Source organism: Pedobacter sp. (assembly GCF_040513095.1).
Taxonomy (GTDB): Bacteria; Bacteroidota; Bacteroidia; order Sphingobacteriales; family Sphingobacteriaceae; genus Pedobacter.
The window spans coordinates 1-91,989 of sequence record NZ_JBEVDX010000101.1 but is presented as its reverse complement, the minus strand read 5'-3'; the positions used below and the strand labels follow the sequence as shown (position 1 = coordinate 91,989).

81 protein-coding genes are annotated in these 91,989 nt (G+C 44.2%); 36 read left to right on the top strand and 45 right to left on the bottom strand.

All coding sequences use genetic code 11. The annotated features are described in order from the left end of the window. The 8 genes from ABWY16_RS12345 to ABWY16_RS12310 all read right to left on the bottom strand — a co-directional run. The coding region (locus tag ABWY16_RS12345) for a TonB-dependent receptor (protein ID WP_353904949.1) at nt 1–1,150 on the bottom strand (1,150 nt) is incomplete at its 3' end. Nucleotides 1,151–1,281: 131 nt separating this feature from the next. Continuing rightward, nucleotides 1,282–2,088 (bottom strand): FHA domain-containing protein, encoded by an 807-nt coding sequence (locus ABWY16_RS12340; RefSeq protein ID WP_353904948.1) that lies wholly within the window; start codon nt 2,086–2,088, stop codon nt 1,282–1,284. 6 nt (nt 2,089–2,094) lie between these two features. Then, nucleotides 2,095–6,048 (bottom strand): FtsW/RodA/SpoVE family cell cycle protein, encoded by a 3,954-nt coding sequence (locus ABWY16_RS12335; protein ID WP_353904947.1) that lies wholly within the window; start codon nt 6,046–6,048, stop codon nt 2,095–2,097. Continuing rightward, complete coding sequence (locus ABWY16_RS12330; protein WP_353904946.1) at nt 6,048–7,565, bottom strand: PP2C family protein-serine/threonine phosphatase; 1,518 nt, start codon at nt 7,563–7,565, stop codon at nt 6,048–6,050. Before ABWY16_RS12330 ends, ABWY16_RS12335 begins: the two co-directional genes overlap by 1 nt. Before the next feature lie 3 nt (nt 7,566–7,568). Continuing rightward, on the bottom strand, nt 7,569–8,549 hold the full coding sequence (locus tag ABWY16_RS12325) for an FHA domain-containing protein (protein ID WP_353904945.1): 981 nt from the start codon (nt 8,547–8,549) through the stop codon (nt 7,569–7,571). Nucleotides 8,550–8,566: 17 nt separating this feature from the next. Continuing rightward, complete coding sequence (locus ABWY16_RS12320; protein WP_353904944.1) at nt 8,567–9,952, bottom strand: serine/threonine-protein kinase; 1,386 nt, start codon at nt 9,950–9,952, stop codon at nt 8,567–8,569. A 128-nt stretch (nt 9,953–10,080) separates the two neighbouring features. Next, nucleotides 10,081–12,693 (bottom strand): TonB-dependent receptor, encoded by a 2,613-nt coding sequence (locus tag ABWY16_RS12315; RefSeq protein WP_353904943.1) that lies wholly within the window; start codon nt 12,691–12,693, stop codon nt 10,081–10,083. 47 nt (nt 12,694–12,740) lie between these two features. Then, the gene (locus tag ABWY16_RS12310) at nt 12,741–13,106 is read right to left on the bottom strand and encodes a winged helix-turn-helix domain-containing protein (RefSeq protein WP_353904942.1); all 366 of its coding nucleotides are present in this window, start codon (nt 13,104–13,106) and stop codon (nt 12,741–12,743) included. 269 nt (nt 13,107–13,375) lie between these two features. On the opposite strand from ABWY16_RS12310, the gene efp reads away from it, so the two are divergent. Further along, complete coding sequence (gene efp, locus ABWY16_RS12305) at nt 13,376–13,936, top strand: elongation factor P (RefSeq protein WP_353904941.1); 561 nt, start codon at nt 13,376–13,378, stop codon at nt 13,934–13,936. 74 nt (nt 13,937–14,010) lie between these two features. Here the strand turns inward: efp and ABWY16_RS12300 are convergent, their stop codons facing one another. The 4 genes from ABWY16_RS12300 to ABWY16_RS12285 are packed head-to-tail and all read right to left on the bottom strand — an operon-like array spanning nt 14,011 to nt 17,363. Further along, a complete protein-coding gene (locus ABWY16_RS12300; RefSeq protein ID WP_353904940.1) occupies nt 14,011–14,517 on the bottom strand; it encodes a peptide-methionine (S)-S-oxide reductase in 507 nt (168 codons plus the stop codon). A gap of 10 nt (nt 14,518–14,527) precedes the next feature. After that, entirely contained in the window at nt 14,528–14,920 is a 393-nt protein-coding gene (locus ABWY16_RS12295) for an acyl-CoA thioesterase (RefSeq protein WP_353904939.1), read from the bottom strand. Nucleotides 14,921–14,952: 32 nt separating this feature from the next. Beyond that, complete coding sequence (locus tag ABWY16_RS12290; protein ID WP_353904938.1) at nt 14,953–16,128, bottom strand: hypothetical protein; 1,176 nt, start codon at nt 16,126–16,128, stop codon at nt 14,953–14,955. 56 nt (nt 16,129–16,184) lie between these two features. Continuing rightward, nucleotides 16,185–17,363: a multidrug effflux MFS transporter gene (locus ABWY16_RS12285; RefSeq protein ID WP_353904937.1), complete on the bottom strand. Its 1,179-nt coding sequence runs from the start codon at nt 17,361–17,363 to the stop codon at nt 16,185–16,187. A 593-nt stretch (nt 17,364–17,956) separates the two neighbouring features. On the opposite strand from ABWY16_RS12285, the gene ABWY16_RS12280 reads away from it, so the two are divergent. From ABWY16_RS12280 to ABWY16_RS12260, 5 genes are all read left to right on the top strand, one after another. Next, nucleotides 17,957–18,601 carry a DUF6266 family protein gene (locus tag ABWY16_RS12280; RefSeq protein ID WP_353904936.1) on the top strand — a complete coding sequence of 215 codons (645 nt, stop codon included), beginning with the start codon at nt 17,957–17,959 and terminating at the stop codon, nt 18,599–18,601. A gap of 5 nt (nt 18,602–18,606) precedes the next feature. After that, complete coding sequence (locus tag ABWY16_RS12275; protein ID WP_353904935.1) at nt 18,607–19,266, top strand: DUF6266 family protein; 660 nt, start codon at nt 18,607–18,609, stop codon at nt 19,264–19,266. A 172-nt stretch (nt 19,267–19,438) separates the two neighbouring features. Further along, a complete protein-coding gene (locus ABWY16_RS12270) occupies nt 19,439–19,693 on the top strand; it encodes a hypothetical protein (protein ID WP_353904934.1) in 255 nt (84 codons plus the stop codon). Between the two features lie 139 nt (nt 19,694–19,832). Further along, nucleotides 19,833–20,399: a Crp/Fnr family transcriptional regulator gene (locus ABWY16_RS12265; RefSeq protein WP_353904933.1), complete on the top strand. Its 567-nt coding sequence runs from the start codon at nt 19,833–19,835 to the stop codon at nt 20,397–20,399. Nucleotides 20,400–20,496: 97 nt separating this feature from the next. Beyond that, complete coding sequence (locus ABWY16_RS12260; protein ID WP_353904932.1) at nt 20,497–21,564, top strand: SDR family oxidoreductase; 1,068 nt, start codon at nt 20,497–20,499, stop codon at nt 21,562–21,564. A 44-nt stretch (nt 21,565–21,608) separates the two neighbouring features. Here ABWY16_RS12260 and ABWY16_RS12255 read toward each other — a convergent pair whose 3' ends face one another. Beyond that, on the bottom strand, nt 21,609–23,033 hold the full coding sequence (locus ABWY16_RS12255) for a TonB-dependent receptor (protein WP_353904931.1): 1,425 nt from the start codon (nt 23,031–23,033) through the stop codon (nt 21,609–21,611). Nucleotides 23,034–23,240: 207 nt separating this feature from the next. Here ABWY16_RS12255 and ABWY16_RS12250 point away from each other — a divergent pair, with 207 nt between their 5' ends. From ABWY16_RS12250 to ABWY16_RS12240, 3 genes are all read left to right on the top strand, one after another. Next, entirely contained in the window at nt 23,241–24,983 is a 1,743-nt protein-coding gene (locus tag ABWY16_RS12250) for an ABC transporter ATP-binding protein (RefSeq protein WP_353904930.1), read from the top strand. A 50-nt stretch (nt 24,984–25,033) separates the two neighbouring features. After that, a complete protein-coding gene (locus tag ABWY16_RS12245; protein WP_353904929.1) occupies nt 25,034–25,873 on the top strand; it encodes a helix-turn-helix domain-containing protein in 840 nt (279 codons plus the stop codon). 71 nt (nt 25,874–25,944) lie between these two features. Further along, nucleotides 25,945–27,741: an amidohydrolase gene (locus tag ABWY16_RS12240; RefSeq protein WP_353904928.1), complete on the top strand. Its 1,797-nt coding sequence runs from the start codon at nt 25,945–25,947 to the stop codon at nt 27,739–27,741. Nucleotides 27,742–27,867: 126 nt separating this feature from the next. Here the strand turns inward: ABWY16_RS12240 and ABWY16_RS12235 are convergent, their stop codons facing one another. Then, nucleotides 27,868–28,161, bottom strand: a complete 294-nt coding sequence (locus ABWY16_RS12235; protein ID WP_353904927.1) for a hypothetical protein — start codon at nt 28,159–28,161, stop codon at nt 27,868–27,870. A 198-nt stretch (nt 28,162–28,359) separates the two neighbouring features. On the opposite strand from ABWY16_RS12235, the gene ABWY16_RS12230 reads away from it, so the two are divergent. Continuing rightward, nucleotides 28,360–29,613 (top strand): alpha/beta hydrolase-fold protein, encoded by a 1,254-nt coding sequence (locus ABWY16_RS12230; protein WP_353904926.1) that lies wholly within the window; start codon nt 28,360–28,362, stop codon nt 29,611–29,613. A gap of 11 nt (nt 29,614–29,624) precedes the next feature. Here ABWY16_RS12230 and cobA read toward each other — a convergent pair whose 3' ends face one another. Then, nucleotides 29,625–30,389: a uroporphyrinogen-III C-methyltransferase gene (gene cobA / locus ABWY16_RS12225; protein ID WP_353904925.1), complete on the bottom strand. Its 765-nt coding sequence runs from the start codon at nt 30,387–30,389 to the stop codon at nt 29,625–29,627. Nucleotides 30,390–30,639: 250 nt separating this feature from the next. Here cobA and nirB point away from each other — a divergent pair, with 250 nt between their 5' ends. The 6 genes from nirB to ABWY16_RS12195 are packed head-to-tail and all read left to right on the top strand — an operon-like array spanning nt 30,640 to nt 40,905. Continuing rightward, nucleotides 30,640–33,165, top strand: a complete 2,526-nt coding sequence (gene nirB, locus ABWY16_RS12220) for a nitrite reductase large subunit NirB (protein WP_353904924.1) — start codon at nt 30,640–30,642, stop codon at nt 33,163–33,165. Between the two features lie 30 nt (nt 33,166–33,195). Continuing rightward, a complete protein-coding gene (nirD, locus tag ABWY16_RS12215) occupies nt 33,196–33,546 on the top strand; it encodes a nitrite reductase small subunit NirD (protein ID WP_353904923.1) in 351 nt (116 codons plus the stop codon). 27 nt (nt 33,547–33,573) lie between these two features. Next, nucleotides 33,574–33,969 carry a hypothetical protein gene (locus ABWY16_RS12210; protein ID WP_353904922.1) on the top strand — a complete coding sequence of 132 codons (396 nt, stop codon included), beginning with the start codon at nt 33,574–33,576 and terminating at the stop codon, nt 33,967–33,969. Between the two features lie 36 nt (nt 33,970–34,005). Then, entirely contained in the window at nt 34,006–35,367 is a 1,362-nt protein-coding gene (locus ABWY16_RS12205) for an MFS transporter (protein ID WP_353904921.1), read from the top strand. Between the two features lie 34 nt (nt 35,368–35,401). Next, a complete protein-coding gene (locus ABWY16_RS12200; RefSeq protein ID WP_353904920.1) occupies nt 35,402–39,412 on the top strand; it encodes a nitrate reductase associated protein in 4,011 nt (1,336 codons plus the stop codon). A gap of 11 nt (nt 39,413–39,423) precedes the next feature. Beyond that, nucleotides 39,424–40,905: a rubredoxin gene (locus ABWY16_RS12195; RefSeq protein ID WP_353904919.1), complete on the top strand. Its 1,482-nt coding sequence runs from the start codon at nt 39,424–39,426 to the stop codon at nt 40,903–40,905. Here ABWY16_RS12195 and mobA read toward each other — a convergent pair. From mobA to ABWY16_RS12175, 4 genes are all read right to left on the bottom strand, one after another. Then, nucleotides 40,900–41,484 (bottom strand): molybdenum cofactor guanylyltransferase, encoded by a 585-nt coding sequence (mobA, locus tag ABWY16_RS12190; protein ID WP_353904918.1) that lies wholly within the window; start codon nt 41,482–41,484, stop codon nt 40,900–40,902. The two genes, ABWY16_RS12195 and mobA, sit on opposite strands and share 6 nt — an antisense overlap. Before the next feature lie 11 nt (nt 41,485–41,495). After that, on the bottom strand, nt 41,496–42,134 hold the full coding sequence (locus ABWY16_RS12185) for a Crp/Fnr family transcriptional regulator (RefSeq protein ID WP_353904917.1): 639 nt from the start codon (nt 42,132–42,134) through the stop codon (nt 41,496–41,498). A gap of 108 nt (nt 42,135–42,242) precedes the next feature. Next, nucleotides 42,243–43,004 carry an alpha/beta fold hydrolase gene (locus tag ABWY16_RS12180; protein ID WP_353904916.1) on the bottom strand — a complete coding sequence of 254 codons (762 nt, stop codon included), beginning with the start codon at nt 43,002–43,004 and terminating at the stop codon, nt 42,243–42,245. A gap of 2 nt (nt 43,005–43,006) precedes the next feature. Then, entirely contained in the window at nt 43,007–43,816 is an 810-nt protein-coding gene (locus ABWY16_RS12175; protein ID WP_353904915.1) for an SDR family NAD(P)-dependent oxidoreductase, read from the bottom strand. A 99-nt stretch (nt 43,817–43,915) separates the two neighbouring features. Here ABWY16_RS12175 and ABWY16_RS12170 point away from each other — a divergent pair, with 99 nt between their 5' ends. Together ABWY16_RS12170 and ABWY16_RS12165 are read left to right on the top strand one after the other, a co-directional pair. Beyond that, entirely contained in the window at nt 43,916–44,818 is a 903-nt protein-coding gene (locus ABWY16_RS12170) for a helix-turn-helix domain-containing protein (RefSeq protein WP_353904914.1), read from the top strand. Nucleotides 44,819–44,957: 139 nt separating this feature from the next. Next, nucleotides 44,958–45,374, top strand: a complete 417-nt coding sequence (locus ABWY16_RS12165; protein WP_353904913.1) for a DoxX family protein — start codon at nt 44,958–44,960, stop codon at nt 45,372–45,374. Nucleotides 45,375–45,388: 14 nt separating this feature from the next. Here the strand turns inward: ABWY16_RS12165 and ABWY16_RS12160 are convergent, their stop codons facing one another. After that, nucleotides 45,389–46,549 carry a dipeptidase gene (locus tag ABWY16_RS12160; RefSeq protein WP_353904912.1) on the bottom strand — a complete coding sequence of 387 codons (1,161 nt, stop codon included), beginning with the start codon at nt 46,547–46,549 and terminating at the stop codon, nt 45,389–45,391. Nucleotides 46,550–46,667: 118 nt separating this feature from the next. Continuing rightward, nucleotides 46,668–47,831, bottom strand: coding sequence for an alpha-hydroxy acid oxidase (locus tag ABWY16_RS12155; RefSeq protein WP_353904911.1), 1,164 nt, complete (start codon nt 47,829–47,831; stop codon nt 46,668–46,670). Between the two features lie 113 nt (nt 47,832–47,944). On the opposite strand from ABWY16_RS12155, the gene ABWY16_RS12150 reads away from it, so the two are divergent. Then, nucleotides 47,945–48,856, top strand: coding sequence for an AraC family transcriptional regulator (locus ABWY16_RS12150; RefSeq protein ID WP_353904910.1), 912 nt, complete (start codon nt 47,945–47,947; stop codon nt 48,854–48,856). A gap of 53 nt (nt 48,857–48,909) precedes the next feature. Here the strand turns inward: ABWY16_RS12150 and ABWY16_RS12145 are convergent, their stop codons facing one another. Further along, nucleotides 48,910–49,635, bottom strand: a complete 726-nt coding sequence (locus ABWY16_RS12145; protein WP_353904909.1) for an alpha/beta fold hydrolase — start codon at nt 49,633–49,635, stop codon at nt 48,910–48,912. 5 nt (nt 49,636–49,640) lie between these two features. Continuing rightward, nucleotides 49,641–50,147, bottom strand: coding sequence for a MaoC family dehydratase (locus tag ABWY16_RS12140; protein ID WP_353904908.1), 507 nt, complete (start codon nt 50,145–50,147; stop codon nt 49,641–49,643). A 343-nt stretch (nt 50,148–50,490) separates the two neighbouring features. Here ABWY16_RS12140 and ABWY16_RS12135 point away from each other — a divergent pair, with 343 nt between their 5' ends. Continuing rightward, nucleotides 50,491–51,051, top strand: a complete 561-nt coding sequence (locus ABWY16_RS12135) for a peroxiredoxin family protein (protein ID WP_353904907.1) — start codon at nt 50,491–50,493, stop codon at nt 51,049–51,051. 65 nt (nt 51,052–51,116) lie between these two features. Here ABWY16_RS12135 and ABWY16_RS12130 read toward each other — a convergent pair whose 3' ends face one another. The 5 genes from ABWY16_RS12130 to ABWY16_RS12110 form a co-directional block, all read right to left on the bottom strand. Next, nucleotides 51,117–51,722: a TetR/AcrR family transcriptional regulator gene (locus ABWY16_RS12130; RefSeq protein ID WP_353904906.1), complete on the bottom strand. Its 606-nt coding sequence runs from the start codon at nt 51,720–51,722 to the stop codon at nt 51,117–51,119. An 84-nt stretch (nt 51,723–51,806) separates the two neighbouring features. After that, nucleotides 51,807–52,394, bottom strand: a complete 588-nt coding sequence (locus tag ABWY16_RS12125) for a YceI family protein (RefSeq protein ID WP_353904905.1) — start codon at nt 52,392–52,394, stop codon at nt 51,807–51,809. A 74-nt stretch (nt 52,395–52,468) separates the two neighbouring features. Beyond that, nucleotides 52,469–53,359 (bottom strand): SDR family oxidoreductase, encoded by an 891-nt coding sequence (locus ABWY16_RS12120; RefSeq protein ID WP_353904904.1) that lies wholly within the window; start codon nt 53,357–53,359, stop codon nt 52,469–52,471. Between the two features lie 107 nt (nt 53,360–53,466). Beyond that, nucleotides 53,467–54,660, bottom strand: a complete 1,194-nt coding sequence (locus ABWY16_RS12115; RefSeq protein WP_353904903.1) for a winged helix-turn-helix domain-containing protein — start codon at nt 54,658–54,660, stop codon at nt 53,467–53,469. A gap of 56 nt (nt 54,661–54,716) precedes the next feature. Further along, complete coding sequence (locus ABWY16_RS12110) at nt 54,717–55,580, bottom strand: SDR family oxidoreductase (protein ID WP_353904902.1); 864 nt, start codon at nt 55,578–55,580, stop codon at nt 54,717–54,719. Between the two features lie 120 nt (nt 55,581–55,700). Here ABWY16_RS12110 and ABWY16_RS12105 point away from each other — a divergent pair, with 120 nt between their 5' ends. The 5 genes from ABWY16_RS12105 to ABWY16_RS12085 all read left to right on the top strand — a co-directional run bounded on the left by ABWY16_RS12105 (nt 55,701) and on the right by ABWY16_RS12085 (nt 60,995). Next, nucleotides 55,701–56,036 carry a winged helix-turn-helix transcriptional regulator gene (locus tag ABWY16_RS12105; protein ID WP_353904901.1) on the top strand — a complete coding sequence of 112 codons (336 nt, stop codon included), beginning with the start codon at nt 55,701–55,703 and terminating at the stop codon, nt 56,034–56,036. A gap of 89 nt (nt 56,037–56,125) precedes the next feature. Then, nucleotides 56,126–57,028, top strand: coding sequence for an NAD-dependent epimerase/dehydratase family protein (locus tag ABWY16_RS12100; RefSeq protein WP_353904900.1), 903 nt, complete (start codon nt 56,126–56,128; stop codon nt 57,026–57,028). Next, nucleotides 57,018–57,992: an AraC family transcriptional regulator gene (locus ABWY16_RS12095; protein ID WP_353904899.1), complete on the top strand. Its 975-nt coding sequence runs from the start codon at nt 57,018–57,020 to the stop codon at nt 57,990–57,992. Before ABWY16_RS12100 ends, ABWY16_RS12095 begins: the two co-directional genes overlap by 11 nt. A 74-nt stretch (nt 57,993–58,066) precedes the next feature. After that, complete coding sequence (locus ABWY16_RS12090; RefSeq protein WP_353904898.1) at nt 58,067–59,569, top strand: DEAD/DEAH box helicase; 1,503 nt, start codon at nt 58,067–58,069, stop codon at nt 59,567–59,569. Between the two features lie 52 nt (nt 59,570–59,621). Next, nucleotides 59,622–60,995: a glycoside hydrolase family 28 protein gene (locus tag ABWY16_RS12085; RefSeq protein ID WP_353904897.1), complete on the top strand. Its 1,374-nt coding sequence runs from the start codon at nt 59,622–59,624 to the stop codon at nt 60,993–60,995. Nucleotides 60,996–61,042: 47 nt separating this feature from the next. Here the strand turns inward: ABWY16_RS12085 and ABWY16_RS12080 are convergent, their stop codons facing one another. Together ABWY16_RS12080 and ABWY16_RS12075 are read right to left on the bottom strand one after the other, a co-directional pair. Continuing rightward, nucleotides 61,043–61,939: a helix-turn-helix domain-containing protein gene (locus tag ABWY16_RS12080; RefSeq protein ID WP_353904896.1), complete on the bottom strand. Its 897-nt coding sequence runs from the start codon at nt 61,937–61,939 to the stop codon at nt 61,043–61,045. A 36-nt stretch (nt 61,940–61,975) separates the two neighbouring features. Further along, nucleotides 61,976–62,980: an aldo/keto reductase gene (locus ABWY16_RS12075; protein WP_353904895.1), complete on the bottom strand. Its 1,005-nt coding sequence runs from the start codon at nt 62,978–62,980 to the stop codon at nt 61,976–61,978. A 194-nt stretch (nt 62,981–63,174) separates the two neighbouring features. Here ABWY16_RS12075 and ABWY16_RS12070 point away from each other — a divergent pair, with 194 nt between their 5' ends. Then, on the top strand, nt 63,175–63,510 hold the full coding sequence (locus ABWY16_RS12070) for a nuclear transport factor 2 family protein (RefSeq protein ID WP_353904894.1): 336 nt from the start codon (nt 63,175–63,177) through the stop codon (nt 63,508–63,510). A 161-nt stretch (nt 63,511–63,671) separates the two neighbouring features. Then, nucleotides 63,672–65,282: a Na+/H+ antiporter gene (locus ABWY16_RS12065; protein ID WP_353904893.1), complete on the top strand. Its 1,611-nt coding sequence runs from the start codon at nt 63,672–63,674 to the stop codon at nt 65,280–65,282. 21 nt (nt 65,283–65,303) lie between these two features. On the opposite strand, the gene ABWY16_RS12060 is transcribed toward ABWY16_RS12065, so the two are convergent. Both ABWY16_RS12060 and ABWY16_RS12055 read right to left on the bottom strand, forming a co-directional pair. Continuing rightward, nucleotides 65,304–67,547 (bottom strand): tetratricopeptide repeat-containing sensor histidine kinase, encoded by a 2,244-nt coding sequence (locus ABWY16_RS12060; RefSeq protein ID WP_353904892.1) that lies wholly within the window; start codon nt 67,545–67,547, stop codon nt 65,304–65,306. Further along, complete coding sequence (locus ABWY16_RS12055; RefSeq protein ID WP_353904891.1) at nt 67,547–68,953, bottom strand: alpha-L-fucosidase; 1,407 nt, start codon at nt 68,951–68,953, stop codon at nt 67,547–67,549. Before ABWY16_RS12055 ends, ABWY16_RS12060 begins: the two co-directional genes overlap by 1 nt. A gap of 312 nt (nt 68,954–69,265) precedes the next feature. Between ABWY16_RS12055 and ABWY16_RS12050 the strand changes: the two genes are divergently transcribed. The 6 genes from ABWY16_RS12050 (at nt 69,266) to fumC (ending at nt 76,594) form a co-directional block, all read left to right on the top strand. Next, the gene (locus tag ABWY16_RS12050) at nt 69,266–70,594 is read left to right on the top strand and encodes a TolC family protein (protein ID WP_353904890.1); all 1,329 of its coding nucleotides are present in this window, start codon (nt 69,266–69,268) and stop codon (nt 70,592–70,594) included. A gap of 2 nt (nt 70,595–70,596) precedes the next feature. Next, nucleotides 70,597–71,655 (top strand): HlyD family secretion protein, encoded by a 1,059-nt coding sequence (locus ABWY16_RS12045; RefSeq protein ID WP_353904889.1) that lies wholly within the window; start codon nt 70,597–70,599, stop codon nt 71,653–71,655. Between the two features lie 69 nt (nt 71,656–71,724). Further along, nucleotides 71,725–73,236 (top strand): MFS transporter, encoded by a 1,512-nt coding sequence (locus tag ABWY16_RS12040; protein ID WP_353904888.1) that lies wholly within the window; start codon nt 71,725–71,727, stop codon nt 73,234–73,236. Nucleotides 73,237–73,288: 52 nt separating this feature from the next. After that, entirely contained in the window at nt 73,289–74,794 is a 1,506-nt protein-coding gene (gene mqo, locus ABWY16_RS12035; RefSeq protein ID WP_353904887.1) for a malate dehydrogenase (quinone), read from the top strand. Further along, entirely contained in the window at nt 74,791–75,153 is a 363-nt protein-coding gene (locus tag ABWY16_RS12030; protein WP_353904886.1) for a cupin domain-containing protein, read from the top strand. Before mqo ends, ABWY16_RS12030 begins: the two co-directional genes overlap by 4 nt. A 61-nt stretch (nt 75,154–75,214) precedes the next feature. Beyond that, nucleotides 75,215–76,594, top strand: a complete 1,380-nt coding sequence (fumC, locus tag ABWY16_RS12025; RefSeq protein WP_353904950.1) for a class II fumarate hydratase — start codon at nt 75,215–75,217, stop codon at nt 76,592–76,594. Nucleotides 76,595–76,648: 54 nt separating this feature from the next. On the opposite strand, the gene ABWY16_RS12020 is transcribed toward fumC, so the two are convergent. The 12 genes from ABWY16_RS12020 to ABWY16_RS11965 form a co-directional block, all read right to left on the bottom strand. Next, entirely contained in the window at nt 76,649–77,440 is a 792-nt protein-coding gene (locus ABWY16_RS12020; RefSeq protein WP_353904885.1) for an alpha/beta hydrolase, read from the bottom strand. A gap of 45 nt (nt 77,441–77,485) precedes the next feature. After that, entirely contained in the window at nt 77,486–78,244 is a 759-nt protein-coding gene (locus ABWY16_RS12015; RefSeq protein ID WP_353904884.1) for an alpha/beta hydrolase, read from the bottom strand. A gap of 170 nt (nt 78,245–78,414) precedes the next feature. Next, nucleotides 78,415–78,999: an acetate uptake transporter gene (locus ABWY16_RS12010; RefSeq protein WP_353904883.1), complete on the bottom strand. Its 585-nt coding sequence runs from the start codon at nt 78,997–78,999 to the stop codon at nt 78,415–78,417. Nucleotides 79,000–79,033: 34 nt separating this feature from the next. Then, a complete protein-coding gene (locus ABWY16_RS12005) occupies nt 79,034–80,074 on the bottom strand; it encodes an SLAC1 family transporter (protein WP_353904882.1) in 1,041 nt (346 codons plus the stop codon). Between the two features lie 12 nt (nt 80,075–80,086). After that, nucleotides 80,087–81,253: a putative porin gene (locus ABWY16_RS12000; protein WP_353904881.1), complete on the bottom strand. Its 1,167-nt coding sequence runs from the start codon at nt 81,251–81,253 to the stop codon at nt 80,087–80,089. A 62-nt stretch (nt 81,254–81,315) separates the two neighbouring features. Then, on the bottom strand, nt 81,316–81,942 hold the full coding sequence (locus ABWY16_RS11995; protein ID WP_353904880.1) for a malonate decarboxylase holo-ACP synthase: 627 nt from the start codon (nt 81,940–81,942) through the stop codon (nt 81,316–81,318). Then, nucleotides 81,933–83,585 carry a biotin-independent malonate decarboxylase subunit beta gene (locus ABWY16_RS11990; protein ID WP_353904879.1) on the bottom strand — a complete coding sequence of 551 codons (1,653 nt, stop codon included), beginning with the start codon at nt 83,583–83,585 and terminating at the stop codon, nt 81,933–81,935. Before ABWY16_RS11990 ends, ABWY16_RS11995 begins: the two co-directional genes overlap by 10 nt. Before the next feature lie 21 nt (nt 83,586–83,606). Beyond that, a complete protein-coding gene (locus tag ABWY16_RS11985; protein WP_353904878.1) occupies nt 83,607–83,903 on the bottom strand; it encodes a malonate decarboxylase subunit delta in 297 nt (98 codons plus the stop codon). Then, on the bottom strand, nt 83,903–84,772 hold the full coding sequence (locus tag ABWY16_RS11980; RefSeq protein ID WP_353904877.1) for a triphosphoribosyl-dephospho-CoA synthase: 870 nt from the start codon (nt 84,770–84,772) through the stop codon (nt 83,903–83,905). Before ABWY16_RS11980 ends, ABWY16_RS11985 begins: the two co-directional genes overlap by 1 nt. A gap of 22 nt (nt 84,773–84,794) precedes the next feature. Further along, nucleotides 84,795–86,432, bottom strand: coding sequence for a malonate decarboxylase subunit alpha (gene mdcA, locus ABWY16_RS11975; protein WP_353904876.1), 1,638 nt, complete (start codon nt 86,430–86,432; stop codon nt 84,795–84,797). A 33-nt stretch (nt 86,433–86,465) separates the two neighbouring features. Further along, nucleotides 86,466–87,404 carry an ACP S-malonyltransferase gene (locus ABWY16_RS11970; protein ID WP_353904875.1) on the bottom strand — a complete coding sequence of 313 codons (939 nt, stop codon included), beginning with the start codon at nt 87,402–87,404 and terminating at the stop codon, nt 86,466–86,468. Nucleotides 87,405–87,567: 163 nt separating this feature from the next. Beyond that, entirely contained in the window at nt 87,568–88,230 is a 663-nt protein-coding gene (locus ABWY16_RS11965; protein ID WP_353904874.1) for a FadR/GntR family transcriptional regulator, read from the bottom strand. 219 nt (nt 88,231–88,449) lie between these two features. On the opposite strand from ABWY16_RS11965, the gene ABWY16_RS11960 reads away from it, so the two are divergent. Beyond that, on the top strand, nt 88,450–89,568 hold the full coding sequence (locus ABWY16_RS11960; RefSeq protein ID WP_353904873.1) for an aldo/keto reductase: 1,119 nt from the start codon (nt 88,450–88,452) through the stop codon (nt 89,566–89,568). Between the two features lie 66 nt (nt 89,569–89,634). On the opposite strand, the gene ABWY16_RS11955 is transcribed toward ABWY16_RS11960, so the two are convergent. Then, nucleotides 89,635–90,075 (bottom strand): GNAT family N-acetyltransferase, encoded by a 441-nt coding sequence (locus tag ABWY16_RS11955; RefSeq protein WP_353904872.1) that lies wholly within the window; start codon nt 90,073–90,075, stop codon nt 89,635–89,637. A gap of 81 nt (nt 90,076–90,156) precedes the next feature. Here ABWY16_RS11955 and ABWY16_RS11950 point away from each other — a divergent pair, with 81 nt between their 5' ends. Beyond that, nucleotides 90,157–90,516 (top strand): VOC family protein, encoded by a 360-nt coding sequence (locus tag ABWY16_RS11950; protein ID WP_353904871.1) that lies wholly within the window; start codon nt 90,157–90,159, stop codon nt 90,514–90,516. A gap of 9 nt (nt 90,517–90,525) precedes the next feature. Continuing rightward, nucleotides 90,526–91,989 (top strand): glycosyl hydrolase 115 family protein (locus ABWY16_RS11945; RefSeq protein WP_353904870.1); only part of this gene is annotated, 1,464 nt, incomplete at its 3' end.

The following is a 91,989-nucleotide window of genomic DNA, read 5'->3' as shown; positions in this document are numbered from 1 at the left end:
CTTTGATCTGCGAACTGATATGTGCTTCAAAACTCCGGTTATTTTCCAGGTCGATATTGTATTGATAATCACTGTAGACGACCGAGGTGTTCGAGAAAAGCTTCGGGTTAAACTCATGGTTCCATCTGAGCGTTCCGGTTTTATTGCCCCAGTCTATTCCAAACAGTCCGCCGAGGCCCAGTTTATCCTGCCCGAGGTAGCCCGACAGGAATATTTTATCATGCGCTGTCAGCTGGTAACTGGCTTTAAGGTTAACATCGTAAAAGTACAACGTGCTCTTTTTAGCTACAGAGTCGCTGCTTAGTTTCAGAAAGAGATCTGCATAGGTGCGTCTGGCGCTAATCAGAAAGGAGCCTTTGTTTTTGACAATTGGCCCCTCCAGGGTAATCCGGGAGGCAATGATCCCCAGCCCTCCGTTTACGCTGACCCTCTGGTTGTTTCCATCATTCATTTTCACATCCATTACCGAGGATAAACGACCGCCATACTGTGCAGGTGTATTTCCTTTGTACAGGGTAACGTCCTTGATCGCGTCGGAATTGAATGTAGAGAAAAAACCCAGCAGGTGCGAAGGATTGTATACTACTGCTTCGTCCAGCAGCACCAGATTCTGATCTGCGGCACCGCCCCTCACGTAAAAACCGCTATTGCCTTCGCCTGCCGCCTTTACTCCTGGCAGCAGCTGGATAACTTTGATAAGATCACGTTCCCCGAAAATCACAGGGACCTTTTCGATCTCTTTCATGCTCAGCCGCTCCACACCCATTTTTGCGGATTTAAGCTGCTCGTCCCTCCCGGAGGAGGAAATAACAACTTCTGCCAGCGCATTGTCCTGTTTTGTGAGTGCAATACGGAGTTGAATATTTTTACTGAGCAGTACATTCCTCGAATCAGGCACGTACCCTACCGCTCCAATGAACAACCGGTAACTTCCATCTGGTGCTGTAAGGGAGAAAAACCCGTAATCATTGGAAACTGTACTGAGATGAATATCACCGGCATGCTCAACGCGGATTGTTGTTCCAATCAGTTGCTCCCCGGTTCCGGCATCTTTGATATAACCACTGATCGTATGTTTTGCCTGTGCGCTGATTTTGCAGATACTGAAATATAAAATTACCGGCAAAAGGTACAGTGTTTTTGTGATCATATTAGGAGAGCCATCACCGCGGATGCCTGACCTAAACTAATGAAAATTAGCACAATTTCACAAATACGAACAGCAGAAATGTATTTTATATATGACAGGTCTTCCGTTCTGCATAATAAAGCACTTGCCTGTCAGCTGATGGTAAACTCCAGAATAGCCGCATCACCCAAAATGACCTGATCGCGGTCTTTCAGAGGATAACCAACTACTGTGGAATTCAGTTTATTGACAGATTCATCCTGCGCATTTCTGATTTTCGTTTTATTTCCCGGAGGCACACCACCTTCATCAGCGTATAACTTAAATGATGCAGACGCCGCATCCCATTCAATATGGGCATGCTGCCTGCTGATATACTTATTACTTTCATAAGCCGGGTTTTCCGGAAAGGCGATATGGTTAATCCTCATAGATCCGTCGTTTGCCTGGATCTGCGCTTCGCGGCCAATATTCAAACGTTTTGTTTCTCCCGCTTTCAGTACGTATTCATCCTTTTCTGCTTTGCCCTTCAGTATTTTCAGCGTCGCATTGAAAGTTGCTGCAGCATAACCTGAACCGGCTGCTTCAGATCCGGATGCTGCCTGTGCTGCAGACATGATCAGTTTCAGCCCTGCCTTGATTTCATTTGTTCTGAGTATGCCTGCCGGCAGCTCATCTTCAAATTGCAGTTTCAGCTGCCAGTCGCCCGGCAGGTCCAGCGCAAAGTTATCTGCAATACGCTGAATATCTGAACGTAACCTGTCTGTATCGCCGTTGTATAACGCGGCTTCGTATAAAAATTTTTCCTCTTCTGCGGGTGACACAAAAAGTGAGATCGTCTGCAATGATGTTCCTTCGCCACCATCAAGCTGCTGCAATTCTTCTTTGATAAATTGCAGGACTGCGTCCCTGATCCCTTTGGCATCAAGCTTACTGTTCTTCTTAAAAAAATCAAACATATCTTATCAATTTATACTTTTCATATATCCCTTTTGTACCAGCAACGGGATGACCACATCTGCAGCCAGTTTTACCGCCTCCGAGGAACCTTTGGTAGCTTCAATACGGATGCAGGTTACGGTATATCCTCCGGAAGCGTTGGGAGCGAAAAACACGTACCATCCATCGTTTACCTTTTTACCCCTGACCATTCTTTCGGGGGTACCTGTTTTACCTGCTACCGACAAACCAAACAAGGCTGCTTTACCGGCGCTCTGTTCAATCATGTACTGCTTCAGCAAACCTGCATATGCAGGATCTTTAGCCAGGGTTATCCCCCCGCTGCTGTTTACAGTTGAATCATTGAGCTTAAGCACATACCTGTTAGGCACCAGCGCACCCTGGTTAGCAATTGCAGACGCGAGCCGCGCCACAGCCGCTGGGGTAGCGATAAGTTCTCCCTGTCCCCAGGCCATTCCGGAAACTCCGGTAGCCCTGTTTCTGTAGATATTCTGAGGGTTGTATGCACTTTTAAATTCAGTTCTGCGCCACAGGTCAAACCAGCGGTTTTCCTGATCAGCATCCGCCTGTTTCCTTCCGTAATAATACCCTCCGGCACCATGCAGAAACATCCCTGTTTTAAGGTACAGTTCGCCCATCGGCTCTGCAAGATGCTGTTCGTTTGCCAGTTTGATAAAGTACACATTATTAGACTTAACAATAGCCCTTTCCATATCGATATTACCGGTTTCATCCGGTTCCGGTCCTCCGCTTCTGATTCTTTCATTGGCTTTTACCAGATAAGTCTGCTGTGCTGCTTTCCCGCCTAATTTATTGAAGGCTGCCATCGCCGTTAACAACTTAGCTGTAGATCCCGGCTGGGTAGCGACTGTAAAACCCAGGTCCGCCGTTGTTGTCCAGCCTGCGAGTTTGTTCTGGTCAGTTCTGCTCATTGTCAGCTGTTCCCAGTTTTTTACCGGTGGCAGGGGATAAACCGCTGAAGCGAGTACATCTCCGGTATTGGACGTCATCACAACTACCGAAACCCTGTTCTGCTTTACAGCAGGATCTGCAGCCAGTGCCTGTTGCAGATGTGTTTGCAGATCAGCATCAACACTTAGTTTCACATCCCTGTTCCGTTTCTTAAACAGGGCAATCTCATTGGTATCGAGCCCGGAGATCAGTATCCGGCTCAGTGCCGAGAAATCTCTCCTGACCACCATCATTTCTTTCGGGCCTCTGGGCAAAAAGCGGTCCTCGCGATAACGTGAGGCAATTAAGTTATAACTTGACAAAGGCATTTTAAATCCCCTGAGTTCTGCGGCATGTTCATATTCTGCAAAGTAGCCGTTGATCCCTCCATTGAATACCCCGGTATTGGCATCACCTGTCCAGAAAAACAATTGTTCTTCAAAAGGATAATAGCGGGATACCCTTCTGTGCTGTGCAGAATCCAGGTCATAGGTTGCTACCCCGGCTTCACGCAGTTTCTGCTGCTGCTTTTTTACGAGTTTAGGATCACTTGTAGCCAGTAACAACCCAGCCCGGTCATAAATATTTCCTGCCTGCAGTTTTTTCATCAGTATCCCAATCCTGGGATTGTAACTGAACATCCGGCTACCTGCCTTGTCGGCCACCAGCGCAGGTTTGATCACCCAGGGCTGATTGTTAAAACTATATCGCGAGACATTCACCAGCAATAGAACAACACCAATACATGCCGCAAGTAAGGCCGGAACAAGGTTTTTATCCTGCTGCTGCGTAATGTATTTCATCTGTCCTTCGGTACCTTTAACTGATGAGGCAGAAAGCAAAAAGCCTGCTGCGACGAAATTAATCACCAGTGAGGAGCCGCCATAACTTTCAAAAGGAAGGGAAACCCCTGATAGAGGCAGTGCTCCTACTGAACCGCCTGCAATCAGCAGAAACTGTATAAATGTACAAATCCCTATTCCGGCACAACAGTAGAAAAGAAAGGGTGTGCCCGTCTGCCGTCCGATAATGATCGCCCGGTGCAGGTAAAGCAGGAACAGCCCGAAAACACAGGCCATACCCAGCCAGCCAAAATCTTCGCCTATGGCGGGCAGGATCATATCCGTATGCGCTTCGGGAATAGTTTTCGCAAAACCTTTGCCTGTACCCTGACCGCTGAAACCGCCGGTGGATATTGCCCAAAGCCCGTTTGCTACCTGATCGCCCCCATAAACTTCATTGTCCCAGGCATCCTGCCATATTGCTTTACGGTCGCTCAGCCTTTCTACCGGGCCGGGCACAATTTTACCGAGGTAAGGGATTTTATCTATTGTAAGGAATGCCGTGATAACCACTAAAGCCATGACAGCAGATTCGCTGATTGTCTTCTTTTTGAAGAGATGATAAAGTGCCAGGATAGCAAAAGTGATCAATGCATCGAGCCATACATTTTCTATGAACCAGGCCACCAGAATATATAAGATGACGAATGCCGCCATCTCCATAAAATCACCTCTTGAGAACGAAAACAGAATGATAAAGGTAAAACAGATCACGATAGCCGGACCGAGATCCCCCAGGAGCAAAAACAGCAGCAGTGTACATAAAATTGCGGCAAGTGCAAATGAAAAAAATGACCAGCGTTTTTTCCAGCTGGAATAGGCTGCGATAAACTGTTCGTTGAGCGCGAAAAATCCCGCCAGAAAAAGCACCACAATGTATTTTACCACTTCGCTGGGCTGTATACCCAACAAATTTACTTTTACACCGCTTCCTTCCGGCCCTGCCCCAAAAAGCAGGGTGACTGTCAGTAATCCAATCGCCATAGCGATCCAGGGCCATCCGTTGGCCGCATCACGCTGATTGGTAAAAACAAACAAGCGGTAAAGTTTGGAATCTGCCGTAAACCGCCGCAGGTTAAATGCAAGCAGTATACAAATTCCTGCTATCCCAAGATACAGGTAAAGTACAGAGTCTGCCACCAGGAAACGATCCCGTACAGGATCCTGTAAGCTTAGCAGTGTCAGAAAAGAAATTCCTGTCAGCAGCATCAGCAGGGGCAGAATCACCTGGTCTGCCCCGGAAAAACGGAGAGACAATAGTATGTGAATAAATAAAAAGCCCAGCAGCAGGGCTCCTGCAAAAGTCCAGTAATATAATTTGAAATCTTCAGGTGTACGCACAATCAGGGCACCTTCATTTTTTAGCGTGTTGAAATCCTTTGATGAAAGGAGCCTTATCCTGTGGATGGCTTCTGTAAAATTTAAAGTCTCATTACCGTTTAGTGTCTGCAGGCCTTTTACCTGTCCGAATTCTGCACCGGGTTTTAAGGGGATCACCTCATATGCTCTGTCTTCAGGCAATCCGGTAAATTCGTAATGTCCATCCTGATCAGTTCGCGCATAGGCGGTAAAAGACTTTGTATCAATGCTGTCAGCCGGTATTATCGTAGTTAATCTAACGAGTACTCCCTGCACTTTGCCCCCGTCGTTCTTTATTTCACCTCCAAGCTCCCCTTCTCCACTATGCATATCCTGAACGGAGGGCAGTGCCGGAGGAGAAACCAGCTCCTGTTCAAAACGTTTTTCATCTTCACCTGTAAAGCCCAGTAAGGCTCTTGAAACAGCCACCCGTTTTCTGAAGGAGAGCCCGCCGAACTGTGCAGCTTTATCCGCTGAAACATTGAATTTCCTTTTATTCAGGTCGCCAATATTACTGAAATTATCCTCCTGCTGTTTGGCTGCTATGACTGAACCGATCAGGTCAATGTCAGTGGGATCTTCAAAATAGTATCCCTTTGCCAGCATTGCTTTCAGGGCATTGGCCGGGTCGGGGGCATTCAGGTTCACAATTGTTCCTGCTGCCAGGCCCTTGTCCACATCTTTCATGCGCTCCTGCAGCACGGCAAAAAGCTTAAAAAATGCAAAAAGCAAAAGCATGCCGATCAGCAGGATGCTGATACGTTCTTTTAATCTCCCACCGGAGGTGCGCTGTTGTTTGTCCATCATTATTTCTTTGCCAGCGAATCTGCCTGGAAAGCACGTTTAGAAACCCTTCCGTTCACAAATGAGTGGTCCGGAAATTCAAATAATACCTGCAGCGGGTATTTACAATTGTTAAATTTTACGTTTTTAAGATCCAGTACGTTCCTGTAGGATACAATCCCGGTTTCAAAATTATCGAGCACCAGCTGGTCGATCACGATATATTTGCAGGCTGGCGATAAGATCAGCGCAGGACCTGTATAAGCAGAATCAGGCTGAAAAACCACGTCCCCTTTGGTTTGAATAATCAAGGTATCTCTATTGATGCTGAGCGCTCTGCTCAAATGCACCGGGCCTTTAAAAAGTTCAGCTGAAAGTATTAAAGTATCGCTTTTCAGATTTGCCAGTGTATCGCTGATCAGTTTTTCCTGCGGGTTTACAGCGATAGCGGGAATTGGGTTAAGGGTACCTGATGGTTTGAGTGCTACCGGCGGACTGCTGAAAAATAGCCAGGCTGTACTTGCGAGCAGCAAGAGACAGGCTATTGAAAGGATAATCACCAGGTTATTGGGCCCTGCCTTCTCTGCAACAAGCTGAGTTTTTGGCTGCAGAAATGGATTATTTTCCTGGTTCAGGGATTTGTCAGGTTCAACATGCGGCTGCGATGTTTCAATTTTCCCCAGCGGTTGCGCAGTGGCATCACTTTCTTTCGGAACTGGTTTTACCAAAGGCACATCATTGGCACCCTGCGAAAAGAGATCTGCCAGTGGCCGCGATACCGGATGTGAAACCTGTGGCTTATCATTCCTGGCCAGCACAACGGTAATGTTATCATTTCCTCCAGCTGCGTTTGCCTCAGCTATCAGCTTTTCAGCCCTTACCTGTAAAGAGCCGGGCGAAGCCAGTACCCTGGTAATGAGCTCGCGGTTGATCATATCTGTTAAACCATCACTGCAGAGCAGGATCAGGTCTCCGGGTAAAAACGGGGATGAACCGGTCTCAAAGTAACTTTCAGACATCTCTCCCTGACTTCCCAGTCCCAGTGCCTGATTGATGACATTTCTTTTCGGATGCTGCATTGCGGCTTCTTCGGTTATCCTTCCTGAGTCTTCCAGGAAACCTACGGGCGACTGATCATTTGATAGTTTAATCAGGGAATTATCCCTGAAAAGATATAGTCTGGTATCACCCACATGGATGTAATGCAGCAGGTTATTCAACCTGTCGATCACCGCTACAGTGGCCACACAGGCCATCGCAGCAAGTTGCTGATCTTCCAGTTTTCGGGCAAAAATTTCTTCATTTGCCAGGTTAAAGGCGATTTCCAGCTGGGTAAGCACATCAGATCCGATTGTAGTCATTTCAGATAATACTACTTCCTTCGTCAGCGCAGCGGCGACTTCCCCGCCCTCGTAACCACCTACCCCGTCTATCACCCCTGCGATCATGAATTGTCCGTTCATCACCTCCTCGGCAATGAAAACATCTTCATTATTATTCCTCACCTTACCGGTGTCTGTAATGCCAAACAAATAATTCATCGCTTAAGGTTTAAAAATGTTTATGCCAATAATGCCGTTGAGCAGGATTCTGGAGTTAAACGGAAGTTCTGTCCAGTCAGGTTGGTTGATACCGCTGCGGGGCACTTCTACTTCATTTACTATTGTCTTTTCACCAAAGGATGCCAGGTAAAACTTAGCATCCGAATGGTTGTAACGGATACTCAGGTGCGGCGTGTTTACCCAATCGGACGGAATGATAAAAACATCAGGTTCATTTCTGCTTTCGTCTTTGCCTGAAACAATAACTTCATCGTTCTTCATCAGGTACTCTACTTTCTTGCCTCTGAAATTCTGGTCAGGCATGATTGTTTCCAGTCTTGCGAAAGCTTTCTGTCCTGTATGGTTTGCAACTGTGGTACCGCCTGAATTACTATCGCTACCGCCCGTGGTCGCAATTGCATGAAGGTCGTAAGGCATTTCATAATATCCTTCACTGTAATACGTAAATCCGTTCAGTATCTCCTGGTTCACATCCAGTGTTTCTGCTACACCTGTCTGGCGCGGAATAAAGGTTACGCGCAGGTTTTCATTTTTCTGGCTGCTTCCCGGCAGCAATTTCCCAATAAATCCTTTGTCTCCCCTTTCGTAGTCCGGATGAGACACCAGCCGGAATACCCATTTGGAACTCGAAGGTTCAACGGTTTTCCCGGATTTGCGGTATTCTTCAAGCAGCCGATAAAAATGGTTTACCGATTCGTGTACGATAATTCCAAAAAGCCCCTGTTTGTGTGCCAGAAACTCTTTGTAATCTTCCTCATTGAAACAGATGATATATTCATGATAAAAGACAATGCGGTTTGCAAAAGAAAGCTCTGCAATTGAATCTTTAAATTTCTCAAGGATATACTTATATACTTCATCAGGAGTTAAAGCCTTAGCCACCTGTTTTTTTTGTGTTTTTTCTGAAGGAAGGAACAGGTCCTGCAGACCTGTTTTCTTCCAAAATGTCGGTTTTTCTGCCATCGAATTCAATTTGTAGCTTAAAAATTCACGGTTGTATCCAGGTCCATAACTGTTGTGTCAGGCGCTGGCTGCGGAACAGGTTTTAGCTGTGCCGGCCTTGATTCACCTTCATAATAACTTCTGTCTGTAGTATCAATTGCTGTTGTGTCTTTTTTCTTGTCCCAGGCATATCCCTTGCGTCCGGATCTTACTGTAGTGTCTGGACTTACCACCTGATCTGCATGAGATCTTCGCTCAGGCTGCTCAGTGGTTCTGAAAAGCAGAAAATAACTGAGAAAAGCGGCCATCAAAACCACACTCATCACCAGTACAAAAAATACCGGTTTTGAAATTACCACCACACTGTTATCAATTTCCCCGGGCTGTACTGCTTCTTCCTGATAATTGAGAAGCAGCGTTTGCAGCCTGTCGTTTTCCATCTGCAATAACGAAGTATCATTTGCTGTTCTGCTAACTGCATCCGGATTTTGCCTGCCGTAATTAAAACTACCAGCTTCAGAAATACTGCTTTTCACAATAGCTTCCTGTAGTTTTACGCCATCAGCATACCTGTTCTGAGGGAGTTTTTCCAGGCATCTGCTGATAATGTTCAGCAACCAGGATGGCACCTGCATCTCATGTTTCTGTTTGGCTTCCGACCAGCTTTGCGGCAGGTTTTTCATTCTCAGCTCCAGAATATCAGGTACTGCGAGTTCCAGATGTCCAACCAGCACATCGTTTCGTGATTTTTGTCCGTTGTCAGTTAATGGAAAAGGCACCTGTCCGGCCAGCAGTTCATAAAGAATCACCCCATAACTGTAAATGTCTGTCTCAAATAACATTTGTCCTTCGCTCTGCTCGGGTGCCATAAATTCAATTGCACCTGCATGTCTTATACTGGTTCTTCTCTGCTCATCAGACATCGCCGAAAGCCCAAAATCCAGCAACACATAGTTGCCGGTATGGATATTAAATTTTACGTTGTTACTTTTGATATCACCATGTTTTACGGTAACTTTATGGCAGTGTGCCAGGGCATTTGCCAGGTGATCGGCCACTTTAATGACCTCTTTAATAGTAAATATCCTTTCATGTGGTTCTCTGAGCAGGTCTTCCAGATCCGGTCCGTCAATGAATTCCATCTCAATAAAAGGAAAAGAACCGCTTTCGGTAATTCCTGAATTCAGGATCTTTACCACATTCGGGTTAGGCTCCTCATTTACTTTCTTTAGTTTTTCTACCTCGTTTTGAAAACTCCTGAAGTTCTTATCCTCAGTGTTTTCCATATGAACTGGTGTAGGCAGCAGTTTTACTGCGGTAATAATGGGCCCAAATCTTCTGCCCTTATATACTGAGCCCTGCCCGCCTGTGCGCAGGGCGCCCATGTTCTCCAGACCTTCAGTAATTGTAAATACTTTACTCATTTAGCTAATTCTACACTGTATGTGGGCAACAATACTACAATTATAGTTCCAAGGATCGGTAATTGAAGTTTCCCTCTAATTTATTAAAATAATAAATGGGTATAGCTAAGGTGTGTAAAAAGATCTGTCTACATGGTGTAAGTAAAAGTTGTGTAATAGAAACCGCCGATAGAAGGCCCGCCCAGGTAAGAATAATAATATTTATTAAACACATTGGAACCGCCAACCTTCACATTCAGCTTGCGCTTAAAAAAATCATAATTAACCTGCGCATCCGTATTGCCATAATGTTTAACCGTTCCGTTCACCAGGAAAGTCTGCGAATAATAGCTGCTCTGATATTTGTAAGACACATTGAAACCTAACCTGCCATAAATCCGCTCTCCGCCGAAAGAAAGGTTGTAAATCCATTCTGGTGTGTTAAACCCATCTTCCAGGCCGTCATTATTGGTTGTCCTGTCCAGCTTGGAATACGTAACATTTCCGCCAAGCGTATACTTCCTCATCACCCGGTACGAAAGCCCAAAGCTGCCGCCATAATTATACACCGTGCTCTGAGAATTTGTCCATACCCTGTACCTGCTTTGTTTCGCTTTATCATTCAGTGCATAAGGTATAGAATCAGCCACAGTCGTGTTGGGACGGCTCATCTCCACCTGTGCGATAAAATTCTCATACTTGTTGTAATAAAAATCTACATCCAGCTTCAGATTCCTGTTGAGGAATAAAGATTTATAGCCAAATTCAAAGGAATTAATGTGTTCAGGTTTGATATAATCATAGGTGTTCTTCACCAGCCGGCTTTTGTTTTTTTCTATAGCTGCATTGGTAGTCATGCCGGCATTGAAATCCCGGGTAACAGCTGCCTGAAAAGCATCAATTGAATTCTTCAGGTAACTGTTTTCCAGTACTCCGTTTGAAAGGATCTTTAAACCACCAATCCGTTTAACACCACCGCTGTTCACATTGGAAAACGCTTCGAAGATGCTCGGAAACCTGTATCCGCTCTGGAATGATACCCGGATGTTCTGCTCCTCAACAGGAGAGTATACAGCTGTAAAGCGTGGGTTAAATTTAGTGCTGAAGTAATCGTTACGATCAGCCCTGAGTGTAGCGGTAAGCCTTAATTTATTGTCCCAGAACTCTCTTCCCACCTGGATAAAGCCGCCGGTTTTACTGTAAGAGAAAGTCTGTCCAACTTTGGCAGGATCAGGGTTGACAAAGTAATTCCCGTCAGGCTCGATAAAATAACTGCGGTGATCAAAGCCTGCCTGCAGGTCAAGTCCCGTCTGTCGTTTAAAATCAGGGCCAATCAGTTTAGAAAGATCCGCCTGCCCTTCTACATGCAGCATCTGGTCTTTGACCCTCAAAGCAGATCCGATGTCCCAGTTATTCACACCAGAAAGTTCTGAAATTTTGTCCTGAAAAGCTCCGGTTCCCGGCTGCAACCTGCCCAGATCAGCGGCCTGTCTTGCAGCGGCCAATGCCTGGGGTACGGTATTACCAGATAACCTCGACTGATTAAAACCGCTTGTGAAATCTGTGTACCACTGGTTATCCGACTTAAAGGCTTTGTCCTGGTTCTCAGCTGCCGAACGTAAATTGTAAGATTTACCGGTATTCTCGGTAGTAACGTATGCGCTGGCCCGAAAGATATCATTTTTAAAAGTTAGCGCATGTTGCTGCAACAGGTAATCCTGCAATCTGAAACGGTTGGAGCGCTGATAAATATTGTCAAGATCAGCAAGGCGGTAAGTATAACTCAGTAAAGCTTTCGGGCTGAGCTTATAGGCAAGGGTAAAATCTGCCTTCACATTCTGCAGGTGATAATCAGCCACTTCTTTTTCGTAATAGCCTGTTCTGGCCACAACATATTGCCTGCCGTCAAGAGCAACTGTTCTGCGGTTTGATGATTCATTTCCGTAACCACTTACAGGATCGTAAGCCGGACTGGCTGGTCCGCCACTAATGCCTGCTGTTGCATTAGCAGAAGGATTCAGATCTGTTCTGTCATCAGCTATCCAGTCATATCCTTTTGTAAAAGTCCCGTTCACCTTAAAAGCGAGACGTTCATTGATCTTATGTGCAATCCTCAGGCTCGTTTCATTGAATAACTTAGCTGAACTCTCCTGATCGTTCACATGGTTAACTCCAATTTTTTGCTGAATACTGATGCCTTCACTGGTAAAAGGATCTTTCGTCATAAAATTGGCGAGCCCATTGATAGCATTCAGACCATACAAGGCAGATGCAGTTCCCGGGATGATCTCCACATGTTCAATATCCAGGTCGCTGGGCCCCATTGCATTACCAATCGGCGCACCAATATGGGGTGCCTGGTTATCAATTCCGTCTACCATTTGTGTGAAGCGTACATTTGTCGTATTTGCAAAACCCCTGGTATTGATGATCCTGAAGCCCATACTCGGTGTGATCATCTGCACACCCTTGACATTTTCCAGTGCATCAAAAAAAGAAGGTGATCCGGATAACCTGAAAGCGGAAGTATCTACCCGCTCGATACTAACCGGAGAACGCAAGATACTTTCTTCCGATCTGGAAGCACTGATCACAACCTCAGAAAGCCTGTGCAGGGTATCCATTGTTTTGACAGGCTTTACAGTTTTTTTAAGCGGTATCCGCAAAGTATCTGCCCTGCGGGTAGAATCAGTTGTCTGTGCCTGTAAATTAGAAGAGACAGTTGTTATTATAAAAATAAGGAAAAGTAGATGTTTTACCATAGCGTTCGTTATACATAGATATGAATAACGAAGGTCTGTAAATTGTTTTAATTTTTATCAGCATTTCCAGCTTTTAGTGTAATTGAAGGACTATTTTTGTTCAAAAACTGCTGAAACTTCCTGTAAAACAGTTTAAATTCTGAAATAACCAGGTCACCTTGTTCTGTAACCACGGCATTTCCCCCTCCCTTACCACCGCGCTGTGAGATTACCACTGGGGCACTCAGCCTTGTGTTCATATCTTCAATCATTTGCCAAGCCTGGCGATAAGACATGCTCATCTGCAGGGCAGCCTGACGAATAGAACCGCATTCCCGGATACGTTCCAGAAGCTCCACGCGGCCGGGACCGATCAGCTTTTTGCCATCTGTTTCGATCCAGAGTTTTCCGTTTAAATTCATCTCTTCAGTCATAAAAATTATTCTGTTTACCCGGGCCCAAGGTATTAAAAAGAAAGAGCTTTCTCCGCCGTCCTTTTTGAAATTGATTTCTTCCTGCTCTTCTTGTTTTTTCCCAGCTTAAGAATTGGTCCGGTGAGCGCTGAAGACAGATAAAAATCATTGCCACTTACTATGAATAATTCAGATGAAAATCTTGCAAAAAGAACAATATCTTTTCTGCGCCGGTTAATAATTGAAAAATCCCCCTATCTTTGGACTCAAAATTTTACAATTATATTTATATGGCAAAAACATCTGAAGCTAAAGTAGGAAACATATTACGTTACAACGGCGAACTGGTAACTGTTACAGAGCTGATACACCGTACACCAGGTAAAGGTGGAGCTTTCTACCTTGGTAAATTCCGCAATATCAAAACCGGAAAAATTGTGGAAGCCCGTTTAGGAACTGATGAGCAGATTGAAATTTGCCGTGTAGAGACAAATGACTACCAGTATCTGTATGAAGAAGGCGAATATTTTGTGGTCATGGACAATGTTACTTTTGACCAGTTCAATGTGCCTAAAGCATTATTCGGACCATCAGCAAAATTCCTGAAAGAAGGAATGGACGTGATCGTTTCTTTCGAAAGTGAAGAACCGATCGTGGCACAGGCCCCAAACTTTGTTGAACTTGAGATCACCTACGCTGAGCCCGCTGTTAAAGGAGATACTTCTTCCGGCGCTCAGAAAAATGTAACTACAGAAAATGGGGTAGAAATTAAAGTACCCTTATTTGTAAATCAGGGCGATAAAATAAAAGTGGATACACGCACTGGCGAATACGTTGAGCGTGTCAAATAAGTATACAGGATTTTCAAAAGCCCGGTTGTGAAAGCTTCCGGGCTTTATTATTTGTACCTGCCTCTCCTCTTTGTTCAGGACTCTAAATGCTTTAGCTTTTGCAAATCAACTTCCCCGGCAAACTGCGCCATCAGCGATTTTAGTTTAGGATTCACGATATTTTCACAAAAAGGTTTTTCCGGATTACTGTAATAGTAATTCAGAAAATCTTCGGTATTCAGTTTAAAATCTTTGCAGGGCAGCACCTGTGTGATTACCGGACTTGTAAATTCCTTTTGTAAAGAACCAATTGCATTCCCTGAAACCTCACTCTGTTCTTCGTTAAATGTATAAACGGCGGAGCGGTATTTGCTACGCATACTATGATTTGATGTACAGCTGTGCGTATACAAATGAATTGCGATCAGCGTATTTAATGCTATGATATCTGGATTATACGCAACAATAACCCCTTCAGAAAATGATGAAGCTTCGCCTTCAGAGGCGATCCATCCCTGCTGCACACCGCTCACTCCCTTTAATGATAAAAAGATTGCTTCTGTACACCAGTGGCAACTTCCGCCGAATCCAATTTTTTCCATCACTGTATTTTTAAGCCAGTAAAGTATCAAAGATCTCGCCCCTGCTAAGCTTATCGTTAATTTTCGAGACGGCCTCGACTCTGGCTTTCAGACAGAGCGCGTTATCAGATACCCGGTAAATATCCTGGAAGAATATCAACTTTACACCCTGTCTTTCAGTTCTCAGCTTTACTGCAAATATATCCCTGCTGGTGAGCGAGCGCTTAAAGTCCATTTCTATCCGCGATACCATTAACAGTATTCCCTGCCGGGTCAGTTCGGCGAAGGAAAAGCCTCTGGATATGAGATACTCGTGTCTGGCATGCTCAAGATAAGACTGATAGATTGCATTATTGACGACGCCCTGAATATCACATTCATAATCTCTTACCTTCAGTTCAATTTCAAATATATAATCGTTCATAGGCTGCAAAGATCATCATAGAATCTGATATTCTACTGGTCAGTTATGACATACCAGGGTATTTTTAACTTCCCTGTATAAACATATACATTCATAGCGTCTTCGATATCCAGCCTGTTATATACTTCCATGGATACCCTGATATGCTTTTCATCTACCTCCTCCCGCCACCGGGATAATTTAAAATGGTAAAGGGTTGTTTTTCCTCTGCTGATCCATTTGTCCAGCACCCGTGCCCTGTAATAACGACTATGAGAAGTATCATAAAGACAGTTTACGGTGACAACTGTACAATATCCATAAACAAGAGAACATATAGTGATCAGTACAATTCCCATGATGCGGGCTTTAGTAACTGAACTAAAATTCCTGTTTGCAACCATCAATACTGCAACCAAAAACATTCCAACCAGTAAAGCCGGCGGCCAGACGGCGCGGTAATCCAAAATGTTGTAGCGGGCACATTTAATGATCAGGCAGATTAGCAGCGCGCAAAGGCCGTAGGGTATTGCGGGATATGGACTATTCTTACTGTCAGCAATCCTGATAAGTCCATTATAACCTCTTATGATTATGATAAAAACTACAGGTGCCGCAATGGCAACAGCGACCATGTACTTTTCAATTTTAAATACAAAACTGAGCAACAAAATAATGACGCCAGTGGCATTCATGAGTTTTGAAGCACCGGTCGCATTCTCCAGTTTCTCCGTTCTTTCTTCGGTCGTCTTTCCATAACGGCTATCGTCCAGTAAATTTTTATACCCCTCTTGCCTTTCCAGTAAATCAAGGTCAGGGTACTTACTTTTCAGTAAGACAATCAGCTGATCTGTACCAGGCATGATAGTTTTAATGCTGATTCGTTTCCTGTCTTTTGATAGTGGTTCAATCAGTATCCATTTGTCCCTGATGCGGTAGCCTCTGATCTCGGCGAAACTGATCTCCCAACCTGATATTGCCCCTTTAAACCTGATACTGTCTTCCCCTATAATCAGCTTAGCAATAACCGGCTCGATCAGTGTATATACAATAAGCAGAAAAAGCAGGATAGAAAAGGGAATGCCAACCCAGATTTTTAATGCCCAGCCATGGTGGCTATGTCTGGATAAGCCTATGAAAACCACTATATAAAACAGCCACAGTAAAAACAGGCTGCATAATATAATCGAAATAACCTTCCATGTTTTCGAACTGGTATATTCCTGCATTTGGAGAACGATGTAATCTTAATGCAAAGTATTTAAATAATAGCAAAAAATAAAATTTAACCTGTTTTTCTGAAATGCAAACAGCAAAAGGCCAATACAGCACAGGAGAGCATCATCAAAAACATGGGGTATGCCGTATTGTTATGCAGCAGACTCAACAGGAACGTAATCAGAAATGCTGATAAATAACTCATCGAACCGATCAGTGCAGAGGCAGAACCGCTAAACGCTGGTAAGGCGCCGATGTACAATGCCGTTGAATTTGGCAGAATCAAACCCAGCATAAATAAAAATGCGAGCAGTAAGCCCAGTAGAGTCAACAGCGGTGCCTCAAAGTAAACCGCGAAGATGATCACTACTCCGGTAATGATCTGGCAACTGATCGCAAACTTAGTAATACTCCGGGGCTCAAAATGCCGGAGCAGCCTGGTGTTCAGTATTCCCGCAGAGATAAAACCTACTGCTGAACAGGAAAAAATATAACTGAACTGCTGTTTGCTCAAAGCGTAAAGATGCGTGAATACAAATGGAGAGGCGGTCACAAATGAAAATGCTGCGCTGTTGCTTACAGACCTGACTAATGCATAATTAATAAACGCCGGATGCTGAATACAATGCTTGTAGCCATCAAGTATAGCTGAAACATTCAGCCGCTTATCTTCCAGTGCCAGTTTACCTGCGGGCAATATCGTAAGGCATCCGGCCAGTCCGATTCCCGAGATAATGGCCATAATTAAAAACAAAAGCTTCCAGGTAGATTCGGCGGCCAGCATCCCCCCTGCCATCGGCGCCAGGATCGGGGAAACGCCCATGATAATCTGCAGAAGCGTAAATACATGAGCCGCATTTTTATCATGATAGATATCATTTACCAGGGCCCTGGAGATTACCTGGCAGGAACTTCCCGCCAGCCCCTGGATAAATCTCAGACAGAGGAATACAGTAAATGAGTGGGTAAGCATACAGCAAATACTGCACAGGATATAAATGACAAGGCCAATCCGTAATGGAGTTTTCCTGCCCCATACATCAGATAATGGCCCGATGAAAAGCTGACCGAATGACATCCCGAACAGGAATAAAGTAACTGTTGTCTCAATACGAACAATAGGAACTTTAAAATAACCGGCCATAACTTCAAATGCAGGCAGGTACATATCAATAGAGATAGAACCAATTGCTGTCAAAATGCCCAGGGTTAAGGTAATCAGCAGTACATATTGATTGTTTTTCATTTGGCTCTCGGCAGGGCTGGATTAAAGGCTGCAAACTAACGCTACATTGCCGCAATTCCAAGAACTAAATCTATTTAAACATTTGAACTACATCTGAACATGGTATAACTGATGCTGAACTTTACTTCTGTTCGCCGTTGACTCTGCTTTTGCTCTGCACTGCAGTACTCCTACAGTACCCCTGGCGTACCCCTACCGTACCCCTTGTTTACCCTATAGGTACAGTAAGGGTACGTTAGGGGTACGGTAGGGGTACTAAAGGGCAGAGATGAAGCAGACTACACCCGGAACCGGGTCAGGTTTATGGGCAGGCAGCATAGCTCTCAGGGATCATTTCTAATCTCTTTAAAATAGGGAAATAACATTATAATTAACGAACAATTTTACATATATATGTGTGAAGCTTCAGATTTCCCATGCATTTTGACTGAATATGTATTATCTTTATATTCAGGTGATTGAAGATCATATCGTGCCATAATCCGTTTAGAATGATGCCCAATCTTTTGGAGCTCCCGCCCCCTCAGGATAAAGGCCAGGCGATCTGAAATCATAATCGTTTATTTATTTATTTATTTTTAAAAATTAATTTTATGTCAATTGTAAAAAGCGGTCCTATGATGGGACATTCAGGAACAGTCGATGGTATCACCTATTGTGTGCAGCCTGACGGCACTACTACTGCAAAAAGGAAAAACAGTGCAAGTACCAAACCGAATACGAAAAGTCAGGACTCGGTCAACAGCGATTCAGGTATTTTCGCAAAATTCATGAAACCACTTAAAGGATTTGTGAATGTAAGCTACGCACTGGAGGCGAAACTGTTAAATCTCAGTCCATACAACACGATGGTGAAGTATGTGCGCAAAGCTGCGATACAGGGACAATATCCGAACCGGTACATTGATTTCTCAAAAGTGATGATGACTAAAGGGTCATTACCTTCATCCTCAGAAGCATCTGCTGAAATGACGAATTCGGGATTGGATTTTACCTGGAGTACTGAACTCCTGCCCAAAATGACTCACTACAGCGATCAGGTCATTATGCTTGCATATTTCCCCGACCTTGAGGAAGTGAGATATATGGCCGGTGCCGCATACCGGTCATCCGGAAAAGATCATCTCATGCTCCAAGGGGTCAAAAAAGGAAATACAGCACATGTATACATTTCCTTTATCACCGATGATCACAGCAGGATCGCGGACAGTACTTATCTTGGACAATTTAACTGGTAATCATTATGGGAAAAGTTATCAGCAGATCTGTACTCGGGGATTACTCGGGTACGGTAGGAACAGTTGTATTGAGTATGTACAGGGGAATACCAATAATGAAGGGAAGGCCCCGGCCAAGCAGGAAGGCTGCAAGCCCACAACAACTTGGGCAGAGGGAAATCTTTAAGATTGTAACCGCATTTTTCAGGCCAGAGAAATCAGTAATTAATATAGGATTTCAGCAGCCGGGAAGATCTAAGCATTCCCCAATGAATGCAGCTGTTTCCTATCACATGAAGAATGCCATCGGAGGTGCAGCAGGCAATCCATATCTGGAACTTTCAAAACTCAGGCTGACGCAACCTAGAAATAAAACACAGTCAGCATGGAATTCGAAACTTTCTGTGGCAGGCGGGTACACAATTAATGTTGACTGGGAGCTGAATCCTTTTCCACAGAAGTGTGCCCAAACTGATGACAAGGTGTTCATAGTAGTATATAATAATACTACTAACAGGTTTGATCCTTACAGAGAACATTTACGCAGAGCGGATCTCAGTTATTCGCATACTTATCCAAAACGTTATGAAGGGAATGAACTTCACTTCTATATGTTTCTCGTTTCGGAAGATGGAAAACTCGTATCAGAAACAGAATACCTGGGAATGGTAATTATGCAGGCTTAATTTTTTAAAAAAAAAGCAGCATAATACTTCGCTGTTGTCCAGCAAGATACAATCAAAGCGCTAAGGCTACCCCTTTATTGGGGTAGCCTTTTTCTTTATCTGATTAAACCTTTTACCAGGAATACCATCTATATGTACAAACACACAATAATTAAACTTAAAATTGCCGATCATGAAAAATTTAAAATTTGTATTAGTCCTGATAGTAGCAGTATTTACATTTGCAGCTGCAGATGCACAGTCCGTAGTTCTGAGAGTTGGCAATAATGACCAGCACCGTCCTCCCCGTGAGAGGGTTGTTCACCATGCCCCACCTGTCCGCCATGTAAGACCAGCGCCCCGCGGCAGATATGTTCATAACGGACGTCATTACGCACACCGCACAGTATATTATAAAAATAAACAAAGACACTATCGTTATAACTAGTTAACTGTTATTACCTGTTAAACGATGAAAGCCCCTCTGATGAGGGGCTTTTGCATTTACCCTCCTTCTCCGGCAAAATATATTCCCTGACAAGAAGAAACTTTATCCTAATTTAGCGTCGTATTTTGAAGAGCACGCTATGGAAGAAGTCTTAAGGGATCAGATTGAGAAAATTGTTAAGCTAACGGATGATGAGTTCAGCTTTGCCCTTTCACATTTCACCTTCAAAACCCTCAAAAAACATCAGTACCTTGTTCAGTCTGGTGAACCCGCGCCCAATGATCATTTCGTAGTCAAAGGATTGCTCAAATCTTTTTACATCGATGAACAGGGAAAAACACATATCATGCAGTTCGCCATGGAAGACTGGTGGATCTCTGATCCCCAGGCCTATTTCAATAAAACCAAGGCAATCCTCAATATTGATTGCCTGGAAGATACCCAGATCTATTATATATCAATAGATAACAGAGAGAAATTGTGTGCAGAGCTGCAAAAGATGGAATACTTTTTCATGAAAAAAGCAACCTCCGGATATATCGCCCTGCAGAGAAGAATTTTATCCCTGATGAGCCAGAAAGCAGAAGAGCGTTTCAGCCAGTTTGTTACGCTGTACCCAACTCTCCTGCAGCGTCTTCCCAAAGCTTTGATTGCTTCATATCTGGGAATCAGCAGAGAAACGTTAAGCCGCATGCCCATCAGTTAAGGCATGATGTGACCTACCGCACATGTATTTTGTGAGGTAGATCCTTTGCTCCCGGCCGCAGAATGCCGAACATTGTACTATCAATTTAAATCACATTATGAGTAATATAGCATTAGTAGTTGGGGCAAGCGGTATCACAGGTAGTAACCTGGCCGAAAAGCTGATCTCAAAAGGCTGGACAACATACGGTTTGGCAAGAAATCCTAAAAGCGAAATAGCAGACTTACAACCCATAGCTGCAGATCTGCTGGATCTGGAAAACCTGAAATCAGCATTGGCTGATATCGCTCCAACCCACGTATTTATTACCAGCTGGATGCGTAACGATACAGAAGCAGAAAATATCCGTGTAAACGGATTAATGGTCAGCAATATTCTTGAGGCATTATCGCCAAAAAAATCGGTAAAACATGTAGCCCTGGTCACAGGACTTAAACATTACCTCGGCCCATTTGAAGCTTATGCTTCGGAAGGATTTCTGCCGGAAACACCATTCCGTGAAGAACATCCAAGACTGGACATTGAGAACTTTTATTACGCTCAGGAAGATGAAGTTTATGCGGCTGCGGCGAGAGATCATTTCACATGGAGTATACACCGCCCGCATACAGTGATTGGAAAAGCCGTAGGTAACCTGATGAATATGGGTACAACACTTGCCGTATACGCGTCCATCTGTAAGGAAACCGGTCGCCCATTCCGCTGGCCAGGATCTGAAGCCCAATGGAACGGACTTTCTGATATGACTGACGCGAGGGTTTTGGCAGAGCAACTGATCTGGGCTTCGACTACAGAAGCTGCATATAATCAGGCTTTCAATATTGTTAATGGTGATGTATTTCGCTGGAGCTGGTTATGGAAACAACTGGCAGCATATTTTGGAATTGAAGCCATTGGCTATGAAGGATCAATTCAGCCTTTGCAAAAAGAAATGGAAAATGACGCTGAGGTTTGGAAGGGAATTGCTGAGAAGTATCAGTTAAAGGAAGCCGACTTGAGCAAACTGGCCTCAGCATGGCATACCGATCTTGATCTGGGCCGCCCGATTGAGGTAATGACTGACATGTCGAAAAGCCGTAAACTGGGCTTCACAGTTTTTCAGAAAACCAACGATGCGTTTTTTGATCTTTTTGAGCAGCTGCGTGCTGAACAATTAATTCCTTAATCAGGATTTTGAGGGCAGGTTACGCCAGGGCCTGCCCTTATTTTTTAAACGGGAAAACCAAAAAGCGATCTTTCCTTGATGATTGCGGCCACCTGTTCAGGAACATAATCTTCCCATCCCGGGGCGTTTTCCTTTACCAGCTCCAATACCCTGTCTGTCTGAACGTGCAGATTATTCACGTTGTAATCCAGGATATCCTCGATCTTATCGTTGGCGATCAGATATTCGAACAAATCTATCAAATGGGGAGGCGGAGAGAATCTCTTGGAGTTGTACACTATCCCATCACCAAGTGTCGGATAAATAAACAGTTTTACTTTTCTGCTGAACAAGGTTGCGAAGGCCTCTAAAATACCCCCCTGCAGGTATTGGTAATGTTTTTCATTAAAGATAAACTCAAGATTGGGATACCCGAGCACTACGCCCATTTTCAGTGTGGTAATCCTGGACAGATAGGCCACCAGTTTATAATATTCGTGGAAATTGGAGATCAAAACCGTCTGCCCTACTGAGCACAAAATATCTACACGGTCTAAAAAGTCTTTTTCATTGATTTCCGCACTGTCATCCGCACCACGTTCTTTTAACGATTGGAGCGTGAGCTCTGTTACTACAATAACGTTTGCAGCATCAACATCCGGCTCATCCCTGAAACGTTCAACACCAGTGTTGATCATATCCATATGCACATTAATCAGCGGGCGGAAACGTCCCCTGACAATCATGATATGTTTTTTGTATAAAACTTCTGAAGGTTGCAGGTTTTTACCGTCCGGTCCGAATACCGCAGCATCAGATAAGCCGTATTTCACCAGGTGCAGACTCATCAGCCTGTTGTCCACGTGTGTAAATCCAGGCCCTTCAAAACGGATCATATCGATCTGGATGCGGTCACGACTCAGGTCGTCCAGCAGAGAAAGCAAAAATACGGAAGGTGACTGCTGATAATTGAAACAGGCATAAACAAGGTTAACCCCTAAAATTCCTACTGCTGAATGCTGCAGGCCAAGATCGTTGTCCAGCAGTTTTACATGCAGTACTACATCATGAAATTCGCCGTTAGGTTCCATCTGAAAACGGATCCCCATCCAGCCATGCCCCTGGTTGGTCTTCTGGTAATTCAGTGCAGAAAACGTATCCGAAAATGCGAAGAAAGTGGAAGTATCCCCTCTTTTAGAGGCCAGACGCTCGATTACCAGGTCATATTCATGACCCAGCATCGCGATCAGACGCTGCTCGCTAACGTACCTTTTTACCTGCTGGGCACCATAAATTGCATCAGAAAAAGCCATATCATAGGCGGACATCGTTTTGGCTATTGTACCTGCGGCGGCACCTGCCTTAAAGAAATTCGCTGCTACATCCTGTCCTGCGCCGATTTCTGCAAATGAACCATAAATTTGGGGATCTAGATTGATAGCGAGCGCTTTTTGCTTTGTTCCGATATATTTATTGTGAATATTTTCCATGCGTATAAAAAAAGGTAACCGTGCTGTATGATGTGAATAAAGGTAAGAATCTTTGTCCGGATAAACTTCAGTTCTCTTATTAGAACGTTTTATGTACTTTTTTGTTGGGCAGAATTCAGATTTGATCGGCTAATTGATAAGCTGGTGAAACCTTTAGCCATAGCAGATGTTTTAACACCTAACTTGCCATCCCCTACTAAATCGCTAATGAAGATACTTTTTAAATACCTGCGGCCGCACCGTTTACTGATTATCCTTTCTTTACTTCTTGCCGCAGCAGCGCAGCTGCTGAGCTTACTGGATCCCGTGATTTTCGGTAGGATTATCGATGAATACTCTACAAACAAGCATAATCTGCCTGAACGGAAACTGATCACAGAAGTTTCCTACTGGCTGCTGATCGCACTGGCCATCGCTTTTACCTCAAAACTTTGCAAAGCCATACAGGAATATACTACGCGAAAGGCGGTTGCACGTTTTGGTATGGCAATTTTTAACGACGGGCTCAAACAGACACTGCGGCTATCCTTTCAGGAATTTGAAGAAAGCCGCAGCGGAACTACCCTTTCGGTACTTCAGAAAGTCAAAACAGATGCTGAAAGATTTATCAATGCTTTTATCAATATATTATTCTCTTCTACAGTAGGTATCGGGTTTCTGATATGGTACAGTATCAATAAAAACTGGCTTCTGGTACCGGTATTTTTTGTTGGTGTACTTTTGCTGGGATCGCTTACCGGACTGATCTCAAAAAGGGTAAAAGCCATTCAGCGGTCAATCAACAGGCAGGCGGATAGCCAGGCTGGGGTTATTACAGAAAGCCTGCGTAACATAGAACTGGTGAAAAGCCTGGGACTAACATTCTCTGAAATCAGGAGGCTGAACGCGCAAACCCTCAAGATTTTTAACCTTGAAATGCTGAAGGCAAAAAAAGTAAGCATCCTTTCCTTTTTTCAGGGAAACCTGCTGAACGTACTCAAGCAATCCGTGTTATTTATCCTGTTGTGGCTCATTTTCAGGAAAGTCCTTACTACAGGAGAACTGATAGCTATGCAGTTCATCTCTACCGCCATCTTTAACCCCCTGCAGGACCTGGGGAATATGATCATTTTATACCGCGAAGCGGATGCCTCACTGAATACTTTTGATGTCCTGATGGGTAAACCTGTAGAGACGAGGCCGGAAAACCCTATAGAATTTGGTACACTGGAAAACCTGGAATTTAAGAACGTTGTTTTCAGACATAAGACCGCGAACTACAATGCTATTGATGGGATTTCCTTTAGCATCACAAACGGACAGACTGCTGCTTTTGTAGGGCCATCCGGTTCGGGAAAATCCACACTTGTGAAATTGCTGGTCGGGCTTTACCTTCCCGTTGAAGGAGAAATTCTCTTTAACAATGCAAGTTCTAAAAAGATACGCTATAATCCGCTGCGCCGGCAGATCGGTTTCGTGACTCAGGATACGCAGCTTTACGCTGGTTCCATCAGAGAGAATATGCTGTTCGTCAATCCGGTGGCAACTGAAGCTGAAATTACAGAGGCGCTCAAAAAAGCTTCGGCCAGTAAACTTATTGAGAGGGCTTCACATGGGATACATACGGTGTTAGGTGAAAACGGAATGAAACTTTCCGGCGGGGAGAAGCAAAGATTGTCGATAGCGAGGGCTTTATTACGAAAACCGAGGCTCCTGATATTTGATGAAGCTACTTCCGCACTGGATTCATTAACGGAAGAAGAGATTTCACATACGATCCGGGAGATCTCCGACCGGAGAGAACAGATGACTATTCTCATTGCGCACAGATTATCCACCGTCATGCATGCCGATCAGATCTATGTGCTGGAAAAAGGTAAGATTTCTGAGGCGGGTTCACACCAGGAATTGCTGGACTCCAAAGGGCTGTACTATTCAATGTGGAGGCAGCAGATTGGTGAACGCAGGTAAAAATGGACTATAAATGGCTTATAATTAGTATATTGGGGTATTGAAAAATTATGATACTTATGGTATTCATGCCTCATATCCTTCCCATACCTGCCCTGCAGCCATATGTCAGGAATTATTTTCTTTTACATGTGGACATGAATTCTGTCCCGGCGGAACATCGTATAAAACCGATGCCCCCGGACGCCGATCAGTCACTGTTCTTTTATCCGCGCAGCCAGGTATATGCAATCAGTCATCATAACGGCGAAAAACGTGCCTCGGCACCGAGTATTTTTGTTGCGCAGCAAACTACCCGCATGAATATTCAGCTTTCCGGGGATCACCTGATTATCCAGGTCTGCTTCCGGCCGGGGTTTTTATATCAGTTTTTGGGGAAAATACCTGTAAGGGAATTCCATGGTAAAGAAATCGATGCAGAAGATCTTTCAGATCAGGGGATGAGCATCTTAAATGAGCAACTGCGGGAGACAGCCGATTATCAAATGATGATCGGACTCATTGAAAGTTTTCTTCTAAAGAGGCTAAATAGTATAAAGACAGAGCTACTACCTGTAGACCATGCTATTCTGTTGCTCAGGACTTCCAAAACGCCTTTGTCACTCTCCTGGCTGGCAGATCAGGCCTGCCTCAGTCATCGGCAGTTTGAGCGCAATTTCATGGACCGTATGGGCATGAGCCCGAAGTTCTATTCGCGCATCGCACGTTTTGACAGGGCATATAAACTGAAACTTCAGGCGCCTGAAAGAGATTGGCTGGAAATTGCCTACCAATGTGGTTACTACGATTTTTCTCACCTGATGCGCGATTTCAGGCAATTTGCAGAAGTTACGCCTTCGATGCTGATTGCCCAGGACACGATCCTTCCGGGCAGCAGGACATATATTTAAGTTGTCGTTTTTTTACATCTGAAGAAGCACACGGTCATGCTATTTTTGAGCATACGTTAACTCAAAATATTATGAAAGTATTAGTCGCACTTGTCTGCATGCCAATCCTTAATTTTCTGCAACTTTTTTCAAACTTCATTCTGTTGTTCTCAGTTTTTATGCTGCTGTTTTCCGTAGCTGCCGATGCGCAGCATCCTGATCTGATACTTGTAAATGGAAGGATATTTACTTCAGACACCTCGAAGTTATATGTTGAAGCCCTTGCGGTCAGGGAAGGCCGTATAATCGCTGCCGGTAGCAATTCAGAAATTGAAAAATTCAGGGCGGCCGGGACCCGAAGGATAGACCTTCAGGGTAAACTTGTTGTACCTGGCTTTAATGATGCACATAACCATTTACCCAATGCATTGAAGTCCACATTTATCGATCTGCCCGGCCTTAACCCTTCCTGGCAATCGCTGGTAGATTCTCTCAGGATTGCCGTCAGAAAAACGCCCAAGGGCCAGTTCATCCAGGCAACTATAGGTTTAGACATTATAAATACTCCTGATGCAAACCGCTTTGTACTGGATAAATTAGCACCTGATAACCCTATCTTACTACTTTCATGGTGGGGGCACGTGGGGATATTCAGCACCTCGGCTCTCAGCAAATTCGGCATCTCAGTCACACAGCCTGATCCTAAGGGCGGTTCATACGAGCGTATGCCTGATCATCAGACATTAACCGGCAAAGCATTCGAAAAAAATGCATATTGGCCGCATACGAGTTATCAAAAAATAATGGCTTTAGGTGATAATGAAATGCTGATCGGTAAGCTGAAAGGGCTGTCGCAGGCAATGCTTAAATCAGGTATCACCAGTTATCAGAATATGTGCACGGGTGCCAGGGCCGCAGATTATATAAATATATGGAAACGGGCCGGATTGCCTTTCCGTCTCCGGCTGATCCGCTGGGCAGATATGGATGCTGATGGTACGCTAAACATCCCCTCCAAAGAGTTGCCGCGAGCTATCCCAGGGATGCCTTTTATTACTGTAAGTGGTACAAAATGGCTTCTGGAGGGGACTCCCCTGGAGCAGGGAGCTGCTAACATCGATGCCTATCCGGGTAAGGGCGACTGGCATGGAAAAATGAATTACACGATCCCGGAAATAGAAAAGATGTGCCGCGAAGCCCTATCGAGAAAGGACCAGATCTGTTTTCATATAGGGGGGAGCAAGACCATAGGCGAAGTTTTAGACCTGATGACGGGCATGAATGTAAACTGGAAAGCCATTCGCCCGCGGTTTGAACATGGTGATGAGATTGACTACAGCCCGGGATATCTGGATAAGGCACGTAAGTTAGGGGTGATTATCGTTCAAAACCCGACGCATTTTGCTCCTGTGCCCGGCATGCAGCCATTTTCCCGCTCAACCAGTATTCCCTCCGATGCTCCGCTACCTGCGGAGAACAATAAACAGTCGGATTTACAAACAGGCAGCACTACTTCTGGAGCACCGCTGGCGACTCATGGTATGGCCTTGAAAACACTGCTCAACGCAGGCATACCTTTGGCAATAGGCTCAGATGGTCCGTTCAATCCGTTTCTAAATATTATGCTTGCAACTACTCATCCGATGCGGCCATCCGAAGCAATTACACGGGAGGAAGCAGTCATTGCCTATACACTGACTTCGGCCTATGCAGAATTTGAAGAGCAAAATAAGGGAACACTGACCGTAGGTAAATTCGCTGATCTGGCGGTATTATCTAATGACATTTTTACCGTGAGTATCCCAGAACTGATGGAAACGGAGAGTCTTTTAACGATCGTGAATGGAGATGTGGTCTATGATTCAGGAAAATTAAAACCAAAAGAGTAATTATACCTCCTAAAATCACGCCTATAAAAAAAGTGCTAAGCATTCAGTTTAGCACTTTTTCTGTGAGCATATTATCTGAATGATCAAACGGGATTTCCCTTGTTAATGATCATTTACAGTCAATCTTTATCCTGCTTTAACAGTCAGGAACGCGTTTAACTGCTCTTCAAGTAAGTCTGTATTGTAGTCGCCTTCGGTCTCGTTTTTTGAAACTTCGATACTATCATCAGAGATTGTCAAAGTAAAAACCGTGCCTTCGATCACCTCTGGAAAAGAGATGTTTACAATATCAGCAACATGCGCAAATTCTACACTCAGGTTTGAACCCAGTGCATTATTTACATATTCAGAGAATTCTACTTTTAAAAGATCAAATACTGCTTCAGGACTTAAGGGCTGGATGTTATTTATAGCTGTCATACTTAATTATGTCTAAAAATGGTGCCAAGAAGAGGTAATCAGTAAAATGAGCTTATATTCAGCTATTTTTAGATCGACGGAGCAATTTTCCTGCAAAGGCTTTATCTTTAAAATTTGGAATCTGGCAACGGAACAACAGCTTTTGGAGAATAATTAAATAAATTAGGCCTGGCTATTTGCTGATTATATTTTATCCCAATGAAAAAATTCCTTTTTTTTATACTCTTCCTGTCCCCACTCGTCACCGCAACTGCACAAACGGTAAAAAATGGCAGCCTGGTGATTGGCAAAGTGGATAGCATTCATTCCAAAATTTTAAACGAAAACAGAAAGGTATGGATTTACCTGCCCGCTTCTGCCAGCGATACAAAATATCAAAAGCAACATTATCCGATACTTTACTTACTGGATGCCGAAAGTCATTTCAGCTCAGTTACCGGCATGATCCAGCAACTCAGCGAGATCAATGGCAATTCTGTGTTGCCGGAGATGATCGTGGTGGGAATACCCAACAAGAACAGGACAAGAGACCTGACCCCTACAAACGCACTCACCGGACCTGAGGGGAAAAAATATCCAATGTTTGAAAAATCAGGGGGCGGTGAAAAATTTGCCGCATTCATTGAAAAAGAACTGATGCCCCATATAGATTCCCTTTATGCGCCTTCTCCACAGAGAGCTATTATCGGACACTCATTTGGCGGTCTTACAGTAATGAATATATTAGTTCATCATCCGGAATTATTCAATCAGTACATAGCTATTGATCCCAGCATGTGGTGGCATAGCCGTAAGTTATTAAATGAAACACCAGCAGCAATGGCGAATAAGAAATTTGAGCGTAAGTCATTGTTTGTAGGTATTGCCAATACAATGACCACAGGTATGGATACCACTAAAGTAATCAGCGATACCTCAGGTGACAGCGAACATATCAGAGCTATCCTTGCCCTGGACAAAGTTATTAAAAATCGCCCGGCTAATGGATTGCAGTATGCCTGCAAATATTATAATGATGACAATCACGGCTCTGTACCGCTCATTGCAGAATACGATGCCCTTCACACTCTTTACCAGGGTTTTGGGCTCAGCCAGGGTGAAATCAACGCGCTCTCCGATCCTAATTCCGGGATAAATATAGAACAGTTTATAGCTGAACATTATCAAAGGTTTTCAAATAAAGCTGGCGTTACCGTTCTGCCGCCGGAACCCTATATCAACAACACGGGAATATATTTACTGGCCGTCAACCAGCCGGAACGGGCTCATGCACTGTTCAGCTTAAACATTCGTAATTATCCAAAAAGCTTCAGTGCCTATAACAGCATGGGTAACTACTACGCCAGCATATCGGATCAAAAGAAAGCCATTGAATATTATTCAAAAGCCCTGGCCATCCAGGATAATCCGGAAACCCGGACGAAGTTGAAAAAACTCAGGGCAGGCAATTGAAATATTACGTATTATCCTACCAGCTTTGCCTGATTTCCCTGGTAAAATATTTCCCTGGCTTTTACAACATCACCGATCACTATGATGGCAGGATTGCTTAAACCTTCTTTTAGGGCCGCTTTTTGCAAATCCTGCACTTCACAGACCGCCTGTTTTTGATGGGGTAGTGACACATATTGAATAATTGCTGCCGGCACGGCACCCATTCCATTCTCAATATACAGTGAAGCTATTTCTGCAAGTTTAGTCATTCCCATATAGATAACTACTGTAGCAGAGCTGTTCATTGCACATTTCAGGTCTTTGGACAAATTCCCATCTTTTTTTGTTGCTGTTATGATCCACACACTTTCGCTGATACCGCGATGTGTGAGCGGGATGTCTGCAAAACCCGAGCCCTGCATGCTGCTGATACCAGGAATATATTTTGCTTTGATCCCCTGCGCCTCAGCGAACAGCAGTTCCTCGAAGCCTCTTCCAAAAATAAACGGATCGCCCCCCTTTAACCGTACTACCACTTTAAACGTACTCGCATAGCGTACTATCAGCTCATTAATTGTTTCCTGGGGAGTACAACTCCGGTAAGGCTGCTTGCCTACATAAATGGTTCTACAGCTTTGAGGAGCAATCTCCAATAAAGCTTTATTGCATAGGTTGTCATAAAGAATAACATCTGCCCGCTTTAAGACATTATAAGCCTTTAAAGTAATTAATTCCGGATCACCAGGCCCTGCTCCAACGATAAAAAGCCCATAATCACCAATATTGTGTTCCATAAATGCGAGGTTTTATATGATATGGTATAAAAGTCAACAATAATTATTGAAATTATGAATTATTTATGATAAATATCATGTAATGCTTTGAATTATTGAATATTTAACTACATTTGAATATCATAAATCATATTTTAACGGAACGAAATAAAGAAAAGCCTTAATTTTAAGATATATTCTACAATAGTCACCCATTCTCCCAGAAAAACTATAAAAAAACAAAAGACCACACCAACAAACGCCAAAGTTTATGAAACAGCCAAAAGTAATTGTTATAGGAAATGGAATGGTGGGATACAAATTCTGTGAAAAACTCAGAGCAAAGTCCCAGGCTTTCGAAATCATTGTCTTTGGAGAGGAACCACGCAGGGCATATGACCGTGTACACCTGAGTGAATACTTCAGCGGCAAAACTGCGGATGATCTTTCTCTTTCTACGGAAAGCTGGTACGAAGAGCAAAACATCACCTTGCTCCTGGGTAACCCTGTAACAAAAATAAGCCGGGAAATCAAGGTTGTTTATGCCGCAAACGGAACGGAATATTCCTATGATATATTGGTTTTTGCAACTGGCTCCGGCGCTTTTGTACCTTCTATCCCTGGCATTTATAAAGATGGAGTATTTGTTTACCGGACATTGGAAGACCTCGACCTCATTAGCGCGTATGCACAAAAAGCTGTCAAAGCCGCAGTCATAGGTGGTGGGTTACTTGGCCTGGAAGCTGCAAAGGCATTGATCGACCTTGGGCTTGAGGAAACAAGTATAGTGGAATTTGCCCCGCGACTGATGCCAAGGCAAATTGACAACGCCGGCAGCGATATGCTCAAATCAAAACTGGAAGATCTGGGATTAAAGATCCACCTGAACAAAAATACCACAGGCATTGAAGGTGAGGATAGTATAACGGCGCTTATGTTCAATGACGGTGAAACGCTGGAGGTGGATATGCTGGTGATCTCCGCAGGCATTAAACCAAGAGATGAACTGGCCGCGGCCTGCGGTATTGAACTGGGTTCCCGGGGTGGTATTATTGTTGACCAGAATATGCAGACCAGTGATCCCTCAATATTTGCTATTGGTGAATGTGCTTTATACGAGGGCATGATCTATGGCCTGATTGCTCCCGGATATGAGATGGCTGAAGTGCTGGCTTCAAACCTCTGCGCAATCAGCAAAACTTTCACAGGCTATGACATGAGCACCAAGCTGAAACTGATCGGCATAGACGTAGCGAGTTTCGGTGATAATTTCATTTCTGAGCCACACTGCCGTACCATTATTTTTGAGAACAAACATAAAGGTATTTACAAACGAATTAATATAAGCAACGACGGGCAGTACCTTCTCGGAGGTATACTCATTGGAGATGCTTCAGCATATAACCTGCTGTTGCAGACTTCTAACAACAGGATCGCACTATCAGAAAACCCTGAAGAACTCATCCTGGGTGGCCGCGCAGAGAGCGATGCTGGATCCACTGGAGCGGGAATAACCGCATTACCTGATGCTGCCCTGATCTGCAGTTGCGAAGGGATCAGCAAAGGTGATATCTGCCTGGCAGTAACGGAGGCAAATTGTGAAAATATTGATGATATAAAGAAATGTACAAAAGCAGGTACAGGATGTGGCGGCTGCGTGCCTATGATTAAAGATTTGGTTACTTACACTTTAAAATCACAGGGCAAATATATCAAAAACGTCATCTGTGAACACTTCAATTACAGCAGGCAGGAACTGTTTGATCTGATACATATCCATGAGCTGAAAAGCTATGATGAGGTTCTTGACGTGCTGGGTAAAAATGACGGTTGTGAAGTCTGCAAGCCTCTGGTATCCTCCCTGCTCGCCAGTCTCTGGAATGAGATGATCCTAAAAAAGGGAAATGATGTAGCCCAGGACAGCAATGACCGTTTCCTGGCCAACATCCAGAAGGGCGGTTCTTATTCCGTTGTACCAAGGATTCCGGGTGGCGAAATTACGCCGGACAAGCTGATTGTCATCGGCGAAGTAGCTAAAAAGTATAACCTCTATACCAAGATTACAGGCGGCCAGCGAATCGATATGTTTGGTGCACATGTCAATGACCTGCCTGTGATCTGGGAAGAGTTAATAGCGGCGGGTTTCGAAAGCGGACATGCTTACGGTAAGGGTCTCCGAACAGTAAAAAGCTGTGTAGGCAGTACTTGGTGCAGATTCGGACTGCATGACAGTGTAAGTTTTGCAATTCGTATTGAAGAGCGCTACAGGGGTATCCGTGCACCGCATAAATTTAAATCTGCAGTAAGCGGATGCATCAGGGAATGTGCAGAAGCACAAAGTAAAGACTTCGGAATCATAGCCACAGAAAAAGGCTGGAACCTTTATGTTTGCGGAAATGGAGGGAGCAAACCACAACATGCGCTGCTTTTTGCAACAGATCTGGACAGCGAAACATGTATCAGATATATCGACCGGTTCCTGATGTTCTACATCCGTACAGCTGATCCGCTTACCAGAACGGCTACCTGGCTAAACAAGATGGAAGGCGGCATCGATTACCTCCGCAACGTTATCATTAATGACAGCCTTGGGATGGCACAGCAATGGGAGTATGAGATAAGCAACCTGATCAGCTCCTACCAGTGCGAATGGAAAGAAGCCGTACAGAATCCGGCCATCAGAAAAAGGTTCTCACACTTTGTGAACGCACCGGAAGAAAAAGACCCCACTATAGAATTTGTAGAAATGCGCGGTCAGAAGAAGACCGCAGAATGGAATATAGCTAACCAAATATAACCAACCAATTACCAACCTAAAACTTATAAGATGACAGAAACATCCACTACATGGTTAGAAGCCTGCCGGGTCGGGGACGCGGTAGAAAATGGCGGCGTATGTGTGAAAAATGGTGATGACCAGATCGCCCTCTTCTATTTTACCAGGAGAAACGAATGGTTTGCCACACAGAATGAGTGCCCGCACCGAAAGCAGATGGCACTCAGCCGCGGAATGATTGGATCAGCTACAGACGAACCTAAAGTAGCATGTCCCTTTCACAAAAAAACGTTCTCCCTGATTACCGGAGAATGTTTGAGCGGTGATGAATGTGCGATTAAAACTTACCCCGTAAAGGTAGAAAACGGCAGCGTTTATATCTGTACCACACCAAACTTTTAAGCTAAAAAACCTCTCAGAAAACTCAGTATGAAGAAACGATTTAATGCAGCCTTATATGGCTGCCTGGCTATTACTATGTTATCATTTTCTGCCCGATCGCAAACCAAAGCGGTATTATTTGATGGCTATCTTGTAGCTGGATACGTTGATCACGGCGCATTTGTCAATTGTACCGGTCCAAGTATAAAATTCAGCAAAAAGCCATACGCCCTTTTATTGGGCCTACTTCCAAGCCTGAGGATAAAAGAGGATAAAGTTGCTCCGGGAGCCACAAAAAACAGTATGCTGACGCCGAACCTTGGCTTTGGCATCACAGCGGCCTTCAAACACCTTGCTTTACAATTACCTTTCTATTATAACGCAAAAACAGCAGTCAAAAATGGAAAATGGAACCCCGGACTTGGCTTAGGCTATAAATTTTAAGAACCACAAATTTTATTTCACGCTTAACCGATTACTATGAACTCTTACGCTGCTCCACTTGATAAGCTGAATATTTTCTCATTGAAGGGTGTTCAGATGAAAACATTTCACATAACCTGGCTCACCTTTTTCTTTTGTTTCTTTGCCTGGTTTGGTATGGCACCCCTGATGAAAATTGCCAGGGAGCAACTCCAGCTGACCAAAGATCAGGTTGGCAATATTCAGATCGCCTCTGTATCTGCAACGATTATCGCCCGGCTGCTTATTGGAAGACTGGTAGACAAGTTTGGCCCCAAAATAGTTTACACCTGGCTATTGATCCTTACTGCCATCCCGGTACTGCTTATCGGCACAAGCCAATCCTATACTTCTTTTTTATTATTCAGGCTGGCCATAGGTGTAATTGGCGCCTCTTTTGTAATCACCCAATTTCATACCTCAATTATGTTCGCCCCCGTTATCAAGGGCACAGCCAACGCAACAGCGGGAGGATTCGGCAATGCCGGAGGAGGAGCCGCAAACCTGTTTATGCCGGTGATAGCTTCCGGATTTACCGCGCTGGGCTTATGCAGTGCAGCCGATAGCTGGCGCTTTGCTATGATAGTACCGGGGGTAATGCTTCTGCTTTGTGCCTTTTTATACCACCGGTATACACTTGACAGTCCAATGGGAGATTTTAAAAACCTCAGGGACGACGCAGTAAAAAGCAAAGAAAACACGTTCCTGATCGCTGCGGGAGATTACCGCACCTGGATTTTAACCATAGCGTATGCAGCCTGTTTCGGCGTGGAAATTACCGTGGATAATTTCGCTCCTATCTTTTTTACCGACTCATTCGGCGTAACGATAGCTGTAGCAGGAATGGTTGCCGGCATCTTCGGCTGGATCAATGTATTCGCGAGGCCACTCGGGGGAATTGTTGCCGATCAGATTGGCAAAAACTATGGCTTTAACGGTAAAACAATGTTACTCGCAGTTCTGCTGCTAATTGAAGGCGCAGGCATTATCTGGTTTGCAAAGTCTGGCAGCATCGGCATGTGCATCTTTATGATGTTCGTGTTTGGACTGAGTCTCAAAATGGCCAACGGCGCTACATACAGCCTTGTCCCTTTCATCAACCCGCTTGCCGTGGGAAGTGTAGCCGGCATTGTTGGTGCCGGAGGCAATATCGGGGCCATGCTGATCGCTTTTATGTTTAAGGCCAGAGCAGTCCATGCGTCCAAAGCAGTAACTGAAAAGGGACTGACAGTGCAGAAAGACCTGATCGATTATACCAGTGCCTTCTCCCTGCTCGGTTTTATAATACTGGGAATCGGTGTAGCTGTATTAATATTCAGAACGGTAATGGCGCATAAAAGAGCCGGTATTGAAGAGCTGGTACTGAGCACAGGCAAATAATAGTCAAATTTTTGGGCATATCTAATATTCAGCTTTGGAAGAGGATAAAAACATACCGGTAAACCACACAACTACCTGCTGTTATTGCGGCGTAGGCTGTGGCATTGTGGTCAGTAAGGATACCCACGACAGGATTACTGTGGAAGGTGACCAGAGCCATCCCGTAAATAAAGGCATGTTGTGCAGCAAAGGTATGAACCTTCATCATACCGCAAATGACAAAAGTGACAGGCTCCTTTACCCGGAAATGCGGTACAACAAAAATATGCCACTGCAAAGAGTCAGCTGGGATACGGCGCTCACAAGAACTGCTGCAGTTTTCAATGCACTGATCGCCAAGCACGGACCGGACAGTGTTGCGTTTTATGCCAGCGGCCAGTGCCTTACAGAAGAGTATTATGTAGTAAATAAGCTGATGAAAGGATTTATCGGCAGCAATAATATTGACACCAATAGCAGACTGTGCATGAGCAGTGCGGTTGTAGGTTATAAGATGAGCCTGGGTGAGGATATTGTACCGGTTAGCTATGATGATATTGAGAGGGCCGACTGCATTTTTGTTGCAGGAGCAAATCCGGCCTGGTGCCACCCTATCCTGTGGCGACGGGTTGAAGCTGCCAAACAGCAAAACCCAGCACTGAGGATCATCGTGAGTGATCCCAGAAAGACACAAACCTGCGCCCTGGCAGATGTACATCTCCAGTTAAACCCCGGCACGGATATCACGCTCCACCATGCTATTGGCAGATGCCTTATAGAGGATGGAAAGATTGATGCTGACTTTATCCGAAACAGCACACGGGGTTTTGAAGATTACCTGTCAGCGGTTTCAAAAAAATCTTTGCCGGAGGCCGCCGCCATCTGTGGTGTTCAGGAAAGTGATATACGCCTGGCAGCATCTTTCATCGGAAGTGCTAAAGCATTTATCACGATGTGGACAATGGGGCTGAATCAGAGCGTGATCGGAACACATAAAAACCTGTCACTGATTAATTTAAACCTCATTACAGGACATATCGGTAAAACCGGAAGCGGTCCCTTTTCCCTTACCGGACAACCAAACGCCATGGGCGGCAGGGAAGTTGGCGGCCTGAGCAACCTGCTTCCTGCACACCGTATACTGGCGGATGAAAACGACAGAAATGAGGTGGAGAAATTCTGGCAGATCCCTCTGGGAACTATTCAGCCCAGGCCCGGGCTTACCGCTACAGAAATGTTTGATGAACTCCAAAACGGCAAACTTAAGGCCATCTGGATTCTATGCACTAACCCATTAATCAGCCTGCCCGATGTCCGAATGGCCGAAGCAGGCCTGAAGAAAGCAAAGTTTGTAGTAGTACAGGACATCAGCAACAAGGTTGAAACCCTGAAATATGCCGATGTAGTGTTGCCAGCCGCCGCCTGGGCAGAAAAAGAAGGTACGATGACGAATGCAGGCCGTTATATTTCTTATCTCAGCAAAGTAATTGAAGCGCCGGGTGAAGCGCTGGCAGATTCAGAAATTATCTGTCGCTTTGCTCAGAAAATGGGCTACCACGGTTTTGATTTCAAGGATGCATCAGCCATATACGATGAGCACGCTGCGCTAACTGAAGGCACACATATTGACATCAGCGGTCTAAATTATCAGATCCTAAAAGAAAAAAGAGCAGTGCAGTGGCCATATCAAAAAAACGAGAAAGCGTTGGGAACATCACGCTTATTTACCGATCATCAGTTTTATACTGCGGATAAGAAAGCGCATATAATTTCTTCCATCGACGAAAACCAGTCTGAACCACTCAGCCCGCAACACCCAATGATTTTAACTACCGGCCGCATCCGCGATCAATGGCATACAAGAAGCAAAACAGGCAAAGTAAACAAGCTGAACCAGCACATCAGTGAATCATTCCTCGAAATCAACCCGAAGGATGCAGTGCCAAGGAATATAACGGATAACGACCTGATTGAAGTTAACAGTCTGCGCGGCAATGTTCGCCTGAAGGCAAAGCTTTCCAATGATATTAAGCCTGGGGTGGTATTCATGCCTATGCACTGGGGTTTGATTATGAAAAGCGACTTAAACCGGGTAAATAACCTGACCAACAACCTGGTAGATCCGCTGAGCAAAGAACCAGATTTCAAGTTTAGTGCCGTTCAGGTACAGCTGTATAAAAAAGCGAAACAGAAGATCATTGTGATTGGTGCAGGCGCCGCTGCCTGCGGGTTCATCAAAAGCTATCGCGCATTGAATACTGATGATGAGATTGAGATCTTTAGCAATGAGAACTTCCCCTTTTACAACCGGGTGCTGCTGCCTGATTACATCATCGGTGCCCTGCCCTGGCAAAATCTTGTAAAGATGAGCGACAGCCAGGAAAACGATTTCAGGATCAAACTGCACCGGGGCCTGGGAATAGACAGGATCAACAAGGAGGATAAGACTGTTACGGATGGCAATGGAGTTACCCATACGTATGATATACTGCTGCTTGCGACAGGAAGCAGGGCTTTTGTGCTGAAAGATATCCCTTCGCTCAGCGGTATCTTTACCATGCGCAGCAGAACTGATGCTGACAATTTTAGAAAACATACGGATGCAACCAGCGGTAGAGTAGTTATCGTAGGCGGCGGACTTCTGGGGATAGAACTTGCGGCCTCTCTGGCAGATACCGGATCCAGGGTGACTGTCATTCAGCGCATTTCCCGGTTAATGGGCCGGCAGCTGGATGATCTGGGCAGCCAGCTTCTCCATGAGGAACTGATCAGCAAAGGTATAGAGATTTTCTATAATGACGAGGTTGACCGTATCCTCGGCGATACGAGCATCTCTGGCGTAAGGCTGAAGAGTGGACTGCTGATCAACTGTGAAACACTGGTGATTGCAATTGGAACTGTACCAAACACACAACTGATGCAGGATGCCGGAATAGCTTGTCAAAGGGGTGTGGTAGTGGATGAATACCTTCGGACAAGTGAAAAGGATATATTTGCAATAGGCGAAATAGCAGAGTTTTACGGACAGATGTATGGAATTACCGCAGCAGCAGAACAGCAGGCGGATATTGTAGCAAGATTTCTCTGTGGTGATATTGCTAAAATTTATCAGGGCAGCCTGCTGATGAATATTCTCAAAATGCACAGCCTGGAGCTCTGCTCGCTGGGGATTGCAGAAGTACCCGGTAATGATCCGGCCTACGAAGAGATCATTTTTATTGATAAAGCAAAACGGTACTATAAAAAATGTATTGTACATAACGACCGGCTGGTGGGCGCCATATTAATTGGCGACAAAAGTGAGTTTCTGGAATTCCGCAACCTTATAGAAAATAAAATGGAACTGAGCGATAAAAGGCTGCAACTGCTGAGAAGCGGCAAGAACAGAGAGCAGGTAATCGGCAGAACCATCTGCAGCTGCAACAATGTTGGCGAAGGGAACCTGATCAGCAGGATTAAAGAGGGATGTACAGATCATCTGCAGTTATGCCAGCTGACGGGCGCAGGCATGGGTTGCGGGAGCTGCCGGCCGGAGGTTCAAGCGGTTCTTGATGGTTTTGACAAACCTGCCCCTTCGGAATTCAGACATCTGAAAGGCATAGAATACTTTGAGTTTGAAGAAGATTTTATGGAGGAAAACATCAGGTGTATCCCTATGCTTGTACGCTTTAAAATGGATGCCGCAGGCATTAAACTTAAACTGGCAGAATGGGCCGGATTTCAATCGTCGGAAAGAATTGAACTTGCGCTTATGCCTGTAGATACTGCTGCAGAAACGGCAAGCTATGCGCATTTCCTGAATGGTCTGGTGGAAAAACACACTGGCAAACAGGCAATGAAAATAGCAATCGATCCTCAGCCGGGCTGGCAAAACCTGCGGGAGATCCCCGTAATGCTCCAGGAAAAAACAAGGGAAATGCAAATGGAAATCAGCATCGGCCAGTGGGGAAACCTGACAGACATCCAGCGGTTTGCCCTGCTGAAATTGTGCAGACCGGGCCATGAAAACGCAAATTTCCCAAAAGCGGCAGTTGAATTTGGACTCTTAACATTTCAAATCGCATAACCCTCCCAGCTATGTACAGAACCATAATCATAAATTTTCATGGTGGTATCATCTCGCCCGGAAACCTGTATAATATTCTTGTGGCAGCGTCAACGGCAAGGATACATTTTGTCCGGTTCGGTCTCCGGCAGCAGCTGTATTTTGATACTACAAGTTATAATATTGCACTATGTACTGATGAACTGGATAAACTGGGAGTAGATTATGAGCTCGATGAAGAGCATCGCCCAAATATCATCAGCTCCTACCCCGCCGAAGAAATTTTTATCCGAAACTCCTGGCTTACCGGAGGTATATACAAGGACGTGCTGGATGATTTTGATTTCAAGCCCGCAATTAAGGTCAATATCTGTGACAGCGATCAGAGTTTCACACCTATGCTGACGGGAAATATCAACTGGATAGCTTCGTCTGATATTGAACATTACTGGCACCTGATCATCCGTTTCCCAAGAACCAACGTGACCTGTGAATGGACTGAACTTTGCTACACTACACATATTGCCCGCGTCACCAGGGAATTGGAATCCCTTATCATTCATCATCCGGCAAAATTTATTGACAATCCGGATGCCAGTGGCGAGGAGCTCTTCGCTATGCTGGATAAGGATAACCTTATTCTCAGGAGAGCAGAAAGCGGTGCTCAGCTCTCTGCTTTTAACCTGCCCTACTATGAAGGATTAAACCGTTACAACAACAAATACTGGTTGGGCATCTACCGCCGCGATGAACTTTTCAGCACTGCATTTCTAAAGAAATTATGCCAGCTTTGCCTGTTTACCAAAGTCGGTCAGATCTGCTGTACACCCTGGAAAACCATCATTGTGAAAGACATTGACGAAAAACACAAAAACCTGTGGAATGCATTGCTCGAAGAGTTTGAGATCAATATGCGCCACGCAGCAAATGAGCTCAATTTCCAGGTAGAAGACAATTGCAGCGAAGGACTGGAGCTAAAGAACTATCTTGTCAGGCATTTGAGCGGGGATGATACGAGAACATCAGGCATTTGCTTTGGCATTAAGACCCGCAGGAAGAGTGAAATTTTCAGCAGTATCCTCGTCCGCAAAAGGTACCTGATCCATTTCGCAGGCATCAGGATATTTCCTGTATATGATATCCTCTGCGCAAAAAATTTCAATCCAAACGAGCGCACCGGAGAAATTTTCAGCAGTGGCAATCCCCGCTTCATCCTGCCGGAACAGCTCAGGCGTGCTGTCCTTAAGTTTCAGAGATACCGTCTGAATACTCAGCAGCCCCTGAAACAGAAATACATGGTACCGAAGGAGGAGGTACGTGATAAAGCACATGAGTATCTGTACCAATGCAACAGCTGTTTAACTGTATACGATGAAGAGGCCGGTGATACTGATCAGAACATTGAGCCGGGAACACTTTTCGGGGATTTACCAGAGCACTATTGTTGCCAGCTTTGCGATGGAGCCAGGGACAACTTTAGCAGAGTAAGTAAATCGGCCCTGCAGTTATTATAATAATTTTGTATCCTCTGAGGAGTTGAAATTGCTAAACATGTGATAATCTTGCTTTTCCAGTGGAATTTCCAGAACCTTTAAATGACTCAGAATAAATTTCATGCTTGACTTTGAGATGCGCTGCAACTGGAGCAGTGACGTTATTTTTCTCAATCCTGATGCGGTATAAATGCCGCAAAGTGGCTCCTGCTGTTCGTCTCTGGTATAAATTACTGCTTCGGCACTATCATTTCCTTCTAAAGCATTTTGCAAATTGAACAGTAGCCTTTTCTCCATTAATATCATATCACAAGCCAGCAGGAAAAGATCATCTTCCGGAGCGGATAAATGTACCGACAACAGACCTGATAATGGACCTTTGATTGTTAATGACGGATTATCTACAATCAGCTTCGCAGGAGAAAAATGATTTAAGTAAGCCATCGGCTGAGCCGGATTAACTGATATCCTAACAGGGATATTGAGTGAAAGCAGCTTTTCTTCAGCAATTTCCGCCCAGAGCCTTTTCCGGTAGAGTAAAAGACCTTTATCTTTGCCCATTCTGGTACTTTGTCCACCAGATAAAACTACTCCCAGCATCTGATTTTACTTTATCTGTTTATGATTTCAGTCAGTCCCGCTTCGTCCCTTATGGTGATCATCTTACCATTCAGGCCAATAAGATTTTCTGCTACAAGCTCGTTCATTGTCCTGAAAACTGTTTCATAAGTTGCACCTGTATAGGCCGCAAGATCCTGACGGCTGAGTTCAACATTCAGGTAATTTTCCTGATTGAGGCCAAACTGATCCTTTAGTCCGATGATAGCAGTAGCAAGGCGGCCTTTGACTGACATCAGAGCCAGGTTTCTCATTTTTTTTTCTGAAGCATGCAATTCATCGGCATAGAAAAGTAGCAACCCATAGGCCAGATCATGATTCACCTTTACCGTAGTCTTAAAAAAATCGATCTCTACAAAACAAAGACTGGTTGTTTCCAAAGCTGTAGCAGATATAGGAAAAGCAGATGTTGTAATACCCCTGTGACCAAATATAGCTCCATCGTTTGCAAAACGAAGAATCAGTTCTTTGTCTCCCCATTGTTTATGCACTTTAACATTCCCTGAGGTCACGAAATAAACTCCGGTTACAGGATCACCTTCTCTGATTATCACCTCCCCTTTTTTGGCTATAAAATTCTTTTTGTGAGCTGCAATTGCAGGATGCCATTCCTGTAGGGAATGCTGACACATAAAGCATGATTTAAGATCACAGGGAATACCTTTCTTCATTATTATTTAACTTGTCAACAAAAATATAATTAAATAACACAAAATACAGGGTAACAAAGGGTAATAAGTTTATCCTGCACTGAATGTTGATGCTATCTGCGCAGCCGTCCATTCCGGATCCTCCAGGGGAAACAGATGCCCTATGCCCTCAGTCAATACAATTTTTGTATGCAAAGGTAAATTTGGAAGGGTATCTTCGATTGTCATTTGATAAGTTATCGCGGGATCATCTTTAGAAGCGATAAGGCTAACGGGAATTGTGAGTCCTTTAACTGCCGCAGCTATCGAATGGTTGATTCCCTCCAGGATCCACCAGCGCCAGGTAGCTTCTTCTACAATCATCTGTGTAGAAACCGCAAGATCATGCTGTTCTCTGCTGAGTGATTTTACAGTGCCGTTTTTTACAGTGGTTTCTGCCTCTTCCTTATCAGGATGGATCAGCATTCTGTGCTGTTCCTTTTCAGGCATGCGTTCGATGCTGGGCGGGGATGGGGCTATCAGGATCAATTGTTTTACTGACTGATCATTGAAAGCGGTCTGCATTGCGATCTTACCACCCATTGAATGCCCGATCAATGTATAACTTTTGCACTTCATTTTACTCAGCTGTGCAGAAATATGCCGGGCAAAACCGTCAATGGAAGGCTCAGCCAGTGCAGGTTCAGCTCCAAATCCCGGTTGATCGATCAAAACACAGTTATAGCGGTCTGAAAGCAATTGGGCTACCCATTGCCAGCTTTGAGATGAGCCTCCGAAATAATGCAGAAAAACCAGTACCGGCCTTTCTGCATCTTTTTCTGTAGTATTTTGTGAGACTGCTTCCTGTTTCATAATTAAAATGCAGATTCTACCGCTCCGCCATCCACACGGTAGTTTACTCCGTTTACAAAGCTCGCCTGTTCAGAAACAAGAAAAGCAATCACTGCTGCTACTTCGCCGGGTTTTCCCCTCCTGCCGACAGCCAGGTTCGGGCGTTTATTTTTAAGGAACCATTTGACTGCTTCATCTCTGGATTCGCCCCTTTCTTTAGCAAGCTCATCCATCATCGCATCTGTCATTGGCGTTTCTATGAATGCAGGTGATACACAGTTGAATAATAATCCGTCTTTGGAATAAGCCCTTGATAAACATTTGGATAGATTGATGATCCCGGCTTTACAAGCATTGTAGGGACTTTCCTCTTCGTATGGCTGGTACGCATTTTCTGATGCAATGAGGATAACCCTGCCCCATCCTTTTTCCTGAAGCTGAGGAATAAATGCACGGCATAACCTTACCGCACCCATCAGATCTGTATTGATTGTCTCCTGCCAATCGTCATCTGTCAGCGTAAGGAAATCTCCTGCTGCTCCCCGTGCCCCGGCAGAATTTATGAGAATATCGATACCTCCATGTTGTTCCCTGGCAAATGCCTCAAGCTTCAAAACGCTTGCATTGTCAGCCAGGTCGGCCACAAAGGTAGCCACCACGACATCGCTTACCTGCGCTTTCAGTTCTGCTTCGGCCTCCTTCAGACTTTCTTCGTTGATATCAGAAAGAATAATTTTTACTCCGTCTTCTGCTAATATTTTTGCCGTTGCCAGTCCCATACCTGAATCTCCGCCGGTGATGAGGGCAACTTTGCCTTTGATATTTAAATTCATATGTTAATACTTTCGTCCATTATCACAACTGTATTAATGAAAAATGGTTTTATGATAATTGCCGCTAAGACATTAACTTGATTTTTGTATTTTTACAGGATGAATGGCATTATCAGGCTGGAAGATTTTTACCGCTCACTGAAGGAAAACCTTTATGACAATATTATCAGCCTGGGGCATTTCGACGTGGTCAAAGTTGAGGACCTGCCTTCAGCTTCTGGTAAACAGGCGGGTTACCTGCGCCGTACTTATTATAAGGTGAGTCTCGTTTACGGTCACAGTAAGATACACTATCCGGGAATAACCTATGAGATCGAGGGGGCAGCGCTCGTATTTACCAATCCCAAAACACCTTATCAGTGGGAACGGATCAGCAGTAAACAGGAAGGGTACGTGTGCATATTTACCAGGGATTTTTTGATCCCGCTCGCAAATCCGGATGATTTTACAGTTTATCAATCTGTGGATTGCAGTGTAATTTCGCTTACTAAGCAGTTAGCGTCCAGGATGAAAAGCGCTTTTCTGGAGATGGCGGATGAGCTAAAAAGTAATTACCGCCAGAAATATGACCTGTTGCGCTATATGCTGATGGAGGTACTGCACCAGGGGCAGAAAAATGCAGGGGGCAGGGCCCAGCAGCTGATCGGATCGAACGCTAATGAGCGCCTGTCACTACAGTTTCTGGAAATGCTGGAACGACAGTTCCCTATAGAAAACAGTTCTCAGCGGATCATCTTATCTTCCCCGGGAGATTTTGCGGAAAAGCTGCATATTCATGTCAATCATCTGAATAAGGCATTGCGCGAAGTTACCGGCAGCTCCACTTCTGCGCTCATCAGTAACCGTCTGATGCTGGAGGCTAAAAACCTGCTCAGGGGCACCAGATGGGCGGTAAATGAAATATCATCCTCCCTTGGATTTGATGAACCGAACCACTTTTCCGCGTTTTTTAAACGCCACGAAGGTATCAACCCTGTTAAATTCAGAACCATGACTGATTGATTTATATCTTTTTTGCCTGTTTACCGATATCAGTAAAGGACGGATTTCCCACCAGCTTACTGAAGAGATTTATGAATAACTGCAAGGCAATTTGCAGTATGTCGTTTAATACAGATTGGATTTCTTACATTTAGTCAAAATGCAAAAAACAACTATCATTCAGCAGATACTCCGCATTATTTTAGGTTCATTTATGATTCTTGCGGCAATCGGACATTTTACTTTCCAGAGAGCAGATTTCCAGGCGCAGGTACCAAACTGGATTCCTCTGTCCAAAGATACCGTAGTTCTATTATCCGGAGTGGTTGAAATCTCCCTTGGGCTTGCCATGATATTCTGGAAAAGGCAACGTGTGAACGCTGGCATTGCCCTGGCAATATTCTATGTGCTTATCTTTCCGGGTAATATTGCGCAGTACCTGAATCATACTTCAGCGTTTGGATTAGATACTGACAAATCACGCTTAACCCGACTATTTTTTCAGCCTGTTCTTATCATTTGGGCGCTGTGGTCTACTGGTGTATTTGCTTATCTTAGTGACAAAAACAACAGCTGATATGCGGTCCTCCTTCAATGATGACCTTTGGTAGCAGCATCAAAAACGCGACAGAAGTTACCGCCTCCTATTTTGCCAATTTCATCTGCGTTGAATCCGGTTTTGAGTAAGGCATCAACCACAGTGTAATAGAATCCGAGTTTCTGGTCTGACCAGATTTCATTGGAGCCACCGCCCATTTTACCCCCGGGACCGCCATGTTTGTCTCCTGGTGGATGATATGCTGGTGTTAATTTTGTATCTGTACCAATACAAACGTGGTCTATGCCAACTACATCTACCATGGCGCGGATGTTATGAGCATATTCGAGTGAAGAATCTGCAAGGTGGGTCCAGACACCAATTATACTCCCTGTGCCAGCTACATATTTCGCGTGTTCTTTACTGATTAATCTGGGTTTCATCATTCGCGCCATATCAGCATTATTGCCAGGCCGGCTATCCAGGCCTGTATGTGAAACAACTAAAGGATGGCTGGTCACTTTTAGTGCGGCGGTTACTGTTTCTACATTGGCATGTGACAGGTCTGCTAATATACCAAGCCTGTTGCATTCCCTTATCACATCTGCTCCAAAAGTTGTCAGCCCCCCGTAACGCACCGGGTTCGTAAACACGTCGCCCAGTGGAACATTGGCGTCGCTGTCATGTAACAGTGTCAAAAGACGCAGCCCCCTGTTGTAGGCAGTACTGAGCCTGTCCAGGTGTCCATCGAGAAAATGAGCACCTTCTACCGCCTGGATTACCGCAGGCTGACGTTTCTTATGCGCTTTGTTGAGATCAGAAAGTGTTAAGGCACGTTTCAGCCCGTTAATTTTCAGCTGCTCATCCAAGGCTGTCAATCCGTTTAGGAAACGGTCATAAGCATTTCCTTTCTGATAATCCGTAGCAAAAGTCATGCAGATGACCGACAGGCCAGAGCGTTTCATTTCGCCTGCAAGATCTATTTTCGGACCAGGTAACCCGGCAGTTTCCAACGGTACATCAATATGGTTGTGTGTATCAACACCAATTGTATCAGCTACGATCTTTGCTACCCGGGGGTCAATATCTTCAATAGCCCAGGCAGCCATCGGGTGAAGCATCATCGCAGTGCCTGCACAAGCGAGACTGACAGTGCTGAGAAAATCCCTTCGCGACCATAATGATTTTAAGTCCTTCATCTTTGAAATTGTCATTTCGGCAGGATTGAATTACCCTGCCGAATGAATTTCGAATATAACCAGTATGGTAGCTACTTTAAACTGAAATCGTCGTAACGGCATCTTTCACCGACAAAAAGATCAGCCAGGAAGACTATTTTGATTGAATCAATGTTCCTGGCAAGCCGGCAATCGTCTCACAGCATAACTGTTCCATTGCCTGCTTGAATTGTGCTTTAAACAATCCAATTGTATGGTCGCCACCTTTTTTACCCAATGCCGCAGCGCCGTACATAAATGGTCTGCCCATAAACGTAAAACTTGCGCCACTGGCGATTGCCCTTGCAATATCCGGTCCCGAGCGTATCCCTCCGTCCATCATCACCGTAAGCTTGTCATTGTATTTTCCACTGAGGTTGCTCAATGATCTGATCGACGATTCTCCTGCATCAATCTGTCTGCCACCATGATTGGAAACAATTATCCCGTCAGCACCCAGTGCAATTGCTTTTTCTGCATCCTGATCACTTACAATACCTTTTAGAACAAGCTTTCCTTTCCACTTGTCCCTGATTGCAGAGATCTTGTTCATATCAACCCGCTTGTCAAAAGAAGCATTCATAAACTGACCGAGCTGCCCCATGTCCAGGCCTTTATCCATATACTTTTTTAAAGTAGCGAATTCCGGGATACCTGTGGTAAGGGTTTCAAACGACCATTGCGGCCGGATGGCCGACTGGAAAACATTTCTGATGTTCATTTTAGGTGGCATAGATAGGCCTGCTTTGATTTCGCGGTAGCGGAAACCAAATGATGGAACATCAACCAGCACTACCAGCACAGGGCATTCTACATCTTTGAGCCGCTGTAAAATATCATCGCGCATTTCAGTTTTAGCCGGGTGGTACAACTGGAACCAGAATTTTCCTGAAGTAACTTCTGCAATCCTTTCGATGCTGCTGGTACCTACAGTACTTAAAATATAGGGAACGTTATGTTTTACCGCAGCCTTAGCCAGGATTTCTGACGAATTTGGCCACATCAGGCCCTGAAGTCCAATCGGCGATATTCCAAACGGAGCGTCATACTTATGGCCAAACAATTCTGCGCTTGTATCTACTCCTGCATAATTTTGAAGATACTGCGGCATCATCTCAACATCATGAAAATCCCTTTCATTTTTTGAAAGGTTCACTTCTTCGTTGCAGCCGCCCTCCAGATAGTCGAATGCAAATTTAGGAATACGATTTTTTGCTTTTCTTTTCAGGTCTCCAATAGACGGATACCGTGGATCAAAGCCTAATTGTCCATATGACATACAGTTATATTTTTGGTGTAAATTTTAAAAATTTAAAGATAGGATGTCAGTTTCATCTGCGTTAGTATAAATCTTATCTTCAATGGTACTTTTCTTATCTTAGTCGCCAGCTTGTGAACCCGGGCTTAGAAAATGGACAACAGTTTATGATCCCTGTATACGATATCAAAGATTTCTCGCCTTTCTATGCAAAAGAAAATCAGTTTGTAATTGTTCCTTTTGAGCAGCTGAACAGGCCTGTTCCATTTGTATGGCCACATAAACATAGCTTTTATGAACTGCTCTGGATCAGGAAGGGAAGTACCAGACACTTTGTAGACAACCAGGAACTGGAGCTGGCCCGTGACACCATCTATTTCATGTCGCCCGGACAAACACATCATTTTGAGCAGTACGAATCAGTGCAGGGCGATAGCATTATGTTTTCGGAAGAATTCTTTATCTTAAATTTTACCAATAAGGAGGCTATCCGTAAGCTGTCCTTCCTGCATAACAGCTACCGTAATCCGGGTATCCGGCTGGATGAGGAAAGCAAAGAAACACTCGAACCTGTGCTGAAACTCATTTACAAGGAGTTTGCCAGGAAAGATTTTTCAAAAATGGCTATCAGTTCGCTGCTGTATGTCTTCTTTGAAGAGCTGCAGCGAAAATATTTTGATCAGCAGACAAACAATACTGCTATTGGGGCTCACGTTATGATTTTCGACAAATTCAGAACATTGGTAGAAGTACATTTCCGCACAGAACATCAGCTGTCATTTTACGGCTCATCCCTGTACATTACGCCCCATTATCTAAATGAAGTTGTGAAAAAAGCCGCTGGCAAAACGGCAAGTGAATTCATCAGGGAGCGGATCATCCTGGAGGCCAAAAGGATGCTGGTACAAAGTCACATTCCCGTAGGCCAGATTGCCGATGAACTGGGTTTCCAGGATTTCTCTTACTTTTCCCGGCATTTTAAAAAACACAATGCGCTGAGTCCGGAGCAATACAGAAAGGTGATGCTGGAAAAGCACCACCTTTAACGGAGGTAATACAAAGTCTTTCGGATCACTTGTAATTCTGCTGATCAGGGTATCTACTTCGTTCCGATTTCAATAAGGATATCGGACAATTCTCCAGGTGCGGACAGAGATGGTGAATGGCCGGTATTCAGTTCATAACTGTCGGTTATACCGGCAGCAGCGATCATATCTTTCTGGAGCTGATTGCCTATCCCGTTATCCTTTAAAGTCTGGATATAGTATTTCCGGGTATTACCGAAGTTTTCCCGGGTTAAAGTCACCGGATCTGAGAACGGGGCTGCTGGCTCCGGCTTGTAGTTTGCCCGAATAAGCTGAGCGATTTCTTCTGTACCATCCTGACAAAAGATATTGATCATATCTTCAGCTTTCACATCAAATTCAGACTGATCTTCAGAAACCAAAAGAGATGCACCAAGTAAGGACTGTTTATCCAGTAAGGAAAGTGCGTAAGCAGATTGCCCGCTTGCAGGCACATAAGCCGCGATATACACCAGTTTTTCTATCTGCTGAGGAATCTTTTCTGCTACACCGGAAATGATCATTCCGGCCATACTGTGACCTGCCAGTATAACCTTGGTTCCCATGGATGTAATGAGATCGCTTACATAATTTATATAAGTTTCCATGTGCAGGCTTTTTGGATCGGAATGGTCTTCACCATGACCAGGCAATTGAACCAAATCAACGCTATATCCTTCTTTGGACAGCTTTTCTTTCAGCACATTCCAGGCATATGGTGCCTGCCAGGCACCGTGTACTATCACAAAAGTATTGGTCATAATTTTTAAGCTGATTTTAGTTTTAAAAGATATTTATGTGTCCCTGACAGGACCATTTCCCCCTGCTGGTTATGAATTGTACAGGCAGTTTCTACTATGCCTTTATCGCCCTGTGGGGTTAGCGAGATGATTTCCAGTGCAGAGTATAAGGTATCACCTGCATTCACCTCTTTTAAAAACCTGCAGCTAAGTTCAGTAAAGGCGATAAACACCTCACCGATCACATGGGGAAACATTGTTGCACCGGGAGCTGTAAATGCCAGTACCTGCAGTCCGTGAACTACCGGAGCTTTATGACCATGTTTCTGCGCCCAGACATTGTCGTAATGTACCGGATGATTATCGCAGGAAACAGTTTGAAAGGCTGCGGAATGGGCATCAGTAAGTGTGCGGCTGGGGGCACGAAAGATTTCGCCGATTGTGAGATCTTCAAAAGAACGCGCCGGGATGATCAGAAAGTCATTAGGGTTAAACGCAACTGCTGCATTTTCTTGAGTAAGGTCAGTTTTCATAATTGTGATTTTTATCTCTGCTGTACCAAAAAAACATCCACAGTTCAAGATGTTTAAAATCAACGTATTATATGATTTTGCCGGAAAATAATGTTGCGAAATACCGTCAATTTACTACCGCCGGAAGCCCCGTGTATAGTATATAAGGCTGTGATTTCCATAAATATTCTGAATACTTATACAATATTTTGTAATTAAATCCAGAAGAAATTGGAAAACAGAATACTATTGCGTTAATTTGTACTACTAAATTAGTATAGATTATACATACGGATTGCATTTTTTTGAATGATTGCAATTTTTTTAATGCCTGAACCTATCATCCAATATGAATACCAACAACATGAGAAAGATATTTTTCACTCTCGCCATTGCCCTGGCAACCCTCGCCTCTTCAGCGCAGGAAAAGAAATTTGATAATCCAAACAGCGATGCCAGAGGATATCTGGTTAAGGTGGGTGATCAGGCACCTGATAATTTTGAGCTCGTTCTGCAAAACGGCACAAAAACTACCCTGAAAGAACTGAGGGGAAAGATTGTGATCCTGCAATTTACAGCGTCATGGTGTAAGGTATGCCGCGAGGAGATGCCTTATCTGGAAAGCGACATCTGGCAGGCCTATAAGGATAAAGGTGTGGTATTGATTGGTGTAGACAGGGATGAACCTATCGAAACCGTACAGAAATTTCATAAAGATATCAAAATCAGTTATCCCCTGGCCCTGGATCCCGGTGCAGCGATTTTCCAGAAATTTGCAGATAAAAAAGCCGGAGTTACCCGTAATGTAGTTATTGACCAGGAAGGTAAGATCAGGTTCCTCACCCGTTTATACGACAAAGAAGAATTCAGCAAATTGGTACAGGCAGTTGACGGATTGAGCAAAGAGCTTATTGCCAGTCGCTAATAACCAAACAAAACAGCATAAAGGTCAGGTCAGTTATTGGTCTGGCCTTTTTTTATACAAAAAAGCTATTTGATTAAAATCTGTTCGATCAGGTGTGCTACTGTTTGAATTGCCCGGCCCAGTGCATTCATATCGTCAGTTACTCTCGACATCATGATTCCACCTTCAATCAGGGCAATGATGGAAGTGGCCAGAAGCAGGGTATCAGTGTCCTTCTTGAACTCCCCTGCTGTAATACCCGAATTGATAATTTCCACTATGCTCTTCTGCCATCTTATCACTGCGCGGGCAGCCCGGTCTTTCAGCATAGTATTGGTATCATCGGCTTCAATAGCTGTATTTAATATGGGGCATCCCCCATCAGAAAAGCAATGTTTTGCTATATGATCATAGGTGTCGGCGTAAACCATTAATTTATCCCGAAAGGTTTGTGCTGTATTCATCCGGTTTCTGATTTCTGTAAGGATCATAGAATGGTTGTAGTCGAATACCGCCAGTGCAACATCTTCCTTATTCTCGAAATTCCCGTATATACTACCCTTAGTGAGGCCGGTGGCACTTGTAAGATCAGACATAGAGGTTCCGGCATATCCCTTTTTGTTGAAAAGACTGGCAGTAGTTTCTATAATAAACCGCCTGGTCCTGTCGGCTTTTGATATGATCTCTTCCATGATACAAAGTTATAGATATATCTGGCTTAAAATAAAAAAGGCCTGCTCAAATGAGCAAGCCCTTATACCTGTTTTTCAGGAAAACTATTTTGCAGCTACCAGTTTCACTGCCAGTTCAAAGTTGTCATCGATTGCTTTGTCGCCAATAGACTCAAAAAATGATTTTGAACCATATCTGATGTCGTATTTTGTACGGTCAACAGTGATTTTACCTGCCAGCGCAGAAACAGTACCATCAGCATTCACTGCTACAGTTGCCGGGAAGCTCAGGGGCTGAGTAATACCTTTAATAGTTAAATTACCTGCAACAGTTACACTTGCACCTTTACCTGTGATCTTCGTAATTACAAATGTAGATGTAGGGAACTTTGCTGTGCTGAAGAAATCTTCAGAGTTCAGGTGTCCTTCTAACTTTGCACTGCCGCCTGCATCTTTAATCGTAGTCATATCGATCACAAATGAACCGCCTGTTACGTTTTTGCCATCTACGTTTAATGATCCTGATTTCAATGCAACAGTACCATTATGAGAACCTGTTACTTTTTTGGCAACCCAGGTAATCGATGATTTTGCAGCATCAACAGTATACGTAACTGGTTTGGCGCCGTTTGTAAAAGCCGAAAGGGCGATTATAGCTACCAGCGCAAAAATTGAATTGACTTTTAATTTCATTGTCTTTGTTTTTTAGTTGATATAAAAATATAAATAACATTGATCAATTCTCTATCTGCAGGAATATTTTTATACTAAGACTTGAAATAAGTTCCATTTTCCATATCATCAAGCAGCTTTATGCCCTGAGGATGCCAGTTCAGACGCTCCTGTGTCAGGCTGCTGGAGGCCGGGCAGTCAATCCCTGCAAAACCTGTGAACCAGCCAAAATGAGCTGGCGCTTCTTCCCTGGATACAGATACCACAGGGATATTTAGTTTCTTACCGATCATTTCGGCAATCACTTTAAAATCGATACTCTCCTCCGCAACACCGTGAAACCTTGTTCTGCTAACGGCATTTTCCAGGGCAAGTCTAAACAACACAGCCGCATCTGATTTATGCAGGGCCGTCCAGCGGTTATTACCTTCGCCTATATAGGCAGCTACACCTTTTTCACCCGCAATCCTGATCAGCAACGGAACAAAGCCAATCACATCTCCATCACCATGTACTGAGGGCGACAAGCGTACCACAGAAACACGGACACCTTTTGCAGCCAAAGCATCTGCTGCTTCTTCCGATTTTCTTGGATGTCCGCCGGGTGCGGGTATGATATCTTCCGTTGCCAGTTTGCCCGGACTAACGATCGCGGTTCCTGAAGTCACAACAAAAGGACGGTCGCTGCCCAGCAGCTCTTCGCCCATGGCCTCAATCGCCAAACGATCTACCTCACACATTTCTGCGAACCTGGTAAAATCATGGATAAAACCCGCGTGGATAACTCCTTCGGCCTTTGCCACACCCCTGCGCAGACTGTCTAAATCCTGCAGATCGCCGCGGTGTACTTCTGCACCAGCTGCTAAAAGTGCAGTCGCATTGGCTTCTGATCTTGCAAGACCAATAACCTGGTGACCTGCGGCAATTAATTCCTGAACAATGACTGAGCCTATGAAGCCTGTGGCTCCTGTTACAAATACTTTCATAGTTTGATTATCTGATTAATGATGGCAACAAAGTTGGGGAATGAATGACCGGCAAATTTAGCCAGATCTGCTTTTGGTTTAGTCAAATCTTTTCGGCCCGGGCCTGGTTACTGGAAAGCTTTGGCGATCATTTCCAGGTAATCATAGCGGTTTGATCGCTTGAATACAATATCTCTGCAGCCGTTAAAATGTACGAATGCCTTTAATGCTTCTGTGATTTTGTCCAGCATGTTTTCATCGGGGACTGCTTCTTCGAAATGGATGTTGTGCACAATCAGCACCTTTTGTTTCCTGTCAGCTTTGGCATCCATCCGGGCCACAAATCTGTCTCCTGCCAGTATAGGCAAAGAAAAATAACCGTATTTACGTTTGGGAGCAGGTACGAAACACTCGATCTGGTAATCGAAGTCAAAAAAGTCTTTTAGCCGGTGGCGGAAAACATTAAGGATATCAAATGGGGAAAGGATGAAAGCTTCATCTGAAAGTTCAATTTGTCTTTCCTGTTCAGTTAAGATGTACAAACCATTGTTTTTAAGTCCTTCTACAACCACGGTTCTGACCTCCCCTTCTGCGACCATCTGCTCCAGCTCCTTTTTCAGCACATTTCCCTTTACCCGTCTTGCGCGCCAGGCCATTTCTTTGACAGAGGCAATTCCCAAGGCGCCAAGCGTGCGTCGGATCACGTACCTCGCAAATTCTTCCGGTGCTGGTACGGTCATGTCAATATCTGCAGGAATCAAATTCAGTGGCAGGTCATACACTTTCTGGAACTTCTTTGTCCGGCTGATCATCAGTTCGCCTTCCAGGTATAATCTTTCCAGTGCAACTTTTGCCGGCCGCCAGTCCCACCAGCCCGAACTTGCCTCCAGCCTGTCATCATCAAAATCCCCTACCATCAGCGGGCCCTCACGTTCTATCCTGTCGAGCACCTCTTTCCTTAAACGCGATTCTGCCGGTGACAGAGGTTTGCCGTTGATAGCAAAACTTTTTTTCACAGGCAGCGAAAAGCGTAAATCCGCCATCGGGAGATAACCCGCATCTGAGCTGAAGTATTCAAAAATCCGGCTCTGATCTGTGAGTTCTGTCAGCCATTCAGGCTGATAATCCGGTATGCGCGCCGCAAACACGTGGTGATGCGCCCGCTCCACTACATAATTCGTATCCAGCTGTACAAATCCCAGGTGATCAATCACCCTGAACACTGCCTCAATACCAAATCCGAACTGTGCGCTATGCGCTAAACCAGCAGCGTAAAGGATTATCCTGCGGGCTTCTGCCTTTGAAATCAGTAAGGGTTCCATAGCGGCAAAATAAGAAATAAAAAAGAAAAGCCAGTTGTACCTGGCTTTTCAAGCAGCTATCCGTAAATGGTTTTTAAAAATTCCTTAAGTCCCTGAGGTTTTCTTCCCAATAACTTGGCAAGATCACTGCGCTTGGTATCAAATTCGCCTTTACCTATAGCTACTCCGAAACCTGCAAAAAATCCGGCATCGCCTTCAGGCACTCCTGCTTTTACGAGTTCTGCGATGTAAGTATCAGCATCGGGTTTTAGGTATTGTACATCCTTACCGGTAATTTCCGAAATAATGGCGGCGATTTCGCTGAATGAATACGCTGTATCTGCCGTGATTGCGTACTCCTGATTTTCGTGTCCTCCTGTACTAAGTACAACGGCAGCGGCTTCAGCCATTTCTGCCCTTGCTACAAATGGTGTTTTTCCATCGCCCGCTGGGAAGAAAATACCAGTTTCAAGAACTTTTTCGCCGGCAAACATCGGTACCAGATCAGCGTATAACGTATCGTTCAGCAGTGTATATGCTATACCGCTTTTTTTCAGATAATCTGCTGTATCGCTATGGATCTGACTTACGACAGGGATCACAGATGCGGTAAAACTTTCAATATCTATGCTGGTGTAAGCGATTTGTGTCACGCCGTTTTCTTTGGCCGCGTTGATTACGTTTTTATGCTGGGTTAGCCTGTCGTTCAGATCTGATGACGAAACAAGCAATAGTTTATCCACTCCTTTCAAAGCCTTTCTTAAAGAATCATAATCGTGGTAATCTCCAGCTTTGATCTGAATCCCTTTTTCTTTTAGTTCTGCTGCTTTGCTTTCATCTCTAACCAGCGCAATAATGTCGCCGGCAGCTGTTCCTTTTTCCAGTAGTGAATCGATGGCTGCTTTTCCAAAATGGCCTGTAGCGCCTGTTATTAAAATCATAGTTTGTCCTTATTAAAATGAATAATTATCTTTGTTACGCAAAGAAACTAATAAGAATTTCAAAAAGTAACTGGTTACCTGATGGTAACAGTGAAAATAGTGGTAAGCTAAAAGTAACTAATGGAAAAAACAGATCAGACAGCCTGTCCTGTGACGGCAACAATCGCGTTAATCGGGGGCCGTTGGAAGACAATAATCCTCTATATCCTTTCCGATCATACGAGGCGCTTTGGCGAAATAGCGGCGCGGATGCCATCAATCTCCAGAAAAGTCCTGACTGAACAGTTGAAGGAGCTGGAGGCGGACGGACTGATCAGCAGGCAACAATTCAGGGAGATTCCTCCCCGTGTTGAATATTCCCTGACGGATCTGGGAAAAAGCCTGAAGCCTGTGCTGGGTGAAATGGCCGCATGGGGACAGGAAAAGGTTTTGAATGCTGCTGCCCATTCCGTATAAAATGACAACATTCCGGATTAACAGACTAACGCTGATCTCCGCATAACTGGATCTTTGAGGTATACTAATTTATATCAAAAACCTCGATCATGACTATCAAAAAAGTTTTTATTACTGGTGCCAACGGATATATCGGCGGTACTATCGCTCATTTATTACTGAAAAAGGGCTATGAGGTCACAGGACTTGTACGGCAGCCTGAACTCGCAGCAGAACTTGAAGCCCTGGGTATGCGGGCAGTTACCGGAAGTATTGATGACGCCGGGTTGGTTAGCAGGGAGGCCCAAATGGCAGATGCGGTTATCAACACGGCTACGGTTCTGGATCCTTTCTTTATCGATACCGTTATTGATGCACTTAAAAACACGGGCAAGACATTTATACATACCACAGGTTCCAGTATTCTGGGCGACAAAGCCCTTGGCGAAAAGTCGGATTTCATCTACAATGAGGATGTACCCCAAATTCCACATCTGGCGAGAACATTATGGGTGGCACTGAATGATCATGTACTGCTGGCTTCAAAAGAAGGTATTCGTTCCATGGTGATAGCGCCAACAATGGTTTATGGTAAAGGGCTTGGACTCCGCAAGGAAACTATTCAACTGCCCTTGCTTCATCGGTTGGCCCACGAAAAAGGGATGGGCGTGCAGGTAGAAAATGGAGAAAACATCTGGTCGAACATTCACATTGAGGACTTAGGTGATTTCTACGTAAAGATGCTTGAAAACGGCATTGCAGGTGGACTTTATTATGCCGAAAACGGCGAAGCAAGCCTGAAAGATATAGCAAAGGAGATCAGCAGAAAGATGGGCAAGGGAGAAGAAACATTTTCCATACCAATAGATGAAGCAGTTTCTTTCTTTGGCAATGCCGACATGGTTCACTTTGGATTGGCTTCCAACAGCAGGTGTACCTCTTTGAAAGCAAGGCAGACATTAGGCTGGCAGCCAAAATATAACAGTATATTAGATTATGTATATGAAGTATAACCATAAAGATATTCCAACTTATACTACCGGGACATTCAAGGAAGGCTACTTCAGGCCGATTGCCGATGTGGTTTCACAGCCAGAGCACAGCTATACCGGCCCTGGTCATTTTGAGATCCACCGGAGGGACGACTACCGTTATCAGTGCCGGGAGGTCGTCCCTGCCAACAGGCTGGAATTTTTTATGGTGAACCTTATTACCGGCGGCGAAGGAATAAAATCGTTTGGATTGCATGAGTATTATGCAAAACGAGGGACTTTATGTTTCGAGTCGCCCGGAAAAATCACTTCCTGGCAGGCCAAGGCCGATAATCATGCGGGATATTTCTGCATATTTGATGCTGAGTTTTTTCAGCAGGACCAGCTGGCCTCGGAGCTTATAGCAAACTACCCCTTCTTCCAGGTTGACGGTATCGGCGCCATACAGCTAACAGAAGATGAGATCCAGTACTTTAACGGTTTCTTCCAGGAAATTGAAAAGGAGTATTTATCGGATAGCCTGTTTAAAGCTGACATTATGCGGGCATTCCTGATCATCATTATGAAAAAGGCGCAAAGCCTCTATTCCACCTGCCCCCACTCTTCCATCCAGGATAACAGCAATGCCGGTTTAAGGTTAACAAAAGCTTTTACTAAATTATTTGACAGGGACTTTAATAGTGTAAAATCATTCCAGCCAATACCTCCGCGTAATCTTGATGATTATGCGGCGCAGTTAAATGTTTCCAAGAATCATTTGATAGACACAGTGAAATCCGTTGCAGGGAAGCCCCCGGGTGTATTGATGAACGAAAGGATAGCTAAAGAAGCAGCACAACTTCTGATACACACTGAACTCAGCATAGCAGAGATCAGCTATCTTTTTAATTTTGAATCACAGTCGTATTTTTCGCGCTTCTATAAGCGGTACATGGATATATCGCCTTCATTATACAGGGAAAGAGAGAAGCAGATCATGTTATAAATATTTTTTTTAACTGATTGCCCAAACATTCTTTGTTGCCACGAGTTTATGCTTTTCAATTTCAAGCTATCTACATGCCAACAAAACAACTATACCATTACCAGGAACACGATATAAATACGCTTTTTGAGAAACTGGAAAACTGCAGGGACCAGTGCCGGCTGCTTTACCAACTGCCAACGGGAGGAGGAAAAACAGTAATCTTCTCAGAAATTGCAGGCAGGTACATTAATAAATACCATCAGAAAGTAATCGTATTGACGCACCGGATAGAGCTTTGCAGACAGACCTCTGCGGCATTGCAAATGTCTGGTATTTCTAATAAGATCATTAACAGTGAGGTTAAAAAGATTTCCAGGAAAGAGGCCTATCCCTGTTATGTGGCCATGGTAGAAACACTGAACAACCGTATAGATGACGGATTGATTGATACCAATTCAATAGGCCTGATCATTGTAGATGAAGCACACCACAACTCCTTCCAAAAGCTGTTAGGCAAGTTTAAAAATGCGGCCATCATAGGTGTAACCGCTACCCCCTTAAGTTCAGATATCAATTTGCCTATGCGCAAAAACTATGATGAACTGGTGATCGGTGAACAGATAGGATCGCTGATCAGTCAGGGCTATTTAGCAAAGCCAACTACCTGGCGATATGATGTTGAACTGAATACCCTCAAAACAGGACTCCATGGGGATTTTACTGTGAGTACATCCGACGAGCTTTACGCCTCGCAGCCAATGCTGGATTTACTGCTGCATGCTTTTGACGCGCATTCCAAAAACAAAAAGACACTCATTTTTAATAACGGTATCTTCACATCAAGGAAGGTTTATGACGTGTTCACTGCCTTAGGCTATCCCATCCGGCATCTGGACAATCAGACAGCACCGGCAGAAAGAACAGAGATCCTGAAATGGTTTAAAAAAACCAAAGGAGCAATACTGACTTCCGTTTCTATCTTAACAACAGGATTTGATGAGCCGACTATACAAACGGTAATTCTGAACCGCGCAACCACTTCCTTAACGCTTTATCACCAGATGATCGGCCGTGGCTCCAGGCGCCTCCCGCAAAAGAAGACGTTTACAATCATCGATCTTGGAAACAATACCGACCGCTTTGGCGAATGGAATGCTGAAATTGACTGGAACTTTGTTTTTGAAAACCCGGAGGCATTCTATGCAAGCCTAAGTACCCAAACGAGTTACCAGGCACACCAGATTTCTTCAGATATGCGTACCTTGTTCCCTAATAGTTTGGAGATATCTTTTGATGTGCAGGGAGCGCATCAGTCTGCACTGGATAATGGCCTGAAGCCTAAAATCGTGATTAGGGATTCCATCCGTCAGCATGCGCTGATGTGCGCTGATAATAGCGATAGCATTGCTGAAGCAGTGGCACTGGCAGACGAGCTTTCACGCGAAATTGACTGGCGCATCAAGCAGTATGCAAAATGCCTTGGAAGGGTGACTAAAAATTACACAGAGTGGTTAAAAGAAGATTACGAGGCTAAGCTCAGACTGCTGATCCGCAAAATCATGGGCAGAAGATTGTTGTTGAAGACTGCTGTATAATAAAAACATTCAGTATCAGTAAAATATCCTGAATTGTCTTTATATTTCCAGTATGACCAGATACAAACTTTCTTTCCTGATTACGATCCTCTGCGGGGCTGCGCTGATTCTTTCCTTTAAAGTTCCCAAATCGGTGTCCATTGATGCGATTGCAGTTAAAGCACCTTTTCGCATGCCTGCAATCCAGGTACCTAATTTTAGTAAATGCGATTCTTTCGCGGTTACTTCTTTTGGAGCGAAAGCCGGCAATCAGGAACTCAGCAGCAAGGCCATTGCGCTGGCAATCAACAAAGCGAACTCCGTTGGCGGAGGCGTGGTAGTCATCCCGCCCGGGGAATGGTTAACAGGAAAAATACATCTGAAGAGCAACGTAAACCTGCACCTGGCAAAGGGGGCGGTACTGCTGTTTTCGGGCAATCCTGCCGACTACCTTCCGGCAGTGTCATCTACCTGGGAAGGTATGGAATGCATGAACTACTCGCCACTTATTTACGCTTACGGCTGCAAAAATGTTGCGCTGACAGGCCAGGGAGAAATCAAGGCAAAAATGGAGGTCTGGCAGAAATGGTTTGCCCGTCCTAAATCCCATATGGAAAGCATTAAAAGACTTTATAATCTATCCTGGAACAGAACACCTCTGAAAGACAGGCAAATGGTGAACGACACCGCCAATCTGCGCCCGCAATTTATACAGTTCAACCGATGTGAAAATGTACTTATAGAAGGCATTTCAATCACCAACAGTCCTTTCTGGACAGTACACCCCTACCTGTCGAAAAACGTGGTGATCAGGAATATAAAAGTATATGCTCACGGACATAACAACGACGGGGTTGATCCTGAAATGAGCCAGAATGTGCTGATCGAAAATTGTACGTTTGATCAGGGCGATGACGCTATCGCGATCAAATCAGGCAGAAATCCAGAAGGCTGGATCTATAAAACTCCCTCAAAAAATGTAGTGATCCGCAACTGCACTGTAAAAAACGGGCATCAGCTGGTAGCCATCGGAAGTGAATTGTCGGGAGGGATCGAAAATGTTTTTATCGACAGCTGTGAGGTACTCAACGGCGCTAAACTGGACCACCTGATTTTCATCAAAACGAATGAAAGAATGGGTGGTTATGTAAAGAACATTTATGCCAGCCATATCAAATCCGGAAAAATCGACCTGGGCATTCTGGGAATAGAAACTGATGTACTTTATCAGTGGCGTACGCTGGTTCCAACTTATGAGAAGCGACTTACGCCAATAGAGGATGTGTTTCTGGAACACATTATGGCAGCTGACGTAAAGTTTGTATCAAGAATACTTGCACAAAAAGAATTGCCGGTAAAAAATATAGTCCTTAAAGATGTTGTGGCCAGCAGCGTTGAGGGAGAAAAATATATACAGGAAAATGTGCAGGGCTTCAAAGTAGATTAGCGGCCAGGACCTGTCATCAAACATCGCTGGAGCTATGTCTTAGCTGCTTATTGAAAGATCTGACGGAACCTCATGGGCGACATCTGCGTTTTCTTCTTAAAAAGCGTACTGAAGGATTGCGCGTGTTCAAAACCCAGCGCAAATGCGATTTCACTGACCGTTAATTGCGTGGCAGAAAGCTTTTCCTTTGCTTTGTCAATTAATTTTTCGTGTATATGCTGCTGTGTGTTTTGCCCGGTATGCACCCGCAGCAAATCGCTCAGGTAGTTGGGGGACAGGTTCATTTGACCGGCGATGTGCTGCACTGTTAACAGACCATATTGCGCTGTATCATTGTTATCAAAATAATGATCAACCAGTTGTTCAAATTTCGCCAATAGTTCAGAGTTATTATTTTTACGCGTAATGAACTGCCGCTCATAAAACCGGTTGGAGTAGTTGAGCAGCAGTTCAATTTGCGACAGGATAATGTCCTGTGTGTGTTTATCAATGGGTGCACATTCTTTATCAATTTTATTCAGGATGGTAATCAGGTCGTCCTCCTCTTCTGCAGACAGATGCAGTGCCTCATTGACTGCATAAGAGAAAAACCCATAATTATTGATGCTACCTGCCAAAGCATGTTTTAAAAGGAAATCCGGATGGAAAATCAGCAAAAAGCCCGAGCCGCATTCCATATTATGTATATCCAGATACTGCACCTGATTGGGTGCCGTAAAACTTAAAACGCCTTTATCATAATCATAATGCTGCTGACCGTACCTGATCTTGCCTGTTGCTTCTCTTTTTAAGGCTACACAGTAGAACCTGTTTACAAAACCTTTCCAGACCTCGTCATCAAGAAATATGGATTCTGACAAATTGATCACGCTAACCAGCGGATGCCGCGGGGAAGGCAAAGACAATAACCTGTGAAACTCAGAAACAGAATTGATAGCATTCATAGTACGAAATTAATACATTAATTATAAAGAAGAACGTTAATCAATCAGGCCCATACTGAATTCGTCATAGGGTTTACCAGTATCAGTACCCAGTGGCACAATGGTGTCGAGCCGGGCAAGATCTGCCTCGCTCAGTTCAATAGTGCTGGCAGCGATGTTTTGTTCTACATATTTGCGGCGTTTGGTACCTGGAATCGGCAGAATACCCTTACTGATGATCCAGGCCAATGCCAGTTGTGAAGAAGTAACGCTTTTTTCTTTGGCCAGCGCTTCAATTGCTTTAACCAGCTCAATGTTTTTGTAGAAATATTCTTTCTGGAAACGTGGTATTGCGCGGCGGAAATCATCTTCCGGCAGGTCATCAATGCTGCGGATCTCCCCTGACAGGAATCCCCTGCCCAAGGGTGAGTAAGCAACGAAACCTATTCCCAGTTCACTTAATGTTTGCAACACGCCCCTTTCTTCCACGGTACGCTCAAATAAAGAGTATTCACTTTGTACAGCTGTGACCGGATGAACTGCATGAGCCCTTCTTACGGTTTCAGAAGAAACTTCTGACAGGCCGATGTAGCCGATCTTACCTTCTTTCACCAGCTCGCCCATGGCTTCAACAGTTTCTTCGATAGGTGTATTTTTATCCAGCCGGTGCATATAATACAAATCGATGTAGTCGGTATTGAGGTGTTTTAATGAACGTTCCACAGCTTTTTTTACGTATTCTTTTTTGCCGTTTATAGCCCAGGTCACATTGTCGTTCTCATCGATTTCCCATCCGAATTTGCTGGCGATAATGTATTGATCACGTTGGCCATCAATTGCTTTTGCAATCAGCTGTTCATTTTTAAAGGGCCCATACAGGTCGGCAGTATCTAAGAAATTACCGCCAAGTTCCAATGACCTGTGAATGGTTGCAATAGCTTCCTGTTCATCTGCCTTGCCATACATATTGCCTTCCTGAAAGCCGGTCATACCCATGCAGCCTAAACCTATTTGCGGAACGGTCAGTCCCTGGTTTCCCAATTTTATTTTCTTGATTTCCATAGTAATGATTTGATAGTCAAAGGTGGCTGATTCTGACAGGAAGACTGTATGCAAATCCCCGAATGTTGTATGCAAAACCCGGTTGAAACGGTTACACATTTTACAATTTAGGCGAAGCTGCCCATATTTTAAAAGATCACCTTTGGATAAACAATACCAAAGCACAGGGCAACGCGGCCTCTTACCTTAAAAATATGGATATAGAAAAATTTATCGGAGAATGGATCAAAGTCGGCAACAGTTACGACACAGAAAAATATCTGGAATTCTACGCGGAGGACGCAGTTTTGGACGATCCCTCGGTGGGCAGGAAGTTTAGTGGAAAAATTGGCATCAAAGAATACTTCCTCAGCTATTTTATAGGTTATCAAACGCAAACCAGAAAGCTGGAGCTAGTTGTAAAAGATAATTTCCACGCACATCTGGAAGTAGAATTTACAGGCAATTTCCCTGAAGGCAAAATTGGAGGAACTTTTGATTTCACTTTCAGAGATGGAAAAATTGGGCTGATATTGGCTGACCTAATTTGATATTCCAGCCTGCAACATGATGTTAGTCGTAAAATCACGATATTTCGTTATCAAATTATAAGCGGTAATCTTATAATATACTAAACAACAGGGTCATAAAGACTGGAGGGGTAATTGTAATATTTTGAGAATTTCAATATTTGCACTATCTTAATTTCCATATGCATTATACGCTACTTCAATACCTTTTACTTCTTTCTGCAGCCTTTCTGCTGATCCTGCTTGCCCGCCGCGTTAAGATTGCTTATCCTATATTTCTGGTGCTCACGGGGCTGGTGATCAGTGTTATACCGGGGATGCCCATGATTAATATTGAGCCGGATCTGATTTTCCTGATTTTTCTGCCGCCACTTCTGTATGAAGCTGCCTGGTGGACATCCTGGAATGATTTCTGGAAATGGAAACGGCCGATTTCCCTGCTGGCCTTCGGTCTGGTATTTTTCACTTCAACCGTTGTAGCATATAGCGTATCCAGTTTTATTCCGGGTTTTACCCTGGCCACAGGATTTCTGCTTGGGGGCATCATTTCTCCGCCGGATGCTATAGCTGCATCCGCGGTACTGAAAAACATCCGTGTGCCCAAAAGGATCATTACTATTCTCGAAGGTGAAAGCCTGGTGAACGACGCATCCAGTTTAACGGTGTTCAGATTTGCCCTGGCAGCGATTGTAACGGCAGGCGGATTTTCGTTCCAGGAAGCATCAGTCAGTTTTGTAACGGTAACCGTTATGGGTATTGTAGTAGGCCTTGTTGTGGCCCATATCATCTATCTTATACACCGGTTTCTGCCGACTACGGCAAGTATTGATTCCGCTTTCACGATTATATCGCCCTACCTGATGTACCTTGCAGCAGAAGAGTTTCATTTCTCAGGGGTAATGGCAGTGGTGAGCGGAGGACTGTTCCTCTCCTATCGTTCGCACGAAATCTTTGCGGACGGGCAAAGCAGATTGCAAACACTCAACGTATGGTCGACCCTTTCTATCATACTCAACGCACTGGTATTTGTGATGATTGGCCTGGAACTCCCTACCATTGTAGCGGGACTTGAAGGATACTCGCTTGCACAGGCATGGAAATACGGCCTTCTGGTGAGTGCCCTGGTGATTGTGATCAGACTTATCTGGATTTATCCGGGCACATTTATCCCTCGCTGGTTATTTAAAAGTGTAAGGGACAATGAAGCACATCCCGGCTGGAAAGGTTCCTTTGTCATAGGCTGGGCAGGTATGCGTGGTGTGGTTTCCCTTGCCGCGGCGTTATCACTGCCGCTTACACTGGATAACGGACAGCCATTGCCAGAAAGAAACCTGATCATCTTTATCACCTTTGTGGTTATACTGGTTACACTGGTTTTCCAGGGACTGACTTTACCTGTAATCATCAAAGCATTAAAAATCAAAGAGATTGATCCGATGATGCCCGAAGAACAGCAGGAAACAGAGATACGCTTGAAATTAACCCAGGTAGCCCTGAAGCAGCTCCAGGAAAAACATCAGTTGGAACTTAAGGACAATGCCCTGCTCGTGGGGGTTAAAGTAGACCTGGAAAACCATCTCAAACACAACCACCTGAAGCTGGACTGCATGGAATGCGCTGTGAAAGATCAGAAAGAGTTACATGTTTACAAACGTGTACTCAAAGATATTTACCAGGTGCAGCGGTCGGAGCTTTACCATTTACGCAAAGCCAAAAACTATTCTGATGAGGCTATACGCAGTGAGGAAATGCAGGTTGATATTGCAGAGCTAAGAATTACCAGCAAGCAGTAAATCACTTCAGGTGCTTTACTGCTAAACAGCAATTTGCCTGGTAAAGGAAATTTCCAGCACCACACCATCTTCATTCCTTATACTAAGGATACCATTTAGCTGTTCTGCCAGGCCAACCATTAAACTCATTCCTAAAGATTTCATCTCACTGAAATCAAAATCAGGAAGTAAACCAATGCCATTATCTGAGATCTTCAGCGTGCAGCGATCATCGTCAATAACAAAGCTGATGTAGATCTTACCTTCTACGTTTCCAGGAAACGCATATTTAATGCAGTTGCTGACTGCTTCATTGAGGATGAGTCCAAGTGGCACCGATTGTGCAACATTAAGGTGAATGGGTTCTGTAGCCAGCACAAACTGAATCTTACTGTCCATAGCATAGGATTCTGCCATATAACCAACCAGTTCCCTGATATACCAGTTCATGTCTATACTGGAAAGGTTATTGGACTGATACAGTTTCTGGTGAATAAGAGACATGGCAAACATGCGGTTCTGGCTCTTTTGTATGGCCACCTTTGCATCTTCATTATCCAGATACGACGATTGTGTGTTCAGCAGGCTGATGACAATCTGCAGGTTGTTCTTTACCCGGTGATGGATTTCCCGGAGAAGCCATTCTTTTTCTCCCAGCAGGCTGGTAAGCTGTGTGTTTTTACCATTGATCTCATTCTGCTTCTGCTCAAGCTGCAGATTACTGCGGATTTTAAGGCGGTAGCGGTTGTACAAAATAGTGATGATGATGCATGCGGCTATGAGACCGATAATAAAGGCATATCTTGCAGACTCTTCACTTTGAATGCGCGCTTCCTGAAGCTGGTTCTTCTGGTTGAGCAGAGCAATATCCTTATTTTTCTTTGCGGTTTCATATTCAATATCCAGAACGGCAATTTGCCTGGCCTTCTGTACATTTGAAGCGGAATCGGAATATTTTTTAAAACGTTTGAGATGCTCAACTCCTGATACAAGTTGATTTGATGCAGAATCCGCCATATACATAAAGTATTCAAGTTTTGCATTGTAATCTATGTTCGGACTTCTTTTCAATTGCTGCTGCATATAAGCCATATATGGTCTGGCCTCTTCAAATTGATGATCAGTGATGAGTTTTTTCAGGATCACTTTTTTAATACTGATGAGGTCATAGTCATCTTTGGGCAGCGACCTGCTTAACTTATACAACGTTGTATAGTGAGGTTCGGCTTTTCCAGCCTGTCCCCATTCCAGATAGGCATTTGCAAAAGTCAGGGCGTAACGGATTTTTGCACGGTCAGTCCTTGCCGGATATTGTCTTTCCATCTGCTCAAGATAACTTATGCCCAGCTGATACCGTTTCAGCCTGTAGGCGGTATTAACCAGATTGGGAATGATGGTTTGGATGTAGTTTATGTCGTGGTATTTCTCGGCAATGCGTTTTGCTTCCAGAAAATAGCTATAAGCTTTCTCATAACTGCCCAGATTATGGTAGATGATACCGATATGATTGAATATTGCACTTTTCTGCAGCGAACTATCCCCTACCAGCATAGCCGTTTTTTCGGCCAGTAAACCATTTTTAAGCGCATTCCCATAATCGCCCATGCTGGTATAGGAAATACAAAGGTTATTATAAACACCCTGAAGCTCCTTGTGCCCCACAGACTTGAAAACTATCAGGGCACTATCCAGAAGTTCCACCGCTTTTATACTATTGCCTATCAATGCGTAATATTCACCGATATCCTGGTACTTCCGCGCCTGCATCCTGCGGTCACCTGCAAGGCTGTAATAGGTTACAGCCATTCTGCTGTAAGTTATTTTGCTGTGTACATCAGCTATCGATTCAATTCCATACACGCCCGACATCGTATCGTAGGCAGCAGCCAGCTCTGCCAACATTCCATGACTGGAAGCATAGCCAATAGCCTGATGAATGATCTTTGCCGGAGTTACCAAATCTCCGGATTCCCTGAGTATGTCTGCTTTGAGCAGAAAACTTAAGACGAGGCCCCTTTGATAATGGATCCTGTTAGCCAGTGCGAAGGCCTGTTTTTCAAAATCCAGCGCTTTTAACAAATCAGATTTGATTTCACCCTGCAGGTTGAGGTAATACCTTCCGATGTCCAGAAGCAGTTCATCCCTTTTCTGATCGTCCTTTAATGATAAAATCTTTGTTTCAGCTTGCTGAACATCCTTCTGGGATTTGATCTGCTGCCCTGCAGAGAACACTGGTGCAGTCAATAGCAGCAGCAGCAGGAGAGGAAATATCCGGACCGCAGGCATTATCTTCTTTCATCAAAAACCTGAATCTCTGCTATGGATGCCTGGCGAACGGATTTGAGTATCCTGATCCTGACTTTACTGGTCCATAATCTTTCAAACCGGTGAATCTTGATCCGGTCCCGGTTCAGGCCCCGGAAAACAGTCTTCCATTCTCTGCCATTCCAGCATTCAAGAACATATTCATAGACATTGTTTTCTTTTTCCGCTACTACCAGCATGTTGATACCCTTTTCCCTCTTAAGATCTACTTCGAGCCAGGGTTTTTCTATTGTTTTAGCGGATACCCATGAAGTGTTGTAGTTGTCATCATTGGCAAAATCCGAAATATTCATGTCATCACTCCAGCTGGAGTTAGCGGGTTGATTGATTGCCATATTGCTCGAAATTACGGGCAGGGGCAGCGCTGGTAAATGAGTAATGGCAGCATTATTTTTCCAGATTTTCCCTACCTCCTTCAGCGACGTGATGGCATTTTCATCAATCAAACCATCTCTGTTAGGCGCCACGTTTAAGATAAAATTACAGCTCACTTTATTTAAAGGCGTAATCAGGCTGTCTACAATTTCACGGGGACTTCTTACCGGAACATTTGGAAAATCAGTTTTCCAGAACCAGGAAGTATTGATTGGCAGACAGGCCAGGGAAGGCATGGGCTTGTTGTTTTTATTCATCCGCTGACCGGCACCCATTTCATAGGTTTTGATATCCGTATAATAAAGACCCTCTCCGGGATACTTTGCCCCATTGAGGTCCATGACCAGACAATCCGGCTGCAAGGTTTTTATTAAGGTATAAATATCCTCGAAAGGTACATCATCATAGGAGATCCTTGACCAGGGGGCATCCCAGCCGTCGATAATAAGTGCCTCAACTTTCCCGTAATTCGTCAGCAATTCAGTGATCTGCTGTTTGATCATATCGATATGCTTAGGGGTAATCTGGTTAGGCCGCAGTTTATGGTGCGTATCCAGAATCGAATAGTACAACATGACCTTTAAACCCCTGGCGCGGAATGCCTCTGTAAATTGTTTTACCACATCCTTTCCGTAAGGGCTGTTCATCACATTATAATCTGTGCTTTTGGTATCCCAGATACAAAATCCGCTGTGGTGTTTGGTTGTCAGGCAACCATAAGTCATGTTTGCTGATTTGGCGGCATCTGCCCACTGCCCGGCGTCGAGTTTTTTAGGGTTGAAGAGTTGTGCTGATGCATCCGGATCGGGCCAGTCGGCATTGGCATAAGTAGGTATATTATAGTGGATAAACATGCCGAAGCGCAGGTCTACAAATTTTTGCTGAAGCTGATTGAGATGGCTTGATTTACTATCCTGCGCAGACTGAGCGAAAAGACTGACCGGGATCAGCAGGATGAATAAAATTATGTTAAAGACTGTAATGTTTTTCATTTTTCTGTGCTGAATTATCAACCTGACTGACAGTCCCCAATAAGCAGACCATTTGACAATATCTTAAAGATCAGCATTTTGCGTGGTTTATACAATATTTTACCTTACTGTATATCGTCAATTCACGATGAAGATTTCCTTAATCCAATCCATCCTGCCCGGCTACCATTAAATACACATTCGTGAAATCACGAGATATCGGAATCACCATTTGCATAAAATATCACATAAAAATTTAACAGTCAGCAGGTTACCCCCTTGGCCTTGTACTTGCAATTGTCGGGAGATGCACGTAAATAAAACTATCTCCTAATGAATAAATTTTATCATATGCTGGGGCTTTTAAGCCTGCAGGGCTTTATTGCAATGGCCCAGCAGCAGCACGATAATCTAAAGACAATAAAATATTCACTTCCGCAGGTGTGGGACAGCGTATCCTTATACAGCAAATCAATAAATCTGGAAAAACTCAACTTATTACAAAATGCTGAACGATTGGAATCTACCAGAGCAGAAAAGCTCCCTGACATTTCCCTTGACGGAGAATATGCAAAGTTCAGCAAACTACCACAATATGAAAATGGCTTGTTTCACCAGGCCACCTATTACCCCCTGGCCCGCACGTCATACAGCCTGGGTACCACAGCCAACATGTTTCTTTATAACGGAAGCAGACTCAAACGGAATATGGAGGCCGCAGCCATCAATCAGGACCTCATCAAAAATAAGGTTAATTTGACAACAGGAGAAATCAAGCTACTGGCCAGCAGCTATTACCTGAATATTATCCGCGACCAAAAATTCCTTCAGATTATAGCCCGCGATATAAACGAACAGGAGAAAGTAATTGCGCAGATCAGGGTATTTTACAAAAATGGGGTTGTGCTTAAGAGCGATGTATTACGGGCAGAATTGAAAGTTTCCAAACAGAAACTCCAGTATACACAGATCCATAACGACATAGCGCTGCACTCTCAAAAACTTGGAATTTTAATGGGTCTGCCAGAAGAGACGATGATTGATCCATCAGACAGCATCAACCTGACAGAACCTGCTCTTGACAGTTACGAGAATTACGTTTCAATTGCCATGAACAATGCATTCGAACTCAATATTTCAAGACAGGAGCAAAGTCTCAGAAAGCTAAACTTAAAGCTTGTTAAAGCTAACATTCTTCCGGAAATCAGCGTGTTTGCCAATTACCTGTACAGTTATCCCCAGGGCAGGTTATATCCCTATGCACTTTCGCTTTATAGCCTTGGCACAGTCGGATTAAAGGCATCATATCCTTTATCGGCCCTATATAAGAACAAGCATAGGGTTGCCGAAGCAGCGTTGGAACTGAGAAAATCAGCACTCGAACATTCAGCACGTGAGGACGAAATCAAAGAACATGTGAAACAGGATTTCCTGCAGCTGCAGGAAGATATAGAACGCATCAGGGTTTCTAAAAAAAATATTATACAGGCTACCGAAAACCTGAGAATTTTAAAGAGCAGCTATCTGAACCAGACTGCACTGATGACAGATTACCTGGATGCAGACGTACAACTTCTGGAATCGAGGTTTGATTTAACGGTAGCTGAGATCGAAGGACAGTTTCATTTTTACCAGCTACAAAAAACAATAGGAAAACTCTAACTATGGAAAACACCAGCCCCAGCCTTACAACGACCGACAGGCTAGTCACAAGAATAACTTCATGGGTAGCAATCCTGATATTGATATTTCTCGGTTATAAAGCTATAATGCTGACTTTAGATGTGTTGAATTATGAAGAGACAAATGATGCCCAGATACAGGAATACATCACTCCTGTAGTAAGCCGTGTGAATGGTTATATCAAAGAAATCAGGTATGAAGAGAATCAGCGCGTCAATAAAGGTGACACCCTGATCATCATTGAAGATGACCAATATAAATCAAAACAATCGGAATCGATTGAAGCAGTCAATAGTGCCCTTGCACAGATTGACGTGCTTGAAAAGACTACCGAAACTGCCGAAAAACTTGCCGCAGTTGCAAAATTCCAGATCAGTGCAGCCGAAGCCAAATTTAAACGGGCAAAACAGGATTATGTACGATACACCAGATTAGTCACCGAGGAGTCGGCAACTGCACAGCAGATGGAAACCAAAAAAGAACAGCTGGACGTATCTGGTTCGGAATATACTGCTGCAATGGGAAGTTACCAGGCTGCACTGGCCAGGATAAACGACTACAGAGCTCAGAAAGCGGGCATCCTTGCAGAAATCAAAAGAAAAAGGGAACTGCAGCGGCAGGCTGAACTGGATCTTTCATATACCGTTATTAAGGCTCCGCACCAGGGTACAATCAGCAGAAAGACCATTCAAACCGGACAGTTCATCCAGGCCAACCAGACACTGGCCAGTATTGTCAATGCAGGATCCGGGAAATGGGTTATTGCAAACTTCAAAGAGACCCAGTTATCCCACATGCGATATGGACAGGACGTATTGGTTGTTACGGACGCCTATCCTGATCAGACCCTGCATGGGAAAATCGAGTCGTTCTCTCCAGGCACGGGATCAAGCTTTACGCTGCTCCCTCCCGATAATGCGACAGGTAATTTTGTTAAGGTGGTTCAGCGTATTCCCGTGAAGATCATTTTCTCAGATCCCAAAGAAAACAACAGTTTACTGCGCTCAGGCATGAACGCAACAGTTAAAGTAATCCGATAGATGGAAAGGCAGGAGATTTTTAAAAGCGGAATTCCCGAATGGGGTATAAGGATTTGCATTTTTATGCTATTGATACCGAATTTGTTGCTGTTCTCAATTTCAACTGCGAATGTAAGTGCAGCCTGTGGATTTTACGGTATTGATCCAAATGATGCTCAGTTTTCCCTGATCATATTATATGCCGGCCTTGTTAGTTTCTTTCCTCTGGAGAGGCACTGTTCAGGATTTTTTGCAACAAAGGATTATCTATTGATCAGTTTGCTGGCAGAGGTTATTACAGCATATGCGGCCTATCTGACGCGCGACTTTATGCTTCTGCTGATCATCAGATTTATCCAGGGCGCAGCAAACATAAGCCTGGTTGCCATCAGTATATCACTGATATTTAACATATTAAAAACTGAAAGATCAAGAGAAATAGGCTATTCTGTTGTTTACTGCATCCTCCTGTGTATTTCTCCGCTTACAATTTTACTGACCGGGCCGTTTATTGATCAGGTTGATTATAACCAGTTCTACCTCTATTGCGCATTTGCTTTTATACCCGGGGGCATTTTTGGTTACCTGATCCTCAACGGTAACAGGTTGTCTCCTAAAGTAAGCCTGCCTTCCCCTGATTGGAGAAGCTTCATTATCTACGCCACAATGCTGGTTGCACTTTCCTATACGCTTACCTATGGTCAGCAGCTCAATTGGCTGTCCAGCGCAAAAGTACGTCTTTCCATGGCTCTGTTTCTACTGGGGCTCTGTACTCATGTCCTGCGGCAAAAATATAGCTCCCGGCCATACCTGAACATGAATATTTTCAAATTCAAAAGTTACAGGATGGGGATTTTCATGCTTGTGGTACTGTATCTCGCAAGGGGCGCCTTTAATTTCAGTACTGGTTATTTGAGCCAGTTCCTCAAATTTTCGCCGGAGCACCTTGGGTATTTTTTGATTTACAATATGGCCGGGGCAATTATAGGTACAATAATTTCATCGCGGATGTTGTTGAAGAAAGTTCCGCCAAGGCTGATATGGATCAATGGTCTATTGTTTGTATTGCTGCATCATGGCTGGATGATATTTATGTTTAGTACACAGGCTGATGAGTCTGCCTTCATTTTGCCTTTACTCATCCAGGGTATAGGCACAGGATTATTGCTTACGCCAATTATTGTCTTTATGGTTACTACGGTTCCGGAAGAATTAGGCCCCACCGCTGTTGCAACGGCAGTTTCTTTCAGATTTTTCAGTTCTTTACTAAGTATTGCACTCATCAATTATTTTCAGCTGTTCGGGGCGCAAACACATACCAACCGTTTTGATCTTTCAGCGGAAACAACGCTTGCCCAATCAAGGCTTAATATATATCAGCAGCTCCTGAACGGGCGGTATAGTGATCATCAAATGGCAGATGAGGGCGCAAATATGCTGTTAAAAAATAGCATCGACCAGCAATCTATTTTAAAAACTGCTACCGATTATTATGTACTTATTTGTATCATGCTGGTTGGAGCTATTCTTTTCCTGGCTATTTCACCAGCAATACATTACCAAAAATCGGCCCTTGATTCTGTGAGGGACATTCCCGTCTGACGAGCTAGTACACGCAATTTTTCACCCTAATATTCATTTTAAAATCATGACTATGAAAGAATCAAGCTTAACCCAGCACCAACCAGACGTTATTCTTGTTGGAGCAGGCATTATGTCTGCAACCCTTGCAGTACTACTTAACCAGCTTGATCCTGGCCTAAAAATCAGGATCTATGAAGTACTTGATCAACCCGCGCTGGAAAGTTCCAATGCCTGGAATAATGCCGGTACAGGACATGCCGCTTTATGTGAACTGAATTACACGCCTGAAAACCCTGATGGCAGCATCGATATTGCAAAAGCCCTGAAGGTGAATACCGAGTTTGATCTCTCAAGACAGCTTTGGGCCTATCTGGTTGCCAATGGGATAGTAAAGGATCCTCAGGAGTTTATCAACTCCGTTCCGCACATGAGTTTTGTTACCGGCGCAGAAAATGTGGCATACTTGAAAAAACGTTTTGAAGCCCTGTCAGCCAACCCTCTCTACCAGGCAATGGAATTTACAGCGGACAAAGCCATTATTAAAGAATGGATTCCACTGGTAATGGAGGGCAGGGATTCCGAAGAGCTGGTGGCGGCAACACGTATGCAAACCGGCACAGACGTAGACTATGGCTCTCTCACCCGCAAATTGCTTGATTCCCTGGCTGGAAAAGAAAACGTGGTCATTCATTACAACCACCGCGTGCAGGATCTGGAGCGTGAAGGCCTGAACTGGAAAGCGCAGATACGGGATGAAAATACCGGAGAGCATCACTTCCTCACTACTCCTTTTATTTTTATCGGGGCCGGTGGTGGTTCCTTACCCCTGCTGCAAAAGTCGGGCATACCCGAAGCCCATGGTTACGCAGGATTTCCTGTGAGTGGTGTCTGGCTGCGTACTGATAATGAAGCTATTGCCAAGGTACATCATGCAAAAGTATATGGGAAAGCTGCTGTTGGCTCCCCTCCTATGTCGGTGCCTCATTTGGACCAGCGGCATATTGATGGAAAAGTTTCGCTGTTGTTTGGTCCATACGCAGGTTTTTCGACAAAATTCCTGAAACATGGCTCTTATCTCGACTTATTCGGATCAATCGACATGGATAACATATTGCCGCTGCTGGCAGTAGGCCGGGACAATATCGCACTTACAAAATATCTCATAGGCCAGGTTTTGGAATCGCAGGAGGAAAAGTTTGCTGCTTTGAAAGAGTTTTTCCCCGAAGCCAAAGAGGAAGACTGGCGGCTGGAAGTAGCCGGACAGCGCGTGCAGATCATCAGGAAAGATGATGTACATGGCGGAATCCTTGAGTTTGGAACTGAACTGGTTGGCGCAGCAGATAACAGTATTATTGCCATGCTGGGTGCATCACCAGGAGCATCCACTGCAGTAGCGATTATGGTTGATGTCCTGGAGAAATGTTTTGCAGATCAGCTTAAAAATAACGGCTGGACTGAGAAACTCAGGCAAATGATTCCATCGTACGGACAATCCTTAATTGATAATCCCAGCCTTGGCCTGGAGCTCAGGGCAAAAACCGCAGCAGTGTTGAACATTAAAAATATTATCTCATGATCACAGCATATCTATTATACACCGGAGCAGACGGCAATTCACATTTCAAACGCGGACAAATCAGTGCGGATGCGCTGGTGCCGGCCGACCATGCATTATTTAAGGAGACGGCAGCAAGCTCATCATTCGACTGGCACAATGACCCCGTGCCCCAATATGTGATCACCCTTTCAGGGATACTGGAATTTACCACAAAGGGTGGCGAATCCTTTGTTATTAAGCCCGGCGATGTTTTGCTGGCAACTGATCATCTGGGAACAGGCCATAAATGGAGACTGCTCGATGATCAGCCCTGGAAACGTATTTACGTGGTATATAAAGAAAATTCAGATACACACTTCGTTCCCGATGAAAATTAACGGAACCTCAGATTCAGAAAATATGGAAAAAAAACACGCAGCAGCTGCCTCTACAGGACAGATCGGTATCCGGATTGAAAGTGATGCTATGGGTACGGTTGAAGTTCCTGCCGAACACTACTGGGGCGCACAGACCCAGCGCAGTTTAATACATTTTTCTATAGGTAGTGATAAAATGCCCAAAGAGGTTTACCATGCCTATGGCTACGTAAAGAAGACTGCGGCTATAGTTAATCTTGCTGACGGACGGCTCCCGGCAGAAATCGCTGAAGCAATTGGCAGGGTCACCGATGAAATCATTGACAAAAAGCTTGATGCTGAATTTCCTCTTTTTGTCTGGCAGACTGGCTCAGGTACACAATCGAATATGAACGTGAATGAAGTGATTTCCAATCGTGCTATCCAGTTACTTGGCGGGACTATCGGCAGTAAGACCCCGGTTCATCCCAATGACCATGTCAATATGGGTCAGTCGTCAAATGACAGTTTTCCCACAGCGATGCATATTGCAGCAATTTTTGCAATTGACAATCATTTACTTCCGGCACTTGAAAATCTTGAGCGGGCAATTTCCGGTAAAGCAAAGGAATGGAATGATGTGGTCAAAATTGGCAGAACTCATCTGCAGGATGCCGTACCCCTCACTGTTGGCCAGGAATGGTCAGGATATGCTGCCCAGCTTTCGGACGCAATAGAGCGGGTAAAAGCGAGCAGAACAAAATTGTATGAAGTTGCTGAGGGAGGTACAGCTGTAGGCACCGGATTAAATGCACCTGATGGATTTGCAGAAAAGTTTGCTGCTCAATTGGCTGAGCTGACTGGCAAACCATTTATCACTGCTGCAAACAAATTTGCTGCGCAAGGATCACTTGATGCCCTCGTAGCTGCTATGGCTTCCCTGAGGGGAATTGCTATCGCACTGATGAAAATCGCGAATGATATGAGGTGGCTGGCATCCGGTCCGCGGTGTGGGATAGGCGAATTGATTTTGCCGCCCAATGAGCCCGGATCAAGTATTATGCCTGGCAAAGTTAATCCTACACAATGCGAAGCAATTATTATGATTTGTATTCAGGTGATTGGCGAGGATACCGCTGTGGCGTTTGCCGGCAGCCAGGGAAATTTTGAACTCAATGCGATGCGGCCAATTGTGATTAACAATTTTCTGCATTCACTAACTATTCTGGCTGATGGTGCAGAGAAATTCAGGGTTTTCTCTGTTGAAGGGACGAAGCTTAACCTGCCTAAAATCAATGAGTACCTGGACAGGTCGCTGATGCTGGTTACGGCGCTGAGTCCGGAAATCGGTTATGATAAAGCCTCTGTAATTGCGCATACTGCGATGAACAACAACCTTACCCTCAGAGAAGCGGCTCTGCAAAGTGGCTACATTGATGCAGTAAAATATGATGAAATCGTTGATCCCCGGAAAATGATCTGATGGTTTTAAGACATAGAATGGCTTTCTCGAGGCAGCCATTCTATGTCTCCAGTATTATTTGCGATTCTGAAGAAATGTATCCAGAAAGCTTAAGGAAGGAATAATCGCATCTGACATATAACCCTTGCCATGCAGGGTTCCTGATACCAGCTGAACTGTGCTGGGTACGCCAACCCTCAACAGAGAGTTTTGTAGCTTTAAAGCGCCTTCAGCAGGCACAAATTCATCCATTGAATTGGCAATGTAAACTGGACCGCTTTGCGCGCTAACCCTTGTTAGCGGCGTTGCTTCATGTAACAAACATCTGTCCTTTCCAATCAACTCATCAATACACCACCGTAAAAAAGCATCGTTTCGTCCCCCCTGATTGATATTGGCGCTGGGAATACTGCCATCCAGGTTATCCTTTTTAGCTGAAGCCTGTCCGTCTGTTTCCAGCATAAATCCTTCCAGGTCGATAATTCCAGACCAGCTTACCGCCGGGAGGCCTTTCATCAATGCAACTTCCACAGCCAGGTTGCCTCCTGCAGAGCTTCCCCAGACAGCTATTTTAGTGCGGTCAAACTGATACTCTGATAACCGAAGCCACTCCAGTGACGCGAATATATCCTCACGTCCTGCCGGAAAGACTCCTTTGGGGGTAAGCCTGTAATCCGGGACGATCACAAGATATCCTTCGTTACATAACATTGTCGCAAGATCTTCATCCTTAAGCTTATCCCCCTGGAACCAGCCTCCGCCGTGAATATCAATTATAGCACCTTTTGCATTAATGCCACTATATACGTCCAGCTTCAGGTCACCTTGATAGGGCAAATCTTTAATTACCCGGATTTGATTTTCCATCTCTGATCAATAATTTAGTATGGATTGAAAGTGTTTTGGACTGAATTATTTTGCAGCTTCTTCGATAACAGCAGCAACTTCCCTGGGACTGGTCATGAATAAAGTATGCCCACCTTTAACCTGGGTTACTTTTGCATTGGCACGTTTATACATTGTGTCTTCAAGGCCCATATCAATGGTCTCATCATTTGATGGTTTCACTGCATATACCGGCTTATTTTTCCATGCCGCCGTTGTGATTTTATCTGTAAATGACTTTACGGTAAGCGGGATCTGAGAATCAAACATAAAGTCTGATTTTTCCTTAGTCTGTCCGTTGGCAAATGTTTCCTGGAAGGTAGCTTTACCGAGGTAAACATTTCCTTTAGCATCAGGAGCCAGAATGCCTTTTGGAGCAGCTACTTTTTCTACCAGGGCCAGTGTGGATTCCCCAGCATCAGGAATGAATGCAGCTACATAAACCAGGCTTTTCACTTTCTCTGCATTACCTGCTTCAGTAATAACCGTACCTCCCCAGGAGTGACCGACTAAAACTACAGGGCCATCCTGGCGATCCAGAACGAAGTTAGTTGCTGCGACGTCTTCAGCTAATGAACTTGTTGGGTTTTGTACCAAAGAAACGTGATAACCATCTTTTACCAGAATCTTGTAAACCGATTCCCATCCGGATGCATCAGCAAATGCGCCATGGACGATCACGATGTTCTTCACTGGTGTTTGTGCCTGTACAGGGTTGAAATTGAATAGCGAAGTAAATAAAATCGCTGCAGCAACTGCCACGTTTAAGTTTTTTGTTGTTTTCATATTTTTATTTGTTTGCTATCAGCAAGACAAACTATCGACCACAACAGAAGACATTATTTACCAGACACTTATCTTACAAAACACATTAAAACCACTCACCTTATGTCGTATATTTACGAAAATAAAAATGCACCGTTAATGCTAACGGTGCTGAAAAATAATGTATTTAGTTAAATAGGAAGAACCGTACGTGCATACACTTCGTTGATCACCTGGGCAGTACCAACATAGATTGCAGATAAACCACAAATGATCCCCTCAAATCCGGTGAAAGCTTTGATCCCTGCCGAACCTGTAAGCTCTCCTGCAATCAGTAGTAAGAAGAGCAGCGTAAGCGATGCAAAAACTACCTGCAGGCCGCGGTTCAACTTCAAAGTTCCGATGAACAATAAAAATGTGAAAAGTGCCCACACAGCAAAATAGGCGATCATGCCTCCTTCATCGGCGGCAACTGCCCAGCCAAATTTTGGCATCAGCAGCAGCGCAACTAAAGAAAGCCAGAAAAAACCAAAGGAACTGAAAGCAGTAAACCCGAAAGTATTGTTCTTTTTGGCTTCCATAATTCCGGCAATCACCTGCGCAAGTCCGCCGTAAAATATTCCCATCGCAAGGATCATGGAATTCATTTGAAAAAAACCTGCGTTATGAAGATTCAGTAAGACGGTGGTCATACCAAAGGCACACAAGCCAAGTGGTGCAGGGTTAGCAGTAGAGAGCTCAACAACTGATGTGTTTGAGGATGTATTTGATGACATATTTATAATTGATTATACAATTGAAATTAATGGTTTAGGGTTTCAGTAGTTTGCCCTTAGCCAGATACTTTATTGTTAGTGTGAAGGTGATGATCACCATAACCGTCAGCACGATCAGCAGAAAAATCGCAATGTCTTTCACCAGTGGATCCTGACTTACATTGGCATATTTGATAGCTGCATTGGCCAGTGCGCCTGCGGAGAAACATGATCCCCACCAGGAAACCATAAATGGAAGTCCCTTTTTAAAAACAAAAAAGAAGAGGACAACGAATATGAAAAGCCCGAAATAAAAGATTACCGAAGCAAACATGTCTACCTGTGGTACCTGGCTCATATAAGTTATAAATCCAACCTCAAATGGTGCACACATCAGCAAGAGCGTTGGCACAAGGAAAATAACAACCGGCTCACGGTGAATCAGCCTGTAACTGATCAGCACAAAAAACACGAATACATACACAATTCCTAAGGAGAACAGGATCAAATCAAATTCGTGGGTAAACCATCCCCATTGCATTGCAGCTCCTGCCGTAGCCGTATTTAACACAGTTAAACCTGGTATTAATGTAGGAGGTACTGCGTCTGTAATCTTTAACTGCCCTCTGTAAAGCCTTGAAGTAAGTATAAACATAAACACAAGGCCGCCAATTGCCCCAATGATCCATACTGTTCTTGCCAGATTCAATGAAAAAGGAACAATTAAGGATGCAATAAGCACAGCCGAGATAAAGAATGTACCCAGGAAGTTGGCAGCGACAGGATTGTTTAGTTCTGTTTTAACTCTCTCAGGATATTTCAGCATTTTAGTAAGATAACTGAGAATGAGGAGCACAAAAGCAATACAGGTAACAAGGGTTACCCCAACCGAAATTATTGGCGGAGCACCAAACAGTGCGGATGATTGCTTCCATGCAACTCCTAAACCTGCAAGGGCGACAGTAGATCCAAATAGTCCTACTGGCAGGTATTGTATAGGGTTTTCAACTTTTGTTGTTTTCTCATCAGCAGCTACTGATGTGAGCTCAGCAACAGCTGCTGAAGTTTTATCTATCGTATTATTTACTACTTCCATCTGCGGTATTTTTTAGAATCTGATCTGTAATTGAGTGATAAATCTGTTGGAATTGTATTCAGTGGTGTTGGGCACATTATGGTTATAGCGGTCGATTACCACCCCAAACTGCAGCCTGAAGGCATAGTTTTCTGCAAAGTCGACCCCAACCATAGGCACGTACTGCTGTCTCACATTACCATCCCTTTTAAAGTTAGGATCAAAATATTCATATTTGAATGAGGCTTCCAGGCTTTTGATTTCCTTCTTGTTGATCGTATACATTACCCCTGGCAAAACGTAGGCGCCACGCATCATGTAATTGCTGACTGTTGTATTTGGTATGTCCTCAGAGAAAAATAAACTCTGGTTATTTCCCTGTTTAAATTCAGACTCTACCTGGAAATGCAATTTCCGGCTCAACTGGCGTTCGTAATTCACATCTGCCCCCCATACAGAAAGGCTGCTGCCGTATTCTTTCCCAAGACCACCATTTACACCAACCTGGAAGTTCCTGCTGAACTCAAGTTCAACCCTCGCCGGGAACTGCTTCCCGTTGTCATTATCAGTAAAGGAGTTTCTCCGGTTACCGTTGACTACGCCTAAGTAGTATTTGAAAGGAAGTTTACCGATTTTAGCTTCACCCATCACGGTTGCGCCCATCTGGTAATTCATCCATCCGTTTTCATCGAAGGCAGTGTATTGATTACTGAAATCGAATGTTCTCAGGTAATCTGTTGCCAGATCATCCTCACGACCAAAATTTGGTCTGTAAACACCCATCCGGAAGTTCAGATAGGGATTGATTTTATACGTACCGTAGGCATACTCGAGAACCTTACTTGTTGGTGAGCCTTTAAAATCACCAAAATTTACCCTTACATAAACATCCAGCCTGTCAGTAACATCTCCCTGTAACACCAAACGGGCGTTAGGGATGGTAAAAGCATTGTCGGTAAACTTATCCGAGCCATTGCTATGCTGCAATCCGTCAATATCAATATGTTTGTTAAAAGTGGCGTTGTACCTTGTACGGATAGTTCCGGACAGTTTCAACTTTTTCAGCACCCTGAGAACAGGTTTTGCTATCGTATCCAGAGATACGGTCTTCGGATCTTCAGCCTGCGCTGCATCCTGTGCCTGTACTGCTAATCCAGAACAGCTTAGCACAGCCAAAAGCGCTGTTGTGTAATACTTCATAAAATTTATTTTTTTGATATAGTTATCCCCTGCGCCTCTCCGGGCGGTTATCTAAGGGCTGCCTATAATGTTATATTGCTTACATCCATGAGCACGGGCCCATGATTGGTTTTCACCAATACAGTGGAAGCAGCTGTAAATTCTTTTAAAGAAATCCCTCCATAGGGAGTATTGAGCTGGATATCTAAACGTACAGCGGAGATATCCTCCATACTGTTCAGCAATTCGGTTGCTGTTCTTACGCTTAGTGTTCCGGGCATATCGATGATCAGATCAAGATCACTACGCTCTTTAACGGTGGAGACTCCTGTCGCCAGCTCAAAGCCTGTACTGCCCGTTGGCCCCCACTGATATGCGCTCTCCTTCATCAGCAGACTGATCTGCTCTAAACTTGTAACTGTCGCAGGGGCATCACCGGTATAAACGGATTTCCAGTTTTTCCTTTCAGCAAGGTCAAAGGGAGTAATTACTTCCTTTACCACGCCAATGGGTAACCAGCAGGCCAGACGCTGCCCGCGTTGTGGCCCACGAATACCTACTGCAACCATTCCCTTACTGGTTTCGGCGCGCCTGACGACCACAAATGGTGCATTCAGAACTGCCTCTTTTGCCCAGGCTGGGAATGGAAGATCTGCCACCAGATCCTCCATTGCATAGACCCTTAACAGATCGTGGGGTTTTAGCTCCACTGCTCTGCCAGTTTTTCCCTTACCAAAATTGAGTAAACCCTGCCATGTGCCTTCGCTGGCCCGGTTTGCAGACGGCGGCTTAAAGTACCGTCATTGGCATCGATTGCTTTTGCCAGTGCTGCTGCTACTTTCTTCACATCGTCAGCAGATGGAGCATCAGCGTTTACACCTTCTATTAACTCTTCCATTGCACCCAGCGTATAATAGTTATTGATATCATAAGCCATCGCAGGTACTTTTTTAGTTGCTTCTTCGAGTTCCTCTATTGTACGTTTTGTGATCCTTGCAGCAGATTGTTTAGACATGGCCTGTACATTGATCTCTTTGTCATCCAGTGCAATTAAGCGGCTCGACTGTAGTCCGTGAGTCAGGAATGCTCCTGAAATCGCGTTACCTACGATGATACCTGTTACTTTATGACCTGCTAATCTGGCCGAAGCATAAGCATCAGCACTCGCTGCACATGAATAATGTAAGCCCAGTAATTCCTCGTTATATCCGTAAGCCTGACTTGGCACATCAATCAAAGCAACCAGGTTTCTTTTTACGGCTTTGTCTGCATCTTCTGCAATCGCTTCGCGGATATATTTTGCCAGTACCCATCCTTCCTGTAAACCAACTTCACCTTTGCCTGCACGGTGGTAACGGTTTGCAGCATTAGGTACTACCGCTAAAAATAGCGTTGGCGCGCCTTGAAAATCGGCATTTGCTGCCAGGACACTAGGCAAATAACTTATAGATTCTGCATTATTAGTAAAAGCATTGAACCAGGTACGGCCGCGGCTTGGTGTTTTTGCATCTTCCATTGCCGGTACAGGCGCTGCAGAAGTATCTTTCAATAAAGAAACCACTGTTTCTCTGGTATTCCTGATTTTTGGATCAAGGCGGTTGATCAGCGAAAGATATTTGTCAATCTGCTGCGTACGCGGCACTGCTGGTGTTTTATCGATAGCAGTCTGAACCGCAGCTTTAAAAACAGTTACATCATCGTCAATCAGCTGGTCGATTAAGCCCATTTCAAAACGTGCAGATCCTCCTATTGTGCCCCAGATCAATCCGCGGTCACGGGAGTTAAACTCTTCAACACCAGCTTCCTGTTCAATTACTTCCGGACCATTGAAGCCAAAACGCGCCACATTGGTCATGATCAGATCAGTACACAAAGCTGCTGTGATAGACATACCACCGAAGCAACCTACGTTTCCGGGAATCAAACCGATTACCGGTACATATTGGCGTAAAGCAACCATTGCCGACTGGATCTCCGAGATAATCAGCAAGCCATAGTTAGCTTCCTGTAACCGCACACCACCCGTATCAAAAATTATAATTGGAATTACTTTTTTACCGTTTTTATTATCGGCCAGTACACGTTCCAGTGATCCGGCGATTTTACTGCCGCAAACTTCACCTATACCACCCCCCTGGAAGGCTCCCTCCAGAGAAAGCACAACAGCATCCTGACCGTTGATTTTTCCTTTACCAATCACCATTCCGTCGTCACTTTCAGGAACAATACCCTGTGGTGCCAGATGTGGCGATTCCAGCTGGTCGAATGGACCTAATAATTCGTTAAAACTTCCCTCATCCAACAGCGCTATGGCACGTTCACGGCCTTTTAGCTCAACAAAACTTGTACGCATAATAATATTTTTAAATTGAATTTATTTTTGATTTGCAATTTCAACAGCTTGTGCAAGGCGAAGGCTTACTACACCAGGTGTAGCACCAAAGTCGTTGATAGTGATTTTAGCATCGATAGGATTGTGGACAGCGAAACGCTTAAATACTGCTTTCCATGTTTCCTGAAATCCTTCTGAAGCCGTACGAACGATAAATTCAATGTTTTTTTTATTTCCTGGTTCGATGATGATTTCCAGGTCGCCAGAGCCTACAACTCCGGTATGTGCCCTTTGGCTAACTTCTTTTGCAGCCGGCAACGTATATGAAAATGATTCCATTATGAATTGATTTTAAAGTGTTGTGTTATTTTTTTGATAAATATGGTGGCGGCCAGGAGATCGGCGCTGCCACCGGGCGATACCCATTTACCGGTGATATACTGATCCAGTAAAGTATAAGCTTTCCAGTTTTCAGCATTGCCCAGTCCGCCATTCTTCAGGATATGTTTACATTGTTCCTGAACTTCGCGCAGGACGATCATATCACTGCGGTAAAGGATGCAGGTATCATCAACTACAGCCATTAATGCCAGCAGTACATTTAATCTCCGGATCTCTTCATTATCCTGCGAATAAGTTTCCCAGGCCGGGATTGCTGTTTCAAGGACTGAAGGGAAACCCAGCGCTGCCTCTTCACGGGCACTGCGTACCGGATAAACTTTGCGGACTTCAAGCCCGTGCGTTTTCTGTGGTGTGACAAAGCGGTCGTGGAAGGAAGCGATCTGCCCTGCTGCAGCAAGGATCTGTTCAGCAGAAAATTTTCCATCCTGTGCAGAGCATAAAACGCTTGCAGCTCCTGTCAACAAACCCAGTGCCCAGATTGCTCCCTTATGGGTATTTACCTGTCCCGTGGCAGCCAGCATTTGCTGTTCGCCGTAGCGGCCAATGGCGGCAAGTCTTTCTCTCAAATATTGCGAAGGCCCGTTGTTGAAACCTGCCATGCTCATAGCGTAGAAACACTCTCTTAAAGCTTCTGCCGATGTTTCCATGATACCGAGCGTTAAGTCATGGTGGGTACCATTGTTCAGCTTGTCTACCAGTCCGGGTTTAGGTGTTAAACGCACCTCCTCCAGTAAGGCTTCTACCGCAAACTGAGCCAGTTGCTGTGCAATCTCTTCTTCTGTTACGCGCTTTATTGATACTTTCATTTTACCTTTTTTGGATCAGTAATTACCAGTTTTTGAATTTTGCAGGTGGGTTGTAAAGGCCGCCCGACTGATCTACAAGGTCCTGTACGTTTTTGGCAGCAAGCAATGATCTTTTGGCCTGTGTACGCTGGATGCCCAGATCTTCCGGATAAGCAACTATTCCTCTGTCGCGCAGTGACTGAACTACAGCCGGCGATACCTGCTGGCCAATAGAAGTTACACCTGCAACAGCTGCTAATGCATCTCTGCGTTCCTGCTCACCTTCAGCTTTATAGGTATACGCGATACCCTCTTCGGTAACTACGTGAGTGACATCATCACCATAAATCATTACCGGAGCGGTAGCCAGGCCTGATTTTTTTGCTACATCAATGGCATCTAAAGTTTCCACGAAAACTGGTGTATTTCCATTCTGGAAGGTTTCCACTGTTTGTACTACCAGTTTTCTGCCTTTAGCAAGGGGATCATCTGAAGTCATCATGTCTAACCATGCTTCTGTAGAGTGCCTTCTTCCGCGTGGATCATGCCCCATATTTGGCGCACCTCCGAAACCGGCAAGTCTGCCCGAAACCACAGTAGATGAGTTTGCGTTTTTGTCTATCTGCAGCGTAGAACCGATGAACATATCTACTGCATATTGTCCTGCAACCTGTGCATAGGCACGATTTGAACGGAGTGAACCATCTTTTCCGGTGAAAAATACATCGGGGCGGGCAGCCACATATTTTTCCATCCCTACTTCACCACCAAAGCAGTGAACAGTTTCTACCCATCCGGCTTCGATAGCAGGAATTAATGTAGGGTGCGGGTTTAAGATCCAGTTGGTAGCAATTTTACCTTTCAGTCCTAAGCTCTCGCCATATGTAGGCAGTAAAAGTTCAATTGCTGCGGTATTGAAACCAATACCATGGTTGAGAGATTTTACTTTATGTTTTTCGTAAATTCCTCTGATGCTCATCATTCCAATCAGAATGTGGAGTTCTGTGATCAGCTTTGGATCGCGTGTAAACAGCGCTTCCAGTTGGTAAGGTTCTTCTGATTCTACTACGAAATCTACCCATGATGCAGGGATATCAACCCTTGGCAGTTCATCTACAATTTGGTTAACCTGTACGATGACGATACCATCTTTAAATGCCGCTGCTTCTACTATTGCAGGGGTTTCTTCAGTATTCGGACCGGTATAAAGGTTACCAAATCTGTCTGCTTTATCTGCGGCCACCAATACCACGTTTGGAATAAGGTCTACGAATAAACGGCCGTAAAGCTCAAGGTAAGTATGTATTTCACCAATTTTCAGGATTCCATCTTCCAGCATCTGTGCTACGCGAAGACTTTGCGGACCTGCGTATGAGAAGTCCAGTTTATCTGCGATTCCCTTTTCGAATACATCCAGGTGGTCTGCTCTGGAAACGCTGGACATGATCATGTGCAGCTTATTTACTTTTGCAGGGTTTACCTGTGTCAGTGCTGTAGATAAAAATGATGCCTGTTTCTGGTTATCACCTTCTAAAACGACCTTGTCACCCGGCTGGATCAGGCTTTCCAGGGCTTCTACCAGATTTTCTTTTTTAAGAATCGTACCCCTGGTTAAGTGCGAAATGTTTTTAATTCTGCGGGATTTCTCGTCCCGTTTTGTTGTCCATGATGTAGTTGACACTTTTGCCTCCTTTTTTTATTGATTTGTTTTTTATTAATGTTGTTCCTGCTGATAGTTTTTCCATAGCCAGACCACCTTGTCGGTTCCGTTTTCTTCTACGGGAAGGACTATTGCGTTTGGAAAAGTCGCTTCAGCTATTTTTGACAGTACTCCTGACGGCTCCATTTCTATGAAACACCTTGCTTCCAGTTCATACAGCAGCGTAGTTCCATCGTACCATTTGACAGTTTTGGCTACGCTGGTATATAAATCCTTCCTGACGGCTTCCGCTGTTCTGAGCAGTCTTCCGGTGTGATTTGATGTATACGGTATCTGTGGTTCACCGAGATCAAGCAGTTCAATCTGTTCTTTCAGTGCGGCCGACACATTATCCAATAAGATGCAATGTGAAGGCACTGACATGTTCAGCAGTTTTGCCTTGTTTATCCCAGCTTTTTGTAAGGATTGGATAAGTATTTCGAGACTGTCTTTTTGGCCAGCCACAACCTGCTGGTCAACTGCATTGACATTAGAAAGGTATACTGCAGTGTGACTTTTATTATGTTCATCGATATATTTTTTGAGTCTTGTTTCAGTGAAGCCGACCATGGCGGCCATTCCGTAATTTTCAGGATATGCTTCCTGCATCAGCCTGCCACGCAGATCTACCAGTTTTACTGCCTGTGCAAATGTGAGCACACCACTGATTACCGCTGCAGAAAATGCGCCTATGGAATGTCCTGCAACATAATCTGCTGTTAGCCCCTGTGCGAGTAACCTTCTGGCCGAAATGACTTCGGTAATCAATAAGCATAGCTGCACGTATTGTGTAGATTCCAGCTTTTCAGTGCTATCAAGTGTTACAGCAGGGATGCCCAGAGTTTCTTCAGTTTCTTTAAATATGGCAGCTACAATGGGATCGTCCTGTGCGAAGGCCTGTAACATCCCTGCTTTTTGTGAACCTTGTCCGGGAAATAAAAAAACTGTTTTCATATTCTATATGATTACCACATCAGTTCATCTGATGTTTTCACTTAAAAAAAAACCTCTTTATCAACATCAGGTCATCTGATGTTTTAGTCCACATTTATCTTTTACTATATAATTTCTCAGGGACTTTAGTACATCAGGTCATCTGATGTTTTAGTGCAAATTTTTATTCTTTTCCGTGCATTGCTAAAATTGCGTTCACGGCTTTCTTCACATCTTGTTCTACGATTGCTTCAACCAGTTTCTCGTGCCATTCTGTTAAACGGTGCATAGAAAAGCTTTTAGTATAGCTCTTTGCGATTGATCTTTTTAACTGCTGCTCACTGAATGTCTTGTAGAGCTCTGTCAGGATTGGGTTTTTGCTGGCTTCAGCAATGCTGATATGGAAATTTATATCTTCCTCCAGCCATACTATCAATTTTTCCTGGTCGGCGGCTTTGTTTCTGCGTTCCAGACTTGCTTTAATATGCTGAATATCTTTTTTTGTGCGGTTAAGCGCGGCCTTTTCTACAATTTTTAATTCGAGCAGTTCTCTTACTTCTTCTATGTCACTTTCCTGGGCCGACTGCAGCCTTCTGGACAGGGGTTCTGACAAGGCGTTTTTGGAAGCCACAAACGTTCCCAGCCCCTGCTGAACCCTAACGACTCCGGTATTTTCCAGCTTGCGAATGGCTTCACGGATACTTGAGCGTCCTACTCCAAATTCTTCCATCAATACAGGTTCAGTAGGCAACTGCTGATCAAGCTGGTATTTACCTGAGATGATTTGCTCATGCAATGTTTCCGCTACTACTTCTGAAAGACTCTTTCTGATTATTATATTACTCATATGTTGATCATGTCATCTGATGAATCAAAGGTATAGTTAGAAGGTTAAACATCCAAATTAATCTTTGTCTTATTTTTGTCAATAAGGCTTATACCCTTATTTATTTGATATTGAAAGCCGTTTCTCTCTTTCACAATATACTGTTATTACAGGCCTGAAAGATGAATGTAATAAAAACTGGAACGATAATAGCTGATTTCATTGAAATACCTAAATCGAATGAACAGAAGAAAATTCGTGAGTCAGTCATCATTAGCAGCCGCCGGGGTACTTGCTTCAGCAGCGTTGCCGGCTTTTGGTACATTATATAATCAGACAGATATGACAGCGCAAAAAGATAAAAACCAGCGCTACCGCCCTGTTTCCCTTTCGGGATTTGGCGGTGTTGCAGCAGGAAACGGTTTCCATGAAAATCCTGACAGTGATGTAAACGAGGCGCTCCAGGCTGCATGGAACAGCGGGGTACGTTACTACGATACCTCACCCTGGTATGGACTTGGTCTTAGTGAACGTCGTTTTGGTCATTTTCTGCGCAATCAGAAACGGGAAGAATTTACTTTATCTACAAAAGTAGGCCGTTTACTGACTCCTGATAAAGATTTTCTACTGAAGGACGGTCTGTGGAAAGGAAAACTTAACTTTAGTTACCGCTATGATTATTCGGCCAGCGGTATCCGCCGCAGCATTGAAGACAGCCTGCAGCGCCTGGGACTTCCTTATCTGGACATTGTATATATTCACGACATCTCTCCTGATAACGGTGATATGAAAGAGAATTGGGTAAAGTATTTTGACGAAGCCCTGAAGGGGGCTATGCCTGAACTAACCAAAATGCGTGAGGAAGGAATTATTAAGGGATGGGGATTGGGCGTGAATACACTGGAGCCTGCGCTAAAAGCAATAGAAAAATCAGATCCTGATATTTTTCTGTCAGCAACGCAGTATTCTTTAATTAAACATGAGGAAGCGCTGCACAAGCTGTTTCCGGCCTGCGAAAAAAGAGGTATTTCTATCGTAGTAGGTGCGCCGCTAAATGCCGGTTTCCTCGCCGGAGTAGACCGTTATGATTATTCGGGTGCTTTCCCGGCTGGTACAAAAGAGAAGTTGAACAAATTATCGGTGATTGCCCGGAAGCACAATACTGATCTTCGTAGTGCTGCACTTCAATTTTCAGCAGCACCAAAAGTTGTTTCCGGAGTTATTCCCGGTGCCTGGAATGCCGCACAGGCTAAAGCCAATGCAGAGTCTTTCACTGCTGTTATCCCTGCTGCATTTTGGGACGAACTGAAAAGTGGAGGATTGATTTCGCCCGATGCACCAACTCCTGTAAAAATCTAAATATAAAGGAGATGCATCATCCCGCATCTCCTTCTGTATTTTCATCCTGGCTGACACTTTTTGATGCTACGTCCTGTAAATTGTAAACTTGTTATGTGACAGATTAAAACCCAGAGACTGATAAATTGCAACATTTTCTGTTCTTCTTTTATTGGTTGTTACTTCTATACTTTTCAGGTTTTTTAATTCAGCAAAGCTCCTGATAGTAGTTATCAGCTCGCGTCCTACGCCTTTACTCCTATATTGTGCATCCACATAGAATTCTTCAATTTCTCCGACGAGGCCGCTGTGATGCATTAATTTCTGGGTATGAAAAGTGATAAATCCCGCTTTTTCATTATTGATTTCAGCAATCAGATAAAGAAAGTTTGGGTTTGTGATATTCTCATTGAATATCTCCAGGGTGATCTCCCGGTTCAAAATCTGGTTTTCAAGTTGACACAGCGCGTTGTAGATATATTCAAAATCAGATTCTTCAATTTTCCTGGTAGTGATCTTTAATTCCATAACCAAATATATAAGAGAAATTATATAAATATACACTAGCTTATACAGGATAACTTATATTTGATTTAAAGCATAAGCACTATGATGATAAAATCATTACGGCCTTTTATTGGAGCCAAAGACTTTGATGTATCCCGTAACTTTTACCGGGAACTTGGGTTCACAGAAATAGTTATCTCGCCGGATATGTCAGTTTTTGAGTTAAGCGGACTATCCTTTTATCTTCAAAAATATTATTTAAAGGAATGGATTGAAAATACCATGCTGTTCCTTGAAGTAGAAAATGCTGAAAGTTTTTACCAGTCATTAAAGGTACTTGACCTGCCCGCTAAATATCCTGGTGTAAAGCTTTCCCCTGTTCGTGTTGAGGTATGGGGCGAGGAATGTTTCCTTCATGATCCCTCTGGTGTACTCTGGCATATCGGACATTTCACTCATTAAGCTAAAACCATGTATAAACCTTTCCTGATCCTCCTGTTTTTTTTCAGCTATTGCAGGATAAATGCGGCGCCGATTGAGCTGGTTACACCGCATCACAAAGTCACTATCGTGATTGATAAAGCAGGAAGCAGGCTTGATTCAATATGCGCGCAGCTGCTTGCCGAGGATATTCAGCGGGTAACGGGCTATTTGCCTGCGGTAATCTATGATCTGAACCTGGCCAAAGGCAATGTGATCATCATTGGAACGGCAGGATCAGAGATTTTGTCCCGGATTAAAGGGCCGTCTGACCGCAGTTTAAAAGGTACATGGGAAAGATACGCTCTCAGGATCTTAAACAATCCCACTAAAACTATACAGAAAGCGCTCGTCATCACAGGCAGTGATTCCAGGGGCGCAGCTTACGGCGTGTTTTCAATATCGGAAAAAATAGGGATTTCTCCATGGTACTGGTGGGCCGATGTGCATCCGGCAGTTAAAAAACAACTGATCATCGATGTTAAATTTTATACCTCTCCCAGCCCTTCCGTAAAATACCGTGGCATATTTATCAATGATGAAGACTGGGGCCTGCAACCCTGGGCAGCTAAAACCTTTGAACGGGAAACAGGTGATATAGGTCCAAAAACCTATGCAAAAGTTTTTGAGCTGCTGCTCAGGTTGAAGGCTAACCTGATCTGGCCAGCCATGCATCCAAGTACAAAACCTTTCTACTCCTATCCTGGGAATAAAAAAATGGCCGCTGATTACGATATAGTGGTTGGTTCCTCGCACGCCGAACCGATGTTGAGAAATAACGTTGGAGAGTGGGATGAAAAGAAGATGGGTCATTTTAATTATGTGACCAACAGGCAAGGGGTTTATAATTACTGGGAGAGCCGAGTAAAGGAAAGCAGTGCCAACAATGTGATCTATACTATTGGCATGCGCGGCGTACATGACAGTGGTATGGAGGGTGTAAAAGACAGCAAAGATGCCATTCCCCTGTTGCAGAATATCTTTAATGATCAGCGCGGACTGATGCAAAAGTATATTCAAAAAGATGCCGCTGAAATACCGCAGGTATTTACGATATACAAAGAAGTACTGGATATCTATGAGGCAGGTTTACCGGTACCCGATGATGTTACGCTGGTATGGCCCGATGATAATTACGGCTACATCCAGAGGTTAAACAGCAAAGCTGAAAAAGAACGTCATGGTGGCTCCGGTGTTTATTACCATGCTTCGTACTGGGGAAGGCCACATGACTACCTGTGGCTGTCCACTACCCATCCTGCACTCATACGTGAGGAAATGACTAAAGCTTACCAGGCAGAAGCCCGCAACCTATGGGTAGTTAATGCCGGGGATATTAAACCGGGAGAATATAACCTTCAGCTGTTTACGGATATGGCTTATGACATCACTCCTTTCCTTAAAAGTGAGTATTCGGCTACACATTTGCAAAACTGGGTGGCAGGTATTTTTGGT

Coding starts and splice junctions, on each gene's coding strand:
- ABWY16_RS12300 (WP_353904940.1), bottom strand. CDS start 14,517: ATGGAAAAAATTGGATTCGGCGGAAGTTGCCACTGGTGTACAGAAGCA.
- ABWY16_RS12280 (WP_353904936.1), top strand. CDS start 17,957: ATGTCAATTGTAAAAAGCGGTCCTATGATGGGACATTCAGGAACAGTC.
- ABWY16_RS12075 (WP_353904895.1), bottom strand. CDS start 62,980: ATGGAAATCAAGAAAATAAAATTGGGAAACCAGGGACTGACCGTTCCG.
- ABWY16_RS12120 (WP_353904904.1), bottom strand. CDS start 53,359: ATGAAAGTATTTGTAACAGGAGCCACAGGCTTCATAGGCTCAGTCATT.
- ABWY16_RS12005 (WP_353904882.1), bottom strand. CDS start 80,074: ATGGAAGTAGTAAATAATACGATAGATAAAACTTCAGCAGCTGTTGCT.
- ABWY16_RS12140 (WP_353904908.1), bottom strand. CDS start 50,147: ATGAAAACTGACCTTACTCAAGAAAATGCAGCAGTTGCGTTTAACCCT.
- ABWY16_RS12015 (WP_353904884.1), bottom strand. CDS start 78,244: ATGAAAACAACAAAAAACTTAAACGTGGCAGTTGCTGCAGCGATTTTA.
- ABWY16_RS12045 (WP_353904889.1), top strand. CDS start 70,597: ATGGAAAACACCAGCCCCAGCCTTACAACGACCGACAGGCTAGTCACA.
- ABWY16_RS11990 (WP_353904879.1), bottom strand. CDS start 83,585: ATGCGTACAAGTTTTGTTGAGCTAAAAGGCCGTGAACGTGCCATAGCG.
- ABWY16_RS12245 (WP_353904929.1), top strand. CDS start 25,034: ATGATACTTATGGTATTCATGCCTCATATCCTTCCCATACCTGCCCTG.
- ABWY16_RS12065 (WP_353904893.1), top strand. CDS start 63,672: ATGCATTATACGCTACTTCAATACCTTTTACTTCTTTCTGCAGCCTTT.
- ABWY16_RS12060 (WP_353904892.1), bottom strand. CDS start 67,547: ATGCCTGCGGTCCGGATATTTCCTCTCCTGCTGCTGCTGCTATTGACT.
- ABWY16_RS11970 (WP_353904875.1), bottom strand. CDS start 87,404: ATGAAAACAGTTTTTTTATTTCCCGGACAAGGTTCACAAAAAGCAGGG.
- ABWY16_RS12210 (WP_353904922.1), top strand. CDS start 33,574: ATGAAGAAACGATTTAATGCAGCCTTATATGGCTGCCTGGCTATTACT.
- ABWY16_RS12055 (WP_353904891.1), bottom strand. CDS start 68,953: ATGAAAAACATTACAGTCTTTAACATAATTTTATTCATCCTGCTGATC.
- ABWY16_RS12050 (WP_353904890.1), top strand. CDS start 69,266: ATGAATAAATTTTATCATATGCTGGGGCTTTTAAGCCTGCAGGGCTTT.
- ABWY16_RS12175 (WP_353904915.1), bottom strand. CDS start 43,816: ATGAATTTAAATATCAAAGGCAAAGTTGCCCTCATCACCGGCGGAGAT.
- ABWY16_RS12270 (WP_353904934.1), top strand. CDS start 19,439: ATGAAAAATTTAAAATTTGTATTAGTCCTGATAGTAGCAGTATTTACA.
- ABWY16_RS12155 (WP_353904911.1), bottom strand. CDS start 47,831: ATGTCATATGGACAATTAGGCTTTGATCCACGGTATCCGTCTATTGGA.
- ABWY16_RS12340 (WP_353904948.1), bottom strand. CDS start 2,088: ATGTTTGATTTTTTTAAGAAGAACAGTAAGCTTGATGCCAAAGGGATC.
- ABWY16_RS12310 (WP_353904942.1), bottom strand. CDS start 13,106: ATGACTGAAGAGATGAATTTAAACGGAAAACTCTGGATCGAAACAGAT.
- ABWY16_RS11985 (WP_353904878.1), bottom strand. CDS start 83,903: ATGGAATCATTTTCATATACGTTGCCGGCTGCAAAAGAAGTTAGCCAA.
- ABWY16_RS12290 (WP_353904938.1), bottom strand. CDS start 16,128: ATGCAGGAATATACCAGTTCGAAAACATGGAAGGTTATTTCGATTATA.
- ABWY16_RS12205 (WP_353904921.1), top strand. CDS start 34,006: ATGAACTCTTACGCTGCTCCACTTGATAAGCTGAATATTTTCTCATTG.
- ABWY16_RS12125 (WP_353904905.1), bottom strand. CDS start 52,394: ATGAAATTAAAAGTCAATTCAATTTTTGCGCTGGTAGCTATAATCGCC.
- ABWY16_RS12230 (WP_353904926.1), top strand. CDS start 28,360: ATGAAAAAATTCCTTTTTTTTATACTCTTCCTGTCCCCACTCGTCACC.
- ABWY16_RS12320 (WP_353904944.1), bottom strand. CDS start 9,952: ATGAGTAAAGTATTTACAATTACTGAAGGTCTGGAGAACATGGGCGCC.
- ABWY16_RS12170 (WP_353904914.1), top strand. CDS start 43,916: ATGAATGGCATTATCAGGCTGGAAGATTTTTACCGCTCACTGAAGGAA.
- ABWY16_RS12000 (WP_353904881.1), bottom strand. CDS start 81,253: ATGAAGTATTACACAACAGCGCTTTTGGCTGTGCTAAGCTGTTCTGGA.
- ABWY16_RS12100 (WP_353904900.1), top strand. CDS start 56,126: ATGACTATCAAAAAAGTTTTTATTACTGGTGCCAACGGATATATCGGC.
- ABWY16_RS12095 (WP_353904899.1), top strand. CDS start 57,018: ATGAAGTATAACCATAAAGATATTCCAACTTATACTACCGGGACATTC.
- ABWY16_RS12090 (WP_353904898.1), top strand. CDS start 58,067: ATGCCAACAAAACAACTATACCATTACCAGGAACACGATATAAATACG.
- ABWY16_RS12185 (WP_353904917.1), bottom strand. CDS start 42,134: ATGTGTCAGCATTCCCTACAGGAATGGCATCCTGCAATTGCAGCTCAC.
- ABWY16_RS12110 (WP_353904902.1), bottom strand. CDS start 55,580: ATGATTTTAATAACAGGCGCTACAGGCCATTTTGGAAAAGCAGCCATC.
- ABWY16_RS12085 (WP_353904897.1), top strand. CDS start 59,622: ATGACCAGATACAAACTTTCTTTCCTGATTACGATCCTCTGCGGGGCT.
- ABWY16_RS12240 (WP_353904928.1), top strand. CDS start 25,945: ATGAAAGTATTAGTCGCACTTGTCTGCATGCCAATCCTTAATTTTCTG.
- ABWY16_RS12275 (WP_353904935.1), top strand. CDS start 18,607: ATGGGAAAAGTTATCAGCAGATCTGTACTCGGGGATTACTCGGGTACG.
- ABWY16_RS12030 (WP_353904886.1), top strand. CDS start 74,791: ATGATCACAGCATATCTATTATACACCGGAGCAGACGGCAATTCACAT.
- mobA (WP_353904918.1), bottom strand. CDS start 41,484: ATGCTGGGAGTAGTTTTATCTGGTGGACAAAGTACCAGAATGGGCAAA.
- ABWY16_RS12295 (WP_353904939.1), bottom strand. CDS start 14,920: ATGAACGATTATATATTTGAAATTGAACTGAAGGTAAGAGATTATGAA.
- ABWY16_RS12195 (WP_353904919.1), top strand. CDS start 39,424: ATGTACAGAACCATAATCATAAATTTTCATGGTGGTATCATCTCGCCC.
- ABWY16_RS12145 (WP_353904909.1), bottom strand. CDS start 49,635: ATGACCAATACTTTTGTGATAGTACACGGTGCCTGGCAGGCACCATAT.
- mqo (WP_353904887.1), top strand. CDS start 73,289: ATGAAAGAATCAAGCTTAACCCAGCACCAACCAGACGTTATTCTTGTT.
- ABWY16_RS12105 (WP_353904901.1), top strand. CDS start 55,701: ATGGAAAAAACAGATCAGACAGCCTGTCCTGTGACGGCAACAATCGCG.
- ABWY16_RS12250 (WP_353904930.1), top strand. CDS start 23,241: ATGAAGATACTTTTTAAATACCTGCGGCCGCACCGTTTACTGATTATC.
- ABWY16_RS12070 (WP_353904894.1), top strand. CDS start 63,175: ATGGATATAGAAAAATTTATCGGAGAATGGATCAAAGTCGGCAACAGT.
- ABWY16_RS12260 (WP_353904932.1), top strand. CDS start 20,497: ATGAGTAATATAGCATTAGTAGTTGGGGCAAGCGGTATCACAGGTAGT.
- ABWY16_RS12285 (WP_353904937.1), bottom strand. CDS start 17,363: ATGAAAAACAATCAATATGTACTGCTGATTACCTTAACCCTGGGCATT.
- ABWY16_RS11960 (WP_353904873.1), top strand. CDS start 88,450: ATGAACAGAAGAAAATTCGTGAGTCAGTCATCATTAGCAGCCGCCGGG.
- ABWY16_RS12235 (WP_353904927.1), bottom strand. CDS start 28,161: ATGACAGCTATAAATAACATCCAGCCCTTAAGTCCTGAAGCAGTATTT.
- ABWY16_RS12135 (WP_353904907.1), top strand. CDS start 50,491: ATGAGAAAGATATTTTTCACTCTCGCCATTGCCCTGGCAACCCTCGCC.
- ABWY16_RS12130 (WP_353904906.1), bottom strand. CDS start 51,722: ATGGAAGAGATCATATCAAAAGCCGACAGGACCAGGCGGTTTATTATA.
- ABWY16_RS11980 (WP_353904877.1), bottom strand. CDS start 84,772: ATGAAAGTATCAATAAAGCGCGTAACAGAAGAAGAGATTGCACAGCAA.
- cobA (WP_353904925.1), bottom strand. CDS start 30,389: ATGGAACACAATATTGGTGATTATGGGCTTTTTATCGTTGGAGCAGGG.
- ABWY16_RS12165 (WP_353904913.1), top strand. CDS start 44,958: ATGCAAAAAACAACTATCATTCAGCAGATACTCCGCATTATTTTAGGT.
- ABWY16_RS12330 (WP_353904946.1), bottom strand. CDS start 7,565: ATGAATTATTTGTTTGGCATTACAGACACCGGTAAGGTGAGGAATAAT.
- nirB (WP_353904924.1), top strand. CDS start 30,640: ATGAAACAGCCAAAAGTAATTGTTATAGGAAATGGAATGGTGGGATAC.
- nirD (WP_353904923.1), top strand. CDS start 33,196: ATGACAGAAACATCCACTACATGGTTAGAAGCCTGCCGGGTCGGGGAC.
- ABWY16_RS12265 (WP_353904933.1), top strand. CDS start 19,833: ATGGAAGAAGTCTTAAGGGATCAGATTGAGAAAATTGTTAAGCTAACG.
- ABWY16_RS12160 (WP_353904912.1), bottom strand. CDS start 46,549: ATGACAATTTCAAAGATGAAGGACTTAAAATCATTATGGTCGCGAAGG.
- efp (WP_353904941.1), top strand. CDS start 13,376: ATGGCAAAAACATCTGAAGCTAAAGTAGGAAACATATTACGTTACAAC.
- ABWY16_RS12325 (WP_353904945.1), bottom strand. CDS start 8,549: ATGGCAGAAAAACCGACATTTTGGAAGAAAACAGGTCTGCAGGACCTG.
- ABWY16_RS12335 (WP_353904947.1), bottom strand. CDS start 6,048: ATGATGGACAAACAACAGCGCACCTCCGGTGGGAGATTAAAAGAACGT.
- ABWY16_RS12315 (WP_353904943.1), bottom strand. CDS start 12,693: ATGGTAAAACATCTACTTTTCCTTATTTTTATAATAACAACTGTCTCT.
- ABWY16_RS11955 (WP_353904872.1), bottom strand. CDS start 90,075: ATGGAATTAAAGATCACTACCAGGAAAATTGAAGAATCTGATTTTGAA.
- ABWY16_RS12080 (WP_353904896.1), bottom strand. CDS start 61,939: ATGAATGCTATCAATTCTGTTTCTGAGTTTCACAGGTTATTGTCTTTG.
- ABWY16_RS12180 (WP_353904916.1), bottom strand. CDS start 43,004: ATGAAACAGGAAGCAGTCTCACAAAATACTACAGAAAAAGATGCAGAA.
- ABWY16_RS11965 (WP_353904874.1), bottom strand. CDS start 88,230: ATGAGTAATATAATAATCAGAAAGAGTCTTTCAGAAGTAGTAGCGGAA.
- ABWY16_RS12020 (WP_353904885.1), bottom strand. CDS start 77,440: ATGGAAAATCAAATCCGGGTAATTAAAGATTTGCCCTATCAAGGTGAC.
- ABWY16_RS12255 (WP_353904931.1), bottom strand. CDS start 23,033: ATGGAAAATATTCACAATAAATATATCGGAACAAAGCAAAAAGCGCTC.
- ABWY16_RS11950 (WP_353904871.1), top strand. CDS start 90,157: ATGATGATAAAATCATTACGGCCTTTTATTGGAGCCAAAGACTTTGAT.
- ABWY16_RS12115 (WP_353904903.1), bottom strand. CDS start 54,660: ATGGAACCCTTACTGATTTCAAAGGCAGAAGCCCGCAGGATAATCCTT.
- ABWY16_RS12010 (WP_353904883.1), bottom strand. CDS start 78,999: ATGTCATCAAATACATCCTCAAACACATCAGTTGTTGAGCTCTCTACT.